The organism is Reyranella aquatilis, from assembly GCF_020880995.1.
GTDB lineage: Bacteria > Pseudomonadota > Alphaproteobacteria > Reyranellales > Reyranellaceae > Reyranella > Reyranella aquatilis.
The window spans coordinates 1-85,044 of record NZ_JAJISD010000017.1 but is presented as its reverse complement, the minus strand read 5'-3'; the positions used below and the strand labels follow the sequence as shown (position 1 = coordinate 85,044).

At 66.3% G+C, this 85,044-nt stretch carries 76 protein-coding genes and 1 tRNA gene; 19 read left to right on the top strand and 58 right to left on the bottom strand.

The annotated features are described in order from the left end of the window. Positions 1 to 391 precede the first annotated feature (391 nt). The 7 genes from LJ725_RS27500 to LJ725_RS27470 all read right to left on the bottom strand — a co-directional run bounded on the left by LJ725_RS27500 (position 392) and on the right by LJ725_RS27470 (position 8,312). The gene (locus LJ725_RS27500; protein WP_230554159.1) at positions 392 to 1,252 is read right to left on the bottom strand and encodes a DUF6671 family protein; all 861 of its coding nucleotides are present in this window, start codon (positions 1,250 to 1,252) and stop codon (positions 392 to 394) included. Positions 1,253 to 1,278: 26 nt separating this feature from the next. Beyond that, positions 1,279 to 2,472, bottom strand: a complete 1,194-nt coding sequence (locus tag LJ725_RS27495; RefSeq protein WP_230554158.1) for a M20 aminoacylase family protein — start codon at positions 2,470 to 2,472, stop codon at positions 1,279 to 1,281. A 116-nt stretch (positions 2,473 to 2,588) separates the two neighbouring features. Next, on the bottom strand, positions 2,589 to 3,629 hold the full coding sequence (locus tag LJ725_RS27490) for an ABC transporter ATP-binding protein (protein ID WP_230554157.1): 1,041 nt from the start codon (positions 3,627 to 3,629) through the stop codon (positions 2,589 to 2,591). Next, positions 3,622 to 4,644: an ABC transporter ATP-binding protein gene (locus LJ725_RS27485; RefSeq protein ID WP_230554156.1), complete on the bottom strand. Its 1,023-nt coding sequence runs from the start codon at positions 4,642 to 4,644 to the stop codon at positions 3,622 to 3,624. The genes LJ725_RS27490 and LJ725_RS27485 overlap by 8 nt, the downstream gene beginning before the upstream one ends. 10 nt (positions 4,645 to 4,654) lie before the next feature. Further along, positions 4,655 to 5,590, bottom strand: a complete 936-nt coding sequence (locus tag LJ725_RS27480; protein WP_230554155.1) for an ABC transporter permease — start codon at positions 5,588 to 5,590, stop codon at positions 4,655 to 4,657. Position 5,591: 1 nt separating this feature from the next. Continuing rightward, positions 5,592 to 6,584 (bottom strand): ABC transporter permease, encoded by a 993-nt coding sequence (locus LJ725_RS27475; RefSeq protein WP_230554154.1) that lies wholly within the window; start codon positions 6,582 to 6,584, stop codon positions 5,592 to 5,594. A gap of 114 nt (positions 6,585 to 6,698) precedes the next feature. Further along, on the bottom strand, positions 6,699 to 8,312 hold the full coding sequence (locus tag LJ725_RS27470) for an ABC transporter substrate-binding protein (protein WP_230554153.1): 1,614 nt from the start codon (positions 8,310 to 8,312) through the stop codon (positions 6,699 to 6,701). Positions 8,313 to 8,513: 201 nt separating this feature from the next. On the opposite strand from LJ725_RS27470, the gene LJ725_RS27465 reads away from it, so the two are divergent. The 3 genes from LJ725_RS27465 (at position 8,514) to hemA (ending at position 11,602) form a co-directional block, all read left to right on the top strand. Beyond that, complete coding sequence (locus tag LJ725_RS27465) at positions 8,514 to 9,923, top strand: aspartate aminotransferase family protein (RefSeq protein ID WP_230554152.1); 1,410 nt, start codon at positions 8,514 to 8,516, stop codon at positions 9,921 to 9,923. A gap of 2 nt (positions 9,924 to 9,925) precedes the next feature. Next, positions 9,926 to 10,279 carry a hypothetical protein gene (locus LJ725_RS27460; protein ID WP_230554151.1) on the top strand — a complete coding sequence of 118 codons (354 nt, stop codon included), beginning with the start codon at positions 9,926 to 9,928 and terminating at the stop codon, positions 10,277 to 10,279. A 99-nt stretch (positions 10,280 to 10,378) separates the two neighbouring features. After that, positions 10,379 to 11,602 carry a 5-aminolevulinate synthase gene (gene hemA, locus LJ725_RS27455; RefSeq protein ID WP_230554150.1) on the top strand — a complete coding sequence of 408 codons (1,224 nt, stop codon included), beginning with the start codon at positions 10,379 to 10,381 and terminating at the stop codon, positions 11,600 to 11,602. Between the two features lie 63 nt (positions 11,603 to 11,665). Here hemA and LJ725_RS27450 read toward each other — a convergent pair whose 3' ends face one another. Next, positions 11,666 to 12,079, bottom strand: coding sequence for a lysozyme inhibitor LprI family protein (locus LJ725_RS27450; RefSeq protein ID WP_230554149.1), 414 nt, complete (start codon positions 12,077 to 12,079; stop codon positions 11,666 to 11,668). A gap of 104 nt (positions 12,080 to 12,183) precedes the next feature. Then, complete coding sequence (locus LJ725_RS27445) at positions 12,184 to 13,398, bottom strand: MFS transporter (protein WP_230554148.1); 1,215 nt, start codon at positions 13,396 to 13,398, stop codon at positions 12,184 to 12,186. 70 nt (positions 13,399 to 13,468) lie between these two features. Between LJ725_RS27445 and LJ725_RS27440 the strand changes: the two genes are divergently transcribed. Beyond that, the gene (locus LJ725_RS27440; RefSeq protein WP_230554147.1) at positions 13,469 to 13,858 is read left to right on the top strand and encodes a hypothetical protein; all 390 of its coding nucleotides are present in this window, start codon (positions 13,469 to 13,471) and stop codon (positions 13,856 to 13,858) included. 6 nt (positions 13,859 to 13,864) lie between these two features. Here LJ725_RS27440 and LJ725_RS27435 read toward each other — a convergent pair whose 3' ends face one another. The 4 genes from LJ725_RS27435 to gor all read right to left on the bottom strand — a co-directional run bounded on the left by LJ725_RS27435 (position 13,865) and on the right by gor (position 18,642). Continuing rightward, complete coding sequence (locus LJ725_RS27435) at positions 13,865 to 14,494, bottom strand: glutathione S-transferase family protein (protein WP_230554146.1); 630 nt, start codon at positions 14,492 to 14,494, stop codon at positions 13,865 to 13,867. A gap of 16 nt (positions 14,495 to 14,510) precedes the next feature. After that, positions 14,511 to 15,659 carry a nicotinate phosphoribosyltransferase gene (locus LJ725_RS27430; RefSeq protein ID WP_230554145.1) on the bottom strand — a complete coding sequence of 383 codons (1,149 nt, stop codon included), beginning with the start codon at positions 15,657 to 15,659 and terminating at the stop codon, positions 14,511 to 14,513. A gap of 44 nt (positions 15,660 to 15,703) precedes the next feature. Next, entirely contained in the window at positions 15,704 to 17,152 is a 1,449-nt protein-coding gene (locus LJ725_RS27425; protein ID WP_268990899.1) for a class II 3-deoxy-7-phosphoheptulonate synthase, read from the bottom strand. 95 nt (positions 17,153 to 17,247) lie between these two features. Continuing rightward, the gene (gor, locus tag LJ725_RS27420; RefSeq protein ID WP_408015777.1) at positions 17,248 to 18,642 is read right to left on the bottom strand and encodes a glutathione-disulfide reductase; all 1,395 of its coding nucleotides are present in this window, start codon (positions 18,640 to 18,642) and stop codon (positions 17,248 to 17,250) included. Positions 18,643 to 18,778: 136 nt separating this feature from the next. On the opposite strand from gor, the gene LJ725_RS27415 reads away from it, so the two are divergent. Further along, positions 18,779 to 19,276, top strand: coding sequence for an EF-hand domain-containing protein (locus LJ725_RS27415; RefSeq protein ID WP_230554143.1), 498 nt, complete (start codon positions 18,779 to 18,781; stop codon positions 19,274 to 19,276). A gap of 78 nt (positions 19,277 to 19,354) precedes the next feature. Here LJ725_RS27415 and LJ725_RS27410 read toward each other — a convergent pair whose 3' ends face one another. From LJ725_RS27410 to LJ725_RS27385, 6 genes are all read right to left on the bottom strand, one after another. Continuing rightward, positions 19,355 to 20,575 (bottom strand): ABC transporter substrate-binding protein, encoded by a 1,221-nt coding sequence (locus LJ725_RS27410; RefSeq protein WP_230554142.1) that lies wholly within the window; start codon positions 20,573 to 20,575, stop codon positions 19,355 to 19,357. A gap of 196 nt (positions 20,576 to 20,771) precedes the next feature. After that, positions 20,772 to 21,989, bottom strand: a complete 1,218-nt coding sequence (locus LJ725_RS27405; RefSeq protein ID WP_230554141.1) for an ABC transporter substrate-binding protein — start codon at positions 21,987 to 21,989, stop codon at positions 20,772 to 20,774. A gap of 100 nt (positions 21,990 to 22,089) precedes the next feature. Then, entirely contained in the window at positions 22,090 to 23,094 is a 1,005-nt protein-coding gene (locus tag LJ725_RS27400; RefSeq protein ID WP_230554140.1) for a branched-chain amino acid ABC transporter permease, read from the bottom strand. 2 nt (positions 23,095 to 23,096) lie between these two features. Continuing rightward, complete coding sequence (locus LJ725_RS27395; protein WP_230554139.1) at positions 23,097 to 24,002, bottom strand: branched-chain amino acid ABC transporter permease; 906 nt, start codon at positions 24,000 to 24,002, stop codon at positions 23,097 to 23,099. 11 nt (positions 24,003 to 24,013) lie between these two features. Next, positions 24,014 to 24,727: an ABC transporter ATP-binding protein gene (locus tag LJ725_RS27390; protein WP_230554138.1), complete on the bottom strand. Its 714-nt coding sequence runs from the start codon at positions 24,725 to 24,727 to the stop codon at positions 24,014 to 24,016. After that, positions 24,728 to 25,516 carry an ABC transporter ATP-binding protein gene (locus LJ725_RS27385; protein ID WP_230554137.1) on the bottom strand — a complete coding sequence of 263 codons (789 nt, stop codon included), beginning with the start codon at positions 25,514 to 25,516 and terminating at the stop codon, positions 24,728 to 24,730. Positions 25,517 to 25,778: 262 nt separating this feature from the next. Between LJ725_RS27385 and LJ725_RS27380 the strand changes: the two genes are divergently transcribed. Beyond that, positions 25,779 to 26,903: an EF-hand domain-containing protein gene (locus tag LJ725_RS27380; protein ID WP_230554136.1), complete on the top strand. Its 1,125-nt coding sequence runs from the start codon at positions 25,779 to 25,781 to the stop codon at positions 26,901 to 26,903. Between the two features lie 89 nt (positions 26,904 to 26,992). On the opposite strand, the gene glmS is transcribed toward LJ725_RS27380, so the two are convergent. Both glmS and glmU read right to left on the bottom strand, forming a co-directional pair. Further along, on the bottom strand, positions 26,993 to 28,816 hold the full coding sequence (gene glmS, locus LJ725_RS27375) for a glutamine--fructose-6-phosphate transaminase (isomerizing) (RefSeq protein WP_230554135.1): 1,824 nt from the start codon (positions 28,814 to 28,816) through the stop codon (positions 26,993 to 26,995). A gap of 26 nt (positions 28,817 to 28,842) precedes the next feature. Beyond that, positions 28,843 to 30,216, bottom strand: coding sequence for a bifunctional UDP-N-acetylglucosamine diphosphorylase/glucosamine-1-phosphate N-acetyltransferase GlmU (gene glmU / locus LJ725_RS27370; RefSeq protein WP_230554134.1), 1,374 nt, complete (start codon positions 30,214 to 30,216; stop codon positions 28,843 to 28,845). A gap of 59 nt (positions 30,217 to 30,275) precedes the next feature. On the opposite strand from glmU, the gene LJ725_RS27365 reads away from it, so the two are divergent. From LJ725_RS27365 to LJ725_RS27355, 3 genes are all read left to right on the top strand, one after another. Further along, positions 30,276 to 30,980, top strand: a complete 705-nt coding sequence (locus tag LJ725_RS27365) for an HAD-IA family hydrolase (protein WP_230554133.1) — start codon at positions 30,276 to 30,278, stop codon at positions 30,978 to 30,980. Between the two features lie 35 nt (positions 30,981 to 31,015). Next, positions 31,016 to 31,090: transfer RNA gene (locus tag LJ725_RS27360), tRNA-Val, on the top strand. Between the two features lie 699 nt (positions 31,091 to 31,789). Continuing rightward, complete coding sequence (locus tag LJ725_RS27355; RefSeq protein WP_230554132.1) at positions 31,790 to 32,050, top strand: hypothetical protein; 261 nt, start codon at positions 31,790 to 31,792, stop codon at positions 32,048 to 32,050. Between the two features lie 204 nt (positions 32,051 to 32,254). Here LJ725_RS27355 and LJ725_RS27350 read toward each other — a convergent pair whose 3' ends face one another. Together LJ725_RS27350 and LJ725_RS27345 are read right to left on the bottom strand one after the other, a co-directional pair. Next, positions 32,255 to 32,422, bottom strand: coding sequence for a hypothetical protein (locus tag LJ725_RS27350; RefSeq protein WP_230554131.1), 168 nt, complete (start codon positions 32,420 to 32,422; stop codon positions 32,255 to 32,257). A gap of 18 nt (positions 32,423 to 32,440) precedes the next feature. Beyond that, on the bottom strand, positions 32,441 to 32,752 hold the full coding sequence (locus LJ725_RS27345) for a Ku protein (protein WP_329958402.1): 312 nt from the start codon (positions 32,750 to 32,752) through the stop codon (positions 32,441 to 32,443). 160 nt (positions 32,753 to 32,912) lie between these two features. Between LJ725_RS27345 and LJ725_RS27340 the strand changes: the two genes are divergently transcribed. Beyond that, positions 32,913 to 33,965: a prolyl hydroxylase family protein gene (locus tag LJ725_RS27340; protein WP_230554129.1), complete on the top strand. Its 1,053-nt coding sequence runs from the start codon at positions 32,913 to 32,915 to the stop codon at positions 33,963 to 33,965. A gap of 6 nt (positions 33,966 to 33,971) precedes the next feature. Here the strand turns inward: LJ725_RS27340 and LJ725_RS27335 are convergent, their stop codons facing one another. The 6 genes from LJ725_RS27335 to LJ725_RS27310 are packed head-to-tail and all read right to left on the bottom strand — an operon-like array spanning position 33,972 to position 39,775. Next, on the bottom strand, positions 33,972 to 34,979 hold the full coding sequence (locus LJ725_RS27335; RefSeq protein ID WP_230554128.1) for a TauD/TfdA dioxygenase family protein: 1,008 nt from the start codon (positions 34,977 to 34,979) through the stop codon (positions 33,972 to 33,974). Positions 34,980 to 35,010: 31 nt separating this feature from the next. Continuing rightward, on the bottom strand, positions 35,011 to 36,522 hold the full coding sequence (locus LJ725_RS27330) for a M81 family metallopeptidase (protein WP_230554127.1): 1,512 nt from the start codon (positions 36,520 to 36,522) through the stop codon (positions 35,011 to 35,013). 24 nt (positions 36,523 to 36,546) lie between these two features. Continuing rightward, positions 36,547 to 37,095, bottom strand: coding sequence for a carboxymuconolactone decarboxylase family protein (locus LJ725_RS27325; protein ID WP_230554126.1), 549 nt, complete (start codon positions 37,093 to 37,095; stop codon positions 36,547 to 36,549). Between the two features lie 56 nt (positions 37,096 to 37,151). After that, complete coding sequence (locus tag LJ725_RS27320; RefSeq protein ID WP_230554125.1) at positions 37,152 to 37,817, bottom strand: ChrR family anti-sigma-E factor; 666 nt, start codon at positions 37,815 to 37,817, stop codon at positions 37,152 to 37,154. Then, positions 37,814 to 38,371: a sigma-70 family RNA polymerase sigma factor gene (locus LJ725_RS27315; RefSeq protein WP_230554124.1), complete on the bottom strand. Its 558-nt coding sequence runs from the start codon at positions 38,369 to 38,371 to the stop codon at positions 37,814 to 37,816. Before LJ725_RS27315 ends, LJ725_RS27320 begins: the two co-directional genes overlap by 4 nt. Positions 38,372 to 38,380: 9 nt before the next feature. Continuing rightward, the gene (locus tag LJ725_RS27310) at positions 38,381 to 39,775 is read right to left on the bottom strand and encodes a M20 family metallopeptidase (RefSeq protein WP_230554123.1); all 1,395 of its coding nucleotides are present in this window, start codon (positions 39,773 to 39,775) and stop codon (positions 38,381 to 38,383) included. 54 nt (positions 39,776 to 39,829) lie between these two features. Between LJ725_RS27310 and LJ725_RS27305 the strand changes: the two genes are divergently transcribed. Next, positions 39,830 to 40,975: an iron-containing alcohol dehydrogenase gene (locus LJ725_RS27305; protein WP_230554122.1), complete on the top strand. Its 1,146-nt coding sequence runs from the start codon at positions 39,830 to 39,832 to the stop codon at positions 40,973 to 40,975. 2 nt (positions 40,976 to 40,977) lie between these two features. On the opposite strand, the gene LJ725_RS27300 is transcribed toward LJ725_RS27305, so the two are convergent. The 10 genes from LJ725_RS27300 to LJ725_RS27255 all read right to left on the bottom strand — a co-directional run bounded on the left by LJ725_RS27300 (position 40,978) and on the right by LJ725_RS27255 (position 51,838). Then, positions 40,978 to 41,826 (bottom strand): alpha/beta fold hydrolase, encoded by an 849-nt coding sequence (locus tag LJ725_RS27300; protein WP_230554121.1) that lies wholly within the window; start codon positions 41,824 to 41,826, stop codon positions 40,978 to 40,980. Positions 41,827 to 41,882: 56 nt separating this feature from the next. After that, on the bottom strand, positions 41,883 to 42,857 hold the full coding sequence (speB, locus tag LJ725_RS27295) for an agmatinase (protein WP_230554120.1): 975 nt from the start codon (positions 42,855 to 42,857) through the stop codon (positions 41,883 to 41,885). A 17-nt stretch (positions 42,858 to 42,874) separates the two neighbouring features. Next, positions 42,875 to 44,212 (bottom strand): aspartate aminotransferase family protein, encoded by a 1,338-nt coding sequence (locus tag LJ725_RS27290; protein ID WP_230554119.1) that lies wholly within the window; start codon positions 44,210 to 44,212, stop codon positions 42,875 to 42,877. A gap of 29 nt (positions 44,213 to 44,241) precedes the next feature. Further along, positions 44,242 to 45,384 carry an NAD(P)/FAD-dependent oxidoreductase gene (locus tag LJ725_RS27285; RefSeq protein ID WP_230554118.1) on the bottom strand — a complete coding sequence of 381 codons (1,143 nt, stop codon included), beginning with the start codon at positions 45,382 to 45,384 and terminating at the stop codon, positions 44,242 to 44,244. Then, positions 45,381 to 46,553: a 2-methylaconitate cis-trans isomerase PrpF gene (prpF, locus tag LJ725_RS27280; protein ID WP_230554117.1), complete on the bottom strand. Its 1,173-nt coding sequence runs from the start codon at positions 46,551 to 46,553 to the stop codon at positions 45,381 to 45,383. The genes LJ725_RS27285 and prpF overlap by 4 nt, the downstream gene beginning before the upstream one ends. A 20-nt stretch (positions 46,554 to 46,573) precedes the next feature. Then, positions 46,574 to 48,211 carry a putative 2-aminoethylphosphonate ABC transporter permease subunit gene (locus LJ725_RS27275; protein ID WP_230554162.1) on the bottom strand — a complete coding sequence of 546 codons (1,638 nt, stop codon included), beginning with the start codon at positions 48,209 to 48,211 and terminating at the stop codon, positions 46,574 to 46,576. A 47-nt stretch (positions 48,212 to 48,258) separates the two neighbouring features. After that, positions 48,259 to 49,326: a putative 2-aminoethylphosphonate ABC transporter ATP-binding protein gene (locus LJ725_RS27270; RefSeq protein WP_230554161.1), complete on the bottom strand. Its 1,068-nt coding sequence runs from the start codon at positions 49,324 to 49,326 to the stop codon at positions 48,259 to 48,261. A 75-nt stretch (positions 49,327 to 49,401) separates the two neighbouring features. Beyond that, positions 49,402 to 50,448, bottom strand: a complete 1,047-nt coding sequence (locus LJ725_RS27265; protein WP_268990898.1) for a putative 2-aminoethylphosphonate ABC transporter substrate-binding protein — start codon at positions 50,446 to 50,448, stop codon at positions 49,402 to 49,404. A gap of 92 nt (positions 50,449 to 50,540) precedes the next feature. Further along, the gene (locus tag LJ725_RS27260) at positions 50,541 to 50,906 is read right to left on the bottom strand and encodes a MarR family winged helix-turn-helix transcriptional regulator (RefSeq protein WP_329958401.1); all 366 of its coding nucleotides are present in this window, start codon (positions 50,904 to 50,906) and stop codon (positions 50,541 to 50,543) included. 116 nt (positions 50,907 to 51,022) lie between these two features. Further along, on the bottom strand, positions 51,023 to 51,838 hold the full coding sequence (locus LJ725_RS27255; protein WP_230554115.1) for an isocitrate lyase/PEP mutase family protein: 816 nt from the start codon (positions 51,836 to 51,838) through the stop codon (positions 51,023 to 51,025). Positions 51,839 to 51,877: 39 nt separating this feature from the next. On the opposite strand from LJ725_RS27255, the gene LJ725_RS27250 reads away from it, so the two are divergent. Then, positions 51,878 to 52,651, top strand: coding sequence for a 2-keto-4-pentenoate hydratase (locus tag LJ725_RS27250; RefSeq protein WP_230554114.1), 774 nt, complete (start codon positions 51,878 to 51,880; stop codon positions 52,649 to 52,651). 15 nt (positions 52,652 to 52,666) lie between these two features. On the opposite strand, the gene LJ725_RS27245 is transcribed toward LJ725_RS27250, so the two are convergent. The 4 genes from LJ725_RS27245 to LJ725_RS27230 all read right to left on the bottom strand — a co-directional run bounded on the left by LJ725_RS27245 (position 52,667) and on the right by LJ725_RS27230 (position 57,091). Next, positions 52,667 to 53,932 carry an MFS transporter gene (locus LJ725_RS27245; protein ID WP_230554113.1) on the bottom strand — a complete coding sequence of 422 codons (1,266 nt, stop codon included), beginning with the start codon at positions 53,930 to 53,932 and terminating at the stop codon, positions 52,667 to 52,669. Next, the gene (locus tag LJ725_RS27240) at positions 53,933 to 55,417 is read right to left on the bottom strand and encodes a flavin-containing monooxygenase (RefSeq protein WP_230554112.1); all 1,485 of its coding nucleotides are present in this window, start codon (positions 55,415 to 55,417) and stop codon (positions 53,933 to 53,935) included. A gap of 64 nt (positions 55,418 to 55,481) precedes the next feature. Further along, positions 55,482 to 55,853: a RidA family protein gene (locus tag LJ725_RS27235; RefSeq protein ID WP_230554111.1), complete on the bottom strand. Its 372-nt coding sequence runs from the start codon at positions 55,851 to 55,853 to the stop codon at positions 55,482 to 55,484. Continuing rightward, positions 55,850 to 57,091 carry an MFS transporter gene (locus tag LJ725_RS27230; RefSeq protein WP_230554110.1) on the bottom strand — a complete coding sequence of 414 codons (1,242 nt, stop codon included), beginning with the start codon at positions 57,089 to 57,091 and terminating at the stop codon, positions 55,850 to 55,852. Before LJ725_RS27230 ends, LJ725_RS27235 begins: the two co-directional genes overlap by 4 nt. A 157-nt stretch (positions 57,092 to 57,248) precedes the next feature. Here LJ725_RS27230 and LJ725_RS27225 point away from each other — a divergent pair, with 157 nt between their 5' ends. Next, on the top strand, positions 57,249 to 57,629 hold the full coding sequence (locus LJ725_RS27225; RefSeq protein ID WP_230554109.1) for a rhodanese-like domain-containing protein: 381 nt from the start codon (positions 57,249 to 57,251) through the stop codon (positions 57,627 to 57,629). A 3-nt stretch (positions 57,630 to 57,632) separates the two neighbouring features. On the opposite strand, the gene LJ725_RS27220 is transcribed toward LJ725_RS27225, so the two are convergent. The 3 genes from LJ725_RS27220 to LJ725_RS27210 all read right to left on the bottom strand — a co-directional run bounded on the left by LJ725_RS27220 (position 57,633) and on the right by LJ725_RS27210 (position 60,010). Next, entirely contained in the window at positions 57,633 to 58,256 is a 624-nt protein-coding gene (locus tag LJ725_RS27220; protein WP_230554108.1) for a hypothetical protein, read from the bottom strand. Positions 58,257 to 58,265: 9 nt separating this feature from the next. Beyond that, positions 58,266 to 59,090, bottom strand: coding sequence for an isocitrate lyase/PEP mutase family protein (locus LJ725_RS27215; protein ID WP_230554107.1), 825 nt, complete (start codon positions 59,088 to 59,090; stop codon positions 58,266 to 58,268). Positions 59,091 to 59,158: 68 nt separating this feature from the next. Then, positions 59,159 to 60,010 (bottom strand): bile acid:sodium symporter family protein, encoded by an 852-nt coding sequence (locus LJ725_RS27210; protein ID WP_230554106.1) that lies wholly within the window; start codon positions 60,008 to 60,010, stop codon positions 59,159 to 59,161. Between the two features lie 337 nt (positions 60,011 to 60,347). Here LJ725_RS27210 and LJ725_RS27205 point away from each other — a divergent pair, with 337 nt between their 5' ends. Together LJ725_RS27205 and LJ725_RS27200 are read left to right on the top strand one after the other, a co-directional pair. Beyond that, the gene (locus LJ725_RS27205) at positions 60,348 to 61,610 is read left to right on the top strand and encodes a DUF3300 domain-containing protein (RefSeq protein WP_230554105.1); all 1,263 of its coding nucleotides are present in this window, start codon (positions 60,348 to 60,350) and stop codon (positions 61,608 to 61,610) included. Continuing rightward, entirely contained in the window at positions 61,607 to 62,539 is a 933-nt protein-coding gene (locus LJ725_RS27200) for a DUF2950 domain-containing protein (RefSeq protein ID WP_230554104.1), read from the top strand. Before LJ725_RS27205 ends, LJ725_RS27200 begins: the two co-directional genes overlap by 4 nt. A gap of 30 nt (positions 62,540 to 62,569) precedes the next feature. Here the strand turns inward: LJ725_RS27200 and phnY are convergent, their stop codons facing one another. From phnY to LJ725_RS27185, 3 genes are read right to left on the bottom strand one after another with little or no spacing between them, the layout of a single operon-like run. Beyond that, complete coding sequence (phnY, locus tag LJ725_RS27195) at positions 62,570 to 64,036, bottom strand: phosphonoacetaldehyde dehydrogenase (protein WP_230554103.1); 1,467 nt, start codon at positions 64,034 to 64,036, stop codon at positions 62,570 to 62,572. A gap of 9 nt (positions 64,037 to 64,045) precedes the next feature. Then, on the bottom strand, positions 64,046 to 65,302 hold the full coding sequence (gene phnA / locus LJ725_RS27190) for a phosphonoacetate hydrolase (protein WP_230554102.1): 1,257 nt from the start codon (positions 65,300 to 65,302) through the stop codon (positions 64,046 to 64,048). A gap of 11 nt (positions 65,303 to 65,313) precedes the next feature. Beyond that, complete coding sequence (locus LJ725_RS27185) at positions 65,314 to 66,465, bottom strand: 2-aminoethylphosphonate--pyruvate transaminase (RefSeq protein WP_230554101.1); 1,152 nt, start codon at positions 66,463 to 66,465, stop codon at positions 65,314 to 65,316. A 74-nt stretch (positions 66,466 to 66,539) separates the two neighbouring features. On the opposite strand from LJ725_RS27185, the gene LJ725_RS27180 reads away from it, so the two are divergent. Together LJ725_RS27180 and LJ725_RS27175 are read left to right on the top strand one after the other, a co-directional pair. Continuing rightward, positions 66,540 to 67,406 (top strand): LysR substrate-binding domain-containing protein, encoded by an 867-nt coding sequence (locus LJ725_RS27180; protein WP_230554100.1) that lies wholly within the window; start codon positions 66,540 to 66,542, stop codon positions 67,404 to 67,406. A 72-nt stretch (positions 67,407 to 67,478) separates the two neighbouring features. Next, complete coding sequence (locus LJ725_RS27175) at positions 67,479 to 69,164, top strand: Na/Pi cotransporter family protein (protein ID WP_230554099.1); 1,686 nt, start codon at positions 67,479 to 67,481, stop codon at positions 69,162 to 69,164. A gap of 15 nt (positions 69,165 to 69,179) precedes the next feature. On the opposite strand, the gene LJ725_RS27170 is transcribed toward LJ725_RS27175, so the two are convergent. The 9 genes from LJ725_RS27170 to LJ725_RS27130 are packed head-to-tail and all read right to left on the bottom strand — an operon-like array spanning position 69,180 to position 81,998. Then, complete coding sequence (locus tag LJ725_RS27170; RefSeq protein WP_230554098.1) at positions 69,180 to 70,190, bottom strand: putative 2-aminoethylphosphonate ABC transporter substrate-binding protein; 1,011 nt, start codon at positions 70,188 to 70,190, stop codon at positions 69,180 to 69,182. Between the two features lie 30 nt (positions 70,191 to 70,220). Next, the gene (locus tag LJ725_RS27165) at positions 70,221 to 72,683 is read right to left on the bottom strand and encodes a GcvT family protein (protein ID WP_268990897.1); all 2,463 of its coding nucleotides are present in this window, start codon (positions 72,681 to 72,683) and stop codon (positions 70,221 to 70,223) included. Then, the gene (locus tag LJ725_RS27160; RefSeq protein ID WP_230554096.1) at positions 72,683 to 73,855 is read right to left on the bottom strand and encodes an iron-containing alcohol dehydrogenase; all 1,173 of its coding nucleotides are present in this window, start codon (positions 73,853 to 73,855) and stop codon (positions 72,683 to 72,685) included. Before LJ725_RS27160 ends, LJ725_RS27165 begins: the two co-directional genes overlap by 1 nt. Beyond that, a complete protein-coding gene (locus LJ725_RS27155; protein ID WP_230554095.1) occupies positions 73,855 to 75,219 on the bottom strand; it encodes a glutamine synthetase family protein in 1,365 nt (454 codons plus the stop codon). The genes LJ725_RS27160 and LJ725_RS27155 overlap by 1 nt, the downstream gene beginning before the upstream one ends. Positions 75,220 to 75,249: 30 nt before the next feature. After that, positions 75,250 to 76,554 carry a TRAP transporter large permease gene (locus tag LJ725_RS27150; protein WP_230554094.1) on the bottom strand — a complete coding sequence of 435 codons (1,305 nt, stop codon included), beginning with the start codon at positions 76,552 to 76,554 and terminating at the stop codon, positions 75,250 to 75,252. A gap of 33 nt (positions 76,555 to 76,587) precedes the next feature. Then, a complete protein-coding gene (locus LJ725_RS27145; protein ID WP_230554093.1) occupies positions 76,588 to 77,172 on the bottom strand; it encodes a TRAP transporter small permease subunit in 585 nt (194 codons plus the stop codon). Next, on the bottom strand, positions 77,169 to 78,182 hold the full coding sequence (locus LJ725_RS27140; RefSeq protein WP_230554092.1) for a TRAP transporter substrate-binding protein: 1,014 nt from the start codon (positions 78,180 to 78,182) through the stop codon (positions 77,169 to 77,171). Before LJ725_RS27140 ends, LJ725_RS27145 begins: the two co-directional genes overlap by 4 nt. Before the next feature lie 53 nt (positions 78,183 to 78,235). Beyond that, positions 78,236 to 79,909: a hydantoinase B/oxoprolinase family protein gene (locus LJ725_RS27135; protein WP_230554091.1), complete on the bottom strand. Its 1,674-nt coding sequence runs from the start codon at positions 79,907 to 79,909 to the stop codon at positions 78,236 to 78,238. A 10-nt stretch (positions 79,910 to 79,919) separates the two neighbouring features. Next, complete coding sequence (locus LJ725_RS27130) at positions 79,920 to 81,998, bottom strand: hydantoinase/oxoprolinase family protein (RefSeq protein WP_230554090.1); 2,079 nt, start codon at positions 81,996 to 81,998, stop codon at positions 79,920 to 79,922. Between the two features lie 57 nt (positions 81,999 to 82,055). Here LJ725_RS27130 and LJ725_RS27125 point away from each other — a divergent pair, with 57 nt between their 5' ends. Both LJ725_RS27125 and LJ725_RS27120 read left to right on the top strand, forming a co-directional pair. Next, the gene (locus LJ725_RS27125; RefSeq protein ID WP_230554089.1) at positions 82,056 to 83,300 is read left to right on the top strand and encodes a cyclic nucleotide-gated ion channel; all 1,245 of its coding nucleotides are present in this window, start codon (positions 82,056 to 82,058) and stop codon (positions 83,298 to 83,300) included. Further along, on the top strand, positions 83,297 to 84,988 hold the full coding sequence (locus tag LJ725_RS27120) for an FAD-dependent oxidoreductase (protein ID WP_230554088.1): 1,692 nt from the start codon (positions 83,297 to 83,299) through the stop codon (positions 84,986 to 84,988). The genes LJ725_RS27125 and LJ725_RS27120 overlap by 4 nt, the downstream gene beginning before the upstream one ends. The last annotated feature ends 56 nt before the right edge of the window (positions 84,989 to 85,044 follow it).

Genomic DNA, 85,044 nt, shown 5'->3' with positions numbered 1-85,044 from the left:
CCGCTCCAGCCGCAACCATTGATCGTCCCTCAGAACTTCTCCTTCCACGCCAGCCTCCAAAAGCCAGCGTTGAATCAGAGCTTCAGCCCAAAGGGAATCCTGAAATTGTCACCACGACCTAGAGTCTTTCCGCCTCCTACATCAAATGCACGATATGCTTGGATAGGAGAGGGAAAGGCTCCAGGCGCTTCGCAAGGAGCGAGTGCCAAAAGCTAGAGTCTTTTCGAGTCCGATAGAATCACCACCACCAACCTCATGCTGAGGAGCGCTCCGCAGGAGCGCGTCTCGAAGCATGGGCACGAACACCACGCCTGTTGCCAATCCTTCGAGACGCAGCCTGCGGCCGCTCCTCAGGATGAGGTGGTGCGGGTTGACTTGAAGCGGAAAGACTCTAAGCCTCGCGACAGCTCTTGCAGGAGAGCTTCGGCGCCGTCCGCCTTCCGTCCTTGCGCGGGCGGGCTTCGGCGTGGCCGCAGACGGAGCAGCCGTTGATCTCGAAATGGATCCAGTGGGTGGGATCGCCGCAGGCCTCGCAGGGCAGGCCGCGCCGCGATTCGATGTGACCGAACCCGGGCGCGTGGCATTTCGGGCAGAGGCACTGCAGGCGTTTGGCGAGCTGCCAGCCGGCCGCGCGCAGCACCTTCATGCGGGTCGGATTGCGGTGCGCCCGCATGTCCGAATAGAGGACCGCCAGCCCTTCGGTGGAGCGCTCGGCCTCGCGATCCATGGTGGCGATCACCTCCTCCTCGGTGGCGAGGCCCTTCACCGGATGGTCCATGTCGGTGCTGCAGGCGACGAACACGCCGTAGCGCGGGAAGCCCATCGCACGCAGGACGGTGAGGCGGGCAGGGTCGCCGACGCGGAAGCGCGACAGCCGCCAGCTCGAATGACGGGTCGGGAAGGTGTCGACCAGCCGAAGTCCGCGCTTGCGGTCGACGAAGGCCAGGATCTCGACGCCGCAGGAGATCAGCGGGACGCGGTCGATGGGCCCGTAACTGCCCTCGCTGGCGACCGCGCAATCGACGTCCATCGTGCGGAAGGCCAGTTCGGCCTTGAGAAGCGAGGTCTCGACCAGCACGTCGGGTCGCGGCACCTCGCCGGAGAAAGTGCCGAGCACGTCGGTGTCCAGCTCGGGCACGGCGACGATGTCGGCGCCGAGCACGCGCCGGAATGCGGGCCCGAGCGCCCGCTCCTTCTCGTGCATCGTCGCCAGCCCGATGCGGGCATGGGCGTAGGGGTGCGGACCAGACACGAACGCGCCGCGGTTGAAGCTTCGCGTTACTCCGCCGCCTGAGGCATCGCCTCGCGCGCGAGTTGCTGCTCGACCAGCGTTGCCCAGTAGGACGCGCCGAGCGGCAGGATCTCGTCGTTGAAGTCGTAGCCCGGGTTGTGAACCATGCAGCTTCCGGCACCGTCGCCGTTGCCGATCCAGATGTAGCAGCCCGGCTTCTTCAGCAGCATCCAGGCGAAGTCCTCGCTGCCCATCGCCGGCGTCGGGTTGCGGTTGACGTTCTCGAGGCCGACCAGCGACGCCGCGGCGTGGGCCGCGAACTCCGTCTCCTGCGTGCTGTTGACGGTCGCCGGATAGCGCTTCTCGTAGCGCCACTTCACGACCTCGGCGCCGAAGCCCGCCGCGACGTTGCGGGAGATCTTCTCGATATTCTTCTCGATCAGGTCCTGCACCGGCTTCTTGAAGGTGCGGACCGTGCCGCGCAGCACGCATTCCTGCGGAATCACGTTCCAGGCGTCGCCGGCATGGATCTGCGTGGTCGAGACGACGGCAGTGTCCATCGGGTCGACGTTGCGCGCCACGATCGACTGCAGAGCCGTCACGATGTGCGCACCGACGACGACCGGATCGATCGTGTGCTGCGGCATGGCGCCGTGGCCGCCGACGCCCTTCAGCACGACCTCGAAGATGTCGTAGGCGGCCATCATCGGGCCGGGGCGAACCGCGAACTTGCCGACCGGGATGCCCGGGATGTTGTGCATGCCGTAGACGCCCTCGACCGGGAACTTCTCGAACAGCCCCTCTTCCACCATCACGCGGCCGCCGCCCTCGTTCTCCTCGGCCGGCTGGAAGATGAAGTAGACCGTGCCGTCGAAGTTCCTGGTCTCGGCAAGATACTTGGCCGCGCCCAGCAACATCACCGTGTGACCATCGTGGCCGCAGGCATGCATCTTGCCCGGGATTGTCGACTTGTGATCGAACTGGTTGGTCTCGTGCACGTCCAGCGCATCCATGTCGGCGCGCAGCCCGATCGCGCGGTTGGACGTGCCCGAGCGCAGCACGCCGACGACGCCGGTCTTGGCCAGCCCGCGGTGGACCTCGATGCCGAAGCTCTTCAGCTTCTCGGCGACCACATCGGCCGTCCGCACTTCCTCGAAGGCCGTCTCCGGGTGGCTGTGAATGTCATGACGCCACGCGGTCATGTCCTTGTGGAACGAGGCAATGCGGTTGATGACCGGCATCCTGAACTCTCCGTTGCAATGTTGCGCCGGATCGTAAGCGAGCCCCGCTACAGATCAAGCGCGCTCGGCCTCCGCCGACGCACATCAGGGCTGACGCGGAAGGGCTCTGCCGCCCGTCAGGTACCGACCGTGTAGGTCCGGTCCTCGATCGGCAGGCGGCCTTCCTCGATGGCGTGGCAGGCCACAGTGCCGCCCTCGATCGGCAGCGCCTTGGGCCGCTCGCTCTTGCAGCGGTCGTTTGCGAACGGACAGCGCGGGTGGAAGGAGCAGCCGGAGGGTGGATTGATCGGGCTCGGCACCTCGCCACCGACCGGGCTGCGCTGGCGGCCGGTCATGTCGAGGTCCGGGATCGTGTCGAGCAGCATCCGCGTGTAGGGGTGCTTGGGCCGGGTGAACAGCGTTTCGGTCGGCGCCACCTCCACAAGACGGCCGAGGTACATTACGCCGACCCGTGTGGAGATGTGATAGACGACCGCAAGGTTGTGGCTGATGAACAGATAAGTGAGCTGCAGCCGGCGCTGCAGGTCGACCATCAGGTTCAGAATCTGCGCCTGCACCGAGACGTCGAGCGCCGAGGTCGGCTCGTCGCATACCAGGAACTCGGGCTCGCTGGCGAGGGCACGCGCGATCGAGATGCGCTGGCGCTGGCCGCCTGAGAATTCGTGCGGGTACTTGCGGCCATCGGCCGGGTTGAGGCGCACCTGGCGCAGCAGCCCGCCGACACGGGCTTCGAGATCTGCCTTGTCCTTGGCGAGGCCAAAGGCACGGATCGGCTCGGCGATGATGTCGAACACGCGCCAGCGCGGATTGAGGCTGGCGTAGGGGTCCTGGAAGATCATCTGCATGCGCCGGCGCAGCGCGGCCATCTCCGCCGCGCTGTGGCGGCCTCCCATGTCGTTTCCGTCGATTTCGATCGAGCCGGCGGTCGGCGGATAGAGCCCGACCACCAGGCGCGCCACCGTCGACTTGCCGCAGCCCGACTCCCCCACCAGGGAGAAGGTCTCGCCCTTGGCAATCTCGATGTCGATCCCGTCGACGGCCTGGACGATCTGGCGCGGCCGGCGCTCGATGGTGCGCACCAGCCATGGCGCGGAGACGTCGAAGTAGCGCTTCAGGCCCGCGATGCGGACGAACTGGCTGCCACCGCCGTCAGGCATCGACCGTCTCCTTGCCGACGGCCGGCCCGACACCGCCGCGATCGTGTAGCCAGCAGGCGGCGCGCGTGGTGCCCGCCGCCATGAGATCGGGCCTCTCGACCAGGCATCGCTGTCCGCGCGCGCCGCAGCGCGGGTTGAAGGCACAGCCCGGCGGGATCTCGGTCAATCGCGGCATGGCGCCGTCGATCTGCGTCAGTCGCTCGCTGCGGACACCGAGGCTCGGGATCGAGCCCATCAGCCCCTTGGTGTAAGGATGCTTGGCGTGCTTCACCACGTCGCGCACCGGTCCGATCTCGGCAATGCGGCCGGCATACATGACCGCGACGCGGTCGGCGGTTTCGGCGATCACGCCCATATCGTGCGTCACCAGCATCACCGCCGTGCCGTGCTCGCGGCAGAGCCGTTTCAGGAGGGCGATGATCTGGGCCTGGATCGACACGTCGAGCGCCGTCGTCGGCTCGTCGGCCACGATCAGGCGCGGCCCCGCGCACAGCGCCAGGGCGATCACCACCCGCTGGCGCATGCCGCCGGAGAACTGGTGCGGATAGTGGTCGATGCGCATCTCGGCGCCGGGGATGCCCACTTCCTTCAGCAGTTCGATCGCCCGCGTCCGGGCTTCGGAAGCCGACAGCGGAAGGTGGGTCTGGATCGTTTCGACCAGCTGGCGGCCCACCGAATAGAGCGGATTGAGGCTCGTAAGGGGGTCCTGGAAAATCGCGCCGATACGGGCGCCGCGCACCTTGCGCATCTCCTCGTAGGGCAGATTGTCGATTCGCCGCCCCTCGAGACGGATCTCGCCTCCGGCGACCCGGCCCGGCGGCTCCAACAGGCCGATGATGGCGTTGCCGGTCAGCGACTTGCCGGCGCCCGACTCGCCCACCACGCCCAGCACCTCGCCGGGCGCGATGTCGAAGGACACATCGTCGACGGCCAGCAGGGTACCGCGGCGCGTCGGGAACTCGACGCGGAGGCTGCGGACTTCGAGCAGCGGCTGATTGTTCGATGCGGCGGCCATCGCGCTTGCCCTATCGAAGCTTCGGGTTGAGGGCGTCGCGCAGCCAGTCGCCCAGCAGGTTCACTGCCAGAACGAGCGCAGCGAGCGTGATTCCGGGGAACACCGTGATCCACCAGTCGCCGGACTGCAGCACCTCGTTGCCGAGGCGGATCAGCGTGCCGAGCGACGGCTCGGTGGACGGGAGGCCCACGCCGAGGAAGGACAGCGTCGCCTCGGTGATGATGGCGAGGCCGAGATTGATGGTCGCGATGACCAGCACCGGCCCGGTGACGTTGGGCAACACGTGCCGGACCATGATGAGTATCGGCGACAGGCCGATCACGCGGGCCGCCTGGACGTATTCCTTGTTCTTCTCGACCATCACCGAGCCGCGGACGGTGCGGGCGTACTGGACCCAGAACGAGAGGCCGATCGCGCCCACGATGACGTAGATCGCGATCTCGTCGTGCCGTTTCACCGAAATGATGCCGCGTACGATGCCGTCGATCAGTAGCGCCACCAGGATGGCGGGGAAAGTCAGCTGAACGTCGGCGACTCGCATGATCAGCGCGTCGACCGCACCGCCGAGATAGCCGCTCAGCAGGCCGAGCGTGATGCCGAGCGTCATGGCCACGACGACCGACGCGAAGCCCACGATCAGCGACAGGCGGGTCCCGTACATGATCGACGAGAGGACGTCCCGGCCCTGATCATCAGTACCCAGAGGAAAAGCCCAGTCGCCGTCGGAAGACAGCAGCACCGGTGGCTTGAGGCCGTCACTGAGGCTGAGCGTCGCCGGATCGAACGGTGTATGAGGCGCCAGAACCGGCGACAGGAACGCCACCGCAATGATCAGGAAGGTTGCGACGGCGGCGACCACCGTCATCGGCGAGGACTTGAAGCTCCACCAGATGTCGCTGTCGGCCGCGCGATGCAGCCATCCGGTTTGTTGCGATCCTGCCGTCATCTCAGTGCCCTGCGACCCGCGCCGTGCCGCCCTGGCTGCGCAGGCGCGGATCGACGACGAAATAGAGGAGATCGACCGTGAGGTTGATCAGCACGAACAGGAGTCCGATCAGCATCAGGTAGGCCGCCATCACCGGAATGTCGGAGAACTGCACCGACTGGATGAACAGCTGTCCGACGCCCGGCCAGGCGAACACCGTCTCGGTAACGATGGCGAAGGCGATCAGGGCGCCAAGCTGCAGTCCGGTGACGGTGATGACCGGCACCAGCGTGTTCTTGAGCGCATGGCCAAAATTGATGGCGCGGTTGGTGAGCCCCCTCGCCCGCGCGAATTTGATGTAGTCGGTCCGCATCACTTCCAGCATCTCCGATCGCACCAGCCGCATGAGCAGCGTGAGCTGGAACAGGCCGAGCGTGATCGAGGGCAGGATCAGCGCCTTAAGTCCCGACCACGTAAGGAAATTGGTGGTCCACCAGCCAATCTGGACGGTCTCGCCGCGCCCGAATGAGGGAAGCAGCCGCAGCCAGACGGCGAACACCAGAATCAGCAGGATGCCGATCAGGAATGTCGGCAGCGAAATGCCGATGAGTGACACGGCCTGGAACAGCCTGCTCGACCAGTGCTTGGGGTAGAGACCGGTATAGACGCCCATCGGCACGCCGACGAACAGGGCGAACACGGCGGCGCAGAGAGACAGTTCGAGCGTTGCCGGGATCCTCTCCAGGATCAGCCGGCCGACCGGCTCCGAGGTCCGGTAGGACAGGCCGAACTTTCCCTGCGCGGCATTGGCAATGAAGTGGAAGAACTGAACCGGCGCCGGATCGTTCAGACCGAGCTTGGTACGCAGTTCGGCGCGTTCCTCCATCGTCGTGTCCTGGCCGACCATGGCGTTGATCGGGTCGCCGACATAGCGGAACAGGGAGAAGGCGACGACGCCCACCGCCAGAAGCACGGCGATCGATTGCAGGAGTCGTCTCAGGATGAAGGCTAGCATTGGATTTCTTTTGAGCCCGCACGCTGCGCCTGCAGGATTGGCGCCAAAACCGAACCGGCCCCGGCCGCACGTTGGGTGCGGTCGGGGCCGATCGTCGAAGTCGTCAGGCCGTCTCTACTTCACCTGGACGAAGCGCAGCGGGAAGCTGTTGTCGGCGGGCTGAACCAGATCGATGTTCTTGCGCGCCGCCCACACGACCGCCTGCTGATGCAGCGGGACGTAGGCGAAATCGTCGACATAGAGCTTGGTGGCCTCGCGGATCATGGCGTCGCGCTTGGCCTTGTCGGTCTCCTGCTCCATCGAGTCCGCCAGCTTGTCGACGGCCGGATTGGAGTAGCCACCGGCGTTGAACTGGCCCTTCTTGGTGGCGGCGTTCGGGGTCTGGATCAGCGCCTCGAAGACGTTGTGCACGTCGTAGGTCTGCGCCGGCGACCAGCCCAGCATGTAAAAGCTGGTATCGCCCGGCTTGAGGTCGGCCTTGCGCAGGATCTTGGCGAAGTAGAGGTTGCGGGTCTGCGCCCGCAGATTCACCTTCACGCCGATCTTGGCCAGCATCGCCACCACGGCCTGGCAGATCTTCTCGTCGTTGACGTAGCGGTCGTTGGGGCAGTCCATGCCCACTTCGAAGCCGTTGGGATAGCCGGCGTCCGCCAGCATCTTCTTGGCCTCCTCGGGCTTCAGCAGCGCCGGCCGCTTGTCGAGGTCCTTCATGTAGCCGTTGATGCCCGGCGCCACCATCAGGTTGGTCGGGAACGACTGGCCGCGCATCACGGTCCGCTTGATCGCGTCGACGTCGATCGAGCGATGGATGGCCTCGCGGACCTTCTTGTCCTTGAACGGGTTCTTGCCCTTGACGTTCGACTCGAGCAGCTCGGGCCGCTCCTGGTCGAAGCCCAGGAACACCACGCGGGTCTCGGGGCCTTCCAGTACCTTGACGTTGGCGTCCTTCTTCAGCGATTCGGTGTCGGCCGGCGGGACCTCGTAGGTCATGTCGATGTCGCCGGCCTTGAGTGCGGCAATGCGGGTCGCCGGGTTCGACACCGGCGTGAAGATCACTTCGGTGATGTTGTGGACGGGCTTGTCCCACCAGTTGGGATTGTTGACCAGGATCGTCTTCTCACCTGCCTTGCGCTCCTTGAGCATGAAGGGGCCGGTGCCCATCGCGTTGCGGGTCGCGAAGTTCTCCTCGTTCTTGGTCATGTCGGCGGAATTGACGGCATTGTTCTTCTCGGCCCAGGCCTTAGACATCATGCCGAGCGCGGCCCATTTGTCGGCCAGCAGCGGATCGGGATACTTGGTCGTGACCTCGACGCGCATGTCGCCGGCCTTCTTGATCTCCTTCACCGAGACGAAATTGCTGCCCATGTTCGAGCCGGGACCGTTGGCGCGATTGAGCGAGAACACAACGTCGTCGGCCGTGAGCGGCGTGCCGTCATGGAATTTGACGCCCGGACGAATATCGAAGAACCAGGTAATCGGGTCGGTCTGGCCCCACTTCGTGGCCAGCGCCGGCTCGAGCTTAAGGTCCTTGTCGCGGCGGATCAGCGGCTCGTAGATGTTCGAATTGAAGGTCAGGAGGAACGTCTCCTGGCGGGCATAGGGGTCCATCGAGCTGACATCGCCCGAATTGGCCCATTTGAAGGTCTTGGCGTCGGCCGCCGGCGTGAAGGCGAGGCTGGCGCAGGCGAGCGCCGTCAGCGCCACTGAATGCCGCAGATTGAAGTGCATGGATCTACCCCCTCGATGGTCCCCGTTGGCCGCCACAGAGGGGCCTCCCCGGCCGCCGCCCCTGCATCAGCGCATATCTCATTGAAGTTGCACCGGGCCCCCGAGCGCGTCAATTGCACAAAAAATTTGCATGGACAGGCACAGTGAACTTCATGCTCAGGCGGGTTATCGTGCGCCCCTCACTGTTCCAGGGGTACCGGCATGAATGACGTTTCTCGCAGCTTCCGCGGCAATTCCAACGCCTCGCGGGACATTGCCCACCACCTGCACCCCTACACCAACTTCAAGAAGCACGAGGCGAGCGGCCCACTGACCATCGTGCGCGGCCGTGGCGTCTACGTGATGGACGACGACGGCAAGGAATACATCGAAGGCATGGCGGGGCTCTGGTCGGCCGCCCTGGGCTTCAGCAACGAGCGGCTGGCGACCGTCGCCTACGAGCAGATGAAGCAGCTGCCGTTCTACCACGCCTTCAACCAGCGCTCCCACGAGCCCGCGATCAACCTCGCGGAAAAGCTTAAGTCGATGGCGCCGGTCGAGATGTCGAAGGTGTTCTTCGCCAACTCCGGCTCCGAGGCCAACGACACCGTCGTGAAGATGGTGTGGTACATGAACAATGCGCTGGGCCGGCCGCAGAAGAAGAAGATCGTCTCGCGCATCAAGGGCTATCACGGCGTCACGGTCGCCTCGGCGAGCCTCACCGGCCTGCCCACGAACCACCGCTCGTTCGACCTGCCGATCCAGGGTGTGCTGCACACGTCCTGCCCGCACTTCTACCGCTTCGGCGTCGAGGGCGAGACCGAGGAACAGTTCGCGACCCGCTGCGCCGAGGAACTCGAGGCGCTCATCATAAAGGAAGGCGGCGCCGACCAGGTGGCCGCGATGATTGCTGAGCCCGTCATGGGCGCGGGCGGCGTCATCGTCCCGCCCAAGGGCTACTACGAGAAGATCCAGGCGGTCTGCCGGAAGTACGACATGCTGTTCGTCGCCGACGAGGTGATCTGCGGCTTCGGCCGGACCGGCAATGTCTGGGGCAGCCAGACGATGAACATCAAGCCGGACATCCTGACCTGCGCCAAGGCGCTGTCGGCGTCGTTCCTGCCGATCTCGGCGGTGATGGTGAGCGACAAGGTCTACCAGGCGCTGATGAGCGAGAGCGACAAGATCGGCACCTGGGGCCATGGCTTCACCTACTCCGGCCATCCGGTGGCCGCGGCCGTCGCGCTCGAAGCCCAGAAGATCTACGACGAGACTGACCTGTTCGGTCACGCCAGGCGCACCAGCCCGGCCTTCGCCAAGCACGTCCAGTCCTTCGCCGACCATCCGCTGGTGGGAGAGGCGATGAGCGTGGGCATGATGGGCGCGCTCGAAATCGTCGCCGACAAGAAGACCAAGGCGCCGTTCGACCTGGTTGCGGTCGGCGCCGGCCTGCGCGTCTACAACCATGCCGTGGCGCGCGGCCTGTTCATCCGCAACATGGGCGACCGCGTCGCGATCTGCCCGCCGCTGGTCATCAACGAGACCGAACTCGGCGACCTGTTCGGCCGCCTGCGCCAGGCCTTCGACGCCACGCTGGCCGACCTCAGGTCGGAAGGCCTGTTCAAGGGCTGATCGTGAGCGCTGGCTCCGAAGGCGGCGGCGCGACGGCCGTTCGCACGCCGCCTTTCGGCATCAGCCAGCGCATCCGCAGCCGCGCGATCTGGGCGGTGTCGCTTTTCACCGCCGCGATCCCGCCCGCCATCGTGGGCCTCGGGATCGCGACCGCCACCGACGACCAGGCGAACGTCGCGATGCCCCTCGCCTTCCTCTTCTGGGCGCTGGGCTTCCTGTTCGCGCTGTGGGCCGCCGTGCCAACCCTGCGGCATTGGGACGGACTGGCCGGGCAGACGCGATGGCTGGGGTCTCTGCCGCTCCTGTCGGTCTCGCTGTTCCTCAGCCTCGCCCTGCTCATGCCGCTGCTTCGCTAGTCGCTGAGAACCGTTCTCAGCCCCAGGCGGACCGCGACCAATTTGTGCCTTCCGTGGAATGTCATTGCGCCTAGAGTGGCCGCGCAGGAGACACCCGCCATGGACTACGAAGCCTTCTTCAACGGCCATCTCGGTCGCCTTCGCGACGAAGGGCGCTATCGCGTCTTCGCCGAACTGGAACGCATCGTCGGCGCCTTTCCCCGTGCGCGCCTGCACCGCGAGGGACAGGACCCGTGCGATGTCACGGTGTGGTGCAGCAACGACTACCTGGCCATGGGCCAGCATCCGGCGGTCGTCGAGGCGATGCAGGCGGCGATCGGCGCCCAGGGCTCGGGCGCCGGCGGCACCCGCAACATCTCGGGCACCAACACGCTGCACGCCGCACTCGAGCGCGAGCTGGCCGCGCTGCACGGCAAGGAAGCCGCGCTGGTCTTCACCTCGGGCTATGTCGCCAACGAGACGACCCTGCAGACGCTGGGCGCGATGCTGCCGGGCTGCGAGCTCTATTCCGACGCTTTCAATCACGCCTCGATGATCGCGGGCATCCGCCACTCCGGCGCCACCCGCCGCATCTTCCGGCACAACGATCCGCGGCATCTCGATGAACTGCTGAGCGCTGCCGATCCCGCGACGCCCAAGATCGTGGCATTCGAATCGGTCTACTCGATGGACGGCGACGTCTCTCCGATCGGCGAAATCTGCGACGTCGCCCATCGCCATGGCGCCCTCACCTATCTCGACGAGGTCCATGCCGTCGGCATGTACGGCGACCATGGCGCCGGTGTCGCCGAGCGCGACGGCGTGCTCGACAAGGTCGACATCGTGCAGGCGACGCTCGCCAAGGCGTTCGGCGTGGTCGGCGGCTACATCGCCTCGACAGCGGCCACGGTCGATTTCGTGCGCTCCTGCGGCTCGGGATTCATCTTCACGACCTCGCTCCCGCCGGCGATCGCCGCCGCCGCGCTCGCCAGCGTGCGCCTCGTCAGCGGCCAGCCGGAGCTGCGCGCGCGGCACCAGGAGCGCGCCGCCACCCTGAAGCGCCGCCTCACGGCCGCGGGCCTGCCGGTGATGCCCTCGACGACACACATCGTTCCGGTGTTCGTGGGCGACGCGGCGCTGTGCAAGCAGGCGAGCGACCTGCTGCTCGACCGCCACGCGATCTACGTCCAGCCGATCAACTATCCAACCGTCCCGCGCGGCACCGAACGCCTGCGCCTCACGCCGACACCGATGCACGGCGACGAAGACATGGCTCGGCTCGTGACCGCCCTGCAGGATGTGTGGCACACGCTGGGCCTCGGCTCCCGTGCCGCGGCCGAGTAGTCAGGGCCCGGACGGCAACGCTTCCTAGACAATTCTCGAACCTCGGCGTGCAGCGAAGTTGCATCACGGCGGACCTGGAAGCGTCTGAAGAGCTTCGATGCGGGATCTCGTCTCGATTATGAGGCAGGTCGTGGTGAATATTCCTACCCACAAACCGCGACCCTGCATCGATCCGACAAACGCACAGCTTTCTTGAGCGTAGACGCGCCATGCCTCCTGCGCCTTGATCAGGTGGGCTCTGAGTTGCTCGGTCGTATTCCTCGAATCCAGAACGGCGGACAGCGGCCGTTCTGGAAGTTTCTCGAGCGCCGCCTTGAAGGCTTCGTCGAGCTTCCTTTCCTCCTCGCTCAATACCGCCTCGATGCATTGAGCATAGGCCACGGCACCTTGGCCGCTGTCGCAGTTTGCAACATCTGCATGCGCATCGATTGCCAAAAGGAGGACCGCGAGAAACACGCCGATCCGACGCCAGATCATCGCGAACTCCAGTTATGCCGCTCGCGTCACAACTTCTCCTAGCACACACGGTAATGCAACCGAATCGCCTTCTATAAGACGGTTCGATAGTCGATGCCCGTCCACTACTCCACCGTCCGCATCGACCACAGGCGCGAGCGCAGCAGGACCAGGGCGATCAGGACCAGCATCGCCAGCGCCGGGAACAGCAGCGCGGCCTTGAGGCCCCAGATCGAGCAGATCGTGCCGGTCAGGAAGGCGCCGATCGGGCCGCCGCCACTCAGACCCAGCTGGAACAAGGACATGAGGCGTGCGCGGTGCGTCGCCGGCGCAACGATCTGCACCACCGTGCGGCTCTGGGTCATGGTGATCCCGGCGCCCAGGCCCCAGACGAAGATCAGCGCAAGGAAGATCGGAAATGGCGGCAGCGTCGCAAGCGCTATCAGGACCACGGCGCCCGTGAGCACCGCCGCCCCGATCAGTCGTCCGCGCAGCGTGAGCCGGCGCGCAATTCCCGCCAGCGCCATGCTGGCCACGATGGTCGCGGCCCAGAACGCGAGGTTCATGTAGGAGAGTTCGGCCGCTCCGCCGGCATAGTGGTCGCGGATCGCCAGCGGGAGCACCGCCATGAACGGGCCGACATAGAAGACGCCGACTCCGAAGTTGAGCAGCAGCACGGGCCAGATCTGGTCCGACTTCGCGGCGGCCGAAACGCCCTCGCCGATGCTGCGCCAGAAGCCGGGGTGTTCGGTCTTCGGATGGGGCGGCGGGTCGGGCAGTCGGCGCACGAAGATGCATCCCGCCAGCACCATGCCGGAATGGAGCAGCAGGAGCGGCACGGCGCCGAAGCGGTCGGCGGTCGAGGCGCAGGCAATGCCCAGCAGCTGGCCGCCGAACTGCAGCGCCGTCGCCAGCGCCACGGCCTTCGGCAGGCCGCCCCTCGGGGCCACGACCGGCAGGAGCGCGTCGCGGGTGGGGATGGCGAAGGCGCTGATCGCGCCTGCCGCAATGCCGTAAGCGATCAGGAGCGGATAGCTCAGCCCGTCGGACCACAGGACCAGCGCCAGGGCGAGAGGCGGCAGGGCGTAGATCAAGTGATAGGAGAGCAGCAGGCGCCGGGCATTGCCGCGGTCGGCGACTAGGCCGCCCAGCGGCAGGAAGAGCAGCGAAGGCGCCATGAGGGCCGCCTGCGCCACGCCTACGGCGAAGGCGTCCATGTGCAGCACCACGGCGACCAGCCACGGGAACAGCACCATCTGGATGCCGAGCGGCACGAACCAGCTGCCGAGGCCGGCGAGATAGACGGGAAAGGCGCTGGCCGAGGGCTTGCCTTGATCCAAGGCGTATCCACCTATATCTTGTAGGCACTTAGTGCCCGTTGCTCATGCAATAGTCAAAGGCCAGACGCCCGTGTCGACCTTCAATCGCAATACCCTGGTCAAGGTCCTCGAGATCCTCGACAGCAGCCACGCCCAGGAAGCGTTGGCCGCCGCCAAGCTCGCCTCGGCCATGGTCCGAGAGGCCGGGCTCAAGTGGGACGACGTGATCGATGCCTCGGTCCTGCCGCGGGTCGCCGCGCCCGTTCCGGCAAAGGCGCCCGGCAGCGGTCCGTTCGGCTATCGCCGCGAGCGTGAACTGTCGCCCCACGAGCAGTTCTTCATGGTGCTGCTGAGCCCGCGCACCCCCGTCGACGTCAAGCGCAAGCTGCGCGCCTGGGAAGGCCGAGTCCTCGACGGCGAGATCACGCCGCAGGAGAGCGCGGACCTCCAGTTCATGTACCAGAGCTTCGTGGTCGGCTGATCCGGCTCAGGCGGCGAGCAGCACGCTCTTCTCTCGCTCCAGCACGCGCTTCACGGCCGGCCGCGCCAGCATGCGGTCCTTCCAGGCGGTGTAGTTCTTCAGCTCCTCGACCGGCAGGCCGATGCGCTTGCCCCAGCCGTAGAAGACCAGCGCGTAGCCGTCGACGACGGAAAATTTGTCGCCCAGTATCCATGTCTTGCCGGCAAGGAGACCGTCGATCTCCTTGAGGTTGGCGTGGAAGTTCTCGCGACCCACGGCCTTGAGGTGGTCGAACACGGCGGTATCGGTCGCAAAGCGCTCGGGGCGCCCGACATGGGTGAAGTTCGGATGTACCGTGTTGGAGAACCACGCCATCAGTGAGAGAGCGCGGGCGCGCTTTACGGCGTCCGTCGGCATCAGGTGCGGCGCGTACTTCGCCGCGATGTAGTCGAGAATCGCGGTGTTCTCGACGATGGTGCCCTCGTCCACCACCAGCGCCGGCACGCGGCCGCGCGGATTGATCTTGAGGTATTCCGGCGTCCGCTGCTCAGCCTTGGCAAAAGAGAGTTCCTGCGAGTCGAACGTCGCGCCGCTCTCTTCGAGACCGATGTGCGACGCCGTCGCGCAGGTACCTGGCGTGAAATACAGCTTGAGCATGCGTCTCTCCCGGAGATCAGAGCGGCTTGGTCACGCCGGCCGGCCTGTTGCGATGCAGGAACTCGCGGCCGATCTTAACGCGCTTTTCGCCGTCGTATTCGACGATGTCGGCAGTGGCGTAGGTCTCCGACCAGTTGGACGGCAGGAACGAGCCCGAGCCCACCACGTCGATCGGTGCCTTCGCCTCGGCCATGACGCGGCACTTGGCCGGACCGAAGCCCGATGAGGCCACGATCTTCACCTTGTCGAAACCGTTGCGATCCAGTTCGGCGCGCAGATGGAAGATCGCCGCAGCCGACACGCCGGTGCCGACGAGATAGCGAAGCTCCTCCTCGCTGCGATAGCCGCGGATCGATTCGGGCGAGAAGCGCTCCAGCACGGCATAGGACGATGCGGGGTCGAGCCCCTCGACATAGCGGCCGCCGGTCGTGTCGAGGCGCAGCGAGAGATTGCCCTGCGCCGCCAACTCGGGAAAGCGCCGGCAAACCTCGAGCGAATCGGAGATCTCACGCGCGAAATAGTCGACAAGGACGGTCATGCCTTCGGTCGGGAAGGTCTCATGGAACATCTCTGCGGCGCGCAGCGTCGAGCCGGCGTAGCCGATCAGAGCGTGCGGCATGGTGCCGAGCCCGAACTCGCGACCGAAGAAGTGCGCCGTGGCGTGGGTGGCGTTGCCGATGAACCCGACGGCGCCGACCTTGCGCTTGGCGCGGGCCGAGCCGACGGAAGCGGCATAGGCCATCATCTCCGCCATCTCGCGGCCCGCGCAATGGCGCGCATCCATGGCGAGGAAGGCCGACTTCGGCATGTCCGCGCACATGGTCCAGGCATTGTAGGCGGCCACGCAGGCCGGCCCCAGCTTCTGCAGGAAGATCGTCTCCAGGTCGACCAGATGGAAGAAGGAGCCGGTGATGTACATCATCGGTTCGCCGGCACCGACCCACTTGCCTTCGCGGTAGCGCAGGTCGAGGTCGATCTTCGCGTTGCGCGCCCGGCAGGTCTCCTCCAGCCAATCGAGCGCGATCCGCGGCGCGAACACCACGGGCCGTCGCATGAAGATCGCGTAGGTAACCGTGCAGTCTCCGAACTTCCCGACCACCTGCTTCGAGCGATTGAAGTAGTGGTCGGTGTAGCGTTCGATCTCGCCGTTCTCGGGATGCGTCATCGGCCCTCCCCGGGGCTCTTTTTCGCGCCAAACTCCGGTGTCGGTCAGACGGCCGGACGCGCCCTTGCGACCGACAGGCGCTCGGCCTTGAGCTGCTCGGCGAGCAGGAAGGCGAGTTCCAGCACCTGACTCGCGTTGAGGCGCGGGTCGCACTGCGTCTCGTAGCGGTCGTTGAGGTTGTCGACGGTGATGTCCGTCGAACCGCCGATGCACTCCGTGACCTCCTGGCCGGTCATCTCGAAATGCACGCCGCCCGGATGGGTGCCCTCGGCGCGGTGCACGGCGAAGAACGCCTTCACTTCGTTCAGGATCGCGTCGAAGTGACGGGTCTTCCTGCCGTTGTTCGCGGTGATGGTGTTGCCGTGCATCGGATCGCACGACCAGACGACGGACTTGCCCTCGCGCTGCACCGCTCGGACGAGCGGCGGCAGCATATCGGCCACCTTCTCCGCACCCATGCGAACGATCAGCACGATGCGGCCGGCTTCATTCGCGGGGTTCAGGGTGTCGATCAGGCGCAGCGTGTCGTCTGTCGACAGCGACGGGCCGCACTTGAAGCCGATCGGGTTGCGGACGCCGCGCAGGAACTCGACATGCGCGCCGTCGGGCTGGCGGGTGCGATCGCCGATCCACAGCATGTGGGCCGAGCAATCGTACCAGTCGCCCGATGTCGAATCGACGCGGGTCAGCGCCTCCTCGTACTGCAGCAGCAGCGCCTCGTGGCTGGTGAAGAAGTCGGTCTCCGCGATCTGCGGCGTCGTGGCGGAGCTGAGGCCACAGGCGGCCATGAAGTTCAGCGTCTCGTCGAGGCGCGCGGCGAGATCCTGGTAGCGCGCCGAGGCCGGAGAATTGCGCACGAAGTCGAGGTTCCAGCGGTTGACCTCGTGCAGGTCGGCATAGCCGCCCTGGGCGAAGGCGCGCAGCAGGTTGAGCGTCGCAGCCGACTGGTTGTAGGCCTGAACCATGCGCTCCGGATCGGGCAGGCGCGCGGCGGCGGTGAACTCGAAGCCGTTGACGTTGTCGCCACGGTACGACGGCAGTTCGACGTCGCCCACCTTCTCGACATTGGACGAGCGCGGCTTGGCGAACTGGCCGGCCATGCGACCCACCTTCACCACCGGCACGCCGGCGCCATAGGTCAGCACCACGGCCATCTGCAACAGCACGCGGAACGTGTCGCGGATGTTGTTGGCGGTGAAATCGGCAAAGCTCTCGGCGCAGTCGCCGCCCTGCAGCAGGAAGGCCTCGCCGTTCGCCACCTTGGCCAGGGACGCCTTGAGCTTGCGCGCCTCGCCCGCGAACACCAGCGGCGGATAGCGGCGCAGGCGTGCCTCGGCGCCCGCCAGGGCGGCCGCGTCCGGATAGACCGGCATCTGCAGGGCCGGCCGGCTGCGCCAGCTGGTCAGTGACCAGTCGGTCGCGCTCGAGCTGCGGGACTGGCCCTGTGCGGGGTTGCGCGAATCGGCCCTGGACTGGCCCTGGATCGCGGTCATCGACTCCTCCTCGACCCGCGGGCCAAAGGGGCCGGCGGGGTGGGTGAAACTATACGCGCTGTGGATAAAAGGCCAGCCGGCTGGCCGGCCCCGTTCTACTCCGCGGCTGCCCGGGTCGGGGCGGAATCCGCCCGCGCCGTGCGCATGGTGACGAATTCCTCGCCAGCGGTCGGATGGATTCCCACGGTGGCGTCGAAATGGGCCTTGGTCGCTCCCGCCTTCATGGCGACCGCCAGCCCCTGGATCAGCTCGGCGGCATCGTCGCCCACCATGTGGATTCCCACCACCCGGTCGGTCGCGGCCTCCACGATCAGCTTCATGAAGGTCCGCTGGTGACGGCCCGAGATCGTGTACTTCATTGGCCGGAAGGCCGCCGTATAGATGCGCAGTTCGCCGAGCTGCAGCCTGGCCTGCTCCTCGGTCAGGCCGACATTGGCCATCTCGGGCTGGCAGAACACGGCCGACGGCACGTCGTGGTGGTTGGCCTTGCGGGGCTTCTTGCCGAATTCCGTATCGGCGAAGCAGTGGCCCTCCATGAGGGCGACCGGCGTCAAGTTGATGCGGTCAGTGACGTCGCCCACCGCCCAGATGTTGTCGGCCGTGGTCTTCGACCACTCGTCGACTGCGATGGCTCCCGCCTTGTTGAGCTGCACGCCCGCCTTCTCCAGCCCGATGCCCGAGGTGTTGGGCGCCCGCCCCGTCGCGTACATCACGCAATCCGTCTCGAACATGCCGCCGAGTGGCGTATGGACCTCGAAGGGCCCGCTCTTGCCGTCGGCGCCCTTGGCCACGATGCGGCCGATCTCGGTTTCGGTGCGCATGCGGATCCCGCTTTCCTTCAGCGCTTCGTGCACGAAGGTGCGGCACTCCTCGTCGAAGCCGCGCAGCACGCGGTCGCGCCGCAGCACGAGATCGACCTTGGCGCCCAGCCCGTTGAAGATGCCGGCGAACTCGACGGCGATGTAGCCGGCTCCGACGATAGTTATGTGCTTCGGCAATTCGGGGAGGTGGAACGCGTCGCTCGACGTGATCGCGAGCTCGCAGCCGGGGATCGACGGAATGACCGGATGGCCGCCTGTCGCAATCAGGATCTTCTCGGCAGTGATCGTCTCGTCGCCAACCTGGATCGTATGCCGGTCCATCAACCGGCCCCGTCCCATGTGCAGTTTGACCCCGGCACCGTCGAGCAGGCGCAGATAGACCGCGTTCAGCCGGTCGACTTCCTTGTTCACGTTGTCGCGCAGGGTCGCCCAGGAATGGGTCGGGGTGGGCACGGTCCAGCCGAAGCCCGCGGCGTCCTCGAACTCGTGCGCGAACTTCGAGCCGTACATCAGCAGCTTTTTCGGGACGCAGCCGCGGATTACGCAGGTGCCGCCGACACGGTAATCCTCGCAGATGCCGACGCGAGCCCCGTGGGTCGCTGCGATGCGCGAGGCGCGCACGCCGCCCGAACCCGCGCCGATGACGAACAGATCGTAGTCGTAGGCCATGACCATCCCCGAGGAGAACAAAACCTCAACGCGGCCATAATTCGGTCGCGGGCCAGACTATATCGGGGCCTAGACGGGCGGGTAAGGGAAATGGCGCGTGCATTGCCGTCTTCCGACACAACTTTAAGGATAGTCGATGCCGAGAATTGCCCTGATCGCGACAGGCCTGCTGATGATGGCCGGCCCTGCCCTGGCCGCTCCCGACAATGCCCAGACGGCGCCGCCAGCGGCGGCCGCAACGACCGCTCCCAAGCCGACGGCGGCCCGCTCCACCGGCGGCGTGATGCGCTACGATGCCAACAAGGACGGGACAGTGACGATCGAGGAATGGAAGACCGGGCAGCAGGCCCGGTTCAAGAGCCTCGATACCAACGGCGACGGCAAGCTCAGCCAGAACGAGATGTATGCCCGCACGCCCGTCGTCGGAAACAGCGTGCTGCCGACCGACCGCCAGGCCGACCGCCAGTCGAGCAATTTTCAGCGGCTCGACACCGACAAGGACGGCTTCGTCAGCCTGACGGAGTTCATGGTCCAGGCCGACCGCAACTTCGCCCGATGCGACACCGACAAGAACGGGCGCATCGACACGGCCGAGTGCCGCCAGGCGCTGCAGCGCAAGCCGGCCGAGCGCTGACCGATCTGCCCGTCGGATACACGACAAAAAAGGCCGCCGGGGATGCCGGCGGCCTTTCGTTCGATCGGGCGAAGGAGATCAGGAACCTTCGGCGGACATGATGTCGCCGAACAGCTCCCAGGTCTCGCCCTTGAACCGGGCCAGTTGCACCGACTGGATCGGGTAGTAATCGGTCGGGCTGGTGCTGACCGTGATGCCCGGCAGCAGCAGCGGCACCCTGTACTTCTTGAAGCTGGTCGCCTGCTTCATGATGTTCTCGCGGGTCAGCGTGTCGCCGCAACGCTTGAGCGTCTCCTCCATCAGGGTCGAGACGGCATAGGCGAAGATGTAGTTGCCGTCGTCCTGATTGGCGCCCGGCATGTACTTGTTCATCCACGCCCGCCAGGTCTTCATCTCCGCATTGTCGTTCCACTGCTTGTCGGTGGGATCCATCAGGTAGAGCGCCGTGATCTGGCCCTGGCTGTTCTCGAGACCGGCCGGCTTCAGCGTCGAGGCGACCGAGGACGACACGTTGTTCAGGTACTGGATGGGCTTCCAGCCAATGTCGGCGGCCTTGCGGATCGCCTGGGCGGCGAACTTCGGGATCGAGATGTTGAAGAACACGTTGGCGCCGGCATCCTTCAGCTGGATGATCTGGCTGTCGACCGTCGGGTCTGTCGTCTCATAGGTGACGTGCTTCACCACCTTGTTGACGTCCTTGCCGAGTCCCTCCTTGAAGCCTTCCCAGTAGTCCTTGCCGTAGTCGTCGTTCTGCATCAGCACGCCGATCTTCGGGTCCTTCACAGTCGCGAGGATGTGCTTGGCATAGATGACGGCTTCGGTGTGGTAGTCGGGCTGGAAGCCCATCGTCCAGGGGAACTCCTTGTACTTGCCCCACTTGGAAGCGCCGGTCGACACGTAGAGCTGCGGTACCTTCTTCTGGTTCATGTAGCGATGGATCGCAGAGTTTGTCGGCGTGCCCAGCGTGTTGAACAGGCAGAGGACCTTGTCCTGCTCCACCATCTGGCGAACCACCTCGACGGTCTTGGCCGGGTTGTAGCCGTCGTCCATGGTGACGAACTTCACCATGCGCCCGTTGATCCCGCCGCGCTCGTTGACGCTCTTCCAGTAGGCTTCCTCGCACTTGCCGATGACGCCGTAGGAAGAGGCCGGCCCGCTGTATGGATTGGTGTGGCCGATCTTGATCTCCTTGTCGGTCGCACCGTCGTCGTACTTTTTCTGCGCGCGAGCCACGCCCGTGACTGCCAATGCCGCTGCCGCGGATACGCCACCCACAAATGAACGTCTGCTGGTCTTCACCGTCGCCTCCCTCGTTAAGCGCTTGCGCGATTTTTTTGTTCGTTGGACAGAATATCGTCATGCAGAATCGCCCGATTGGGAAGGGGTATTTGCGAACCTCTTTACCGCGAGTGAATGTTGCAGCGCACAACCGCCCGCAAAGAAAAAGGCCGCTGGAACGACCAGCGGCCTTTGCGAAGTCCGTATCCCTGGAAAATCAGGAGCCTTCGGCCGACATGACGTCACCGAACAGATCCCAGGTCTCGCCCTTGAAGCGGGCCAGCTGCACGGACTGGATCGGATAGTAGTCGGTCGGGCTGGTGTTGATCGTGATGCCCGGCAGCAGCAACGGCAGCTTGTACTTCTGGTAGTTGGCCGCCTGCTTCATGACGTTCTCGCGGGTCAGCGTGTCGCCGCACTTCTTGAGCGTCTCGAGCATCAGGTTGGAGACGGCATAGCCGAACACGTGATTGGCGTCCGCCTTGTTGGCGCCCGGCATCCACTTGTCCATCCAGGCCACCCAGGCCTTGAAGTCGTCCGTGTTCTCCCACTGCTTGTCCGTGGGGTCCTTCAGGTACTGCGCCGTGATGATGCCCTGGCTGTTCTCGAGGCCGGCCGGCTTCATGACCGAGCCCACCGAGGCGGACACGTTGTTGAGGTACTGCGCCGGCTTCCAGCCGATGTCGGCCGCCTTGCGGATCGCCTGGGCCGCGGCCTTCGGCGTCGCGATGTTGAAGAAGACATTGGCGCCGGAGTCCTTCAGCTGGATGACCTGGCTGTCGACCGTCGGGTCGGTGACCTCGAAGGTCACGTGCTTGACGATCTTGGCGGTCTCCTTGCCGAGGCCCTCCTTGAAGCCCTCGTAGTAGTCCTTGCCGTAGTCGTCGTTCTGCATGAGGACGCCGATCTTGGCATCCTTGACGTTGGCCAGGATGTGCTTGGCGTAAACGACGCCCTCGGTGTGGTAGTCGGGCTGGAAGCCCATCGTCCACGGGAACTCCTTGGGCTTGCCCCACTTCGACGCGCCGGTCGCGACGTAGAGCTGCGGCACTTTCTTCTGGTTCATGTAGCGATGGATCGCCGTATTGGTCGGCGTGCCCAGCGTGTTGAACAGGCAGAGGACCTTGTCCTGCTCGACGAGCTGGCGCACCAGCTCGACCATCTTCGGCGGCGAGTAGCCGTCGTCGCGCGTGATGAAGTTGATCTTGCGGCCGTTGACGCCACCTGCCTCGTTCACCGACTTGAAGAAGGCCTCGATGGTCTTGCCGATCTGGCCGTAGGACGAGGCCGGGCCGCTATAGGGACCGGTATGGCCGATCTTGATCTCGCTGTCGGTCGCGCCGTCGTCGTACTTCTTCTGAGCGAAGGCCGAGTTGGCCCCCAGCACCGCAAACGCTGACGCACCCGCTACAAAACCACGCCTGCTCGTACGCATTTTTTAACCTCCCAAGTGACAATAGCCTGCCGGATCATCGTCTCGATTCCGGCCAGAAAGAAGGCCACCTTTCGGCAGCTTTCCGACAAAGAGGGTCCGGTCAGGCCCGGGCCCCCCGCAGCTTGCGGTAGGCCATGTAGAGGCCGCCGGCGATGCCCATGGGCATCAGGTAGATGATCGCGATCAGCAGCACGCCGAACACCGTGTAGGCCGACAGGTCGAATGGCAGGCCGAGGTCGTTGCGGATGAACTGGGTCAGCGACTGCGCGGAGTTGTCGACCAGGACGTAGAAGATGCCGCCCAGGACCGAACCCAGCAGCGATCCGATGCCGCCCACGACCAGGCCGATCAGGAACTTGATCGACAGGAAGATGCCGAAGCTGTCGGGCGCCACGAAGGCGATGGCCGAGGCCGACAGCGCGCCTGCGATGCCGGTATAGGCGGCACTGATGCCGAAGGTGACTGTCTTGTAGAGGGCGGTGTCGATACCCATCGTGTCGGCCGCCATGTACTGGTCGCGGATGGCCATCATGGCGCGGCCGCTGCGGCTGTTCAGCAGGTTCGCGGCCGCCCAGAACAGCACGATCATGACGATCAGGCAGAAATAGTAGAGCCACTGGTCTTCGCTCAGCGGCAGGCCGAACGGAACCTCCGGCTTCATCAGCACGATGCCCTGCACGCCGCCGGTCAGCCCCTCGAGCCACTTGTATTTGAGGATCTGCGGGACCGCGAGGGCCAGCGCGAAGGTCGCCAGGGCGAGGTAGTGCCCCTCCAGCTTGAGCGCCGGCAGCCCGAACAGATAGCCGACGATGAAGCAGACGATGGCGGCCGCCGGGATCGTGGCCCAATAGGGCACGTTCAGCTTGTCCATCAGGATGGCGGCGGTATAGGCGCCGACCGCGTAGAAGGCGCCGTGGCCCAGCGAGAACTGGCCGTTGAAGCCGGTCAGCAGGTTCAGGCCCAGCACGGCGATCGACGCGATGATCATCGTGCTGACGAGGAACAGACGGTAGTCGGAAACCACTTCGGGAAACACCGGCCGCAGCAGCGGCACGATGAAGGCGAGGACGATCAGCCCCAGCACCCACTTCTTGGACCCGGACATGGTCAGACCCTCTTCACGACGACGCGGCCGAACAGGCCCGCGGGCTTAACCGTCAGCACGAAGATCACGATGATGAGCGCCACCGTGAGCTTCTCGCCGTTGCCGATGATGTAGACGCCGGTCGCCTTCTCGATCTGGTTGCCGGCATAGGCCACCATGTTCTCGAGGATGCCGACGATGAACCCGCCGGCAACCGCGCCTGCCGGGTTCGAGATGCCCCCGACCAGGGCGCTGGCGAAGGCGTAGAGCAGGATGCCGCCCATCATGTTGGGCTCGAGATAGACGATGTGGGCCACCATGATACCGGCCACCGCGCCGACCGAGGCCGCGAGGCCCCACCCCAGCGCCAGCATCCAGTCGACCCGCACGCCGACCAGCCTCGCCATCTGCGGGTTCTGCGCCGCGGCACGCATGGCAAGGCCCAGCGGCGTGTAGCGAAAGAACACGAACAGAAGACCCAGCACGATCAGCGTGACCACGACGACACCAAGCTGGTGCGGCCCGATCACGCCGGCGATGCCGAAGCTGCTCTTGGGGAAGGGCGACGGGAACTCCTTGATCAGGTAGCTCCAGAAGGCGCCCGCCATCGAATTGAAGATCGCCAGCAGCCCGATGAACACCACGATGATCGACAGGACCGGCGCATTGTGCAGCGGTCTCAATATCAGCCGTTCGATCAGCACGCCCATGGCGAACGAGATCAGCACCGTGAGCACGAAGGCTACCCAGAAGCTCATCCCCCAGTTCATCAACTGCCAGGAGATGTAGGTGCTGAACATCGCCATCTCGCCCTGGGCGAAATTGATGTGGTCGGTCGAGACATAGATCATGACCAGCGCGAGGGCCACGCAGGCATAGATGGCGCCGTTGGCGAGACCGGACGCGACCTGCTGGAGAAACTGTTCCATTTACGTCTGCCTCAGTAGCCGAGGTAGGATTTGCGGACGTTCTCGTCGTTCTTCACGACGTCCGAGGGACCCGACATGACGACCTTGCCGGTTTCGAGCACGTAGGCGTGCGTGGCGAGGTCGAGGGCGAGTGCGGCGTTCTGCTCGACCAGCAGGATGCTGACCTTCTCCTCCTCGTTGATCCGCCGCAGGATGCGGAAGATCTCGAGCACGATCAGAGGCGCCAGGCCGAACGAGGGTTCATCGAGCAGCATCAGCCGCGGCTTCAGCATCAGCGCACGGGCGATGGCCAGCATCTGCTGCTCGCCACCCGACAGCGTGCCGGCCTGCTGCTGGATGCGTTCCTTGAGGCGCGGGAAATAGGCAAAGACGCGCTCCAGCTCGTCCTTCACCCCCTGCTTGTCCTTGCGGGTGTAGGCGGCGATGCGGAGGTTCTCGTCGACGGTCAGGGTCGTGAAGGTACCGCGTCCCTCGGGGACATGGGCGATGCGCTGGCGGACGATCTCCTCCGTCGCCATGCCGCGGATATCCTTCCCGTCGAACCGGATCGTACCGTCGGTCCGGACCATGTTGCAGATCGCCCGCAGTGTGGTCGTCTTGCCGGCGCCGTTGGCGCCCAGCAGGGTCGTGATGCCGCCGGTGGGGATGTCGAAGCCGACATCGTACAGCGACTGGGTCTGGCCGTAGAAGGCCTTCAGCCCCTTCACCTCGAGAAGTGAAGCCATTTACGCGGTCCCCAGATAGGCGCGGATCACTTCCGGATCACGCTGCACTTCCGCCGGCGTGCCGTCGGCGATCTTCTTGCCGAAATCGATCGCCACCACCTTGTCCGACACGGACATGACGAGGCTCATGTGATGCTCGACCAGCAGGACCGTGACATTCTGCAGGTCGCGGACGCGCTTGATCTGGCCCTTCAGCACCTCGATCTCGTCGTGATTCAGACCGGCCGCCGGCTCGTCGAGCAGCAGCAGCTTGGGGCTTGAGGCGAGCGCCCGGGCCAGCTCGACCCTCTTGCGGATCGGGAACGGCAGCGGGCCCGCCAGCGCATGGGCGAAAGGCACCAGATCCATGAAGGCGATCAGCTCCTCGGCCCGCCGGGTGATCGCCTCCTCCTCGCCCTTGACCTTGGGAAACCGCAGGGCGTTTTCCAGGAAGCTGGTCGAGCTGACGCTGTGGCAGCCGACCTTCACGTTGTCGAGGACCGACATGTTGTCGAACAGCGCCACGTTCTGGAACGTGCGGCCGATGCCGATCCGGGGAATGGCATGCCGCGGCCGGTCGAGGATCGTCTTTCCCTCGAACTGCACATCGCCGCTGTTGGGCGTGTAGAGCCGGCTCAGACAGTTGAAGAGCGTCGTCTTGCCGGCCCCGTTGGGGCCGATCAGACCGGCGATCTGGCCGGCGAAGACGTCGAAGGAAACGCCGTCGAGGGCGACGATGCCGCCGAACCTGACGGAAACGTCGCGCACGCTGAGCAGCGGCGAGCCGCGAGATGTGGATGGTCCTGCCATGTGAAATGCCGGTTTCGCGAACAGGCGCATTACACACGCCAAGCCCGCGAAATTACCCTGTCCTCCCAGCTACTTGCGCCCCTTCCCCGGGGTCTGCGTTTGAATTACGATGGCTTATCCCACGTTACCGTGCAACTCAAATGGAACGACGCCATGCTTTGGGCGCGATTGCGCCGCAGGTTGGCGCTGGTTGGCGGTCATTGACACGCCGCTGTTTGCAACCGATACGAAATCTCCCCTTCCAAAAAGCGGGCTCACCGCAATGATTCGCACGTTCCGCTCTGCCCTGTTCCTGACCGCAGCCTGCTTTGCGCTTCCGGTGGCCGCCCAGACGCCCCCGACCCAGGCCTGGCCGCAGAACCGGCCGCCAACCCAGGCCACGCCGCCGGCGCAGCCCGCCCAGCCGGCCACGCCGCCTTCGACCGGCGCCGCGGCGACCCCACCCGCTGCCGGCGGTCCGCTCGGTTCGGCCGCGCCGATCCCCCTTCCCCAATGGTTCGTCGACATCGACGTCAACAAGAAGGGCGAGGTCACCCGCGCCGACTTTCTGAAGTACCGGATGAAGTCGTTCGAATCGCTGGACGCCAACAAGGACAACAAGCTGTCGGTCGAGGAGTTCATCAAGGTGGTCGAGCCGCCGGTGACGCCGGCCGACGCGCCCGGCCTGCCGCCGCTCGAGGAGCGCCGTACCCGCGCCAAGGCTGAGTTCCAGAACCTCGACACCAACCGCGACGGCTTCGTCGATCGCGGTGAGGCCGAAGCGCTGGTGCATTCGGAGTTCAACAACTACGACACCGACCGCGACAACAAGATCACCGAGCCCGAGGTTCGCCTGATCATCCAGCGCTCGCTGCAGCGCGAGGCCGCGGAGCGGCAGCAGGCCGAGGCGCGCCGCCGCCAGGGCATGATGACCCTCAACGAGTTCATCGACATGCAACTGCGCCAGGGCGATGAGCTCGACAAGAACAAGGACGGCAAGATCAGCTCGCAGGACTATCTCGCGATGGCCGGCCCCGCCGATGGGCCGCAGGCCAAGAACCTGCTGCCGTTCGACATGCGCAAGCAGATCGCCATGCGCAAGTTCGCCGAGATTGACACCAACAAGGACGGCCAGATCGATCGCGTCGAGCTCACCGCCCATGCGCTGAAGCAGTTCCTCGAGATGGATCTGAACAAGGACCGCTTCATCAGCGAGGAAGAGTTCAAGAAGGCGCAGGAGGCCGAGGCGGCGAAGATCCGCGCCATCGTCCAGACGATGATGCCGGCGCAACAGCCGGCCCAGCCCCGTCCGGCTCAGCCGCAGCCGCGCGGCGGCCAGCCCGGTGGTCCGGCCCCCGCCCCCGCCCCCGCGGGCCCGCCGCCCGGCCTGCCGCAGGGCACGCGCTGACCCACGGCAAGAATTGAAAAGCCGCGGAGCCTGAAGGTTCCGCGGCTTTTTCATGCGCAGGTTCCGGAAGGCCGCGGGACGCCCTTCGCCTATTCGACGGTGACGCTCTTCGCGAGGTTGCGCGGCTGGTCGACGTCGGTGCCCTTGGCGATGGCGGTGTAATAGGCCAGCAGCTGCACCGGGATCGTGTAGAGGATCGGCGCCACCACGGGATCGATCGCGGGCATGGTGAGCGTCGCCACCGATTGGGGGCCGAGCCGCTTCACGCCGTCGGAGTCGCTCAGCAGCACCAGCTTGCCGCCACGCGCCTTCACCTGCTCGAAGTTCGATGCTGTCTTGTCGAACAGCGAATCGTTGGGCGCCACGACCACCACCGGCACCAGTTCGTCGATCAGCGCGATCGGCCCGTGCTTCATCTCGCCGGCGGCATAGCCCTCGGCGTGAATGTAGGAAATCTCCTTCAGCTTCAGGGCGCCCTCGAGCGCGACCGGATAGGACGTGCCTCGGCCGAGATAGAGCACGTCGCGCGCCTCGGCGAGCACGCCGTCGGCGATCCCCCGGTACTGCGCCTCCATGTTCATCGCCTCGTTGATCAGCGCCGGCAGCTCGATCAGCGCCGCGACGAGACGCGCCTCCTCGGCCGCCGAGATCGTGCCGCGGGCGCGGCCGGCGGCGATCGCGGTGGCCAGAAGGACGGTCTGCTGCGTGGTCGTGGCCTTGGTCGAACAGACACTGATCTCGGGGCCGGCCAGTGTGTGCAGAACGACGTTCGCCTCGCGGGCGATGGCGCTCTCCGGCACGTTCACGACCGCCAGGATGTGCTGCATCTGCGCCTTGGCGTAGCGCACCGCGGCCAGCGTATCGGCGGTCTCGCCCGACTGGGACACCGCGATGCAGACCCCGCCCTCGGGCAGCGGCGGCGCGCGGTAGCGGAACTCGGACCCCAGCTCGACCTCGACCGGCAAACGCGCGATCTGCTCGAACCAGTACTTCGCGACCATGCAGACATAGTAGGCGCCGCCGCAGCCGGTCATGGTGATGCGGCTCACCTTGTTCCAGTCGAACGGCAGGGCCGGCAGTGCCACGGTGCGCGTCGCGGGGTCGACGTAGCTGTGCAGCGTGTCGCCGATCACCGCCGGCTGCTCGTGGATCTCCTTGAGCATGAAGTGGCGGTGGTTGCCCTTGCCCATCATGGCGCCGCTGAGCCCGGTCTGGCGGATCTCGCGCTTCACTTCGGTCTTGCCCTGGAACACCGTGCAGCCGTCGGGACGCACGACCACCCAGTCCTCGTCCTCCAGGTAGCTGACGCGCTTGGTGAACGGGGCGAGCGCCAGCGCATCGGTGCCGATGTACATCTCGCCGTCGCCGTAGCCGACCGCCAGCGAGCTGCCGCGGCGGGCTCCCATCAGCAGGTCGTGCCGGCCCGCGAAGAGGACGGCGAGCGCGAAGGCGCCGCGCAGGCGTCCCATCGCCGTGCCCATCGCCTGCTCGGGCGACATCTGCCGCTCGAGATACGAGGTGATCAGCTGGGCGACGACCTCGGTGTCGGTATCGCTGTCGAACCGGCGGCCCTCGGCTTCCATTTCGGCCTTGAGCTCCTGGAAATTCTCGATGATGCCGTTGTGCACCACCGCCACACGGTCAGTGGCGATCGGATGGGCATTGCGCTCGGAGGGCTTGCCGTGAGTGGCCCATCGCGTGTGCCCGATACCGATCGTGCCCGCGAGCGGCTCGGCCTTGAGCCGCGCCTCCAGGTTCACCAGCTTGCCTTCAGCGCGGCGGCGGTCGATGTGGCCGTTCACCAGGGTGGCGACGCCGGCCGAATCGTAGCCGCGATACTCGAGCCGCTTCAGCGCGTCCACCAGGAGAGGCGTGACAGGCGCTTTGCCGATGATGCCGATGATGCCGCACATGGGGTCTGTCTCGAACGGGAGGGTGACTAGTTCTTGCCGGACCGCTCCGTGGCAGCTCTCTTCGCCGCGGCGGCACGGTCGCGGAGTTTCGCACGAAGGGCCGAGGCCCGCCCCTTCTTTGTGACCTGGCGGGCGCGGCCGAACGCCAGCGCGTCGGCGGGAACGTCCTCGGTCACCACGCTGCCGGCGGTGACGTTCGCCCCCCGGCCGACCTTGAGCGGCGCCACCAGGGAGCTGTTGGAGCCGATGAACACGTCCGGCCCAATGACCGTGCGGTGCTTGCCGAAGCCATCGTAGTTCACGGCGATCGTGCCGGCCCCGATGTTGCTGCCCGTCCCGATGTCGGCATCGCCCAGATAGGCGAGATGGTTCGCCTTGGCGCCCCGCCCCATGCGCGTCGCCTTGAGCTCCACGAAGTTGCCGATATGCACGTCGTCGGCCACTTCCGATCCCGGGCGGATGCGCGCGAACGGCCCGATGATGGCGCCCCTGCCGACGCGCACCCCCTCGATGTCGCAGAAGGCCTTGATCACGGTATCGGCGCCGATGCTGACGCCCGGCCCGAAGCGGACGTTCGGCCCGATCGTGACGTCGGTGCCGAACTTCGTGTCGGCCGACAGCCAGACCGTGCCTGGATCAGTCATTGTCACGCCCCCGATCATCGCGGCCTGGCGCAGTCGCTGCTGCAGCGCCTGCTCGGCCACGGCCAGTTCGACGCGCGAATTGATGCCCTGGAATTCCGCCTCCTCGCCCGCCACGGCGATCGCCTTGTGGCCGGCCGCGCGGGCGATGCGCACGGCGTCGGTGAGGTAGAATTCGCGCTTCACATTGTCGTTCCGGATCGCCCCCAACAGCGTCGCGATCAGCCGGCCGTCGATGCACATCACGCCGGAATTGCAGAAGTCGACCGCGCGCTCCGCGGCGTCGGCGTCCTTGCTCTCGACGATCTTCACCAGCTCGCCGCCCTCGACGATCAGGCGGCCATAGGGCGACGGATCGCGCGCCGTAAAGCCCAGCACGCCGACCGCGGCACGGGCCTTCCCGCAGGCGGCGACCAGCCGGCGCAGGCTCTGCGTCGTCACCAGCGGCGCGTCGCCGAATACGACCAGAACCGGCCCCTCATGGCCCTGGAGCACCCCCAGGGCGGCCCGGGCGGCGTGCCCCGTGCCCAGCGGCTTGCTCTGGACGACCGTCGGATGGGGTGCGAAGGCCTCGGCCACCGCCGTCGCGCCGGGCGCGATCACGCCGACGATCCGGCTCGGCTTCAGGGCGGCTGCATTGGCCAGCACATGGGCCACCATCGGTAGGTTCGCGAGCGGATGCAGCACCTTCGGCAGGGCCGACTTCATGCGGGTTCCGGCGCCGGCTGCGAGCACGACCACGGCAATCGGAGATTTCATGTCCGTCCGATGCCATGAGGCTGGCGGGGGGGCAAGGCGGATATGCTAGAGAGCACGGCATGCAGAAAGATGCCCAAACAATCGTCACCGCCCGCTTCGACACGGTCCTCTATGACCTCGACGGCACCCTGATCGACAGCGCCAAGGACATGCAGCTGGCCGTCAGCAACGTGCTGGCAGACCACGGCCTGCCGGCCGTCACAGAAGACGATGTGCGGATCTTCATGGGCCAGGGCAGCAAGGTCACCATGGGCAAGGCCTTCGCCAAGCATGGCCGGACGCTGGACGACGACACGCTGACCGCCGTGACGCGGGAGTTCGTGCGCTACTACGAGGCCGATCCGATCAGCCATACGACGGCCTTTGCCGGCGTCTCCGACGTGGTCGCCACGTTCGCGCGCATCGGCCTCAAGCAGGGCGTCTGCACCAACAAGTTCGAGAAGCCGTCGCGCATGATTCTCGAGCACCTGAAGCTGATGCCGCCGATCAGTGACGTGGCCGGGGCCGACAGTTTCCCGGTCCGCAAGCCCGACCCGCGCCACCTGCTGATGCTGCTGGAGCGCATGGGCGCCGACCCGAACCGCGCCGTGATGATCGGCGATTCGACCCACGACGCGGAGGCCGCGCGCGGTGCCGGAATCCCGGCCGTCCTGGTGAGCTGGGGCTACACCGCGAAGCCCGCCCGCGAGTTGGAGGCCGATGCGGTGATCGACCGTTTCGATGCCCTGCCCGCTGCGCTGGCGGGACTGGCAGCGGGGCGTTGACGGCCTTCCCCGACTGCCTTATACGCGCGCCTTCCGGGCGCTTAGCTCAGCGGGAGAGCACACCCTTCACACGGGTGGGGTCGTAGGTTCAATCCCTACAGCGCCCACCATCTACCCTCCGGAAAACGTTATCTAAATTCTCCGTTGGCCCTCGTGCCCACCCGCAGCCGAGGCAAGCGTTCCGCTATGGTTCGCCATGGCTGGACGCAGTTTGGGCAGCCACCAATCGCACATTCGCGAATTTCCCTTCGCTGCGCGCCTGCGCCGGGGCCAGCTTTTACGCACCGACGATCGAGCCGAGACCGCCGAGCCCAAGGCGATGGCCGATCGCCTCGCCGTCACGCGGCTGATACGTCTATGCCGCATGGGAGTCAGCCGACTTCAATTGCCGGCTGATCAGCTTCGAGAAGCGGGGAAGCCGGCGCGATCGAGTGCGTGATCGCTCAGTCCGGTATCAAGATCCGGGCGTCGGAGCGCACGCCACGGCCCAGCTCACCGTTGGCGGCTACAACGGCCGCGACGGGGAGTAGCCCCGACGGCCAATTGAAGGTCTGCAGCGCGGCGCCTAGAGTGGCCGCGGCGGGTGCGACACGGCGATTTATCCTGCACACCGGTAGGACGGGCAGCGACGCCCGGACCTAGTTGTGGGGGCGATGCAGGCCCCACCATCCGCCACTCACCCCCGAGCGCCGTTTTATTCCTGGCCGGCCATTCTGTCGGTCAAAGCCGTTTTCTCAACCCGCCCCACGGCGTCAGCGGATTGAAAGCTCGGCGCGCCATCGTGTGACCATATTGAGGGGGAGATCGGTATGGCAAAGTTGTCTTCGGACGTGGAAATCCCGCTGCACTGGGATGTCGTGAAAGGAGAGAAGCCGGGCACGATCATGCTACGTCTTCGGCACAAATCCCTTTCCGCCGTAAAGGCAGACGGCATCCAGGGCGGGAAGAACGTCCTGCTGGTTTTCTCGCAGGAAATGGCGACAAGTCTCGCGAACGATCTTCTCGGGCCGCCAAAACAAAACGCCCCCACTCCGCACCCTGACCTTCAGGGACGATCGGCAGGAGCCTGAGCGCGCCTGTTCTCCTGGATCATCGCGCCGACGGTGGCGCTCGCGCGCAGCCGGACGCCGAACTCGTCGATTGTCCCTACCAGAACCTGTCGGATTTCGATCCGGGCGGACCTTGGCGTGCTCCAGCATATCGAGACGGTCGGGGGAGGCCCGGCACGCTGGTGAACTGCCGAGCCTATCCCGTCGGCAAGGGGAGTTGGACGTTCATGCTGCCCTTCCCTTCCGCCTGTTCGTGTTGGCTGCCTTCTTCGTCTTGGCCGACGTCTCTTTTCGTCGCTCGACGGGACCGTCGCCCTGGAGGCTACGCTTCAGCGCTGCCATGAGGTCGATCACATTGGTATCGTCCGCCTCGCGCGGCTTGGTGGATTTCACCGGACGGCCCTTCTTCTTCTACTCGATCAGGTCGCGAAGAGCATCCTCATAGCGGTCGTTGAACTCGCTGGCATCGAACTCGCCGGACTGTTGGGCCACGATCTTTTCCGCGATATCGAGCATCTGCGAATCTGGCTTCGGGAGATCCGAATGGCCGATTTCGTCGAGGGTGCGGACCTCTTCGGCGGTGCGAAGCGTGGTTAGCACGAGACCGTCCTCCTCGATCTCGATCGCGCACACCCTCTCGCGCGTACTCATGACCAAACGTCCGATGGCGACCATGCCCTTCTTCTTCATCGCCTCGCGGATGACAGCGAAGGCCTGGGACACGCCGCATGGAGTCTCTACCCGCGGCGGCCGGAAGGTGGACCTGCCTCGCTACCCCGCGTTTCCGCGAAGCAGCGCGGCTGCATCGTGGGCCATTCCGAAGACGCCAAGGGACGATCCGCCCGCCGCTTGAACGGCCCACGGGGCACTGCTACCAGCGGCCATGACCAACATGCTGTCGCTCAGGCCCGGAGACCGCCTTCCGGATTTCGCCCTGCCGGGGCTGGACGGCAAGCTCCGCAAGTTCGTCTGGTCGTTCGGCGGCGCTCCTGTGACGCTCCTGGTCGTGGCCGATCTGACGGCCCTCGATCCTACGCAGTTCGGCGACCTGCGTGCCGCCTGCGAACGGGCCTCGACGACGCTGGTGATCGTCACAGGCTCCGAGATCGCGCGGGCAGCGCCCGCCTGGAAAAAGCTCGGCGCCGAGCCGGAACAGCCCCTCCTGCTGTGCGACCCGAAGGGCCAGTATCTGACAGCCCTGCTCGCACAGGGTGGCGCCGTCTCCTTCGGCCAGGCGATGGGACTGCGCCAGCGCGTGATCGTGCTCGATCCCAACCAACGCGTGGCCGCCACCTTCGACACGCGCGCCCTGGCGGCGGCGACTGAAGCGATCGGCCCCCTCGCCGATTCGGTGCGCGCCAATGGCGGCGCCGACCTGCTGCTCAACACCGCGATGGCGCCGGTCCTGGTCCTGCCCCGCGTCTTCGAGCCCGACTTCTGCACCCAGCTGATGCGCCTCTGGGCCAAGGGCGATCACAAGGATTCAGGCGTCTCGAGCCGCTACGGCAACGTCGACATGGCGAAGCTGAAGCGCACCGAGGACTACATGATCGTCGAGCCGATGATGCAGAAGGCGGTGTCCGATCGCCTCGCCTATCGCATCGGGCCGGAACTCACCAAGGTCTTTGCCTTCGACCGGGAGTTCACCTTCGATGCCCATGTCGTGTTGTCCTACAGCGCCGAGGGCGGCCACTTCTTCGCCGCCCATCGCGACAACGGCGCGCCGACCACCGCCGACCGCGCCTTCGCCGTATCGCTGAACCTCAACGACGATTTCGAGGGTGGCGAGTTGGTGTTTCCCGAATATGCAGGTGTGCGCGTCAGCCCGCCCGCCGGTGCGGCCGCCGTCTTCTCCTGCGCGCTGCTGCACGCTGTCGGCCCCGTCACCCGCGGCCGCCGCTATGCGCTCACCACCTTCTTCCGGCAGAAGCGCTGACCCGCCCTACTCGGCTGCCGCCGGAATCCAGCTCTTCTTCTCGCCGGCATATTGGGGGCCGGGATTGCCGTGCACCGTGGTGCGCCACATCAGCCGGCCCTCGCGGTCGCCGTCGAACCAGGTGGCGGCATGGACGAGGCAGCGATTGTCCCAGATCAGCAGATCGCCCTCGGTCCATTCGTGGGCGTAGCAGAAGCGGCGCTGCGTATAGTGCGCCATGATCTCGTCGAGCAGTGCCGCGCCCGCGCCGTGCGGGCCCGGCTCCAGCCCGACGAACGGTCCCTCGAACCAGTCCATCTGGCCCCATTCGCAGAGGTAGAGGGACTTCTCCCCCGTCACGGGGTGGGTGCGCACGACCGGCTGCGGCTGCGAGCGCTCGTGCGGCGCGAAGGCACGCGGCGGGCGGCCCGCCAGCGCGGCCTCGCGCGACCGGCCGGTGCCCGGCTGGGCGTGCAGGCCGACCAGGGTCTCGACCTTCGCCTTCAGCGCCGGCGGCAGCGCCTCGTAGGCCAGGATGCCGTTGGCAAACAGTGTCTGGCCGGTGTCGCGCTGCGCCGGTGTCACGGCATAGAACAGCGAGATGTCGGGCGGCGGCCGGCGATAGCTCTGGTCGGTGTGCCAGCCCTTGCGATGCGGATACTGGGTCGGGATCAGCCCGTCGGCGGCCAGCGGCGGATCGGGCCGCTTGGGCGGCGCCTTGGAGACCGGCGCCATGTTGGACACCAGCAGGATCTCCGGCACCGACACATGCACCGCCTTCAGGTCGGTCAGCGTATGCCGATAGTCCTCGACCTCGGGCCCGAAGACGCGGCTGAGCCGGATCAGCAGGTCCGGATCGTCGGAAATCCCGTTCATGCCCTGGATCAGCAGCAGCCCCCTTGCCGCCGCGAGTTCGGCCGGCAGGCGGCCGGGATCGCGCTCGGCGGCCGCCACGATCTCCGCGGCATCGCCCGCCAACCGCAGGGTGGCGCCGAAGGATGCGCCGGGCAACGGCGCCTCGCGTGTGATGTTCATGCCGATCCTCATGCCAGTGTCATGCCAACGCTCAGGCGCGCTGCCCCGCGTAGGGATCGTTGACGCCGTCGAGCGGCCAGATCGGCCGCCTGAGCTTGGTGAACTTCAGGCGCGTGAGATCGGGCGAGCAGATGCCGCCCGAATCGACCAGCACGATCTCGCGGGCGATCGGCGCGTAGGCGGCGCGGAAGTGCTGCACGCTCTTCACCACCACCACGCTCTTCGTCCGTGGGTCGATTCCCTGGCTGAGAAAGACCTGCAGGTCGATCGTCTGGATGCGGTTGGAGATGGTGACGACGTCGATGCCACCGATGCGCAGTACCGCGGTCGGCCCCATCGACGTCTCGACGCCGGCATTCATCGGCCCGTCGTTCTTGAAAGACCCGTCGGACAGGATCTTCACGCGCGCCCGCGCCTTCACCGGCGCGCCCATCGAGGGATCCGTATGGCCGCCCAGCACGACGTCGATCTCGGCGCCGACGCCGGCCGCGATCGCCTGCTGCACCGTGCCCGGATCGAAGATGGTGCCGAAGGCCACGTTGTCGACCTTGGCGTCGATCAGGGCCTGCAGCACCGGCGTCGTGTCGTTGTAGCCGCCACCGCCCGGATTGTCGGTGCCGTCGGCCACCACCAGCGGTCCCTCCTTGCCGACACCCGCCTTGGCCGCCGCGATCGCATCGGCGATCGGCCGGTAGTTCGAGGTGTTCACGTCGCGCCGCTTCCAGATCTCGTCGAGCAGTTCGGCCGCCATCTCGCGCGCGCGCTTCTCGGCGCCGGGCTCGTGGCTGACCGCGATCGACGGGCCGGTATAGGGAATGTCGGCCCAGGTGAAGCCCGCCTGGACGCTGACGACGTTGATACCCGGCTCCTTCTCGAAGGCATCGGCCCTCGCCAGCAGGTCGCGCATCAGGCCGGGCTGGGTGGTCTTGCCGGAATCCGCGCCCTGCAGCATGGCGGGCTGGACCAGCAGGCACTTCGGCTGCTTCTTGCCCTCCAGCGTCTCCTGGACCAGCGCCGCAGCCTGCACCGCTCGCTCGTAGCCGTCGATGTGCGGATAGGTCCGGTAACTCACCAGCGCATTGGCGTGGCGCGCCATCGTGGCCGTCGCATTGGCATGCAGGTCGAGCGTGGCAACGATCGGAATGTCCGGCCCGACGATGGCACGCAGGGCGCCGAGCAGTGCACCCTCCGCATCGTCCTCGGTCTCCGTGACTGCCGCGCCATGCAGCGACAGGCAGATCGCGTCGAGCCTGCCCGCCTTCTTCGCCGCCCCGAGGATCAGGTCGCGGATATGCTCCCAGGTCTCCCTGGTGAGTTTGCCCGATGGCGTCGCATTGGCCGCGGCGGCCCAGACCGGCTCCCAGCCGTACTTCTTCACCGAATCGATGTAGCCGCCGACCTCGTTCTTCGTGCCCGTGAACCGCGGCACCATCGCCTCGCCCTCGATCAGCCAGCGCTTGCGGTAGTCCTCCAGCGTGGTCTTCAGTTTACTGAAGGTATTGGTCTCGTGCATGAACTGCGCGATCAGGACGCGGTACGCCATTTCGTTACTCCTAACGCTCAGCGCTTACAGTTTGGCGGTCTTGAGCCACTCCGCCTGACCTTCCTCGCCATCGACGCCCATCGATTCGAGGAAGCGGCAGACCATCATGTAGTAGCCGATGGTCAGGGTGAGCTCGACCAGCGCGCCCGGCGTCAGGAAGGCCTGCACCGCCTTCAGCGTCTTGTCGGAGGCGCGGACGTTGCGCACCACGTCGTCGGTGTAGCGCAGCACCGCTTTCTCGTTGTCGTCGAAGGCCGGCGCCTCGATGGTGGCGTCGCGCAGGGCGGCGATCTTCTCCTCGCTGACCCCGACATCGCGGCCGATCCGCTCGTGCTGGAAGACTTCATAGGCGGTGCGGCTCAGGCGGCCAACGCGGATGATCGCCAGTTCCCGCAGCACCGGGTTCAGCTCGCAACGATAGAGCAGTCCGTTGCCCATGCGCAGGAAGCCCTTGGCCCCCTGCTCGGAGTTGGCCAGCATCTTGTAGATGTTGAGCATCGGATTGAGCTTGCCGAGAAGCTCGGCATGCTTGCCGGTGGCGTTCTCGACTTCGTAGTACGGAATACGCGCCATTGGGTCCCCTTTTCAGGCCTCAAGCCTGCAGGGAACCCCTTTCGCGGTCAACGCTCTCAGATCAGGCCGCGACTGACCAGCGGATTGAGCCAGCGCCCCCAGGGGCCCGTCAGGACGATCGGCTTCTCGACCACGATCATCGCGATGCACGGCTCGCCCGGGTCGGCGATAGGCTCGTGACGCACCGAACCGGGGCCCACAGCGAAATCGCCGACGCCATAACTGCCGGTCTCGTCGGTATAGCCGCCCTGGAGCACCACCGTATATTCGTAGCCCGGATGCTTGTGCTCGGGCAGCCCGCGTCCCGACTCAAGCCGCAGCAGCGACACGCGATGGAAGTCGCCCGGCAGATCGAGACGGATCTCGTCGAACTTGCCCATCACGCGGCGCCAATCCATCCCGGGGCGCAGGTGCGGAACCAGCGGGGCCGGCGCCCACTCGAAGCCGGGGTGGCGATGGCGGCGGGAGGAAGGCTTCGGTTCGACAGGGACGTCGTCCAGCCGCGCCAGCGTGCGCTCCAGCACGGTACCGAGCCCGGCGTCCACCGCTCCGGCAGGTTCGCGCTCCAGGAGGGCGCCACCCAGCGCGGTGAGACGATCGACCGTTTCCCGCGATGCCGGGTCCAGCGCCACGTGCAGCGCGACCGCAAGTTCCGGTCCGGCAGGCAGGGCTCCGGCGACGTAGTCCAGCAGAAGTTCTTCGGGGGCCGGATGGCTACTCATGACTCGTCTTTCTCCAGCGCATCCCGCAGGCGCCCGAGCGCGAGACGAATGCGCGACTTCACCGTTCCAAGGGGGAGCTTCAACTCCTCGGCGATCGCCGTATGAGTCTTGTCCTCGAAGAACGCCTTTTCGATCACCAGCAGTTGATCCGGCGAAAGCCCCGAGAGCAGCTCCTTCACGCGGGTATACGTCTGACCCGCCAGAACGGATTTGTCGGCATCCGCGTCTTCCGGCGCAAAAAACGTGAGCCAGTCTTCGACGTCGATGGCGGGCCGGTTGTTGCGCCGCAAAAGGTCGATCCGCTTGTTGCGGGCGATCGTGTAAAGCCACGTCGTCGCGGAGGCCCGGGTGCGGTCGAAGCTGGCGGCCTTGCGCCAGACCATGATCAGCGCTTCCTGCGCCACTTCCTGCGCGGCCTCTGCATCTGCCCCGCCCCGCATGATGAAAGCCTTCATCCTTGGGGCGAAGTGATTGAAAAGTCGGGCAAAAGCCGCACGATCCTGACGGGTCGCGATGGCTTCGATCAGGTCGGCGGCCTCGTCGGCTGAAAGCATCGGGGGAGTTTACCCCGGCCGGCCCTGAGCACCCAAATCCCAGAAAAGCCCGGTCATGAGGCGCAATCCGTCGCGCGCCACCGGCGCCAGCAGATGTTCGTCCGGCGCATGCTGCGAGCAGGCGGCGTAGGAATGCGGCACCCACACGGTCGGCAGGCCCAGAATGTCGGTGAAGACCTCGTTGGGCAGCGACCCGCCGAGGTTGGGCAGCATGTTGGGCTTCTGCCCGGCCGTCTTCTCGATCGAGCTGGAGGCGAACTTCGCCCAGGGGTTCTCCGGATCGAGCCGTGTCGCGTTCATGATCACGTCGCGGGCCTGTTCGACCTGGATCTGGCCGAAGCCGTGCTTCTCGAGGTGCCGCCGCAAGGCCGGGACAATGTCGTGCGGATCGGTGCCGACCACGAAGCGCAGCTGGCAGTAGGCGATGGCGCTGGGCGGGATGGCATTGACCGGGCGGTCGGGATTGCCGGTCTTGAAGGCCAGCACCTCGAAACTGTTCCAGCCGAACACCCGCTCGACCGGGGTCAGCGACTTCTCGCCCCAGTCCTCGTTGATCTCGGGCGCGCCCTCGCCCGCGTCGACATGGGCGTCGGCCAGCGCCGCCCGGATCGAATTGGTCAGCGTCTTGGGCCGCCACTCGGGCACTTTGATCTGGCCGCGCTCGTCGGTGATGGTGGCCAGCGCATGGGCCATGATGATTCCGGGGTTGGCCAGCAGACCGCCCCAGTTGCCGGAATGGTGCCCTCCCTCGCGCATCGTGAGCTTCAGGTTGAAGTTCAGCGTGCCCCGGGTGCCGCCGAAGATGGTTGGACGGCGATGGTCGAGCCGCGGTCCGTCCGAAGCGATCAGCGCGTCGGCCTTGAGCGCGTCCTTATGAGCCTTGCAGAAATCGGCCAAGCCCGGCGAGCCGGTCTCCTCGCCTGTCTCGATCAGGATGGTCGAGTTGAACCCGAGCGAGCCGCGCTCCTGCATGACCGAGGCCAAGGCGGCGATGTTGATCGTGTGCTGCCCCTTGTTGTCGGCCGTGCCGCGGCCATACATCCTGTCGCCCTCGATCACGATCTTCCAGGGCGACAGGCCCGCCCGCCATTGCTCCTCCTGGCCCCGGATCACGTCGCCATGGCCGTAGGTCAGGACCGTCGGCCTGGAAGGATCCTCGACCCGGCGGGCGATCAGGAACGGACCATACTCGCTGCGCGGGTTGGGCAGCACCGTGCAGTCGTAGCCGAGCTTCTCCAGGGACTGGGTCATCTCGCCGGAGACGTATTGCTGCAGGGCGGGCATGGAGCCCTGCTCCTGGCTGGTCGTCGCAATGGCGACCCGGCGCTGCAGCTCCTCGAGGAAGCCGCCGTCGTCGAAGTATTTCTCTGCGCGGGCGATCGCGCCATCCCGTGTCCCGGTCATGCTTTCCCTTGCCAGTTTTCGACGCCACGATAGCAAACTTACAGGGAGAAGAGCATGACCGCTTCGGGCCGCATCGTTTTCAGCAGGATGGAGGAAGTAATCTTCGGCCGGCCCGCCGCCGAGGCGCTGGCGGAGCTGGTCGAGCGCCTCGGCGCCGCGCGCGTCTTCCTGATGGTGAGCGGTACGCTGAACCGCGAGACCGACGAGATCGAGAAGCTGCGCCGGGCACTCGGCAACAAGTGCGTCGGCACCTTTGACCGCATGCCGGCCCATTCGCCCCGCAGCGCCGTGATCGCCGCGGCGGAGCAGGCCCGGGAGGCCCGCGCCGACCTGATCGTCACGCTGGGCGGCGGCTCGATCACCGACGCGGCCAAGGCCGTCCAGCTCTGCCTGTCGAACGACGTGCGCACGGTCGACGACATGGACCGCATCCGCGGCGCGGTGGACGTGAAGCCGCCGACCGTACGGCAGATCTCCATCCCCACCACCCTGTCGGCCGGCGAGTTCTCCGCCATCGCCGGCGTCACCAACGAGGCGACCAAGGTGAAGGAGATGTTCCGCCATCCCCTCACTATCCCGCAGGCCGTCGTACTCGACCCCGAGGTGACGCGTCACACGCCGATGTGGCTCCTGCTCTCGACCGGCATCCGTGCGGTCGACCACTGCGTCGAGGGCGTCTGCTCCAACGAGTCGAACGAGTTCAGCAACGCTTCGTCTCTGCACGGCCTTTCACTGCTGGCGCGCGGCCTGGCGCGGGTGAAGGCGGATCCCACCGACATGGCCGCCCGTCTCGACTGCCAGACCGGCTCATGGCTCTCGATGGCCGGCCTCGCCGCCGGGGTACCGATGGGCGCCAGCCACGGCATCGGCTACGTGCTGGGCGCGGTCTTCGACGTGCCGCACGGCCATACGTCCTGCATCATGCTCCCGTGGGTCATGCGCTGGAACAAGCCGGCCAACGCCGACCGCCAGGCGCTGATCGCCAGCGCCATGGGCCATCCCGGCGAGGATGCGGGCGACGTGCTCGACCGGTTCATCCGCGGCCTCGACATGCCGCGCACCCTCTCCGACGTGAAGATCGGCCGCGAGCATTTCGACCGCATCGCCCAGCAGGCGATGGGCACGCCGTGGGTGCCGCGCAACCCGCGCCCGATCCCGACGCCGGCCGAGGTAAAGGAGATCCTGGAACTGGCCGCGTAGGCTCAGTCCCACTTCCTCTCGAGGAAGCGCCGGATGTCGTCGGTGAACTGCTGCGGCGCCTGAAGCATCGAGAAATGGCTGACCTCGGGCTGCAACAGCAGTCCGGCGTTGGGTATCGCGCCCGCCATGAACTCCGTGTTCTCGCGCTTGATTGCCTCGTCGTGATCGGCGTCGACGATCCAGGTGTGGACCGTGATGCCGGCGAGATCGCGTGCCGTCCAGTTGGGCTGTGTCGCCCACATGGTGCTGATCTCGTCGACGAACTTCTTGTAGTCTCGGGGTGTCGCCGACAGCGCCTCGTATTCCTTCTGGCCGCGCGCGATGAACTCCATGAAGACCGGGCTCTTGGTCACGTCCTTGACCCCGCCGGGATCGGAATTGGCGGCAAAGGCGAAGAGGCGCGATACGCGCTGCGGGTTCGTCATCGCCATGCTGAGCCCGATGATCGCCCCGTCGCTCCACCCCACCACGGCGGCCTGTGGGACTCCCAGAAAGTCCATGAGGCCAATCACGTCGGAGGCCATCAGCGCATATCCGTACGGCTGCGCATCGCGCGTACTGCGTCCGTGGCCGCGGCTGTCCATGACGATGACACGGTGAGTCTTCGCCAGTTCCGGAACCTGGTGGCCCCAGTAGTTCGAGTTGGCGAGCCCACCGTGCAGCAGGATGACGGGCGGCCCGCTCCCGAAGGTCGCATACCAGATCGAGATGCCGTTGACCGGTGCATGACCACTGCTCACGGCGGGAGGGAGCGTCGGCGTGGGCGGAAGGGTCATCCAGCGCGGCACCGGCTGTGCCGAGGCCGAGGTGACGACGAAAGCGAACAAGAGGCTGAGCAGAAGGGTGCGCATGTCCAGACGATAGCGCCGTCACCGGGGCGGACGCCATCCCCGGTCAAGGTGCCGCTTCAGATACGACCCTTCCGCTTCGCCACCGCTTCGGCGAGCAGGCAGAGGATTTCCCACATCATCGTGACGCCGACGAGCGCGGTGTTGCCGCTCATGTCGAACGGCGGCGAGACTTCCACCACATCGCCGCCGACCAGATCGAGACCACGCAGGCCGCGCAGCATCCGCTGCGCCTCGTGCGGGGTGTAGCCGCCGATCTCGGGCGTGCCGGTGCCAGGTGCATAGGCCGGATCGAGACCGTCGACGTCGAAACTCACATAGGTCGGGCCGGCGCCGACGACGCGGCGAGCCTCCTCGATCACCTTCTCGACGCCCAAGTCGAAATACTCTTCGATCGTGATGACCCGCATGCCCTGGTCGAGCGCCCACTGGTTGTCGTCGGCCTTGTAGAGCGAGCCGCGGATCCCGATCTGCACCACGCGCTTGGGATCGAGCAGCCCCTCCTCCACGGCGCGGCGGAACGGCGTGCCGTGCGTGTACTTGAAGCCGCCGAAATAGGTGTCCCAGGTGTCGCTGTGGGCGTCGAAATGGACCATGCCGAGCGGCGGCAGGCCTTTGCGGATGCCGCGCATGATCGGCAGCGTGATCAGGTGGTCGCCGCCGGCCGAGAGCGGCACGACGCCGGCGGCGTGGAGTTTGGCGTAGTGCTTCTCGATGCGGTCGAGGGAGTCGTCGAGGCTGGCAGGATTGACCGGCGCGTCGCCGAGATCGCCGCATCTGGCCAGCTCGTACGGCGCGATCCCGGTCACGTGATGGATGCGCCGCATCATCGTCGAGAGGTCGCGCATCTGGCGCGGACCGTGGCGCGCGCCGGGACGGTTGGTCGTGCCGCCGTCCCAGGGCACGCCGACCATGCCGATCTCGACCGCCGTCGGGTCGCGGAACAGCGGCAGGCGCATGAAGGTGGCGACGTCGCCGAAGCGGGGCACCACGGTGCCGGCAACCGGCTGGGGGAATTCCTGACTCTTGCTCATCCCCCCAGTCTAAGCCTTCAAGACGGCTGCAACAGGGCCTTTCGGGCGGAAACGAACTCCTCGACCGCCGCCACGAACCGGTCGCCTTCGGCGTCTCCGATCATGACGTTCAGGGCCACGAAACCACGGCGGGCGATCCAGATGCCGGCCGCGCTCATGTCGAAGAAGAACAGCTCCTTCGCGTCCTGATTAGAAGACGCGATGTCCGCCGCCGTCCTGATGGGCCGCGACGTGGCGTGCGCCGTCATCATCGAGCCGATGCCGGAGAACTGGAAGGCGACCCCCGCCTTGCTGCAGATGGCGTTCAGCCGCTCGCGGATCCGGTCGCCGCGGTCGTTGAGCTCCTTGGCGGCTTCGGCCGTGTAGACCTCGCCGTACCCCGCGACGCCCGCCGCCATGGTGAGAGCATTGTTGTTGAAGGTGCCGGCATGGGGCAGCGCGTCCGGCTTGGTCGGATCGAACAGTTCCATGATCTCGCGCTTGCCGCCGAAGGCACCGAACGACATGCCGCCGCCGATATACTTGCCCAGCGTCGTCATGTCCGGCGTGATGCCGTGCTTGGCCTGCAGGCCACCCGGCGAGAGGCGCGAGGTCATGACCTCGTCGAAGATCATGGTGATGCCGCGCGCCTTGGTCTCCTCACGCACCGCCTTCAGGAAGTCGACGTCGCCCGGCAGGCAGCCATGGCTGCCCTGCATCGGTTCCAGCAGGACGGCGAAGATCTCCTCACCGTGTTTGGCGAGCAGCGCCTTCGTACCTTCGATGTCGTTGTAGGGGGCAACCACGTAGTCGTAGGGCATGTTCACCGGACTGCCGCCGCTCACGAAGTAGAGCACGCCGCCATGATAGCCGCCGTGGAACACCATGACCTTCGTGGCCTTCGTGCGCCCCTTGCGCTGCGCATAAACACGGGCACCCGCCAGCGCCATCACGTTGCCCTCGGTACCGGAGTTGGTGAAGCGCACCAGGTCGATCGACGGCATGCGGTCGGCGATCAGCTTGGCCAGCTTGCCCTCGTTCTCGTTGCGCCCGCCGAAGTTCCAGCCATGGTTCAGAGCCTTGTCGATGGCAGCCCGGATCACGGGATGGGAATGGCCGTAGATGCCGGCGGTATATTCGCCCAGCACGTCGATATATTCATGGCCGTCTGCGTCCCACAGGCGGCAGCCCTCGCCCCGCACGACAGTCAGCGGAAACGGCGCATTGTGCAGCGTCGTGCGGGTGTTGCCGCCCGGCATCGCCACGCAGGCGTCCTGATGGCGCGCGAAGCTCCGGGGGTTGCGGTCGACATAGGCCTGCTTGGCTTCGGCCAGGGCAGATTGCAGATCCGAATTCACCAGCGCTTGATCGGGCACGTCACTCTCCTCGCGTGAGGCAGGGAGTATCACACGACGTTGAGTTCCCGGATAGGCCGCCCCAATTCAAGGCGGTCATAACCAAAAGTATTGAGATCGAGTGTCCGATACTCCCCGTGCACGATCAGCTCGGCGACGGCGCGGCCCACCGCCGGAGACTGCTGGATGCCGTGGCCGGAGAAGCCCGTGGCGAAGATCAGGCTCTCGATCCGGGGATGGCGGCCGACGATGCCGTTCTGGTCGAACGTATTGTACTCGTAGTAGCCAGCCCAGGAGTTCACGACCTTCGCCGCCTCGAAGGCCGGTACGCGTGCCGCCAGAGCAGGCCAGACCATGTCGTCCCACTCTTGGTGCTGTACCTCGAGCGGCGCGCCGGCCAGGTCGTTGCCTTCGGCCGGCGTGGTGCCTGCGAGGTAGAAGCGCCCCTCCGGCCTGAACCACGTGCCTGACGGATCGATGGTGAGCGGCGTCACACCCGGCGCTTCGCGCACGTCGAACACGAAGACCGAGCGCCGGCGCGGCTCCACCGGTAGCGCGATGCCCGATCGCCCTGCGAGCTCGCCCGACCAGGGCCCCGCCGCCAAGACGACCGCACGCGCCTCCAGACGTCCGCCCTCCTTCAGATCGACACCGGCCGCATCGAACGACACGACCTCGTCGGCGACATAGGTCGCACCGAGTGCGCGCGCCGTATTCCGGAAGCCCTGCATCAGAGACGACCCGTCGAACCAGCCCTCGTTCGCCGTGCCATGCGAGGCGAGCGCGAGCCCCTCCTCCGCGATCCAGGGAAAGCGCGCCTTCAGGGCCGCCGGATCAAGCAGGTCGACGGCACACCCCTCGGCTTTCTGAACAGCGTGGTTCGCACGCAGCACCGCCTCGCCGGCCGGGCTCGCCAAAAACAGATAGCCCGGCTCCCGGAGACCGAGATCGACGCCGAGCAACTCCCGTGCGCGGCGGAGGAACTCGATCCCAAAGCGCGACAGATGGATGTTGAGCGGCGTCGAGAACTGCTGCCGGATCGAACTCGCAGACAGCGCCGACGAGGCGCGCGTATAGGCTGGATCGCGCTCGACCACGGTGATCGTGCCGCCGAAGGCGGGATCGGACTTCAGATGGTAGGCGACCGAGGACCCGATCGCCCCGCCACCAATCACCACGACGTCAGACTTCATGGTTCGCCCGGCACCGTCACCCAGCCTTCCATCAGGCGGCGCGCCGAACGGCTCATCATGACCCTGGCGACGGTCCATTGACCGTTGTCTTCCCGCGCCTCGGCGCCAACGCTGAGCGTGCCCGAGGGGTGTCCGAAGCGGATACGGCCGTCGGTGCCGGTGGGCGCCACGCGGCTCACGATCGTGCCCGGGATCGCCGCGGCGGCGGCGATGGCGACGGCCCCGGTGCCGGTCATGGCGTGGTGAAGCACGCCCATCGAGAAGATTCGCGCGAGCAGGTCGATGGCATCGGCCCCGAGATGCTTGCCGTCCGACGCTCTGTAGGCGGCAGGTTTGGCGATGAAGGCAAGCTTGGGCGTGTGCGGCCGCTTCTCCGTCGCCTCCTGCGGCGTGGCGACGAGGCCCATCGCAACGGCGCCCAGCGCGCGAACGGCCTCAACCCGTTTCAGCAAGTCCTTGTCGCCGTTGACGTCGCCCTGCAACTCGGTGCCCTGGAGACCGAGGCTCGCGGCATCGACGAAGATCGTCGGATTGCCGGCGTTGATCAGCGTCGCCTCGAGCCGACCGACACCCTGCACGTCCAGGATGTCGATCCGATTGCCGGTCGGGAACATGGCACCTCCGCCGGCACCGCCGCCGCCCTCCTCGTCGGCGGCGGGATCGAGGAACTCGACCTTCACCTCAGCCGCCGGAAAGGCCACACCGTCGAGTTCGAAGTCGCCGAGCTCCAGCACTTCGCCCCCCTGCATCGGCACGTGATTGAGGATCACCTTCTCGATATTCGCCTGCCAGATCCGCACCGTCGCAATGCCATCGGCCGGACCGTCGACAAGCCCCATGCCGAGGGCGCAGGCCCCAACGGCGGCGCTGAGATTGCCGCAATTGCCCGACCAGTCGATGACCGGTGCGTCGATCGCGACCTGGCCGAAGCGATAATCGACGTCGCAGCCTTCACGATCCGACTTCGACAGAATCACGACCTTGCTGGTGCTAGACGTCGCCCCGCCCATGCCGTCGGTGTGCTTGCCGTAGCGGTCCGGGCTGCCGATCACCCGCAACAACAGCCGGTCGCGCGCCGCCGGGTCAGACGGCAGGTCCCGCGCCTGGAAGAACACGCCCTTGCTGGTGCCGCCTCTCATGTAGACGGCGGGAATACGAAGCTGCTTCATCGCGCGATGTTCGCGCGAAATCAGCGGCGCCGCCAGACCTGCAGGCGGGCGAACAGGAAGCGGTCGGCGATCAGGTGGGCTGCCTTCACGGCCGCCGAGGTCAGCACGATCACCACGCACAGGGCCGCGGCGGCCGCGGTCGTGCCCGCCTCCTCGATGTTCACCGCCGCCACAGAGGCGAGCTTGGTGTCGGGGGCATAGAGGAAGATCACCGACGACACGGTCGTCATGGCATTGACGAACAGGTAGATGGCGATGTCGAGAATGGCCGGCAGGCAGATCGGCGCCGTCACCCGTACGAAGGTCCGCCAGATCGGCACCTTGAGCGAAGCCGAAACGGCCTCGAACTCAGGATCAATCTGCTTCAGTGCCGTCGCCGCCGTCAGATGGCCGACCGTGTAGAAGTGCGCCACCGTGTTCAGCACCAGGATGCCCATCGTGGCGTACAGGAAACCGAGCGGATTGCCAGGCGCGTTGAAGAAGAAGATGTAGCCAAGGCCCAGCACGAGGCCCGGCACCGCCATCGGCAGGAAGGCAAGGAATTGCACGACCCCGCGCATCATCCCGAAGCCGCGCGTCTTTTCGTTCAGCCAGGCGCCGGTGAACATCAGCAGCGTGCCGAACACCGCCGCGCCCAGCGCCATGCGCACCGAGTTCCAGTACGAATCCCAGCCGTTGGCGTCGAACTTGGCGAAGTCGTAATTGTCGAGTGTGAGGCTGAGATTGTAGGGCCAGTACTTGATCAGCGAGCCCCAGATCGCCATGCCGAGGATGGTGAGGATCGCCGCAGAGACCAGCAGGCAGAACGCCGTAAAGAAGAGATCGCGGCCGAGTTTCGGCCGCGGCACCAGCGGCACGGCGCGGGCGGTCAGCAGTGCCACCTGCTTGCGCTGGACCAGCCGATCGACCAGGAAGGCCAGCGCCGCCGGGGCCAGCAGCACCATGCCGACGACCGCGCCCATCGAGAAGTCCTGCTGGCCGATGACCTTCTTGTACACGTCGGTCGCCAGCACGTTGAAGTTGCCGCCGATCACCTTGGCGATGCCGAAATCGGTGATCACGAGGGTGAAGACGACCAGCGCAGCGCTGATCAGGCCGTACTTTGCGCCGGGCAGAGTGACCGTGAAGAAGATGCGGCGTTTGGAGGTACCCAGCACCTCGGCCGCCTCGTAGAGGCGCGCATCGGCCGTGGCCAGCGCGGTCGTCAGGATCAACGTCGCGTGCGGGAAGCAGTAGAAGACCTGCGCGATGACGATCCCGTCGATGCCATAGATCGAGCCGCCGCCCAGCAGCGCCTTGAAGAAGCCCTGCGTGCCGAAAAGATAGATCAGCGCCAGGCCTGGCAGCAGCGAGGGGGCGAAAATCGGGATCAGCGAGATGCCCTGGAACAGCCAGCGCATCGGCAGCACCGTGCGCGTCAGCGCATAAGCGTAGAGGAACGCGAGCGGGACCACGATCAGGGTCGTGATCGTTGCCACCTGGAGGCTGTTGAGGGCCGACTGGAAAAGAGCCGGCGTCGAGAAGTAGGAGACGTAGTTGGCAAGCCCAACGAACTTGCCGTCGCGATCCTCGAATCCCTTGGCGAGCAGTGCCCAGAGCGGAAGGCCCAGCATCATGAGCAGTATGGCGGCCAGCAGCACGACGCCGGCGCGCATCATCAGGTCGTCGCGCGAAAGGCCGACCTTCAGCCCGGGAACGACCAGGCTCAAGCGAAGACCCTGAGCCGGTCGGGCGGCAGCGCGATGTCGAGCTTCGTGCCGATTTCGACACCGAGATCGCGGATCAGGTTGCTGGAGAAGTCGGCCGTCACGGCCACATCCGCCGCCGCCTGCGCCTTCAGCGTCGCGCGGCAGAAGGCGCCGACGAAATCCAGCTCCGCCACTTCGACCGGTACGCGGTTGGCGATGTTGGCCGGCAGGTCGCGGACGCGCACGTCCTCGGGCCGGATGCAGAGGCTCACCTTCTGCCCCGGTGCAAGGCCCTCCTGCGGAGGACAGGCGAAGTCCACTCCGGCCACCTTCACCCTGTCCGGCGCAACCAGGGTGCCGGCCATGAAGTTCATGGAGCCGACAAAGTCGGCCACGAAGGCGGTCGCCGGACGGCGATAGATCTCCTGCGGCGTCCCGACCTGCTCGATGACGCCGTGGTTCATGACCACGATGCGATCGGCCATGGTCAGCGCCTCCTCCTGGTCGTGCGTTACCATGATGGTGGTGACGCCCAAGGTTCGCTGCAGCGCCTTTATCTCATGGCGCAGCCGAAGCCTGACGCGCGCGTCGAGCGCAGACAGAGGCTCGTCGAGCAGCAGCAGGCCCGGCGACGTGGCCAGCGCGCGAGCCAGCGCCACGCGCTGCTGCTGGCCGCCGGAGAGCTGTGCCGGATACTTCGGACCGGCATCGGGCAAGCCGACCAGCGCCAGAAGTTCGGCGACACGCTTGGCGATCGCACCCTTGTTCTGGCGGCGGTTTACCAGCCCGTAGCCGACATTGTCGGTCACGCTGAGATTTGGGAACAGCGCATAGGACTGGAACACGATGCCGAAGTCGCGTTGCGCCGGCGGCAGCGCCGAGATGTCCCGGCCCTTCTGGCTGATCGTCCCCGAGGTCTGCGGGTCGAGGCCGGCTATGCTCCGCAGCAAGGTGGTCTTGCCGCAGCCCGAGGGGCCGAGGAAGCAGACGAACTCACCCTCGACGACGTCGAGCGAGACGTCACGGAGGGCGGTGAAATCGCCGAACCGCTTGGAGAGATTTCTGACTTCGAGATAGTAGGTCATGGCGGCCACGATCATCCTGAGCGGGCCAGGCGGCTCCCGCTCAGGATGACAACAGAGGATCGATGCCGTTTGGCGTTACTTGGCCTTCGGTGCCGACTTGCCGTCGTAGCGCTTGGTCCACTCCGCCAGGATGCGGTCGCGGTTCTTTGCCATCCACTCGACGTCGTTCTTCACCATCACCTTCTCGAGATTCGGCGGATAGTTCGGCGGCGTGATCGCGACGCCCGGATAGGCCACGATCGGATAGGTCTTGGCGTAGAGCTCGTTGGCCTTCTTGGAGGCCGCCCAGTCGGCGAGCTTCTTGGCCGCCTCGAGGTTCTTGGTGCCCTTGACGATGGCGGTCACCTCGAGTTCCCAGCCCAAGCCCTCCTTGGGGATCACCAGTTCGAGCGGAGCGCCCTTGGTCTTTTCCGAAGCACCGCGCGTGTCGAGACCGATGCCGATCAGGCGCTCGCCCTTGGCGGCCTGGACGCAGGGCGCAGAACCCGAATGGATGTACTGGGCGATGTTCTGATGGAGCGCGTCCATGTACTTCCAGCCCGCTTCCTCGCCCATGATCTGCAGCCAGGCAGCGACCGTCAGGTAGCCGGTGCCGGACGAAGCCGGGTTCGGCATCACGATCGAATCCTTGTACTCCGGCTTGATCAGGTCGGCCCAGCTGGTCGGAACCGGCTTGTTGTTCTTCTTGCCCTCGGCCGTATTGAAGCAGACCAGCGACAGATAGGCGTCCATGCCGACCCAGGTCTGGGGCGTCTTGCCGCTCAGGAACATCGGGTTGAGCGCGGTCGCACCGGCCGGCGTATAGGGCTCGAGCATGCCCATCGAGGCCATCAGGCCGACGTTGGAGGCGGCGAGGCCCCAGATGATGTCGGCCCGGGGATTGTCCTTCTCGGCCATCAGCTTGGCCGCAACGACACCCGTCGAATCGCGCACCCAGGCGATCTCGATGGTGGGGTTGTCGGCCTCGAAGGCCTTCTTGAACGGATCGAGCTGGTCGTTTTCGAGCGCCGTGTAGACGGTCAGCTTGGTCTTCTGCGCGAAGGCCGGCGATGCCAGGCCGAACATCGCGAGAGCGGCGGCGCCCGCCAGCGTGGCGCGCCTGAAGATGGTCCGATCGATCATTTGTTGAAGTCCCCCTGTTCAGCCCCTGTCGAACGCCTGCAGCTACAGGCCATTCGTGACCCTTATGTTACAACAGTCGGCGCGCGGTGCACTCAGCGTTCTTCGGTCAATTTCTCGCCAACCGCGGCAAGCCATCCCCGCACCACCCGCTCCTCGTCCCGTCCCAGCAACCCCGCCAGCCGCCCCTCGACCCCCATGACCCGCGTCCGGCAGCGCTTCAGCAGGGATTCCCCGCTGGCGGTCGCATGCAGGCGCAGGATGCGGCCGTGCGTGGCGTCGGCCGTCTTCTCCACATGCCCGGCCCTGACCAGATTGCGGACGATCACGTTGATCGTCTGCGGCGTCAGGAAGGTCAGCCTAGCAAGCTCCGCGCCAGAGATACCGGGATAGTTCACGACCATGGTCAGCACGGCGAACTGGGGCGGCGTCACGTCGAGGTCGGCCAGAGCCTTCTCCATGGCCGCCCGCACTGCCGCGTGGGCCTGCCGCAGAAGGTAACCCAGGTGACCTTCGGGGCCCCGCTTGCCTTTGCCGGCTTCGGGGATTGGAGAGCCATGCCTTGTCTTCCGCACCATCAGGTCCCGAACACCTTCTTGAGGTCGCTGGTCGGTATCGTGTCGCGCATCCACCAGAAGCTGCCCGCCTTCATGTCGGTCGCGCCCTTCATGAAGGCGGCCAGCGCCAGTCGCGACAGCGCGCCGCCGACGCTGATCCGCTTCACGCCTGTCGCCGCGATCTGCTCGGCCGTGAGGTCGGGATCGCCGGCACTCATCACGACGTTCAGCGGCTTCGTCACCGCCGATGCCACGGTGCGCATGGTCGCGAGATCGCGCAGGCCCGGGGCGTAGAGCACGTCGGCGCCCGCCTTCTCGAAAGCCTGCAGCCGGCGGATCGTGTCGTCGAGGTCCTTGACGCCGCGGATCAGATTCTCCGCGCGCGCGGTAAAGGTGAATGGCACGGACAGCGAGCGCGCCATCTCGGCGCCCGCTGCCACGCGCTCCACCGCGTGGTTGAAGTCGTAGATCTTCTCGCCGCTCCAGTCCTCGATCGAACCGCCGACGATGCCAACGGCCGCCGCATCGCGCAGAATGGTGGCGGCTTCCTTCGGATCGTCGGCGTAGCCGTTCTCGAGATCGGCATTCACCGGCAGGTCGGTCGCGCCGGCGATGACCCGGCAATTCTCGATCAGCTCGTCGCGATTGACCGCATTGTCGCCGTCGACGCGGCCCAGCGCATTGGACATGCCGAGGCTGGTGGTCGCCAGCGCCTCGAAGCCCAGCGACTGCAGCAGCTTGGCCGTGCCGGCATCCCAGGGGTTGGGCAGCAGCAACAGGCCGGGCCGCTCGTGCAGCTCGCGAAACGCCTGTCCCTTTTCCGCCTGCGTCCGCATTTCGTGTCCTCCGCTTTCTGCTAAGGAACACCGATGGACATGTCAGCGCAACGGGAACTCGCCCGCCTCCTCGCCACGCTTCGCCGCGAGCGTCGCAGCCAGAGCGGTCTCGCACCGCATCTCGTGCCGCGGGACAACGCGACGGCCTACCGGATCGCCGGCATGGTCGCCGAGGAGCTGGGCTGGCCGGTGCTGGGCTGGAAGATCGCGGCTATGAAGGAGGAGATGCAGAAGGCGCTGCGGACCGATTCGCCGATCTACGGCCGCGTCTATTTCCTGAAAGAAACGCCACACAGCGCCGTGCATGCAACGCTTGCAAGCCCTATCCCCGAGGTCGAGTACCAGGCGAAGCTGGGCCGCGATCTGCCGCCGCGCGACGAGCCGTACAGCGTCGAGGAAGTGACCGACGCGGTGGCGTCGCTGCACCCCGGCCTCGAACTGGCCGAGTGCCGCTTCATCCACGACGCGTCGTTCCCGCCGCTGCCGGCCATCCTGGCCGATGGTGCCGGCTCAGGTACGATTGTCTATGGCCCGGCCATCGACGACTGGCGCAACCTCGACATCCCCGGCCAGGAGGCGACGCTGTCGTCCAACGGCCGCCTGCGCCGTAAGGGCACGGCCGCAGCTGCACTCGACCATCCGATGGTGCCGCTCACCTGGCTCGCCAACGAACTGTCGCGCACCGGCGTCGGCATGAAGGAAGGCCAGATGGTGAGCACCGGCACCCTCACCGGGATGCTGGCGCCAAAGCCCGGCGAAACCTACGTGGCCGAATTCGGCCCGTTCGGTTCGGTCACGGTCTCCTTCACCTGATGGCCGCCGCCCGGCTCAGGAGGACAGCTCGGCGTCCCGGCTGATCACCATGGCCGCCAGCGTGAGCAGACAGGCCGCCAGCAGGTAGTAGCCCACCCAGGCCAGCGAGAAGTTCAGCGCCAGCCAGGTCGCGATGTAGGGCGCCAGCGACGCCCCGAATATGCCGGCGAGGTTGAAGGTCATCGAGGCGCCGCTATAGCGCACGGAGACCGGAAACGGCGATGCCAGCGCCGCGCCGATCGGCCCGTAGTTGAAGCCCATCAGGGCGAGACCGACGATGTTGAAGGCCAGCGCGCCGGCAAGGCCAGAGGCGAGCAGCGGTTCGAAGAAAAGGCCGAACACGCCGGTGCAGGCGGTGGCGATCAGGAGCACAGTGCGCCGGCCGTACCGGTCGCTCAGCCAGGCTGCCAGCGGAATGGTTGCGGCGAAGAAGGCCACGCCGATCAGCTGAATCTCCAGGTAGCGCTCGCGCGAATAGCCGAGCTTGCTGGTGGCCCAGCTCAGCGAGAACACCGTCATCAGATAGAACAGGACGAAGGTCGCGAGCGCGACCAGCGTGCCGAGGAGCAGTGCGCGCTTGTGCGAGCGCAGCAGGTCGAGGATCGGCACGGCGACCCGCGCCTCGGTGTCCACGGCCTTCTGGAACTCGGGTGTCTCGGTGATCTTGAGCCGGACATACAGGCCGAGCAGCACCAGAAGCAGGCTGGACACGAACGGGATGCGCCATCCCCAGCTCAGGAACTGTTCGTTGGTCAGAGTTTCCGTCAGCAGGAGAAAGGAGGTCGCCGACAGGACGAAGCCGAGCGGCGCTCCCAACTGGGGAAACATGGCGTACCAGCTGCGCCGGTGCGGTGGCGCATTCTCGGTCGCCAGCAGGACCGCCCCGCCCCATTCGCCGCCCAGTCCCAGACCCTGGCCGAAACGGCAAATCGCCAGCAGCAGCGGCGCGAAGACTCCGACCGTATCGTAGCCCGGCAGGAAGCCGATCATCACGGTCGACAGCCCCATCGTCATGAGGGCGGCGACGAGCGTGGCCTTGCGGCCGATGCGATCGCCGTAGTGGCCGAAGACCGCCGCGCCCAGCGGCCGCGCAAAGAAGGCGATCGAGAAGGTGGCGAACGACTGCAGGACGGCCGAGGTCGGGTCGCTGGTCGGGAAGAACAGGTGCGGGAAGACCAGCACCGCCGCCGTCGCGAAGATGTAGAAGTCGAAGAACTCGATGGTCGTTCCGACGAGACTGGCCGTCAGGATGCGGGCCGGCGAGTTGACCTGCTCGCCCATCTACTTGGTGAAGACCATCGCCCGGTCACGCACGGAGCCGTGGCGCAGGGTCAAGAGGTCGAGCACGTAGTTCTGGTAGAGCTTCCACGGCCGCTTGCTGCCCTGCTTGGGCTGATGCGGCAGCGCGCGCTGGATGTAACCGGAGGAGAAATTGACCCATGGCTCTTCCCTAAGCGTCGGATCGCTGTTGTGCGGTGTCGCCTGCCTGAAGCCCTTGCGGTCCATGTAGTTCAGCAGCCGGCAGACATATTCGCAGACGAGGTCGGCCTTCAGCGTCCACGAAGCATTGGTGTAGCCGAAGACAGACGCGAGATTCGGGACGTCGGAATACATCATGCCCTTGTAGATCATGGTGTCCGACGGTTTGACCGGCTTGCCGTCGACTACGAGCTTCGCGCCCCCCAGCGGCTGTACCACGAGGCCGGTCGCCGTCACGACCACGTCGGCCTCCAGCTCGGCCCCCGACTTCAGCCGGATGCCCTTTTCCGTGAACGTCTCGATCGTGTCGGTCACGACCGAGGCCTTCTTCTTGCGGATGGCGCGGAACAGATCGGCGTCCGGCACCAGGCAGAGCCTCTGGTCCCAGGGATTGTATTTCGGCGTGAAGTGGGTCGCGACATCGTAGTCCGGTCCCAGCATCTGGCGCACGCCGCCCAGGATCAGGCTCTTCACCTTCTCCGGCTTGCGCTTGCACATCTGGTAGAAATACATGCCGAGCAGGACGTTCTTCCAGCGCGTCAGCATGTAGGCGAGCTTGAGCGGCAACCGACGCCGCAGCTTGTTGGCGATCGGATCCTGCGCCGGCCGCGCCACGACGTAGGTGGGCGAGCGCTGCAGCATGGTGACGTGGGCCGCGGTTTCGGCCATCGACGGCACGACCGTCACGGCGGTGGCGCCACTGCCGATCACCACCACCTTCTTGCCGGCATAGTCGAGATCCTGCGGCCAGTGCTGCGGATGCACGACCCGCCCCTTGAAGGAATCGATGCCGGGAAACTCCGGCAGGTACCCTGCCTCGTACCGGTAGTAGCCGCTGCACATCCAGAGGAAGCCGCAGGAGACGAACAGGCGCTCCGCTCCGCGCTCGATCTCGACCGTCCACTTCGCGTCCGGTGTCGACCAGGAAGCACCGATCACCCGGTGGCCGTAGCGGATGTGCCGGTCGATTCCGTTGTCGCTCGCGACCTCGCGGATGTAGCTCAGGATCGCGGGACCGTCGGCGATCGCCTTCGGATCCTTCCAGGGCCGGAACCGGTAGCCGAGCGTGTACATGTCGGAGTCGGAGCGCACGCCGGGATAGCGGAACAGGTCCCATGTCCCGCCGCTGGCGGCACGGCCCTCGAGGATGGCGTAGCGCTTGCCCGGGCAGTTCTTCTGCAGATGCCAGGCGGCGCCGATGCCTGAAAGCCCGGCACCGACGATCAGCACGTCGAAATGTTCAGAGGCTGTGCGGTTCTGGGGCGCCGGGGCTATGATCGTGTCCATCAGGACTTCATTGCGGAAAGCATTCCGACTGGCAACTCGCCTTTCCGCGCGCCTGCGGGTGCGGCTACAGGGCCGCGGTGACGATGATCTCGATCAGGTCGCCCTCGGGCATGACCGACTGCACGAACGACCGGACCGGACCGTGATTGGCCGGCATCCAGGTGGCCCAGGCCTCGTCGAAGGCCGGCTTGTTGTCGTGGTCGGTGACAACGATCTCGGCCTTCACGATGCGGGTGCGGTCGAGACCGGCGTCTTTCAGGTAGCCATCGATCACGCCAAGCGCGCCCAGGGTCTGCACGCGGATGTCCTGCGTCCGGTCGGGCGACGTCGCGACGCCCCACAGGAACCCTCCGCCGCCCGGCAGGCGGTAGATGGCGACCGAAGATTTGGCCGGCACCCGCGGGTTGGGGATGCGGATGATGTCGCTGGTGCTCATGTTTGCCTCCCTGACGGTCCCGTCCGCACTATGGCCCCGGCGCGACCGCCGATGAACAGCGACGCACAGCCGATCAGGGTGACGATGGCGGCAATCACGAAGCCCGGACCGTAGCCGCCGAATCCGTCGCGCAGGAAGCCGAACATAGCCGGCCCGAAGGCGGAGGTGAGTTGGATCACGGTGGCGGCGGTGCCGTAGGTGGTCCCGAAGGCCGCGGCGCCGAACTCGCGACGGACGACGACCGGGCCCAGCGTGGTGACGTGCCCGATGCCATAGCCATAGACGAGGCTCGCGACGACGAGGACGGGCACGACCGGCCAGAACGCGATGGCCAGCAGCGAGCCCGCCTGCGCGATCATGACAAAGCCGCCCAGCCGACGCGCGTCCACACGGTCCACGATGCGCGCGAGAATGAGGCGACCGACGAAGGCCGCGACGCCCGACGCGCTGACCAGCATGCCTGCTCCCGCCCGTCCCAGCAGCGGCTCCGCCAGCGCCACGTGATGAGTGATGAAGCCGATCTGGATGGCGAGGCCGAGCGCGAACGCGATCGTGGCGCTTCCCAGGAGGAGCCGCCGATTGCCCGCGTTGGCGATCGGCGCGAGATGGAGCGTTGGTGCATCGGCCCGGCCGGCCTCGCCATCCCGCGGAAGGCCGAGATCGGCCGGCCCGCGGTAACGCAGCACGATCGCGATCAGCGGCCCCAGCAGCGCCACGGCGACGACACCGGCGGCGATCAGGCCGTGCCCGAGGCCGAACTCGCCGATGGCGAGCAGCAGCAGAGGTACGCCGGCGATGGCGCCGACGCTCGCCCCCATGATGGCGAGCGTCATCGACCGGCCCTGGTGGCGCTCGAACCAGGGCGCCACGGTGGTGGTGATGCCCGTCATCGACAGTGTCGACCACCCGAAACCGAGCAGCACAAAGCAGGGATAGAGTTGCCACGGCGCGCGCACCTGCCCGATCAGCGAGACACCCGTCGCCATGCAGGCCAGCCCCAGCAACAACACGGGACGCGGCCCGAAACGGTCGATGCTGCGGCCCACGACGCGCTGGATGCTCGCGCTCACGAGGAAGAACACGGTGATCGCCGACGCCACCTCGGCGATCGGCCAACCGTGCGCCGACGTCACGGCCTGCAGGTACACGCTCGAGCCGAAGAGTCCCAGCGACCAGGCAACTGCGGCGATCACGAAGCAGGCCCCGACGACCCGCCAGCCATGAAACAGGGAACTCAACTCAGCCGCGCCTTGCACGGCAAACGACTCGGATCATGGACGCTTCCTTCGGGCTTCATGTTTGCAGTAGCTTACTGGAACGTCGGGAGCGCATGCCAGCCAGCCGCAACAATTCCACGTCCCGTCGCGTGTCCACGAAAGCCCCCGGGAGGACCTGATGACCACAAGCGTCAAACAGCTGATGGAAGCCGCCAATGCCGCCGTGCCGAAGGTCACGCCGGCTGAAGTCAAGGCCCTGATCGCCAAGGGAAACACGCTCGTCCTCGACGTGCGCGACGCCGCCGAGGTCGCCAACAGCGGAAAGATCGCGAATGCCGTCAACGTTTCGCGCGGCATGCTCGAGTTCCGGGCGGACCCACAGTCGCCCTACCACGACAAGGCCTTCGACAAGTCCAAGACCGTGATTGTCTACTGCGCCTCGGGTGGCCGGGCCGCGCTCAGCGGCAAGGTCCTGAAGGACTTCGGGTTCGCCAATGTCGTCAACCTCGGTGGCTTCAAGGACTGGGTCGACAGCGGTGGAGCGGTCGACAAGTCCTGAGGCTCACTTCTCGGCAAACTTGAGCTGCTGGATCGCCGTCAGCAGCTTGGTGATCTGATTGCGCTGATCCTCGTCGAGCGGCTTGTCGTCGGGCAACGGCTGGAGCAGCAGTTCCACGTCCTCGAGCTGCTTGACCAGATTGTAGGCCTTGTTGGTCTTTTCCTTCTCGGTGCCGACGAGCATCGGATAAACGGCGAGATAGAGCGAGGCGAGGCTGCGGTTCTGCAGCTCCGGCGTCAGGGGAATCGCACTCTTGAAGATGCCACCCAATGCCGCCTTGGCGTCGCCGACCGTCTTGGCCCGGCGCAGCAGGAAACTCATCCCGTCCAGCCGATGTTCGATCTCGAAGCGATGGTTGATCAGGTCGGACTGGTTCTTCTGGGCTATCTCGTGCTCGTGCTGGATCTGCTGCAGAAAGGCCGCACCGCCGGTGAGAACCACCGAAGACAACAGCCACATGCCGACGGAGCTGTTCAGGAATTCATAGACCCTCGAACCGAATCCCGGGGCCGGTGGCGCTGCCGGCTCGACCGCGGGCTTGGCCGCCTCCTGCTCCAGCGACATGCGGATCGAGTGGCGATAGCGCTCTTCGGCCGCGATGCGTTTCATCTCTTCTTCGGTCAGCATCGCCCACTCCTAGTCCTTCATGAACGCGTTGAGATCAGGAGTGGGAACGGTACGGTCGAGATAGGAGAAAGTACCCTTGTCCTTAACCTCGGTGGCGGCCTCGATCAGGCCGGTCATTGCGGCGCGGTACAGCGAGGTGGCGAGGCTGATCCGCTTTACGCCGGCCGCTTCCAGTTCCGCCTTGCTGAATGACTTGCCCCTGATCCCGACCATGAAGTTGAACGGCTTGCGCAGCGCACCGCAGACCTTCTTGACCGAGGCCAGGTCGGGCAGGCCCGGCGCGAACAGCACGTCGGCGCCGGCGGCCTCGAAGGCCTGCAGGCGCTTGATGACGTCGCCGAGATCCGGCTTACCGCGCAGAAAGCCCTCCGCGCGTGCCGTCAGAATGAAGGGCACGGGCAGCGAACGCGCCGCTTCCACCGCCGCCTTGATGCGCACGGTGGCCGTGTCGATGTCGAACAGGGGCTGATCGGGATTCCCGGTCGCATCCTCGATCGAGCCGCCCACCAGACCCACGCCCACCGCCTGGCGGATCGTTTCGGCCGCGTCGTTGGGGGTGTCGCCGAAACCCTTCTCGAGGTCCGCGGCCACCGGCAGGTCGGTGGCGTTCACGATCATCCGGGCATTGGCGAGCGCCTCCTCCCGCGTCACCTTGCCATCGCGCTTTCCCAGCACGCCGGCCTTGGCACCGCTCGAACTCGCGAGGGCCTGGAAGCCGAGACCGGCGAGGACGCGCGCCGAGCCAGCGTCCCACGGATTGGCGATGACGAAGGCGCCCGGCGCGTCATGCAGCGCACGGAACTTTCGGGCTTTCTCGGCCTGACTGACACTCATGAAGGTTTCCCCATACTCTTCGAAAGCGGCGCAGTTTGTCCCGCGCGCGCTTGCGAGGGCAATCGAGATTATTTCGGTGCGGCGCCCGTTTTCGTGGCGATCTTTCGGCGCCATCGCATGTACGGCAGCGTCACGGCGACGGAGATCGCGATGTACACCGAGATCACGACGGCGACGCGAGCCCCCGGCAGGGACGTCGCCACGACCACGGCGACACCGATGTGGCGCATCGCGCATGCCACGGCGAGCGCCGTACGGTCCTCTTCGTTTGGCCCGCCGACCAGATGGCCGATGATCAGGGCCATCAGGATCAGCACTGCGAGGGCCGCCACCCCCTGCCAACTGACCTCGAGCGCGACATGCCAGTTCACGATGAGCAGCGTGAGCGCCGCCGCGGCCAGCACCAGTCCGGCGAGCCCCACCAGACGACCGCCGATCCGCGCGGCGATTCCCGGAAGCAGCCAGCGCACCGCCATGCCCGCCAGCAGCGGCAGGAAGAACGACTCACCCAGCACCAGGGCCGCCCGCTCGGGTGCGAGGTGCGGCAGCCGCGGAAACAGCGGCACGAGCATTTCGAGCCACACCGGCACCAGGATCACCGCCAGGACCGACGAGACGACGACCAGACTGAAGATGTAGGCACCGTCGCCGATGCCAAGCAGCTTGCGCGGCAGCAGCGGGGCCCCGGCCGAAACCGCGAGGACGAGCAGGCCCGCCTCGACACCCGGCGACAGCGGCAGCAGCTTCACCAGCCCGACCGCAGCCAGCGGGACCAGGACGTACATCGCCATCACCGAGCGCAACAGCAGGGCGGGATGGCGGAACAGCCTCAGCGCATCGCGAGGTGTCGAATCGAGGCCGATCCCGAAGATGATCACCGTCACGGTCATCTTCAGGAGTACGAGCAGGACGACCGTCAAATCAAGACTCCCGGGTGTCTGTACGGAGCGGCCATTCCCGACCCGCACCGCGGGGCGCAGACGGGACAAAGTCAGGGCGATCCGGCCGGCCAGGGGGCCTCGCACCCGCTGGGACGGGCGCTGCCGCGGCCTCGATTGCCAACCGAGCCCCGAGCATCGACCAAATGGGAGTTCGAGCTTTCATCTTCTCATTTTTCCGGGTGCCCGGCCCATCCGCTACCACAGAATCTCGCCGCGGGCTCAGTGGCTGCGTACCGGCAATGCAGCGCAACGCCGAGCGGGAGTTCTCGCATTCGTCCGCCGGGCGAGTAGAGTGATCGGCATGGGAGAGAATTGCATGCAGCGTCGCAGCCTGATGACCGCCCTTGGCGCCGTGCTGGCGGCGAGCGTCGCGCGGGGCGCCTTCGCTCAGGATGCGACCAAGCCCTCCTTCACGCCCGAGCAACTCGACCAGATGCTGGCACCAATCGCCCTCTATCCCGATGCGGTCCTGGCCCAGACGCTGATGGCCGCCAGCTATCCTCTCGAGGTCGTCGAGGCGGCGCGCTGGGCGAAGGCCAATCCGTCGCTGAAGGGCGATGCAGCCGTCGCCGCCGTCAAGGACAAGAGCTGGGACGTCAGCGTGAAATCGTTGACCGCGTTTCCCCAGATCCTCGCGCAGCTCAGCGACAATCTCGATTGGATGCAGAAGGTGGGCGACGCCATGATCGCCCAGGAACAGGACGTTGCCGATTCGATCCAACGCCTGCGCGCCCGGGCCGCCGACGCCGGCAACCTGCAGAGTGGCAAAGAACAGACGGTGACCGCTCAAGGCTCGGGAAGCGACCGCACGATCGTGATCGCGCCGACCAACCCCGAAGTCATCTATGTGCCGGCCTACAACCCCAACACCGTCTACGGAACCTGGCCCTATCCCGCCTATCCGCCGACCTACTATCCGCCGCCGCCGGGCTACGGCTACGGGTCGGCCCTTCTCCGGGGCCTGATGTTCGGCGTGGGCATCGCAGCGGCCGGCGCGATCTTCGGCGGCTGGAACTGGGGCCGTGGCAACAGCTACGTGAACGTGAACGTCAACCGGGCCGTCAACATCGACCGCAACTTCAACGTCGCGAACATCAACAACGGCCGCTGGCAGCACGAACCGGTCCACCGCAAGGGCGTGGCCTATCGCGATCCGGCAACGCGCCAACGCTTCAACCAGACGCGCCCCGGCGCCGAGCAGCGCCAGGAATTCCGCGGCCGCCTCGAGAACCGTCCGGCAACCGGACAGGCGAACGCACGCCCGAACCTGCCGAACGCGGGCGGCCAGCATGCCAACCTGCCCAATCGAGCCGGTGGTGGAGCGGCCCAGCGACCCAACGTCACCAATCGGGCCGCCAGCGGGCAGCATCCCAACTTTCAGAACAATGCCGGCGCGCCCCGCGGCGGCGGCGCTATCCGCGGCGTCGACAACGGACAACGCACCAACCGCGAGGCCGCGCGCGGGCGCGCCCAGCAGTCGCGCGCGGCCACACACACCAGCGGCGGAGGCGCGCGCGGTGGCGGGGGCGGTGCCGGTGCGGCACGAGCCGGCGGCGGCGAGCGCGGAGGACGGCGATGAACATCCCGATGCTCAAGCGGATTTCCTGCATACTGATCCTCGCCCTTTGCCTGGCGGGCAGCGTCACCACGGTTGGTTTCGCGCAAGGAGCCAAACCCCAGGGCTTCCCGACCGCCGAAGCGGCCGCGAACGCCCTTACAGAGGCGATCCGGCGCGACGACGGCAAGGCCGTGAGCACCATCCTCGGCACGGATTGGCGCGACCTGGTGCTGGGCCGCCCGGAAGACGAAGACCGGTTGCGGGAAAGGTTTCTCCAGGCCTGGGATGCGAGCCACAAGGTCGTGGTCGACGGCGACAGAGCCACGATCGAGGCGGGCACGACGGGCTGGACCAGCCCCATTCCCGTCATCCGCGACGGCGACCTGTGGCGCTTCGACATCGAGGCGGGCCGAAAGGAGATCACGGCGCGCCGCATTGGGCGCAACGAACTGTCGGTGATCCAGAGCCTGCTGGCCTTGGTCGACGCCGAGCATGAATACGCCGCCCTCGATCCGATGAAGGTTGGCGTCCCCGTCTATGCGCGCCGGCTCCTCAGTTCACCGGGCAAGAAGGACGGTCTCTACTGGGATGCGGGGCCGGGTGAGCCCGAGAGCCCGATCGGTCCGGCTCTGGCCACTGCCCAGGCGCAGGGACAGGGCGGCACGGAGGACGGCTACTACGGCTATCGCTTCCGGCTTCTCTATTCGCAGGGCCCCGATGCGCCCGGCGGCGCCTACGACTATCTCGTCAAGGACCGGATGATCGGCGGTTTCGCGATTCTCGCCTGGCCGATCCGCTACGACGACACCGGCGTGATGACCTTCATGGTCAACCAGGACGGCGTCGTCTACGAGCAGGATCTCGGCCCGGATACCACGGCTAAGGCGGCAGCGATCACCAGTTTCAATCCCGGCAAGGGCTGGGAGAAAGCCGACACAACGCCGCCGTGACGGCACGCCAAGGCAAGCCGCGATATCGCCCTAGCCCGGCCAGGGCAGCGACCAGGTCTTCACGTTGGTGAAGCTCTTCATAGCCTCGAGCACGCCTTCCTTGTAGCCCAGACCCGAGTCCTTGATGCCGCCAAACGGCGACATCTCGATGCGGTAGCCCGGCACTTCCCAGACGTTCACCGTGCCGACCTGCAGCTCGTCGACGAACTTAGTGATGTAGTCGAGACGATCCGTGCAGACGCCCGACGACAGGCCATAGGCCGTGCTGTTGGAGACCTGGATGGCGTGGTTGATGTCCTTCACGCGGATGATCGGGATCGCCGGGCCGAACGTCTCCTCGCGCACCAGCTCGGCCTGCGGGTCGACATGATCCACCACCGTGGGCGGGAAGAGTGCACCCTGGCGGTCGTTGCCGTGCAGAAGTTTCGCCCCATGCTTGGCAACCGCCTCGCTGACGCGGTTCTGGAAGAGCGTGGCGGCGCGCTCGTGGATCACGGTGCCGACATCGGTCTCCGGATCGAGCGGATCGCCGGCCTTCAGCTTCTTCGCCTTGGCGAGCACCCGCTCCACGAAGGCATCGGCCACCTTATCGACGACCAGGATGCGCTTCACGGCGGTGCAGCGCTGGCCCGAGTTCTTGGTGGCACCGGCGACGGCCAGCTCGGCCGCCTTGTCGAGGTCGGCATCCTCCATGACGATCAGCGGGTCGTTGCCGCCCAGCTCCAGGACGATGCGCTTGTAGCCCGCCTTCTCCGCGATGTACTTGCCGACCCGGACGGAGCCCGTGAAGGTCACGAGATCGGCGCGCGGGTCGACGATCATGGCGTCGCCGATGTCGGAGGGATTGCCGGTGATCACCGAAAGCATCTCCGGCGGCAGGCCGGCTTCGTAGAGCGTGTCGGCCAGGAACAGCGCCGTGAGCGGCGTCAGCTCGGTGGGCTTCAGCACGACACAGTTGTTGGTCGCAAAGGCCGGCGCCAACTTGTGCGCCACCATGTTCAGCGGATGGTTGAACGGCGTGATCGCCGAGATGGCATTCAGCGGCTGGCGCAGGGTGAATATCTTGCGCGACTTGCCGTGCGGGGTGAGGTCGCAGGAGAAAGTCTGCCCGTCGTCCAGCATGCAGAGCTGGCCCGCGAAGGTGAAGACATCGTAGGCGCGGCCGACCTCGTAAGCTGAGTCCTTCAGGCAGAGGCCCGACTCCAGCGTGATCAGGCGCGACAGCTCTTCCTTGCGGGAAACCAGCAGGTCCGCGGTCTTGAGCAGGATCTGTTGGCGCTGATAGCGGGTCAGCTTCGGCTTGTAGTCATGGGCGATCTGGAAGGCCTCGGCCACCAGCTCGGGCGTGGCGCGGGGCACGGTGCCGACCAGGCGATTGTCCCAGGGGAAGCGCACTTCGAGGCGCGCCTTGGTCTCGACCTTCTTCCCGGCGATCCGGAGATACTCATGCCGGACGTCGGAGCCCGCCCGTTCGCTCGAACTTGTGATGGTGTCCATGGAACTCTCTCAGGCGACGAGGTTGAGGGCGAGGTCGAAGGCGTCGAAATTGCGCCAGCGATGCGCACCCGTATCAGGGTTCGCGAGCTTGCGATTGCACAGCAACGGCACCCGCTGCTCGGAGATCCCGCCGTGGCTGCGCAACGGCTCGGTGAGCCCCGAAAGATCGTGCCGCGACGCCGAGGTGCCCAGCACCTTGTGCTGGGTCGAGACGACGATGAGATCGCCCAGGCGATCGGCCGGCAGCTCGAATCGGGCCGCCGCCTCTTCCTTGGTGAGCGCCGCCTCGATACCCGGCATTGCCTTCAGCTTGGCCGCCCACTCCTGTGGCGTGTCGCAATAGACGACGGCGAAGGAGCCCAGCGCGCCGTGATGGACGACATAGGGATCGGTGATCGGCAGGATGACACGGGCCTTGTCCTTGCCCACCCAGCCGTCGAACACGTCCTGCAGATAGATCACGTCCGGCTGGCCGTCGCTGCCGAACTTGGCGTTCATGCCGTGATCCGCCGTGACGACGACGGTGCAGCCCATCGCGTCGAGCTTCCCGAGGTAGCCGTCCATCATGGCGTAGAAGGCATTGGCGACAGGCGTGCCCGGCGCGTGCTTGTGCTGGATGTAGTCGGTCGTCGACAGATACATGATCTCCGGTCGGTCACGCTCCATCAGCTTGACGCCGGCGGCGAAGACGAACTCCGAGAGGCCGGCGCTGTAGACGTCGGGCACGCCCATGCCGACCAGTTCGTTCACATGGTCGATGCCGTTATCGGCCAGCGTCGCCTTGTCGGACTTCTCCGACGAGAAGGAGCAGGCCTTGCCGGCGCCCAGCTCGAGACCCTTGCCCAGCAGACCGCGCAGCTTGTCCTTGGCGGTGACGACGGCGATGCGGCAGCCGGCGCGCTGGAAGGCCGGGAACAGCGTCTCGACCCGCAGGAACTTCGGATCGTTCATCATCACTTCCTTGCCCGTGTCGGGATCGAGGAAGTAGTTGCCGCAGATACCATGGACCGAAGGCGGACGGCCGGTGACGATCGAGAGATTGTTCGGATTGGTAAAGCTCGGCACCACGCAATCACCGACGAGGCTGGTGCCCTCTTTCAGCACTTTGGCAAACCACGGCGCCTGGCCCGCCTCGACGGCGCGCTCGATGTAGCCGGGCTCCGAACCATCGACACAGACCACGACGACGGGCTGCTTGGGCAGGCGGTAGCTACGGCCGTTGACGGAAATGTCGCCGCCGCTGACGTTGATGCTGTCGGGTGCCATGTCCTGTTCCCCTATTCCGCTGCCAGCGCCGGACCGCCGTTTGTGACCCGCATCTCGTCCAACACCTCGCGGACTGCCGCCAGGGCGCCGCGCATATGGTCGGGATAGAGGCGGCCGATACAGCCCATGCGGAACGAATCCGCCACGGTGAGCTTGCCCGGATAGATCACATAGCCGCGGTCCTTCAAACCGTCATAAAAGCGCTGGAAGACGAACTTCGGATCGGTCGGCATGTGGAAGGTGATGATGATCGGCGCCTGCAGGTCGTTCGGCAGCAGGGTCTGGAAACCCATGGCGCGCATGCCGTCGATCAACACCTTCGCATTCTCGCGATAACGCTTGCCGCGGCCCGCGACTCCGCCTTCCGCTGCATGCTCCTCGATGGCCTTGCCCAGCGCCACGATCACGTGGATCGGCGGCGTGAAGCGATACTGGCCGGTCTTGGCGAAGCCCTCGGCCTGGTCGAACAGGTCGAGCACGAGCGTGGTCGCGTTGCCCTTGCATTCGGCCAGCGCGGTGTTCCGGCAGACCACGAAGCCGAGGCCCGGCACGCCTTCGAGGCACTTGTTCGAGGAGGCCGCAAGCGCGTCGTAGTGGACGGTGCGCGCATCGATCTCGATGGCGCCGAAGGCCGACATCGAGTCGACCAGCAGGCGGCGGCCCTGCTTCTTCACCAGCGCCGCGAGCTCCGCGATCGGATTGAGAATACCTGACGTGGTCTCGCAATGGACGGCGAAGACATGGGTGATGGCGGGATCGGCCACGAGCATGGCCTCGAGCTTCGCGAGGTCAGGGGGTGTGTCCTCCGGCGTCTCGTAGGTGGCGACGGCGCGGCCGGCGATCTCGGCGATCTTCCTGGCGCGCTGGCCATAGGCGCCGTTGATCACGACCAGCAGCTTGCCGGACTTCGGCACGAAGCTGGTGATCATCGCCTCGACGGCGAAGGTGCCGGAACCCTGGACCGGCACGGTGACGTGGGTGCCCTGTCCCCCGGCCAGCTCGACGATCTTCTCCAGCACCATCTTGTTGATGCCGATGAAGCCCTGATCGCGGGAACCCCAATCGTGGACCATGGCCTGCTTCACGCTGGCCGAGGTGGTGAGCGGGCCGGGCGTCAGCAGCAGCGGATCGCCGGTTTCGGAGGCGGCAGGCTTTGTGTTCATGGCGGCGGATGATCGGCTCGCGGTGTCTATCCGTCCAGTATATATTCCATATGTTAACTATTGGTTTCCTATATATGACGCCCACGCAGCTCCGTGCCTTCCACCTCGTGGCCGAGGCCGGCTCCTTTTCCGCCGCGGCACGCGCTTCCGGCCTCAGCCAGCCCAATCTCTCGGGCCAGGTCACCGCACTCGAGAAGGCCTATGGCGTGCGCCTGTTCGACCGGCGCGGCCGCAGCGTCACCCCGACCGAAACCGGCCGGCAGCTGCATGGCGTTACGACGCGGCTGTTCGCGCTCCAGGAAGAGGCACAGGCGCTGCTGCAGGGCGAGCGCGCGCTGACGCGCGGGCATCTGCGCATCGCCGCCGATTCGGCGCATCACGTCGTACCGATCATGGCGGCCCTGCGCAAACGGGCGGGCGGGCTCACCTTTGCTTTGTCGATCGACAATTCAGCCGTCGTGCTGGAACGGCTACTGCGCCACGAGGCGGACGTCGCTGTGATGGCCAAGAGCCTGTCCGATCCCCGCCTGCACGCCGTTCGGTTGCGCACCGACCGGCTCGTCCTGTTTGCGCCTGCCGGCCACCCGATGGCGAAGCGCGGCCGCATGCCCCTGTCCGGGCTCAACGACCAGGAGCTGGTGCTGCGCGAACGCGGCTCGATCACACGGGAGGTGCTCGAACAGGCCATGGCGGCGACCGATATCAAGCCCGCGTCGATCGTCGAGGTGCAGACCCGCGAGGGCGTGCGCGAGGCGGTGGCAGCCGGCTTCGGCGTCGGTGCGGTATTTGCGAGCGAACTGGGGGAGGATCGCCGGTTCCGGCGCATCGTGATCGCCGACCATGACCTCGCTGTCGCCGAATATGCCGTCTGCCTTCAGGAGCGTCGGAGGGTCGCGCTCGTTCGTGCATTCATGGATGAGGCGACACGGTTGGCCTCCTGAAGCAGCACGCAGCGTAACAAAACCGTCAAAAAACTTTCATCAATCAAGGACCAGGCGTAGGATTCCGCGATCATGCAAGGCGTCGATACGATCCTGAACGTTCTCGGCAGCGTCTGCCTGCTGCTGTGGGGCGTGCGCATGGTGCGCACCGGGTTGACGCGCGCCTTCGGGGCCACGCTTCGCCGGGCCATCGGCGCCTGTTCGCGCAACCGCTTTTCCGCCTTCGCCGGAGGCGTGGTCCTGACGGGCGTCCTGCAGTCGAGCACGGCGACGGCCCTGCTCCTCGCCTCGTTCGCCGGCCGCGGGCTGATCTCCCTCTCGATCGGTCTCGCCGTGATGCTCGGCGCCAATGTCGGGACGACCCTGACGGCACAGGTCCTCTCCTTCCCGCTGGGCTGGATCTCGCCGTTGATGATCGCGGCGGGTGTCATCGCCTTCCTCTCGAACAGCTCGGACCAGGCGCGCCATCTGGGCCGCGTCGCGATCGGCCTCGGCCTGATGCTGCTGTCGCTGCACCTGCTGGAAGCCGCCGCCCTGCCGCTGCGCAACGCGCCCGCCTTCGTGGCCGTGCTATCCGGGCTGCAGGACGAGTATGTCATGGCGGTGCTGGTCGCGGCGGCCGCCACCTGGTTCATCCATTCGAGCCTGTCGACGGTGCTGCTGGTCATGTCGTTCGCCGCCAGCGGCATCATCGACCCAAAGCTCGGCATGGCGATGGTGATCGGCGCCAATATCGGCGGCGCGATCGCCCCCTATTTCGACCAGGCCGCCACCGATACCGAAGCGCGGCGCCTGCCGCTCGGCAACCTCATCACGCGCGTGATCGTCGGCGTGGCTCTGCTGCCGTTCCTCGGCCCGCTTCACCAGTGGCTTCTGGTGCTCGATCCGGCGCCCGGTCGGCTGCTGGTGAATTTCCACACGGCCTTCAGTGTGGTGGCGGCGATCGTCTTCCTGCCGCTGATCGATCCCGTGGCCGCCCTGTGCCGCCGTCTGGTCCCCGACCGTCCGCAGGCCGACGATCCTGGCAAGCCGCGTAACCTCGACCCCAACGTGCTCGACACGCCGGCCGAGGCGCTGGCCTGCGCCATGCGCGAGACGCTCAATCTCGGCGACAGGGTCGCGGACATGCTGCGCCAGACGATGGACGTGTTCGAGAAGAACGACGCGCGCGCCATGAAGTCGATCGAGGCCGCGGACGATGCCGTCGACAGTCTCTACGAGGCGATCAAGCTCTACCTTATCCAGACCTCACGCACCGAGCTCGGCGAGGAGGACGGCAGGCGCTACGTCGAGATCCTGACCTTCGTCACCAACCTCGAACATGCCGGCGACATCATCGACAAGAACCTGATGGAACTGGCTGCCAAGAAGATCAGGAACCGCTATTCCTTCTCAGCCGAGGGCACGGCGGAGCTGCGCGCCTTCCATGCCCGCGTGCTCGACAATCTCAGGCTGGCGATGAACGTGTTCACGACCCGCGACATCACCCTGGCGCGCCGCCTGGTGGCCGAGAAGGCGGCGATCCGCGAGGCCGAGGCGCACGCCGCCGACAGCCACTATGCCCGCCTACGCGAGGGACGCCCCGAGTCGATCGAGACCAGCTCCATCCACATGGACGTGATCCGCGACCTCAAGCGCATCAACGGCCACCTGACGACGGTGGCCTATCCGATCCTCGAAGCCGCCGGCGAGCTGGCCGAGACACGCCTCAAGACAACCGCGACGGAGACGGCGGGCCACGCCGCGCCGTCGCTCTGAGCATCCGGACGGCCTCTACTTCTTCGGATCGGCCTTGGTGTCGTAGCGCTTGGACCATTCGGCGAGGATGCGCTCGCGGTTGGCGGCCGCCCAGGCGAAGTCGTTCACCATCAGCAAATCGGCGAGGTTCGGGGGCAGGTTCTTGACCGGCTTCGAGAATTCCGGCCGGGCCGCGACCGCGCGGGTCTCGGCATACATCTGCATCGCCGCGTCCGAGGCCGCCCAGTCGGCGAGCTTCTTCGCCGCCTCGAGATGTGGTGCGCCCTTCACGACGGCGAAGGCGTTCATCTCCCAGCCCAGGCCCTTCTCCGGAAACACGATCGCGACTGGCGCACCCTGCGCCAGCTCGCGGGCAGCGCGGATGTCGAAGGCGATGCCGACCACCGCCTCGCCGCGCGCCGCCAGCGTCGCCGGCTGGGAGCCCGAATGGGTGTAGCGCCAGATGTTTTCGTGCAGGCCATCCATGAACTTCCAGCCCTCTTCCTCGCCAAAGGCCTGAAGCCACGCCGAGACGTCCAGGAAGCCGGTCCCGGACGACAACGGATGGGGCATCACGATCTTGCCCTTGTAGACGGGCTTGGTGAGGTCGGCCCACGTTTCGGGCTTCGGGATGCCGAGCTTCCTGGCCTCGGCCTCGTTGAACACTATGGCGGCCACCCAGGCCGAATTGCCGAACCAACGCGGCGGGTTGGCGGGATCGCGGAACTTGGCGGGGATCCTGGCCAGCCCGGGCGGCGCGTAGGGCAGCAGCACGTCGGCCTCGGCCAATTGCCCGAGGCTCGAGGCCGCAACGCCCCAGACGGCATCGGCGCGCGGGTTGGCCTTTTCGGCGAGCAGTCGGGCAGTCAGCACACCGTTGGCATCGTGCACCCAGCGGATGGTGATGCCCGGCAGGTCCTTCTCGGCGCGCGCCTTGTAGGGCGCAAGATCCTCGCGCTCGTAGGAGGTGTAGACGACAACTTCCTGAGCCCGTGCGACGCCCGACAGTGCGAGCACCGTCGTCGCGAGAACCACCAGCAGACGCATGCCCCACACTCCCCTTTATCTTGCCGGCACCTAGAGCTTGATGCGCGCACCCCCCGGATCGTACGGCGCCCGCAGCGACACCTTCGCCGCAAGCCTCGTCCCGGCCAGGTCGACCTCGAACCGGCCACCCTCGAGCCAGGCCGCATCGATCGCCGCGCCATCGCCACGCTTCACGTAACCGAGTCCGACCGAAGCGCCGAGTGTATGGCCGTAACCGGCCGAAGTGAGATCGCCCACCGGCTTGCCGTCGCGCAGCAGGGCCTCGCCGCCCCACAGGAGCGGCTCGCGATCCTCCAGCACCACGGAAACGAGCCGTCTCACGAGGGGCTTGCCCTTGGCTTCGAGAAGCGCCGTCTGGCCGATGAAGCCACCCGGCTTGTCGAGCTTGACGGCCCAGCCGAGGCCCGCCTGGAACGGCGTGTCGTCGGGGGTCAGCTCGCGGCCCCAGGCGCGGTAGCCCTTCTCCAGCCGCAGCGTCTCGACGGCATAGTAACCGGCATCGCGCAGACCGAACTCGGCACCCGCCTCGTGCAGCGTCTCGAAGACCGTGACGGTGAACTCGACGGGGACATAGAGCTCCCAGCCCAGCTCGCCCATGTATGTACGGCGCGAGGCCAGCACCGTGGCGTAGCCGACGCCGATCTCCCGGATGGTCGCGAAGGGAAAGCCCTCGTTCGAGAGGTCGGCCTTGCTCACCTTTTGCAGCAACTCGCGGCTTCGTGGTCCCATGATGGACAGGACCGTCCAGCCCGACGTCACGTCGGTCAGTACCGCATTGGCGTCGGCCGGCATGTGGCGGCCCAGCCAGTCCATGTCGCGCATCGGCTGGGCCGAGCCGGTGATGACCAGGAACTTGTCGCGGGCCAACCGCGCGATGGTGAGGTCGCTTTCGAACGTACCGCGTTCGTTCAGCACGCCGGTATAGACCGTGCGTCCGACGGGCACGGCGACGTCGTTGGCACAAAGTCGCTGCAGCACGGCCTCTGCGTCACGCCCCTGCACCAGCAGCTTGCCGAAAGAGGTCTCGTCGGTGACCGTGACGCCTTCGCGCGTGGCGCGATGCTCCGCTGCGACCGCGTCGAACCACCCGCCGCGGCCCCAACCGTACTGCATCTCGGGCGTCTTTCCGGCGCCCGCGAACCAGTTGGGCCGCTCCCAGCCCATCTTGTTGCCGAACCACGCGCCGCGCGCCTTGAGACGGTCGTAGAGCGGCGAGCGGCGGAACGGCCGGCCGCTCTCCTGCTCGCGCTGCGGCCACGGCATCTTGTAGTGCAGGCCGAGCGTCTCGGCGACGCGGCTCCGCAGCCACGAATCGTTGCCATGGAAGCCCGCGAAGCGCCTGATATCGACCGGCCAGAGATCCATGGTCGGCTCGCCGGCGACGATCCATTCGGCCAGCGCCATGCCGGCGCCGCCGGAGCTGGCGATGCCCATCGAATTGAACCCGGCGCCGACATAGAAACCGCGCAGCTGCGGCGCCTCGCCCAGGATGTAGTTCAGGTCGGGCGTGAAGCTCTCCGGCCCGTTCATGAACGTCTTGATGCCGGTCTTCTCCAGCGACGGCACGCGGATCAGCGCGTTGTCCATCAGGATCTGGAACTGGTCCCAGTCGTCCGGCAGCATGCCGAATTCGAAATCGTCGGGAATGACGTCCTTGTTCCAGGGCTTGGCCTCGGGTTCGAAGCCGCCCATCAGCAGGCCACCCACTTCCTCCTTGAAGTAGATGTAGCCGTCGGGATCGCGCATGACCGGCAGGTCGCGCGGCACGTTCTCCATCTTCTCCGTGACGATATACATGTGCTCGCAGGAATAGAGCGGCACCGTCACGCCGACCATGCGCCCGAGCTGGCGCGCCCACTGGCCACCGCAGTTGACGACGATCTCGGCCTTGATCGGTCCCTCGGTCGTCTGCACGCCGGTGACGCGCGGCCCGGAAGGTCCATCCTCGGTATCGACCGAGACGACCCTCGTCTTCTCGAAGATGCGGACGCCGCCGTTGCGCGCGCCCTTGGCCAGCGCCTGGGTGATGTCGGCCGGATTGGCCTTGCCGTCGCCCGGCAGCCAAACCGCGCCCACCAGATCGTCGGTGCGCATGATCGGATACTTGTCGCCGGCCTGGGCGGGCGTCAGCGGCTCGCAGACGACACCCTGCGCGTTCGCCATCGCGGCGGACCGGCGCAGCAGCGTCATGCGCTCCTCGGTGCGCGCCACGGTGAGCGAGCCGCACTGTTTCCAGCCGGTGGCGAGACCTGTCTCGGCCTCGAGCTTCGAATAGAGCTCGGTGCTGTAGCGGATGAGCCGCGTCAGGTTCTGATAGCTGCGCAGCTGGCCCACGAGGCCCGCCGCATGCCACGTCGTGCCGCCGCTCAGGCGCCCCTGCTCGAGCAGGACGACGTCCTTCCAGCCGTGCTTCGCCAGATGATAGGCGGTCGAGCAGCCCATGATGCCGCCGCCGATGATGACGACGCGGGCCTGGGTGGGAAATCCAGCCATCACAGCCTCCCGGCGACCGCCGCCTCGTACATGCGGCGCATTTCCGGCACGCCCGCCTTGACGGGATTGCCGCCAGCCGTGGGATCGACCGCCGCCATCTCCGCGAAACGGTCGAGATGCTCGGTCTTCACGCCAAGCTCGGCCAGCGTATGGGGGATGCCGACCTCACGACGCAGGTCGAGCGTCCACTGCATGAAGCCATCGAAGGTGGGCGTGCGCAGGTCGAGCCAGCGCGCGAGGCGCACGATCTTCTCCTCGATGGCGGCACGATTGAAGTGCACCACGTAGGGCATGGCCACGGCGTTGGTCAGTCCGTGATGCGTGTCGAGCACCGCCCCCACCGGATGCGACAGCGAATGGATGGCACCCAATCCCTTCTGGAAGGCCGTCGAGCCCATCTGGGAGGCCGCCAGCATGTGCCCGCGGGCCTCGATGTCACGGCCGTCCCTGACCGCCCGCGCGAGGTTCTCCTTCACAAGTCGCATGCCCTCGACGGCAATGCCTTCGGCGTAGGGATGGTACCCCGGCGCACAATAGGCCTCGAAGCAATGGATGAACGCATCCATGCCGGTGCCGGCGGTGAGCTTCGCAGGCAGGCCCACCGTCAACTCGGGATCGGCGATGACCAGTTGCGGCATCATCTTCGGATGGAAGATCACCTTCTTGGTATGCGTCTCGGCATTGGTGATCACCGAGGCCCGGCCGGTTTCCGAGCCCGTGCCGGCCGTCGTCGGCACCGCGATCGACGGATAGATGCCGGCCGGATTGGCCCGCGTGTACCAGTCGCCGATGTCCTCGAAATCCCAGAGCGGCCGCGTCTGCCCCGCCATGAAGGCGACAGCCTTGCCGGCATCGATGCCCGAGCCGCCGCCCCAGGCGATGACCCCGTCATGCTTGCCCGCGCGCAACACGCGCACGCCGGCGTCGACGTTCGCGGCCACCGGATTGGGCTTCACGTCGCTGAACACCGCGACCTCGATCCCGGCCTTGCGCAGCGCGAGGGTCGCCTCGGCGATCATGGGAAGCTTCGCGAGGCCCGGATCCGTGACCAGCAGCGGCCGCTTCAGCCCCACGGCCCTGCACGCGTCGGGAAGTTCGCGAATCCGGCCTGCGCCGAAACGGATGGAGGTCGGGAAGTTCCAGTTGCCGACCAGAGGCGTTGCGGGAGGCATCAGATGATTTCCATGTAGCGGTCGAGTTCCCAGTCCGTGATGGCCTTGCGGAACTCCCGTTCTTCCCATTCGCGCGTTGCGGAATAATGATCGACGAAAGCGTCACCGAAGAGATCGCGGGCGGGCTTCGAGGCCTTGAGCCGCCCTGCCGCCTCCATCAGCGTCCGGGGTAACTGCAACTTCGCCGGATGCTTCTTCTCGTAGGAATTGCCGGTGACCGGCTCGCCGGGATCGATATCGTTCTCGATGCCCCAGAGGCCCGAGCCGATGGCGGCAGCGATTGCGAGGTAGGGATTGGCGTCGGCGGCGGCCACGCGATACTCGACCCGCGTCGACTTGGCCGAGCCCGGAATGACCCGCAGCGACGTGGTGCGGTTCTCGACGCCCCAGGTCGAGGCGGTCGGCGCCCAGAAGCCCGGGATCAGGCGGCGATAGGAATTCACATTCGAGGCGACCATGCCCAGCAGTTCGGGCATCAGGGCGGCCTGGCCACCGACGAACTGGCGCATGGTCTTGCTCATGCGATGCGGCGCCTTCTCGTCGAAGAAGACGGGTTTGCCGCCCTTCCACAGCGACATGTGCATGTGACCGCCGCAGCCCGGCCAGTCCTTCGACCACTTGGCCATGAAGGTGGCAAGCCAGCCGCGCTTCTGCGCGAGCACCTTGGTGAAGATCTTGAACAGCGCCGCCTTGTCGGTCGCCGCCAGCGCGTCGTCGACCCGCAGCGCAGCCTCCAGCACGCCCGCGCCGGTTTCCGTGTGCAGGCCCTCGATGCCCATGTCCATCGCCTCGCACATCGCGAGCAGGTCGCGGTACCAGTCTGACAGGACCGAGTTGCGGAGCATCGAATAACCGAAGAAGCCGGGCGAGATCGGCTTGAGATTGCGATAGCCCTTCTCGCGAATCGACTCGGGCGTCTCGGCAAACACGAAGAACTCGTACTCGAAGCCGACCTTGACCTCGAAGCCGAGCTTCTTCGCCCGCGCCAGGACCCGGCGCAGCGTTCCGCGCGGGCAGATCTCCTCGGCCTTGTCGGCGAACTCGCAGAGGAACATGAGGTTGCCCGGCTCTGTCGCGATCTCGCGGCAGGTTTCCGGCAGGATGCGGACGGTGGCGTCGGGATATCCCGAGTGCCAACCCGTGTAGGTGACGTTGTCGTAGAGCTGGTCGTTCATGTCCCAGCCCAGCACCACGTCGCAGAAGCCGAAGCCCCCCTCGAGCGCGGACCGGAACTTGTCGACGTGGATGTATTTGCCGCGAAGGATACCGTCGATGTCGTGGACGCCCACTTTCACGTGGGTGAGGCCACGCTGTTTGACGATCTTCAGCGCATCGGCCGCCGTCCTGACCTGCCGCGGTTCCATTCAGTTCCCCTCGTTGCCCCTAGGGGCAGACTAGCTGCTGAGGTAGCGCGGAAGCCAGAGGGCAATGTCGGGAAATATCGCGATGACCATGGTGAACAGCACCATGATCGCGAGATAGGGCAAGGTCACGCGCGCGATGTATCCGAGCCCGTCTTCCGTAAGGCCCTGGATCACGAAGAGGTTGAAGCCGACCGGCGGCGTGATCTGCGCCATTTCCACGACCAGCACCAGGAAGACGCCAAACCAGATCGGATCGAAGCCGGCCGCCTTCACGATCGGCATGACGATCGGCAAGGTCATCACGATCATGCTGAACCCGTCGAGGAAGCAGCCGAGGATCAGGTAGAAGATGATCAGCGCGACGATCAGCATGAACGACGACAGGCCGAGGCTCTTCACGAACTCCGCGACCGCCGCCGGGATACCGAGGAAGGCCGCGGCGCTGCCGAGGATCGAGGCGCCCAGAACGATCAGCGCGATCATGGCACAGGTCTGCACCGAGCCGACGGCAATTGCCTTGAGGGCCGCCTTCGACAGTTCTCGCTGGACTCCCGCCACCGCGAGCGCCCCCAGGACACCGACGGCCGCGGCCTCCGAGGGCGTAGCCAGCCCACCGTACATGGAGCCGAGCACGCACAGGATCAGGAACACCGCCGGTCCCAGCTCGCGGATCGAGGTCAGGAATTCGGCGGCGGTCGCGACACGCACCTTGCGCTCGTTCGCCGGGATCAGCTCGGGCTTCAGCGCCGTATGCAGCATGATCCAGCCCATGAAGCAGCCGGCCAGCAGGAAGCCCGGAATGAAGCCCGCGGTGAAGAGCTTGGCGATCGAGACGTCTCCCAGCACACCGTAGATGATCATGATGTTGGAGGGCGGGATCAGGAAGCCGAGCGTGCCGGCGCCCGCCAGCGAGCCCACGGCCACGTCCTTCGAATAGCCGCGCTTCAGGAGCTCCGATAGCGAGATGCGGCCCACGACCTGGGTCGTCGCGGCGGAAGAGCCCGAGATCGCGGCGAAAATGGTGCAGCCGATGACGTTTACGTGCAGCAGCCGTCCCGGCAGCAACGCGGCCCACGGCGAGAGGCCGCGAAACAGCGTTTGCGACAGGCGTGTCCGGAACAGGATCTCGCCCATGATGATGAACAGCGGCAGGGCCAGCAGTTCCTGCGTCGTGAGGATGTTCCAGGTGTACTGCGCCAGCAGCTTGTCGAGCGGGATGTCGCGGAAGACCGCCAGAAGGACGGTGCCGGTTACGGCGAGTGTCCAGCCGATCCACAGGCCACCCGCCAGGAAGGCGAACAGCACGACGAACATTGTAATGACGATTTCGAGCATCGCAGCTAACTCACGCCCCAGGCCATTCGACGATCATTCGGCGACCGAGCCAGCTCGCATGTTCACGTCCTCGAGCGGCAGCCCGAACAGGGCCTGGAAGAAGCGCGCGACGAACTGCATCACCAGAAGACAAATGCCGAAGGTCACGAGGGCCTGCGGAATCCAGAGCGGCGTGGCGCTGGAAATCGACACCTGGTCCGAGGTGAAGCTGCGCCACGTGAAGTTCACCATCGCCACAGCGAGATAACCCGAGAAGGCGACGCCCAGCGCGGCCAGCACCGTCTCGAGCCAGCGCCGCACCTGCGGCGACACCCGCGCCACGACCAGCGTGACGCGGATATGGCCGCCTGCCCGCAGCGTCATGGCGGCGCCGAAGGTGAACGCCGCGGCCATCAGGTAGGAGCTGTATTCCCAGGCGACCGGAATATCCGACGGCACCCACGGAAAGATATCCGACAGCGCACGCAGCAGCACTTCTCCGAGCATCAGGCAGGTGAGCGCCACCAGGCAGGCAGCGCCCAGCCAGCCGTCAAGACGGCCCAGCATGTCGATCCCGTCGAGGAAGGCGCGCAGCGGCTGCGGCGCGCCCGCGTTGGGATTGGGACCGTGGCCGCTCACCCGCGCTTCATCTCGGCGAGATAGGCCTTGATCGGCTTTTCCGCCGCCGGAACGCGCTTGTAGAACTCGGCGATCATCGGCGCCGTCTTCTTCTGCAGCTCGGCCGTCATCGCCGCCGACGGGATCACGAGCTGCATGCCGCCCGCGATCAGTTTGGCATTGCTGTCCTTGTCGGCCTGCAGAGAGGACTGCCAGAACTCGGGCTCCAGCTTCTTCGCCAGGTCGACGATGATCTTCTGGTTGGCCGGCGAGATCTTCTTCCAGGTGTCGTTGTTGATCGTGACGATCTCCGACGACCAGGCATGATTGGTCTGATGGAAGAACTTCAGGAACTCCCAGAACTTGCCGTCGACGGCCGACACCGACGAGGTCGACACGCCGGAAACCGCACCGGACGACAGCGCCGCGATGGTCTCACCCCACGGGATCAGCGCCGGCGCCATGCCGATGGCGCTGCACATCTCCTGGGCGTTCTTGTCGGGCACGCGGATCTTGATGCCCTTGAGCGCGTCGAGCGATTCCGCCTTGACCTTGAGATGCAGGTACTGCGTGGGCCACGGCACCGTGTAGAGCATCGTCTGGTTGTTCTTCTGCAGCACCTTCTCGAACTCGGGCCGGATGTACTTGTGAAGCACCTTCAGCTCTTCGATGTTGTTCGAGATGAAGGGGATCCCTTCGACGCCGAAGATCGGCTCGTCGCCGATCTGCTGGATGTTGAGAATGTCGGCCATCGGCACGAGCCCGTCGCGCACGGCGCGCATCTGCTCAGGGCCCTTGAAGCCGAGCTGCCCGCCCGCCTTGACGTCGATGTCGACGGCGCCGTTGGTCTCCTTCTTCACCTCCTCGGCAAAGCGCTTGACGTTGACCGTGTGGAAGTTGCCGTCCGGCCAGACCGTCGCCAGCGGCAGCTTGAGGGGCGCCTGGCCCATCACCACGGCCGGCGCGCCGACCATCGCCATCGCACCGACACCCATACCCGCCTTCAAGGCATTCCTGCGTCCCAGCTTCATCTCAGCCCCCATTGTCTTAACGTTGACAGTTTTCCCCGTATCCAGCCTCCGGCCTACTCCGCGGCCTGCGATGGCTTGAACTCATAGACCTTCTCGGCCGTTTCCGGCGTGATCAGGCCGTCGGCCAGGTCGTTGGCGACCTGCGTGCGATCGCGATCCCGCGGCGCCCCGATTCCGGCGCCACCCGGCGTAAGCACCATCAGCCGCTCGCCGGGCGGGATCAGCTGGAAGCCCTTGCCCTTCAGCGGCTGGCCGGACTTGAGCGCCACGACGCCCGCCTCGCCGTCGCCGCCGCCATCGCGGCCGCGCGCCGGATAGTCGATGCGGTCGAAGGCGGCGAGCAGGTCGAACGGCTCGTCGATGCCGCTTTCGATTTCCATGATCTGGCCGAGTCCGCCGCGGGTGCGGCCGGCACCGCCCGAGTCGGGACGGAATTCCTTGCGCCAGAAGATCAGCGGCGTCTGCGTCTCGGCGATCTCGACCGGCGTGCCACGCACACCGCTCGGATAGGCGGTGGCCGACAGCCCGTCCTTGTCCGGGCGGGCACCGGTGCCGCCGTTGGAAGTGATGGCCATGCCGAAGCCGTAGTTGCCGCCCTCGCCGCCCTTCACGCGGCCACGCACGTTGATGTTCCACAGGCAGGAGGTACCTTCAGCCGGCACACGCTCCGGCACGACCTGACGCAGGCAGCCGAAGGTCACGTCGGGCAGCATCTGGCCGATCACGTGGCGCGAGGCGACCGCCGTCGGCTTGGGCGCATTCAGGATGCAGCCCTCCGGCGCCGACACAGTGAGCGGCTCAAGCGATCCGGCATTGTTCGGGATATGGGTGGAGACCACACAGCCCAGGCCGAATACCGTGTAGGCTGTCGTGTAGGCATGCGGCACATTGATGCCGCGACGCGAGACGCCGGTGGTGCCGGTGAAATCGACATGGATGCCCGTGTCGGAAATGGTGAGCGCCGCCTTCAGCGTCACCGGCTCGTCGTACCCGTCGACCGTCATGCTGTTGTGCCAGGTGCCCTTGGGCAGCTTGGCGATCTCGGCCAGCACCGCCTCGCGCGAGCGGGCGATGACGTGGTCTCCCAGTTCGTCGAGCGTGTCGATGCCGAACTCGTCCATCATTTCGACGAGGCGTCGGGCGCCGACGTCGTTGCAGGCGGCGAGGGAGTAGACGTCGCCTTCCGTGTCGACCGGCTGGCGCGTATTGGCGCGGATCATCGCCATCAGCGTCTCGTTGGCCTTGCCCTGGTCGAACAGCTTGAGCATGGGGATGTAGAGCCCCTCCATGAACACGTCCGTCGCGTCGGGACCGAAGCCGATGCCGCCGATGTCCATGAGATGGCTGGTGCAGGAGAACAGCGCCACCAGATTGCCGTTGCGGAAGCACGGCGTGGTGATGACGAAGTCGTTGAGATGGCCGGTACCCATCCACGGGTCGTTGGTGATGTAGGCGTCGCCCGGCTTCATCGTCTCGACCGGGAAATAGCGCAGGAAGTGCTTCACCGATTCGGCCATCGAGTTCACATGGCCGGGCGTGCCGGTAACGGCCTGGGCCAGCATGCGGCCGTGCAGGTCGAAGACGCCGGCGGACAGGTCGCCGCATTCGCGCACGATCGGGCTGAAGGCAGTGCGCATCAGGGTCTGCGCCTGCTCCTCGACCACGGCGATCAGCCGGTTCCACATGATCTGGAGGTCGATCAGGCCGACGCTGTTGGACTGGCTCATGGGTTGCTCCTCACGCGTCCTTGCGGTCCATGACGATACAGCCGGACGCATCGATGTGCGCGGCAAAACTGGCAGAGATGTAGGTCGAAGTCTCGTCCTCGGCCACGATCGCCGGGCCGGCGAAGACGCTGCCGGGCGGCAGCTTTTCGCGCCGGTAGACCGGCACGTCGGCGGTCTTGCCGCTGCGGCCGTCGAACACGGGACGCCGGCCGACCGGCTGCGGCGCCGGGGCGCTTCCCGCCTTGCCCTGCATTTCAGGCTGCTTGGCCTCCGTCGAGACCTGGACCGACCAACTCAGTATCTCGATGGCTGCGTTGGGGATATGGCGCTCGAACAGCACGCCGTAGTCGCGCTCGTAGGCCTCGCGCAGGGCGTCGGTATCGCCCGCGGTCAGCGGGCGCTGCGGCAGGGTCACCATGATCTCGTGGCCCTGGCCGACATAGCGCATGAAGGCGACCCGGCGCTCGAAGGTCGGCAGGCCGCGGGCGCCCGGCGCCACCAGCGCCGTCGCCTCCCGGCTCATCTCGTCGAGCAGCTGGCTGGCCGCCGCCGCGTCGAATGCGTCGAGGCGCATGTAGCGGCTGCGCACCAGTTCGAACGAGACGGGTGCGGCCAGGAAGCCCACCGCCGAACCCACGCCGGCATTGGGCGGCACGATCACGCGCTGGACGCCGATCTTCTCGGCCACCCGCGCGGCATGGAGGGGCGCGCCGCCGCCGAAGGCGATCAGCGTGTACTGGTTGACGACGGAGCCGCGCTCGACCGCGTGCACACGCGCTGCACTCGCCATGTTCTCAGACACCATCTCGTAGACGGCATAGGCACCCATCTCGGTGGAGAGTCCGATGCCCTCGGCCACGTCGCGCTCGATGGCGCCGCGCGCCGCATCGATGTCGAGCGCGATCGACCCGCCCGCGAAGTGCGCGGGGTCGATCGTGCCCAGCACGACGTTGGCGTCGGTCACGGCGGGATGCCGGCCGCCGCGTCCGTAGCAGGCCGGGCCGGGCTCGGCGCCTGCGCTCTCGGGCCCGACCGTGACACGCTTCAGAGCATCCAGCCGGGCGATCGACCCGCCGCCCGCGCCGATCTCGACCATCTCGATCACGGGGATGCGCACCGGCAGGCCGGAGCCCTTCAGGAAGCGCGCCGCGCGGTCGACCTCGAACAGCCGCGCCGTATGCGGCTGGTAGTCGTCGATCAGGCAGATCTTCGCCGTGGTGCCCCCCATGTCATAGGAGAGCGCGCGCTTCTCGCCGGCGCGCGCCGCCACTCCTGCAGCAAAAATCGCGCCTCCGGCCGGGCCAGACTCGACCAGTCGTACCGGAAAACGCCGCGCCGTCTCGATGGCGGTGAGACCGCCGCCCGAGGTCACGAGATAGATCGTGCCGCCGAACTTCTCGACGGCCAGCGCCGCCTGCATGCGCGCGAGATAGGAGTCCATAAGCGGCTGGACGTAGGCATTCGCGACGGCCGTGGAGGTACGCTCGTATTCGCGAACCTCGGGACAGACTTCGCTCGACAAGGTCACCCAGAGATCGGGCAACTCGGCCTTCAGGATCTCGCGCACCCGCCGCTCGTGCGTAGGATTCACGTAGGAGTGCATGAAGGACACGGCGACGCTCTCGATGCCGTCGGCCTTGAGCCTCCCGGCAAGCGCCTGCACCGCCCCTTCGTCGAGAGCCAACCGGACCTTTCCGTGGACATCCATGCGTTCAGGGATGGTGAAGCGCAGGGCGCGCGGCACCAGAGGCTTGGGCTTCTCGATCGAAAGGTCGTACTGGTCGTAGCGGCTCTCGTTGGCGATATCGAGAACGTCGCGAAAGCCCTCGGTCGCGATCAAGGCAGTCCGCGCGCCGCGGCGCTCGATGACGGCATTGGTGGCCAGGGTAGTGCCGTGGACGAACACGGTCACGTCGGCAAAACCCTTGCCCGCATCCCGGAGAATGAGACGCATGCCCTCGAGGACCGCCTCCTCGGGGCGCTGCGGCGTCGTCAGCAGCTTGCGTGTAATCCGACGGCTTCCCTCTTCCAACACCACGTCCGTGAACGTGCCGCCGATATCGACGGCAATGCGCAAATCGCTGACCACCTTGCTGCGAACCTCTTTGTCCAGGAAAGCCGGGACGGTAGACCGGGCGTCCCCGCGTTGCAATTCGCAGGCCAGCCCGACTATGGTCCTCACGTGACGGCAGCCGAGAAGACGCTCCGCGCGCAGGTATTCGATCTCCTGCGCCCCAACGACCCAACGCCCGGCTCGCGCCGCTGGCGGACGGCGCACCTGACCATCCTTGGCATCGGCCTGCTCGCCGTGATCCTGCTGTCGATCGACGACATGCTTACCCCCCACCGCTTCGTGCTGCGCGGCGCGATCTGGGGCGTGACGGCGTTCTTTCTCATCGAGTATCTGGCGCGGTTGTGGGTAGCCCCGGAGTGGGCACAGTTCGCGGACATGTCGCCCACCATGGCACGGCTGCGATGGGCGGGAAGTATCCCCGGACTGATCGGCCTGCTGGCCGTCATGCCCGCGGTCATGCTGGCCGGCGGATACAGCATCGTCGGCGCCGATGCCGCCTCGATCTTCTGCATTCTTTGGATCCTGAAGCTCGGCCTGCATGCGCCCGCTTTCGGCACGCTGGCGCGCGTGATCTCCAATGAGCGTGCGCCCATCGCCAGCGTGCTCATCGTGTTCGCGATCCTGTTGATGTCGGCCGCGACCGGCGCGCACATCGCGGAACGCGCGGGTCAGCCGCAGCAGTTCGGCAGCCTGCCCAACGCCATGTGGTGGTCGGTGGTCACCCTGACGACGACCGGCTATGGCGACGTGGTGCCGCTCACGCCCGCCGGCCGGATCATCGGCTCCCTGCTGATGATCAGCGGCATCGCGGTGCTGGCGCTGATGACCGGTGTGCTTGCCACCGGTTTCGCCCAGGAAGAGCGGCGGCGGGAATATCTCCGCGTCTGGGACCAGGTCTCGCGCGTGCCGATATTCACGTCGCTGGGCGTCGTCACGCTCTCGGAAATCGTGGGCAAGCTGCGCACGCGCTACTACCCGGCCCGCGTCACGGTGCTGCGGCGCGGCGATCCCGGCGATTCGATGTTCTTCATCTCCAGTGGCGAGGTGGAGGTCCGCCTGCCGACCGGCGGGACCGTGCGCCTGGGCGAGGGCGCCTTCTTCGGCGAGATGTCGCTCCTCAATCGCCAGCCGCGCGCCGCCTCGATCGCCACGACTGCCCCCACGACCCTGCTGGTCCTCTATGCCAGCGACTTCTACGAGATCGCCTCGCACATTCCGGCCCTGGCCGAGGCGGTCGAGAACGAGGCGCGGCGCCGGCGCGACGAGAACATGGGGCGGCAGTCCGCAAGCTCGCCGCCCGGAGGGGCCACGCCATGATCGAAACCGACCTCCTGGTCGTCGGCTCGGGGGCCGCCGGATTCTCCGCGGCTCTCACGGCCTCCCATGCCGGCCTCGACGTTCTGATGGTCGAGAAGGAGAAGCTGTTCGGTGGGACGACGGCCTACTCGGCGGGTGTCATATGGATTCCCGGCAATCGGCACGGTCGCGCGCTGGGCATCGCCGACTCCAAGGAGGACGCCCTCACCTATCTCCAGCACGAGGCCGGCAACCGCCTGAACCTCGAACTGGCCAATGCGTTCCTCGACAACTGCAATCCTGCGGTCGAGTTCATCGAGAACAACACGCACGTGCGTTACGAGGCCGTGCCGATCTGGGCGGACTATCATCCGACCAAGCCGGGCGCCGCACAGGGGGGCCGCTCGCTGCTGCCGCTGCCCTTCGACGGACGCCGGCTGGGCAAGCGGTTCGGCCAGTTGCGCGCGCCCTTGCGCACGATGATGGCGTTCGGCGGGATGATGCTTGGCCGCAACGACCTGCCTCATGTCTTCAAGATGACGCGCTCGGCGCGGTCGGCGTTGCACGTCGCCGGCATGACGGCGCGTTATGCGGTCGACCGGTTGAACCACGATCGCGGCACGCGCCTCACCAATGGCAACGGGCTGATCGCGGCCCTCGCCCTCTCCGCCGAGGAACGGGGCATCGAGCTGTGGCTCGACAGTCCGGTCGTCGAGCTTTTACAGAGCGACGGCATCGTCACCGGCGCGGTCGTGCGGCGCGAGGGCAAGCCGCAGGAGATCCGCGCGCGCCGCGGCGTGGTGCTGGCCTGCGGCGGCTTCCCGGCCGACGACGAACTGAAGAGCCGCTACTACGGCCACGTCCGGGACGGCCATGCGCATCGCTCGGCGCCGCCGCCGGGCAACCGCGGCGACGGCATCCGGCTCGGCCAGTCGGCCGGCGGCGCGCTGGCCGAGGACGTGGCCTACCCCGCCGCCTGGGTACCGGTCTCGCTGGTGCCGCAGCCCGACGGCCGGACCCTGCCGTTCCCGCACTTCTACGAACGCGGCAAGCCCGGCTATATCGCCGTGGATCCGGGCGGCCGGCGTTTTGCCAACGAATCGGCCTCGTATCACGACTTCGTCCCGGCCATGGTCGAAGCCTGCCGCGGCCGGAACGAGACCAGTTGCTGGCTGCTCTGCGACCACCGGGCCATCCGCCGCTACGGCATGGGCGCCATCGGCCCCGCGCCGCTGCCCCTCGGCCCTCACCTGCGGAGCGGCTACCTGCTGAGTGCAGAGAGCTGGGGCGAGCTGGCCGGCAAGATCGGTGTCGATTCACAAGAGCTGCAAAACACCGTGCGGCACTTCAATGCCAACGCCGCCCGCGGGGAGGATCCCGATTTCGGCAAGGGAACCGACGCCTATCACCGGTTCAACGGCGATCCGACGCATGGGCCCAATCCCTGCCTGGCCCCGCTCGAACGGGGCCCCTTCTACGCCATGAAGCTGATCCCCGGCGACATCGGGACGTTCCTCGGCCTGCGGGTCGATGGCCATGCGCGGGTGCTCGACAGCCAGGGTACCCCCATCCGGGGCCTGTATGCCGCCGGAAACGACATGACCAGCGTCATGGGCGGCACCTATCCGGGCGCCGGTATCACCATTGGCCCCGCCCTCACCTTCGGCTATATCGCGGCCCGGCACGCGGCCGCAGAAGCCGCCCGCTAGGCGCCCCTCAGGCAACGAAAGCTGTCGCAATGTCGCTCATAACGCCCGTTATCCTC

What these genes read in the sequence shown, in the direction of transcription:
- LJ725_RS27495 (WP_230554158.1), bottom strand. Translation starts at nt 2,472, where the DNA reads ATGCCGGTCATCAACCGCATTGCCTCGTTCCACAAGGACATGACCGCG.
- LJ725_RS27490 (WP_230554157.1), bottom strand. Translation starts at nt 3,629, where the DNA reads ATGCCTGACGGCGGTGGCAGCCAGTTCGTCCGCATCGCGGGCCTGAAG.
- LJ725_RS27485 (WP_230554156.1), bottom strand. Translation starts at nt 4,644, where the DNA reads ATGGCCGCCGCATCGAACAATCAGCCGCTGCTCGAAGTCCGCAGCCTC.
- LJ725_RS27480 (WP_230554155.1), bottom strand. Translation starts at nt 5,590, where the DNA reads ATGACGGCAGGATCGCAACAAACCGGATGGCTGCATCGCGCGGCCGAC.
- LJ725_RS27475 (WP_230554154.1), bottom strand. Translation starts at nt 6,584, where the DNA reads ATGCTAGCCTTCATCCTGAGACGACTCCTGCAATCGATCGCCGTGCTT.
- LJ725_RS27470 (WP_230554153.1), bottom strand. Translation starts at nt 8,312, where the DNA reads ATGCACTTCAATCTGCGGCATTCAGTGGCGCTGACGGCGCTCGCCTGC.
- LJ725_RS27465 (WP_230554152.1), top strand. Translation starts at nt 8,514, where the DNA reads ATGAATGACGTTTCTCGCAGCTTCCGCGGCAATTCCAACGCCTCGCGG.
- hemA (WP_230554150.1), top strand. Translation starts at nt 10,379, where the DNA reads ATGGACTACGAAGCCTTCTTCAACGGCCATCTCGGTCGCCTTCGCGAC.
- LJ725_RS27450 (WP_230554149.1), bottom strand. Translation starts at nt 12,079, where the DNA reads ATGATCTGGCGTCGGATCGGCGTGTTTCTCGCGGTCCTCCTTTTGGCA.
- LJ725_RS27435 (WP_230554146.1), bottom strand. Translation starts at nt 14,494, where the DNA reads ATGCTCAAGCTGTATTTCACGCCAGGTACCTGCGCGACGGCGTCGCAC.
- LJ725_RS27430 (WP_230554145.1), bottom strand. Translation starts at nt 15,659, where the DNA reads ATGACGCATCCCGAGAACGGCGAGATCGAACGCTACACCGACCACTAC.
- LJ725_RS27425 (WP_268990899.1), bottom strand. Translation starts at nt 17,152, where the DNA reads ATGACCGCGATCCAGGGCCAGTCCAGGGCCGATTCGCGCAACCCCGCA.
- gor (WP_408015777.1), bottom strand. Translation starts at nt 18,642, where the DNA reads ATGGCCTACGACTACGATCTGTTCGTCATCGGCGCGGGTTCGGGCGGC.
- LJ725_RS27415 (WP_230554143.1), top strand. Translation starts at nt 18,779, where the DNA reads ATGCCGAGAATTGCCCTGATCGCGACAGGCCTGCTGATGATGGCCGGC.
- LJ725_RS27405 (WP_230554141.1), bottom strand. Translation starts at nt 21,989, where the DNA reads ATGCGTACGAGCAGGCGTGGTTTTGTAGCGGGTGCGTCAGCGTTTGCG.
- LJ725_RS27400 (WP_230554140.1), bottom strand. Translation starts at nt 23,094, where the DNA reads ATGTCCGGGTCCAAGAAGTGGGTGCTGGGGCTGATCGTCCTCGCCTTC.
- LJ725_RS27395 (WP_230554139.1), bottom strand. Translation starts at nt 24,002, where the DNA reads ATGGAACAGTTTCTCCAGCAGGTCGCGTCCGGTCTCGCCAACGGCGCC.
- LJ725_RS27390 (WP_230554138.1), bottom strand. Translation starts at nt 24,727, where the DNA reads ATGGCTTCACTTCTCGAGGTGAAGGGGCTGAAGGCCTTCTACGGCCAG.
- LJ725_RS27385 (WP_230554137.1), bottom strand. Translation starts at nt 25,516, where the DNA reads ATGGCAGGACCATCCACATCTCGCGGCTCGCCGCTGCTCAGCGTGCGC.
- LJ725_RS27380 (WP_230554136.1), top strand. Translation starts at nt 25,779, where the DNA reads ATGATTCGCACGTTCCGCTCTGCCCTGTTCCTGACCGCAGCCTGCTTT.
- glmS (WP_230554135.1), bottom strand. Translation starts at nt 28,816, where the DNA reads ATGTGCGGCATCATCGGCATCATCGGCAAAGCGCCTGTCACGCCTCTC.
- glmU (WP_230554134.1), bottom strand. Translation starts at nt 30,216, where the DNA reads ATGAAATCTCCGATTGCCGTGGTCGTGCTCGCAGCCGGCGCCGGAACC.
- LJ725_RS27365 (WP_230554133.1), top strand. Translation starts at nt 30,276, where the DNA reads ATGCAGAAAGATGCCCAAACAATCGTCACCGCCCGCTTCGACACGGTC.
- LJ725_RS27355 (WP_230554132.1), top strand. Translation starts at nt 31,790, where the DNA reads ATGGCAAAGTTGTCTTCGGACGTGGAAATCCCGCTGCACTGGGATGTC.
- LJ725_RS27340 (WP_230554129.1), top strand. Translation starts at nt 32,913, where the DNA reads ATGACCAACATGCTGTCGCTCAGGCCCGGAGACCGCCTTCCGGATTTC.
- LJ725_RS27335 (WP_230554128.1), bottom strand. Translation starts at nt 34,979, where the DNA reads ATGAACATCACACGCGAGGCGCCGTTGCCCGGCGCATCCTTCGGCGCC.
- LJ725_RS27330 (WP_230554127.1), bottom strand. Translation starts at nt 36,522, where the DNA reads ATGGCGTACCGCGTCCTGATCGCGCAGTTCATGCACGAGACCAATACC.
- LJ725_RS27325 (WP_230554126.1), bottom strand. Translation starts at nt 37,095, where the DNA reads ATGGCGCGTATTCCGTACTACGAAGTCGAGAACGCCACCGGCAAGCAT.
- LJ725_RS27320 (WP_230554125.1), bottom strand. Translation starts at nt 37,817, where the DNA reads ATGAGTAGCCATCCGGCCCCCGAAGAACTTCTGCTGGACTACGTCGCC.
- LJ725_RS27315 (WP_230554124.1), bottom strand. Translation starts at nt 38,371, where the DNA reads ATGCTTTCAGCCGACGAGGCCGCCGACCTGATCGAAGCCATCGCGACC.
- LJ725_RS27310 (WP_230554123.1), bottom strand. Translation starts at nt 39,775, where the DNA reads ATGACCGGGACACGGGATGGCGCGATCGCCCGCGCAGAGAAATACTTC.
- LJ725_RS27305 (WP_230554122.1), top strand. Translation starts at nt 39,830, where the DNA reads ATGACCGCTTCGGGCCGCATCGTTTTCAGCAGGATGGAGGAAGTAATC.
- LJ725_RS27300 (WP_230554121.1), bottom strand. Translation starts at nt 41,826, where the DNA reads ATGCGCACCCTTCTGCTCAGCCTCTTGTTCGCTTTCGTCGTCACCTCG.
- speB (WP_230554120.1), bottom strand. Translation starts at nt 42,857, where the DNA reads ATGAGCAAGAGTCAGGAATTCCCCCAGCCGGTTGCCGGCACCGTGGTG.
- LJ725_RS27285 (WP_230554118.1), bottom strand. Translation starts at nt 45,384, where the DNA reads ATGAAGTCTGACGTCGTGGTGATTGGTGGCGGGGCGATCGGGTCCTCG.
- prpF (WP_230554117.1), bottom strand. Translation starts at nt 46,553, where the DNA reads ATGAAGCAGCTTCGTATTCCCGCCGTCTACATGAGAGGCGGCACCAGC.
- LJ725_RS27275 (WP_230554162.1), bottom strand. Translation starts at nt 48,211, where the DNA reads ATGATGCGCGCCGGCGTCGTGCTGCTGGCCGCCATACTGCTCATGATG.
- LJ725_RS27270 (WP_230554161.1), bottom strand. Translation starts at nt 49,326, where the DNA reads ATGACCTACTATCTCGAAGTCAGAAATCTCTCCAAGCGGTTCGGCGAT.
- LJ725_RS27265 (WP_268990898.1), bottom strand. Translation starts at nt 50,448, where the DNA reads ATGATCGATCGGACCATCTTCAGGCGCGCCACGCTGGCGGGCGCCGCC.
- LJ725_RS27260 (WP_329958401.1), bottom strand. Translation starts at nt 50,906, where the DNA reads ATGGAGAAGGCTCTGGCCGACCTCGACGTGACGCCGCCCCAGTTCGCC.
- LJ725_RS27255 (WP_230554115.1), bottom strand. Translation starts at nt 51,838, where the DNA reads ATGCGGACGCAGGCGGAAAAGGGACAGGCGTTTCGCGAGCTGCACGAG.
- LJ725_RS27250 (WP_230554114.1), top strand. Translation starts at nt 51,878, where the DNA reads ATGTCAGCGCAACGGGAACTCGCCCGCCTCCTCGCCACGCTTCGCCGC.
- LJ725_RS27245 (WP_230554113.1), bottom strand. Translation starts at nt 53,932, where the DNA reads ATGGGCGAGCAGGTCAACTCGCCGGCCCGCATCCTGACGGCCAGTCTC.
- LJ725_RS27240 (WP_230554112.1), bottom strand. Translation starts at nt 55,417, where the DNA reads ATGGACACGATCATAGCCCCGGCGCCCCAGAACCGCACAGCCTCTGAA.
- LJ725_RS27235 (WP_230554111.1), bottom strand. Translation starts at nt 55,853, where the DNA reads ATGAGCACCAGCGACATCATCCGCATCCCCAACCCGCGGGTGCCGGCC.
- LJ725_RS27225 (WP_230554109.1), top strand. Translation starts at nt 57,249, where the DNA reads ATGACCACAAGCGTCAAACAGCTGATGGAAGCCGCCAATGCCGCCGTG.
- LJ725_RS27220 (WP_230554108.1), bottom strand. Translation starts at nt 58,256, where the DNA reads ATGCTGACCGAAGAAGAGATGAAACGCATCGCGGCCGAAGAGCGCTAT.
- LJ725_RS27215 (WP_230554107.1), bottom strand. Translation starts at nt 59,090, where the DNA reads ATGAGTGTCAGTCAGGCCGAGAAAGCCCGAAAGTTCCGTGCGCTGCAT.
- LJ725_RS27205 (WP_230554105.1), top strand. Translation starts at nt 60,348, where the DNA reads ATGCAGCGTCGCAGCCTGATGACCGCCCTTGGCGCCGTGCTGGCGGCG.
- LJ725_RS27200 (WP_230554104.1), top strand. Translation starts at nt 61,607, where the DNA reads ATGAACATCCCGATGCTCAAGCGGATTTCCTGCATACTGATCCTCGCC.
- phnY (WP_230554103.1), bottom strand. Translation starts at nt 64,036, where the DNA reads ATGGACACCATCACAAGTTCGAGCGAACGGGCGGGCTCCGACGTCCGG.
- phnA (WP_230554102.1), bottom strand. Translation starts at nt 65,302, where the DNA reads ATGGCACCCGACAGCATCAACGTCAGCGGCGGCGACATTTCCGTCAAC.
- LJ725_RS27185 (WP_230554101.1), bottom strand. Translation starts at nt 66,465, where the DNA reads ATGAACACAAAGCCTGCCGCCTCCGAAACCGGCGATCCGCTGCTGCTG.
- LJ725_RS27180 (WP_230554100.1), top strand. Translation starts at nt 66,540, where the DNA reads ATGACGCCCACGCAGCTCCGTGCCTTCCACCTCGTGGCCGAGGCCGGC.
- LJ725_RS27175 (WP_230554099.1), top strand. Translation starts at nt 67,479, where the DNA reads ATGCAAGGCGTCGATACGATCCTGAACGTTCTCGGCAGCGTCTGCCTG.
- LJ725_RS27170 (WP_230554098.1), bottom strand. Translation starts at nt 70,190, where the DNA reads ATGCGTCTGCTGGTGGTTCTCGCGACGACGGTGCTCGCACTGTCGGGC.
- LJ725_RS27165 (WP_268990897.1), bottom strand. Translation starts at nt 72,683, where the DNA reads ATGGCTGGATTTCCCACCCAGGCCCGCGTCGTCATCATCGGCGGCGGC.
- LJ725_RS27160 (WP_230554096.1), bottom strand. Translation starts at nt 73,855, where the DNA reads ATGCCTCCCGCAACGCCTCTGGTCGGCAACTGGAACTTCCCGACCTCC.
- LJ725_RS27155 (WP_230554095.1), bottom strand. Translation starts at nt 75,219, where the DNA reads ATGGAACCGCGGCAGGTCAGGACGGCGGCCGATGCGCTGAAGATCGTC.
- LJ725_RS27150 (WP_230554094.1), bottom strand. Translation starts at nt 76,554, where the DNA reads ATGCTCGAAATCGTCATTACAATGTTCGTCGTGCTGTTCGCCTTCCTG.
- LJ725_RS27140 (WP_230554092.1), bottom strand. Translation starts at nt 78,182, where the DNA reads ATGAAGCTGGGACGCAGGAATGCCTTGAAGGCGGGTATGGGTGTCGGT.
- LJ725_RS27135 (WP_230554091.1), bottom strand. Translation starts at nt 79,909, where the DNA reads ATGAGCCAGTCCAACAGCGTCGGCCTGATCGACCTCCAGATCATGTGG.
- LJ725_RS27120 (WP_230554088.1), top strand. Translation starts at nt 83,297, where the DNA reads ATGATCGAAACCGACCTCCTGGTCGTCGGCTCGGGGGCCGCCGGATTC.